Source organism: Defluviicoccus vanus, assembly GCF_014672695.1.
Lineage (GTDB): Bacteria > Pseudomonadota > Alphaproteobacteria > Rhodospirillales > Defluviicoccaceae > Defluviicoccus > Defluviicoccus vanus.
On sequence record NZ_CP053923.1, the window covers coordinates 626,477 to 741,819 of the forward strand.

Annotated in this window: 102 protein-coding genes, 1 other RNA gene and 4 pseudogenes (2 of these 107 running past the window's edge); 44 read left to right on the top strand and 63 right to left on the bottom strand. The window is 63.6% G+C overall.

Features of this window, described 5'->3' with window-relative positions:
• A protein-coding gene (locus HQ394_RS02825; protein WP_190261934.1) for a DEAD/DEAH box helicase crosses the window boundary here: on the bottom strand, positions 1–803 show its 5' portion. It extends 763 nt beyond the left edge of the window; the window shows 803 of its 1,566 coding nt (coding positions 1–803); it begins with the start codon at positions 801–803; its stop codon lies off the left edge, out of view.
• Positions 804–1,014: 211 nt separating this feature from the next.
• Here HQ394_RS02825 and HQ394_RS02830 point away from each other — a divergent pair, with 211 nt between their 5' ends.
• The 5 genes from HQ394_RS02830 to recJ all read left to right on the top strand — a co-directional run bounded on the left by HQ394_RS02830 (position 1,015) and on the right by recJ (position 7,853).
• A complete protein-coding gene (locus tag HQ394_RS02830; RefSeq protein WP_190261935.1) occupies positions 1,015–1,557 on the top strand; it encodes a hydrolase in 543 nt (180 codons plus the stop codon).
• 55 nt (positions 1,558–1,612) lie between these two features.
• The gene (gene meaB, locus HQ394_RS02835) at positions 1,613–3,187 is read left to right on the top strand and encodes a methylmalonyl Co-A mutase-associated GTPase MeaB (RefSeq protein WP_190261936.1); all 1,575 of its coding nucleotides are present in this window, start codon (positions 1,613–1,615) and stop codon (positions 3,185–3,187) included.
• Positions 3,188–3,362: 175 nt separating this feature from the next.
• Positions 3,363–4,586, top strand: coding sequence for an LL-diaminopimelate aminotransferase (locus HQ394_RS02840; RefSeq protein ID WP_190261937.1), 1,224 nt, complete (start codon positions 3,363–3,365; stop codon positions 4,584–4,586).
• Positions 4,587–4,663: 77 nt separating this feature from the next.
• Positions 4,664–5,962, top strand: coding sequence for a homoserine dehydrogenase (locus tag HQ394_RS02845; protein ID WP_223291804.1), 1,299 nt, complete (start codon positions 4,664–4,666; stop codon positions 5,960–5,962).
• Between the two features lie 7 nt (positions 5,963–5,969).
• Positions 5,970–7,853 (top strand): single-stranded-DNA-specific exonuclease RecJ, encoded by a 1,884-nt coding sequence (gene recJ / locus HQ394_RS02850; RefSeq protein WP_190261939.1) that lies wholly within the window; start codon positions 5,970–5,972, stop codon positions 7,851–7,853.
• 7 nt (positions 7,854–7,860) lie between these two features.
• Here the strand turns inward: recJ and HQ394_RS02855 are convergent, their stop codons facing one another.
• The 17 genes and pseudogenes from HQ394_RS02855 to gltB form a co-directional block, all read right to left on the bottom strand.
• Entirely contained in the window at positions 7,861–8,682 is an 822-nt protein-coding gene (locus HQ394_RS02855; RefSeq protein ID WP_190261940.1) for an inositol monophosphatase family protein, read from the bottom strand.
• A gap of 25 nt (positions 8,683–8,707) precedes the next feature.
• Positions 8,708–9,277, bottom strand: a pseudogene (gene efp / locus HQ394_RS02860) (elongation factor P).
• 202 nt (positions 9,278–9,479) lie between these two features.
• Positions 9,480–11,141 (bottom strand): EAL domain-containing protein, encoded by a 1,662-nt coding sequence (locus HQ394_RS02865; RefSeq protein ID WP_190261941.1) that lies wholly within the window; start codon positions 11,139–11,141, stop codon positions 9,480–9,482.
• Positions 11,117–12,574, bottom strand: coding sequence for a PAS domain S-box protein (locus tag HQ394_RS02870; RefSeq protein ID WP_223291805.1), 1,458 nt, complete (start codon positions 12,572–12,574; stop codon positions 11,117–11,119). The genes HQ394_RS02865 and HQ394_RS02870 overlap by 25 nt, the downstream gene beginning before the upstream one ends.
• 506 nt (positions 12,575–13,080) lie before the next feature.
• The gene (gene hisA, locus HQ394_RS02875; RefSeq protein ID WP_190261943.1) at positions 13,081–13,809 is read right to left on the bottom strand and encodes a 1-(5-phosphoribosyl)-5-[(5-phosphoribosylamino)methylideneamino]imidazole-4-carboxamide isomerase; all 729 of its coding nucleotides are present in this window, start codon (positions 13,807–13,809) and stop codon (positions 13,081–13,083) included.
• A complete protein-coding gene (gene hisH, locus HQ394_RS02880; RefSeq protein WP_190261944.1) occupies positions 13,806–14,450 on the bottom strand; it encodes an imidazole glycerol phosphate synthase subunit HisH in 645 nt (214 codons plus the stop codon). Before hisH ends, hisA begins: the two co-directional genes overlap by 4 nt.
• Complete coding sequence (locus HQ394_RS02885) at positions 14,447–14,725, bottom strand: DUF2628 domain-containing protein (protein ID WP_190261945.1); 279 nt, start codon at positions 14,723–14,725, stop codon at positions 14,447–14,449. Before HQ394_RS02885 ends, hisH begins: the two co-directional genes overlap by 4 nt.
• Positions 14,689–14,838, bottom strand: coding sequence for a hypothetical protein (locus HQ394_RS02890; RefSeq protein WP_190261946.1), 150 nt, complete (start codon positions 14,836–14,838; stop codon positions 14,689–14,691). The genes HQ394_RS02885 and HQ394_RS02890 overlap by 37 nt, the downstream gene beginning before the upstream one ends.
• A gap of 70 nt (positions 14,839–14,908) precedes the next feature.
• Positions 14,909–15,511: an imidazoleglycerol-phosphate dehydratase HisB gene (gene hisB, locus HQ394_RS02895; RefSeq protein WP_190261947.1), complete on the bottom strand. Its 603-nt coding sequence runs from the start codon at positions 15,509–15,511 to the stop codon at positions 14,909–14,911.
• 107 nt (positions 15,512–15,618) lie between these two features.
• Positions 15,619–16,185, bottom strand: a complete 567-nt coding sequence (locus HQ394_RS02900) for a CHAP domain-containing protein (protein WP_317628984.1) — start codon at positions 16,183–16,185, stop codon at positions 15,619–15,621.
• A 183-nt stretch (positions 16,186–16,368) separates the two neighbouring features.
• Positions 16,369–16,746: a DUF423 domain-containing protein gene (locus HQ394_RS02905; RefSeq protein ID WP_190261949.1), complete on the bottom strand. Its 378-nt coding sequence runs from the start codon at positions 16,744–16,746 to the stop codon at positions 16,369–16,371.
• Positions 16,747–16,810: 64 nt separating this feature from the next.
• The gene (locus HQ394_RS02910; protein WP_190261950.1) at positions 16,811–17,053 is read right to left on the bottom strand and encodes a DUF1178 family protein; all 243 of its coding nucleotides are present in this window, start codon (positions 17,051–17,053) and stop codon (positions 16,811–16,813) included.
• 328 nt (positions 17,054–17,381) lie between these two features.
• The gene (locus HQ394_RS02915) at positions 17,382–17,681 is read right to left on the bottom strand and encodes a DUF2442 domain-containing protein (protein ID WP_223291807.1); all 300 of its coding nucleotides are present in this window, start codon (positions 17,679–17,681) and stop codon (positions 17,382–17,384) included.
• Positions 17,597–17,917: a DUF4160 domain-containing protein gene (locus HQ394_RS21005; protein ID WP_190261952.1), complete on the bottom strand. Its 321-nt coding sequence runs from the start codon at positions 17,915–17,917 to the stop codon at positions 17,597–17,599. Before HQ394_RS21005 ends, HQ394_RS02915 begins: the two co-directional genes overlap by 85 nt.
• A 32-nt stretch (positions 17,918–17,949) precedes the next feature.
• Positions 17,950–18,834, bottom strand: coding sequence for a glutamate synthase subunit beta (locus HQ394_RS02925; RefSeq protein WP_190261953.1), 885 nt, complete (start codon positions 18,832–18,834; stop codon positions 17,950–17,952).
• On the bottom strand, positions 18,819–19,403 hold the full coding sequence (locus HQ394_RS20635) for an FAD-dependent oxidoreductase (RefSeq protein ID WP_190261954.1): 585 nt from the start codon (positions 19,401–19,403) through the stop codon (positions 18,819–18,821). Before HQ394_RS20635 ends, HQ394_RS02925 begins: the two co-directional genes overlap by 16 nt.
• Positions 19,404–19,407: 4 nt before the next feature.
• Positions 19,408–24,243, bottom strand: a complete 4,836-nt coding sequence (gltB, locus tag HQ394_RS02935; protein ID WP_456151478.1) for a glutamate synthase large subunit — start codon at positions 24,241–24,243, stop codon at positions 19,408–19,410.
• 273 nt (positions 24,244–24,516) lie between these two features.
• Here gltB and HQ394_RS02940 point away from each other — a divergent pair, with 273 nt between their 5' ends.
• From HQ394_RS02940 to HQ394_RS02955, 4 genes are all read left to right on the top strand, one after another.
• Positions 24,517–25,320, top strand: coding sequence for an undecaprenyl-diphosphate phosphatase (locus HQ394_RS02940; RefSeq protein WP_190263088.1), 804 nt, complete (start codon positions 24,517–24,519; stop codon positions 25,318–25,320).
• Between the two features lie 39 nt (positions 25,321–25,359).
• Complete coding sequence (locus HQ394_RS02945) at positions 25,360–26,739, top strand: YhjD/YihY/BrkB family envelope integrity protein (RefSeq protein WP_190261956.1); 1,380 nt, start codon at positions 25,360–25,362, stop codon at positions 26,737–26,739.
• Positions 26,740–26,937: 198 nt separating this feature from the next.
• Positions 26,938–27,210 carry a hypothetical protein gene (locus HQ394_RS19455; protein ID WP_223291809.1) on the top strand — a complete coding sequence of 91 codons (273 nt, stop codon included), beginning with the start codon at positions 26,938–26,940 and terminating at the stop codon, positions 27,208–27,210.
• Positions 27,211–29,210: 2,000 nt separating this feature from the next.
• The gene (locus tag HQ394_RS02955) at positions 29,211–30,332 is read left to right on the top strand and encodes a DUF748 domain-containing protein (protein WP_190261958.1); all 1,122 of its coding nucleotides are present in this window, start codon (positions 29,211–29,213) and stop codon (positions 30,330–30,332) included.
• On the opposite strand, the gene HQ394_RS02960 is transcribed toward HQ394_RS02955, so the two are convergent.
• The 7 genes and pseudogenes from HQ394_RS02960 to HQ394_RS02985 all read right to left on the bottom strand — a co-directional run bounded on the left by HQ394_RS02960 (position 30,329) and on the right by HQ394_RS02985 (position 38,137).
• Positions 30,329–31,003 (bottom strand): haloacid dehalogenase type II, encoded by a 675-nt coding sequence (locus HQ394_RS02960; RefSeq protein WP_190261959.1) that lies wholly within the window; start codon positions 31,001–31,003, stop codon positions 30,329–30,331. The genes HQ394_RS02955 and HQ394_RS02960 overlap by 4 nt on opposite strands.
• Positions 31,004–31,030: 27 nt before the next feature.
• On the bottom strand, positions 31,031–32,689 hold the full coding sequence (locus tag HQ394_RS19460) for an ABC transporter ATP-binding protein (RefSeq protein WP_223292018.1): 1,659 nt from the start codon (positions 32,687–32,689) through the stop codon (positions 31,031–31,033).
• 105 nt (positions 32,690–32,794) lie between these two features.
• Positions 32,795–33,859 (bottom strand): annotated as a pseudogene (locus HQ394_RS19465) (ABC transporter permease); the annotation flags it as partial.
• Positions 33,856–34,968: a microcin C ABC transporter permease YejB gene (locus tag HQ394_RS02970; protein WP_190261961.1), complete on the bottom strand. Its 1,113-nt coding sequence runs from the start codon at positions 34,966–34,968 to the stop codon at positions 33,856–33,858. The pseudogene HQ394_RS19465 and the gene HQ394_RS02970, both read right to left, overlap by 4 nt.
• A 9-nt stretch (positions 34,969–34,977) precedes the next feature.
• Entirely contained in the window at positions 34,978–36,720 is a 1,743-nt protein-coding gene (locus HQ394_RS02975; protein WP_190263089.1) for an extracellular solute-binding protein, read from the bottom strand.
• Between the two features lie 113 nt (positions 36,721–36,833).
• Complete coding sequence (hisN, locus tag HQ394_RS02980) at positions 36,834–37,607, bottom strand: histidinol-phosphatase (protein WP_190261962.1); 774 nt, start codon at positions 37,605–37,607, stop codon at positions 36,834–36,836.
• Positions 37,604–38,137 (bottom strand): c-type cytochrome, encoded by a 534-nt coding sequence (locus tag HQ394_RS02985; protein WP_190261963.1) that lies wholly within the window; start codon positions 38,135–38,137, stop codon positions 37,604–37,606. Before HQ394_RS02985 ends, hisN begins: the two co-directional genes overlap by 4 nt.
• A 176-nt stretch (positions 38,138–38,313) precedes the next feature.
• Here HQ394_RS02985 and HQ394_RS02990 point away from each other — a divergent pair, with 176 nt between their 5' ends.
• The 3 genes from HQ394_RS02990 to HQ394_RS03000 are packed head-to-tail and all read left to right on the top strand — an operon-like array spanning position 38,314 to position 40,761.
• On the top strand, positions 38,314–39,060 hold the full coding sequence (locus HQ394_RS02990) for a 3-deoxy-manno-octulosonate cytidylyltransferase (RefSeq protein ID WP_190261964.1): 747 nt from the start codon (positions 38,314–38,316) through the stop codon (positions 39,058–39,060).
• A gap of 4 nt (positions 39,061–39,064) precedes the next feature.
• Positions 39,065–39,856: a DUF4431 domain-containing protein gene (locus HQ394_RS02995; RefSeq protein WP_190261965.1), complete on the top strand. Its 792-nt coding sequence runs from the start codon at positions 39,065–39,067 to the stop codon at positions 39,854–39,856.
• A 17-nt stretch (positions 39,857–39,873) separates the two neighbouring features.
• Positions 39,874–40,761, top strand: a complete 888-nt coding sequence (locus tag HQ394_RS03000; RefSeq protein WP_190261966.1) for a prephenate dehydratase — start codon at positions 39,874–39,876, stop codon at positions 40,759–40,761.
• 45 nt (positions 40,762–40,806) lie between these two features.
• Here HQ394_RS03000 and HQ394_RS03005 read toward each other — a convergent pair whose 3' ends face one another.
• From HQ394_RS03005 to nudC, 5 genes are all read right to left on the bottom strand, one after another.
• Positions 40,807–41,649: a universal stress protein gene (locus HQ394_RS03005; RefSeq protein WP_190261967.1), complete on the bottom strand. Its 843-nt coding sequence runs from the start codon at positions 41,647–41,649 to the stop codon at positions 40,807–40,809.
• A 126-nt stretch (positions 41,650–41,775) separates the two neighbouring features.
• On the bottom strand, positions 41,776–42,777 hold the full coding sequence (gene cydB / locus HQ394_RS03010; RefSeq protein WP_190261968.1) for a cytochrome d ubiquinol oxidase subunit II: 1,002 nt from the start codon (positions 42,775–42,777) through the stop codon (positions 41,776–41,778).
• Between the two features lie 4 nt (positions 42,778–42,781).
• Positions 42,782–44,200 (bottom strand): cytochrome ubiquinol oxidase subunit I, encoded by a 1,419-nt coding sequence (locus tag HQ394_RS03015; RefSeq protein WP_190261969.1) that lies wholly within the window; start codon positions 44,198–44,200, stop codon positions 42,782–42,784.
• Positions 44,201–44,292: 92 nt separating this feature from the next.
• Complete coding sequence (locus HQ394_RS03020; RefSeq protein WP_190261970.1) at positions 44,293–44,847, bottom strand: GNAT family N-acetyltransferase; 555 nt, start codon at positions 44,845–44,847, stop codon at positions 44,293–44,295.
• A 33-nt stretch (positions 44,848–44,880) separates the two neighbouring features.
• Positions 44,881–45,861, bottom strand: a complete 981-nt coding sequence (gene nudC, locus HQ394_RS03025) for an NAD(+) diphosphatase (protein ID WP_456151479.1) — start codon at positions 45,859–45,861, stop codon at positions 44,881–44,883.
• A gap of 69 nt (positions 45,862–45,930) precedes the next feature.
• Here nudC and ffs point away from each other — a divergent pair.
• The 5 genes from ffs (at position 45,931) to recR (ending at position 49,613) form a co-directional block, all read left to right on the top strand.
• Positions 45,931–46,028: signal recognition particle sRNA small type (ffs, locus tag HQ394_RS03030), an RNA gene on the top strand.
• A gap of 30 nt (positions 46,029–46,058) precedes the next feature.
• Positions 46,059–47,969, top strand: a complete 1,911-nt coding sequence (locus tag HQ394_RS03035; protein ID WP_190261972.1) for a DNA polymerase III subunit gamma/tau — start codon at positions 46,059–46,061, stop codon at positions 47,967–47,969.
• 75 nt (positions 47,970–48,044) lie between these two features.
• Positions 48,045–48,518: a CYTH domain-containing protein gene (locus HQ394_RS03040; protein WP_190261973.1), complete on the top strand. Its 474-nt coding sequence runs from the start codon at positions 48,045–48,047 to the stop codon at positions 48,516–48,518.
• Positions 48,519–48,646: 128 nt separating this feature from the next.
• A complete protein-coding gene (locus HQ394_RS03045) occupies positions 48,647–48,973 on the top strand; it encodes a YbaB/EbfC family nucleoid-associated protein (RefSeq protein ID WP_190261974.1) in 327 nt (108 codons plus the stop codon).
• A 52-nt stretch (positions 48,974–49,025) separates the two neighbouring features.
• Entirely contained in the window at positions 49,026–49,613 is a 588-nt protein-coding gene (gene recR, locus HQ394_RS03050; protein WP_190261975.1) for a recombination mediator RecR, read from the top strand.
• On the opposite strand, the gene HQ394_RS03055 is transcribed toward recR, so the two are convergent.
• The 19 genes from HQ394_RS03055 to HQ394_RS03150 all read right to left on the bottom strand — a co-directional run bounded on the left by HQ394_RS03055 (position 49,610) and on the right by HQ394_RS03150 (position 72,168).
• Positions 49,610–50,512, bottom strand: a complete 903-nt coding sequence (locus HQ394_RS03055; protein WP_190261976.1) for an ABC transporter substrate-binding protein — start codon at positions 50,510–50,512, stop codon at positions 49,610–49,612. The genes recR and HQ394_RS03055 overlap by 4 nt on opposite strands.
• A gap of 552 nt (positions 50,513–51,064) precedes the next feature.
• Positions 51,065–53,704, bottom strand: coding sequence for an alpha-amylase family glycosyl hydrolase (locus HQ394_RS03060; protein WP_190261977.1), 2,640 nt, complete (start codon positions 53,702–53,704; stop codon positions 51,065–51,067).
• A gap of 75 nt (positions 53,705–53,779) precedes the next feature.
• A complete protein-coding gene (locus HQ394_RS03065; protein ID WP_190261978.1) occupies positions 53,780–55,204 on the bottom strand; it encodes an alpha-amylase in 1,425 nt (474 codons plus the stop codon).
• 98 nt (positions 55,205–55,302) lie between these two features.
• A complete protein-coding gene (locus tag HQ394_RS03070; RefSeq protein WP_190261979.1) occupies positions 55,303–56,244 on the bottom strand; it encodes an alpha/beta hydrolase in 942 nt (313 codons plus the stop codon).
• 190 nt (positions 56,245–56,434) lie between these two features.
• Positions 56,435–57,727, bottom strand: coding sequence for a nuclear transport factor 2 family protein (locus tag HQ394_RS03075; RefSeq protein WP_190261980.1), 1,293 nt, complete (start codon positions 57,725–57,727; stop codon positions 56,435–56,437).
• 37 nt (positions 57,728–57,764) lie between these two features.
• Positions 57,765–58,217, bottom strand: a complete 453-nt coding sequence (locus tag HQ394_RS03080; protein ID WP_190261981.1) for an ester cyclase — start codon at positions 58,215–58,217, stop codon at positions 57,765–57,767.
• Positions 58,201–58,563 carry a tautomerase family protein gene (locus HQ394_RS03085; protein WP_190261982.1) on the bottom strand — a complete coding sequence of 121 codons (363 nt, stop codon included), beginning with the start codon at positions 58,561–58,563 and terminating at the stop codon, positions 58,201–58,203. The genes HQ394_RS03080 and HQ394_RS03085 overlap by 17 nt, the downstream gene beginning before the upstream one ends.
• Positions 58,564–58,710: 147 nt before the next feature.
• The gene (locus HQ394_RS03090; RefSeq protein ID WP_190261983.1) at positions 58,711–61,209 is read right to left on the bottom strand and encodes an alpha-amylase family glycosyl hydrolase; all 2,499 of its coding nucleotides are present in this window, start codon (positions 61,207–61,209) and stop codon (positions 58,711–58,713) included.
• 58 nt (positions 61,210–61,267) lie between these two features.
• The gene (locus HQ394_RS03095; protein WP_190261984.1) at positions 61,268–61,702 is read right to left on the bottom strand and encodes a VOC family protein; all 435 of its coding nucleotides are present in this window, start codon (positions 61,700–61,702) and stop codon (positions 61,268–61,270) included.
• A gap of 74 nt (positions 61,703–61,776) precedes the next feature.
• Positions 61,777–63,315 carry a GMC family oxidoreductase gene (locus tag HQ394_RS03100; RefSeq protein WP_190261985.1) on the bottom strand — a complete coding sequence of 513 codons (1,539 nt, stop codon included), beginning with the start codon at positions 63,313–63,315 and terminating at the stop codon, positions 61,777–61,779.
• Between the two features lie 23 nt (positions 63,316–63,338).
• A complete protein-coding gene (locus tag HQ394_RS03105; protein ID WP_223291811.1) occupies positions 63,339–63,749 on the bottom strand; it encodes a nuclear transport factor 2 family protein in 411 nt (136 codons plus the stop codon).
• 47 nt (positions 63,750–63,796) lie between these two features.
• Positions 63,797–64,105 (bottom strand): tautomerase family protein, encoded by a 309-nt coding sequence (locus tag HQ394_RS03110; protein ID WP_190261986.1) that lies wholly within the window; start codon positions 64,103–64,105, stop codon positions 63,797–63,799.
• Between the two features lie 49 nt (positions 64,106–64,154).
• Positions 64,155–64,559: a nuclear transport factor 2 family protein gene (locus HQ394_RS03115; protein ID WP_190261987.1), complete on the bottom strand. Its 405-nt coding sequence runs from the start codon at positions 64,557–64,559 to the stop codon at positions 64,155–64,157.
• A 29-nt stretch (positions 64,560–64,588) separates the two neighbouring features.
• Entirely contained in the window at positions 64,589–65,080 is a 492-nt protein-coding gene (locus HQ394_RS03120) for a nuclear transport factor 2 family protein (protein ID WP_190261988.1), read from the bottom strand.
• Positions 65,081–65,146: 66 nt separating this feature from the next.
• Entirely contained in the window at positions 65,147–65,602 is a 456-nt protein-coding gene (locus HQ394_RS03125) for a hypothetical protein (protein WP_190261989.1), read from the bottom strand.
• 74 nt (positions 65,603–65,676) lie between these two features.
• A complete protein-coding gene (locus tag HQ394_RS03130) occupies positions 65,677–67,407 on the bottom strand; it encodes a thiamine pyrophosphate-binding protein (RefSeq protein ID WP_456151480.1) in 1,731 nt (576 codons plus the stop codon).
• A 50-nt stretch (positions 67,408–67,457) separates the two neighbouring features.
• The gene (locus HQ394_RS03135; protein WP_190261991.1) at positions 67,458–69,014 is read right to left on the bottom strand and encodes a type 1 glutamine amidotransferase domain-containing protein; all 1,557 of its coding nucleotides are present in this window, start codon (positions 69,012–69,014) and stop codon (positions 67,458–67,460) included.
• 2,462 nt (positions 69,015–71,476) lie between these two features.
• The gene (locus HQ394_RS03145) at positions 71,477–71,731 is read right to left on the bottom strand and encodes a hypothetical protein (protein WP_190261993.1); all 255 of its coding nucleotides are present in this window, start codon (positions 71,729–71,731) and stop codon (positions 71,477–71,479) included.
• Positions 71,732–71,736: 5 nt separating this feature from the next.
• Positions 71,737–72,168: a hypothetical protein gene (locus tag HQ394_RS03150; protein WP_190261994.1), complete on the bottom strand. Its 432-nt coding sequence runs from the start codon at positions 72,166–72,168 to the stop codon at positions 71,737–71,739.
• Positions 72,169–72,654: 486 nt separating this feature from the next.
• On the opposite strand from HQ394_RS03150, the gene HQ394_RS03155 reads away from it, so the two are divergent.
• The 4 genes from HQ394_RS03155 to rsmA all read left to right on the top strand — a co-directional run bounded on the left by HQ394_RS03155 (position 72,655) and on the right by rsmA (position 78,124).
• Complete coding sequence (locus HQ394_RS03155) at positions 72,655–74,808, top strand: LPS-assembly protein LptD (RefSeq protein ID WP_190261995.1); 2,154 nt, start codon at positions 72,655–72,657, stop codon at positions 74,806–74,808.
• A 103-nt stretch (positions 74,809–74,911) separates the two neighbouring features.
• Positions 74,912–76,267: a peptidylprolyl isomerase gene (locus HQ394_RS03160; protein WP_190261996.1), complete on the top strand. Its 1,356-nt coding sequence runs from the start codon at positions 74,912–74,914 to the stop codon at positions 76,265–76,267.
• Positions 76,268–76,274: 7 nt separating this feature from the next.
• Positions 76,275–77,282: a 4-hydroxythreonine-4-phosphate dehydrogenase PdxA gene (pdxA, locus tag HQ394_RS03165; protein ID WP_190261997.1), complete on the top strand. Its 1,008-nt coding sequence runs from the start codon at positions 76,275–76,277 to the stop codon at positions 77,280–77,282.
• A complete protein-coding gene (gene rsmA, locus HQ394_RS03170; RefSeq protein ID WP_190261998.1) occupies positions 77,279–78,124 on the top strand; it encodes a 16S rRNA (adenine(1518)-N(6)/adenine(1519)-N(6))-dimethyltransferase RsmA in 846 nt (281 codons plus the stop codon). Before pdxA ends, rsmA begins: the two co-directional genes overlap by 4 nt.
• Positions 78,125–78,286: 162 nt before the next feature.
• On the opposite strand, the gene gmk is transcribed toward rsmA, so the two are convergent.
• The 6 genes from gmk to fabG all read right to left on the bottom strand — a co-directional run bounded on the left by gmk (position 78,287) and on the right by fabG (position 83,478).
• The gene (gmk, locus tag HQ394_RS03175) at positions 78,287–78,958 is read right to left on the bottom strand and encodes a guanylate kinase (RefSeq protein ID WP_190261999.1); all 672 of its coding nucleotides are present in this window, start codon (positions 78,956–78,958) and stop codon (positions 78,287–78,289) included.
• An 18-nt stretch (positions 78,959–78,976) separates the two neighbouring features.
• Positions 78,977–79,834, bottom strand: a complete 858-nt coding sequence (locus tag HQ394_RS03180; RefSeq protein ID WP_456151523.1) for a YicC family protein — start codon at positions 79,832–79,834, stop codon at positions 78,977–78,979.
• A gap of 138 nt (positions 79,835–79,972) precedes the next feature.
• Positions 79,973–80,980 (bottom strand): endolytic transglycosylase MltG, encoded by a 1,008-nt coding sequence (mltG, locus tag HQ394_RS03185; RefSeq protein ID WP_223291813.1) that lies wholly within the window; start codon positions 80,978–80,980, stop codon positions 79,973–79,975.
• Positions 80,981–81,002: 22 nt separating this feature from the next.
• Positions 81,003–82,268: a beta-ketoacyl-ACP synthase II gene (fabF, locus tag HQ394_RS03190; protein ID WP_190262001.1), complete on the bottom strand. Its 1,266-nt coding sequence runs from the start codon at positions 82,266–82,268 to the stop codon at positions 81,003–81,005.
• 72 nt (positions 82,269–82,340) lie between these two features.
• A complete protein-coding gene (locus tag HQ394_RS03195) occupies positions 82,341–82,577 on the bottom strand; it encodes an acyl carrier protein (protein ID WP_190262002.1) in 237 nt (78 codons plus the stop codon).
• A gap of 160 nt (positions 82,578–82,737) precedes the next feature.
• Positions 82,738–83,478, bottom strand: coding sequence for a 3-oxoacyl-ACP reductase FabG (fabG, locus tag HQ394_RS03200; protein ID WP_190263092.1), 741 nt, complete (start codon positions 83,476–83,478; stop codon positions 82,738–82,740).
• 372 nt (positions 83,479–83,850) lie between these two features.
• Here fabG and rpsF point away from each other — a divergent pair.
• From rpsF to HQ394_RS03265, 13 genes and pseudogenes are all read left to right on the top strand, one after another.
• A pseudogene (gene rpsF / locus HQ394_RS03205) lies at positions 83,851–84,310 on the top strand (30S ribosomal protein S6); the annotation flags it as partial.
• A 70-nt stretch (positions 84,311–84,380) separates the two neighbouring features.
• Positions 84,381–84,614: a 30S ribosomal protein S18 gene (gene rpsR / locus HQ394_RS03210; RefSeq protein ID WP_190262003.1), complete on the top strand. Its 234-nt coding sequence runs from the start codon at positions 84,381–84,383 to the stop codon at positions 84,612–84,614.
• A gap of 135 nt (positions 84,615–84,749) precedes the next feature.
• Complete coding sequence (locus HQ394_RS03215) at positions 84,750–85,688, top strand: DUF2232 domain-containing protein (protein ID WP_190262004.1); 939 nt, start codon at positions 84,750–84,752, stop codon at positions 85,686–85,688.
• A 15-nt stretch (positions 85,689–85,703) separates the two neighbouring features.
• Positions 85,704–86,282 carry a 50S ribosomal protein L9 gene (gene rplI, locus HQ394_RS03220; RefSeq protein WP_223292019.1) on the top strand — a complete coding sequence of 193 codons (579 nt, stop codon included), beginning with the start codon at positions 85,704–85,706 and terminating at the stop codon, positions 86,280–86,282.
• 193 nt (positions 86,283–86,475) lie between these two features.
• The gene (locus tag HQ394_RS03225; protein WP_190263093.1) at positions 86,476–87,696 is read left to right on the top strand and encodes an SAM-dependent methyltransferase; all 1,221 of its coding nucleotides are present in this window, start codon (positions 86,476–86,478) and stop codon (positions 87,694–87,696) included.
• Between the two features lie 197 nt (positions 87,697–87,893).
• The gene (locus HQ394_RS03230; protein ID WP_190262006.1) at positions 87,894–89,429 is read left to right on the top strand and encodes a replicative DNA helicase; all 1,536 of its coding nucleotides are present in this window, start codon (positions 87,894–87,896) and stop codon (positions 89,427–89,429) included.
• The gene (alr, locus tag HQ394_RS03235; protein ID WP_190262007.1) at positions 89,426–90,571 is read left to right on the top strand and encodes an alanine racemase; all 1,146 of its coding nucleotides are present in this window, start codon (positions 89,426–89,428) and stop codon (positions 90,569–90,571) included. The genes HQ394_RS03230 and alr overlap by 4 nt, the downstream gene beginning before the upstream one ends.
• A gap of 6 nt (positions 90,572–90,577) precedes the next feature.
• Positions 90,578–91,351: an MlaE family ABC transporter permease gene (locus tag HQ394_RS03240; RefSeq protein ID WP_190262008.1), complete on the top strand. Its 774-nt coding sequence runs from the start codon at positions 90,578–90,580 to the stop codon at positions 91,349–91,351.
• 13 nt (positions 91,352–91,364) lie between these two features.
• Positions 91,365–92,144, top strand: a complete 780-nt coding sequence (locus HQ394_RS03245; RefSeq protein ID WP_190262009.1) for an ABC transporter ATP-binding protein — start codon at positions 91,365–91,367, stop codon at positions 92,142–92,144.
• Between the two features lie 40 nt (positions 92,145–92,184).
• Positions 92,185–93,585 carry a DNA repair protein RadA gene (radA, locus tag HQ394_RS03250; RefSeq protein ID WP_190262010.1) on the top strand — a complete coding sequence of 467 codons (1,401 nt, stop codon included), beginning with the start codon at positions 92,185–92,187 and terminating at the stop codon, positions 93,583–93,585.
• On the top strand, positions 93,578–94,252 hold the full coding sequence (locus HQ394_RS03255; protein ID WP_190262011.1) for a CvpA family protein: 675 nt from the start codon (positions 93,578–93,580) through the stop codon (positions 94,250–94,252). Before radA ends, HQ394_RS03255 begins: the two co-directional genes overlap by 8 nt.
• Positions 94,253–94,357: 105 nt before the next feature.
• A complete protein-coding gene (gene purF / locus HQ394_RS03260; protein WP_190263094.1) occupies positions 94,358–95,749 on the top strand; it encodes an amidophosphoribosyltransferase in 1,392 nt (463 codons plus the stop codon).
• Positions 95,746–96,483: an SDR family NAD(P)-dependent oxidoreductase gene (locus HQ394_RS03265; RefSeq protein WP_190262012.1), complete on the top strand. Its 738-nt coding sequence runs from the start codon at positions 95,746–95,748 to the stop codon at positions 96,481–96,483. The genes purF and HQ394_RS03265 overlap by 4 nt, the downstream gene beginning before the upstream one ends.
• Before the next feature lie 41 nt (positions 96,484–96,524).
• Here the strand turns inward: HQ394_RS03265 and HQ394_RS03270 are convergent, their stop codons facing one another.
• Positions 96,525–96,716 (bottom strand): hypothetical protein, encoded by a 192-nt coding sequence (locus HQ394_RS03270; protein ID WP_190262013.1) that lies wholly within the window; start codon positions 96,714–96,716, stop codon positions 96,525–96,527.
• A 379-nt stretch (positions 96,717–97,095) separates the two neighbouring features.
• On the opposite strand from HQ394_RS03270, the gene HQ394_RS03280 reads away from it, so the two are divergent.
• On the top strand, positions 97,096–98,895 hold the full coding sequence (locus HQ394_RS03280; protein WP_190262015.1) for an SLC13 family permease: 1,800 nt from the start codon (positions 97,096–97,098) through the stop codon (positions 98,893–98,895).
• 52 nt (positions 98,896–98,947) lie between these two features.
• Here the strand turns inward: HQ394_RS03280 and HQ394_RS03285 are convergent, their stop codons facing one another.
• Entirely contained in the window at positions 98,948–99,133 is a 186-nt protein-coding gene (locus tag HQ394_RS03285) for a hypothetical protein (protein ID WP_190262016.1), read from the bottom strand.
• Between the two features lie 390 nt (positions 99,134–99,523).
• Here HQ394_RS03285 and HQ394_RS03290 point away from each other — a divergent pair, with 390 nt between their 5' ends.
• Both HQ394_RS03290 and queG read left to right on the top strand, forming a co-directional pair.
• Positions 99,524–101,110 carry a TPR end-of-group domain-containing protein gene (locus HQ394_RS03290; protein ID WP_190262017.1) on the top strand — a complete coding sequence of 529 codons (1,587 nt, stop codon included), beginning with the start codon at positions 99,524–99,526 and terminating at the stop codon, positions 101,108–101,110.
• A complete protein-coding gene (queG, locus tag HQ394_RS03295; RefSeq protein ID WP_223291814.1) occupies positions 101,107–102,132 on the top strand; it encodes a tRNA epoxyqueuosine(34) reductase QueG in 1,026 nt (341 codons plus the stop codon). The genes HQ394_RS03290 and queG overlap by 4 nt, the downstream gene beginning before the upstream one ends.
• A 146-nt stretch (positions 102,133–102,278) precedes the next feature.
• Here queG and HQ394_RS03300 read toward each other — a convergent pair whose 3' ends face one another.
• Together HQ394_RS03300 and phaR are read right to left on the bottom strand one after the other, a co-directional pair.
• Entirely contained in the window at positions 102,279–102,668 is a 390-nt protein-coding gene (locus HQ394_RS03300) for a helix-turn-helix domain-containing protein (protein ID WP_190262018.1), read from the bottom strand.
• 490 nt (positions 102,669–103,158) lie between these two features.
• The gene (gene phaR, locus HQ394_RS03305; RefSeq protein ID WP_456151524.1) at positions 103,159–103,800 is read right to left on the bottom strand and encodes a polyhydroxyalkanoate synthesis repressor PhaR; all 642 of its coding nucleotides are present in this window, start codon (positions 103,798–103,800) and stop codon (positions 103,159–103,161) included.
• A gap of 393 nt (positions 103,801–104,193) precedes the next feature.
• Here phaR and HQ394_RS03310 point away from each other — a divergent pair, with 393 nt between their 5' ends.
• From HQ394_RS03310 to HQ394_RS03330, 5 genes are all read left to right on the top strand, one after another.
• Positions 104,194–105,090 carry a 3-hydroxyacyl-CoA dehydrogenase family protein gene (locus tag HQ394_RS03310; RefSeq protein WP_223291815.1) on the top strand — a complete coding sequence of 299 codons (897 nt, stop codon included), beginning with the start codon at positions 104,194–104,196 and terminating at the stop codon, positions 105,088–105,090.
• A gap of 170 nt (positions 105,091–105,260) precedes the next feature.
• Positions 105,261–106,160 (top strand): aromatic amino acid exporter YddG, encoded by a 900-nt coding sequence (gene yddG / locus HQ394_RS03315; protein ID WP_223291816.1) that lies wholly within the window; start codon positions 105,261–105,263, stop codon positions 106,158–106,160.
• A gap of 142 nt (positions 106,161–106,302) precedes the next feature.
• Entirely contained in the window at positions 106,303–107,097 is a 795-nt protein-coding gene (gene cysD / locus HQ394_RS03320; RefSeq protein WP_190262020.1) for a sulfate adenylyltransferase subunit CysD, read from the top strand.
• A gap of 1 nt (position 107,098) precedes the next feature.
• The gene (cysC, locus tag HQ394_RS03325; RefSeq protein WP_190262021.1) at positions 107,099–109,021 is read left to right on the top strand and encodes an adenylyl-sulfate kinase; all 1,923 of its coding nucleotides are present in this window, start codon (positions 107,099–107,101) and stop codon (positions 109,019–109,021) included.
• Between the two features lie 11 nt (positions 109,022–109,032).
• Entirely contained in the window at positions 109,033–110,460 is a 1,428-nt protein-coding gene (locus tag HQ394_RS03330) for a mannose-1-phosphate guanylyltransferase/mannose-6-phosphate isomerase (RefSeq protein WP_190262022.1), read from the top strand.
• A 103-nt stretch (positions 110,461–110,563) separates the two neighbouring features.
• On the opposite strand, the gene HQ394_RS03335 is transcribed toward HQ394_RS03330, so the two are convergent.
• On the bottom strand, positions 110,564–111,175 hold the full coding sequence (locus HQ394_RS03335) for a glutathione S-transferase (RefSeq protein WP_190262023.1): 612 nt from the start codon (positions 111,173–111,175) through the stop codon (positions 110,564–110,566).
• Positions 111,176–111,325: 150 nt separating this feature from the next.
• The gene (gene gloB, locus HQ394_RS03340) at positions 111,326–112,093 is read right to left on the bottom strand and encodes a hydroxyacylglutathione hydrolase (protein WP_190263098.1); all 768 of its coding nucleotides are present in this window, start codon (positions 112,091–112,093) and stop codon (positions 111,326–111,328) included.
• Positions 112,094–112,188: 95 nt separating this feature from the next.
• On the opposite strand from gloB, the gene HQ394_RS03345 reads away from it, so the two are divergent.
• On the top strand, positions 112,189–112,902 hold the full coding sequence (locus tag HQ394_RS03345; RefSeq protein WP_190262024.1) for a class I SAM-dependent methyltransferase: 714 nt from the start codon (positions 112,189–112,191) through the stop codon (positions 112,900–112,902).
• Positions 112,903–112,931: 29 nt separating this feature from the next.
• Here the strand turns inward: HQ394_RS03345 and metW are convergent, their stop codons facing one another.
• Positions 112,932–113,555 (bottom strand): methionine biosynthesis protein MetW, encoded by a 624-nt coding sequence (gene metW, locus HQ394_RS03350; RefSeq protein WP_223291817.1) that lies wholly within the window; start codon positions 113,553–113,555, stop codon positions 112,932–112,934.
• 10 nt (positions 113,556–113,565) lie between these two features.
• Positions 113,566–114,687, bottom strand: a pseudogene (gene metX, locus HQ394_RS03355) (homoserine O-acetyltransferase MetX); the annotation flags it as partial.
• Between the two features lie 222 nt (positions 114,688–114,909).
• On the opposite strand from metX, the gene HQ394_RS03360 reads away from it, so the two are divergent.
• On the top strand, positions 114,910–115,343 hold the 5' portion of the coding sequence (locus HQ394_RS03360; protein ID WP_190262027.1) for a chorismate mutase. 496 nt of this gene lie beyond the right edge of the window; 434 of the gene's 930 nt are visible here — the first part of the coding sequence; its start codon is at positions 114,910–114,912; its stop codon lies off the right edge, out of view.

The following is a 115,343-nucleotide window of genomic DNA, read 5'->3' on the forward strand; positions in this document are numbered from 1 at the left end:
AGTGAGCGATGCAGGATGCCGACCTCGCGCTTGCGATTGCAGAAGATCAGCGCCGTAGTGACCTGTTCCTGCTCGATCAGCCGCCGCAACGCCTCACGCTTTTCCTTCAAGCCGCCGGCGCCGCTATGGGAGACGATCACAATCCCTTGCGTCAACGTCGCCGCCGGCGTCGCCGGGGCGGAGATGATGATCTCCTTCGGATTGTTGAGGAAGGCGTCGGCGAGGCGACGGATCATCGGCGGCATGGTGGCGGAGAAGAACAACGTCTGCCGCGTCCGGTTCACCAGCGAGACGATCCGCTCCACATCGGGGATGAACCCCATGTCGAGCATCCGGTCGGCTTCGTCGATGACCAGGGTGCGCACGTCGTTGAGCAGGAGCTTGCCGCGATCGAACACATCGAGCAGACGCCCAGGGGTGGCGATCAGCACGTCGACGCCTCGATCGAGCACCTTCAGCTGGTCTCCCATCGACTCGCCGCCGATCAGCAGGCCCTTGTTAAGCTTGTGATACTTGCCATAGAGGTCGAAGGCCTCGGCCACCTGCGCCGCCAACTCCCGCGTTGGCTCGATGATCAGGGCACGCGGCATGCGCGCCTTGGCGCGGGCCTGCGACATGATATCGATCATCGGCAGTGCGAACGACGCCGTCTTGCCGGTGCCGGTCTGGGCACAGCCAAGAATGTCACGCCCCATCAGAATGTAGGGGATCGCCTGTTCCTGAATTGGAGTCGGCTGCGCATAGCCGGCATCCGCAACGGCACGCAAAACGTCTGCGCTTAACTGAAGGTCGGAAAAGAGCATTGATCGCCGATAAGGGGGCCAAAGCGATATTTACCTGCTCGCCTCACGCGAGCTACGGCCATGTGATGAGCATCATAGGTACAAATCGTTGCTGTTTCAATGCTTCGAATCAGGCGATTGGCCGCTCGGGGAAGGCTTGGCCGCGGGGGTGGGTTGCGATAGGGTCATGGCAGGCTTTGTCCATGGTCACGTGACCGGTGAGAATTGACAGATGTTGCTGCAAGCCGACCAATCGAGCCTGCTCGTCGTTGATATTCAGGAACGGCTAGCGCCGGCGATCGCCGACCGGGAGGTGCTGATCGCGCGCACCGCGACGCTGATCGAGGGGGCGGGACAACTGGGCGTTCCGATCCTGGTCTCCGAACAGTATCCGAAGGGCCTCGGCCACACCGTCGCTGCCCTCGCCCCGCTGCTAGAGACCGAGCAAACAATTACCAAGACCCACTTTTCCTGTATGCGCGAACCCGGCTTCGCCGACCGCATGCGCCAAACCGGGCGCAAGCAGACGGTTGTCGTCGGCATGGAAGCGCACGTCTGCGTGCTGCAGACGGTGCTCGATCTGCTGGCGCAGCGATTCGATGTTTTCGTCGTTGCCGATGCCATCGGCGCACGGACGGCGGAAAGCAAGTCGCTGGCGATTGAACGGATGCGTACCGCGGGTGCCAGTGTCGTTACGGTGGAAATGGTGCTGTTCGAATGGCTGGAACGGGCGGACCGGCCCGAGTTCCGACCGCTCAGCAGCCTGATCCGCTGAGGGTTTTAAGAGGGGACCGGTGAACGAGCCCCGCAGAGGGCTGGAGACAACAACCATGACGCAGCCTAACTTACTGCCCTACAAGGGAATATATCCAAAGCTGGGGGCGCGCGTGTTCATCGCGCCAACGGCGACGGTGATCGGCGACGTGGAAATCGAAGACGACGTCAGTATCTGGTTCGGCTGCGTGCTGCGCGGCGATGTCAATGTCATCCGCGTCGGTGCCCGCAGCAATATTCAGGACGGCACGGTGGTGCACGTGGCCAAGGACACGGTGGGAACCTACATCGGCGCGGACGTCACCATCGGTCATATGGCGCTGCTGCATGCCTGCACCCTGGAGGATCGCGCCTTCGTCGGCATGCGGGCAACGGTGATGGACCTGTGCGTGATCGAAAAGGGCGGCATGCTGGGTGCCGGTGCCCTGCTCACTCCAGGCAAGCGTATCGGCGCCGGCCAGTTGTGGACGGGCTCGCCGGCAAAATACCTTCGGTCGCTGACGCCGGCCGATCTGGCGGCGACGGCGCATCTGGCGCCCCGCTACGTCGACCTTGCCAACGACTATCTGAGCGCACAGCCGCAGACCGGGGAGCGGATGCACATGACTAAATCGGTGGAAACCCTGGCCAGGGGCGCCGCGACGGCGACTCTGGCCGTCTCAAGCGCAGAACCGGGTGTCCCTGCCCTCCTCGCCGCGGTGCTCGCTGGCGAGCGCAAGGCCGTCGCCCGGGTGATGTCGATTGCCGAAACGACGACGACGACGCGACGGCCGATCCTCGCCGCCATCCACCGCGCCGCCGGTCGGGCGCACGTGGTCGGTCTTACCGGGGTGCCCGGCAGCGGCAAGTCGACCATGGTCCGCGCCCTGGCGCAGCAGTACCGCGCCCGCGGCCAGACGGTGGGGATTGTCGCCATTGATCCGTCGAGCCCGTTTTCCGGCGGTGCGATCCTCGGCGATCGCATCCGGATGCTGGAACTGGCGGGCGATGACGGCGTGTTCATCCGCAGCCTCGCCACCCGCGGCGCTTTGGGTGGCCTCGCCCGTGCCAGCCACGATGTGGTGGACGTTCTTGATGCAGCCGGGTTTGATGTCATCCTGATCGAGACGGTGGGCGTCGGCCAGGACGAGGTGGATATTGTCCAGTCGGCGCACACGGTGGTGGTGGTCTCGGCGCCGGGTCTCGGCGACAACATCCAGGCGATCAAGGCGGGAGTGCTGGAAATCGCCGACGTGCATGTGGTCAGCAAGTGCGACCGCCCGGATGCATCGGAGACGGTTGCCAACCTTCGGGCGATGCTGCGGCTGGGTGCGATGACAGGGAATCAGCGCTCCTCGTGGTCGGTACCGGTGCTGGCGACCAGCGCCCAGAATCGGGAAGGCATCGGCGATCTGGTTGATGCCATCGCCGGCCATGGGCAGTATCTTCGGGAGTCGGGCGAACTGGCACTGCGGCGACGGCGCATCCTGGAGATGCGCGTTCTCAAGTCGGCGGAAGACATCATTCGCGACCGCCTACTGCGGCGCGGCCGCTCCCAGCTTGATGGCCTGCTCGATCAGACGATGGAGGGCACCATTGACCCCTTTGGGGCCGCCTGCCAGTTGCTCGATGCCTGCGAGTGGCCTGGATAGGGAGCGGCCAGCTTAACCGCCGCCTGCTGCGCATGGCGGCATCCCCGCCGCCATTGTCAGATTTGCTTGACTTTGCACAGGTGCTTCGACTAGCGGAAGCTGAGGCATTTTCATCTGACGCGGTGACGAACTGTCGCCACTGCCGCATGCCGACCCGATCCCACTGGAGACATCGATGGACAAGGACTTTTTCAAGATCCGGCGCCTGCCGCCATACGTGTTTGCTGAAGTCAACGCGATGAAGGCGCGCGCCCGAGCTTGCAACGAGGACATCATCGACTTCGGCATGGGCAATCCGGATTTCCCGACCCCGCCGCATATCGTCGCCAAACTGACGGAGACGGTCGTCGATCCGCGCACCCACCGGTATTCGGAATCGCGTGGCATCAAGGGATTGCGCCGGGCACTGGCGGGCTATTACGAGCGCCGGTTCGGCGTCTCGGTCGATCCTGAAACCGAAGTGGTTGTCACCCTCGGCTCAAAGGAGGGGCTTGCCAACCTGGCTTCGGCGATCTCGAGCCCGGGCGACATGATCCTCGTCCCCAATCCCAGCTATCCGATCCACCAGTTCGGCTTCATCATCGCCGGTGCTTCGGTGCGCAACATCCCGGTGAAACCCGACGGCGACTTCCTCGCCGCACTTGAACGGGCGGTGCAGCACAGTGTGCCGAAGCCGGTAGCCGTGGTGCTGAACTATCCGAACAATCCCACTGCCGAGGTCGCAACACTCGATTTCTACGGTCAAGTGGTGGATTTCTGCCGCCATCACGAGATCTACATCCTCTCCGATGTTGCCTACGCCGAGATCTACTTCGACGGCAATCCGCCGCCGTCGATCCTGCAGATTCCCGGCGCCAAGGACCTGGCGGTGGAATTCACCTCGATGAGCAAGACCTATTCCATGCCGGGGTGGCGTATCGGCTTTGCCTGCGGCAACGCGCGGCTGATCGCGGCACTGGCGCGGGTGAAGTCCTATCTCGACTACGGCGCCTTCACCCCGGTGCAGGTGGCCGCCGCCGCGGCACTGAACGGACCACAGGACTGTGTGGTGGAGATGCGCGAGCGCTATCGGCAGCGGCGCGATGTCCTGATCGGCGGCCTGAAGGCAGCCGGCTGGGATCTGCCCTCGCCGCCGGCGACCATGTTCGCCTGGGCACCGATCCCGCCGGCCTTTCGCCATCTCGGTTCGGTCGAGTTCGCCAAGCTCGTCCTGCGCGAAGCCAAGGTGGCCGTGGCACCCGGTCTCGGTTTCGGTGAGCATGGCGACGGCTTCGTCCGCTTCGCTTTGGTCGAAAACAGCCACCGCACGCGCCAGGCAGTCCGTAGCCTCAAGTCCTTCCTCGGCCGTTATCACAACGTCGTCGAGATGGCAGAGAAGCGGATGACACCCGCCGAATAGCGCACGCAGGCCAGAACACCCCACCTCACCGCGCCGCCCAACGGGTGGCGTGGTGGTGAAGCGTCAGCAACGAAAGGATGATACGCGTGTCCCGACCCCTCAAGGTGGCGGTCGCCGGGCTGGGTACGGTCGGCGGCGGCACGGTCAAACTGCTGCAAGCGAACGCGGCACTCCTCGCCGAACGCACCGGTCGCCCGGTTGTCATCACCGCCGTTGCCGATCGCGACCGGCGGGACCGCGGCCTGTCGCTTGACACCTATCGCTGGTTCGACGACGCCGTCGCCATGGCCAGTGACGCCGATGCCGACGTGGTGGTGGAACTGATCGGCGGCGCCGGTGGCGTCGCGCTCAAGGTCTGCGAAGCGGCGATCGCCGCCGGGCGTCACGTGGTCACCGCCAACAAGGCGCTGATCGCCCACCACGGCATGGCGCTCGCCGCCGCCGCCGAGGCGAAGGGCCTGACCCTTGGCTACGAAGCCGCGGTCGCCGGCGGCATCCCGATCATCAAAAGCCTGCGCGAGGGGCTGGTGGGCAACCACGCCCGGCGCGTCTATGGCATCCTCAACGGCACCTGCAATTACATCCTCACCCAGATGCGCGAGACCGGCCGCGAATTCGCCACCGTGCTGGCCGAGGCGCAGGCGCTGGGCTATGCCGAAGCCGACCCCAGCTTCGACGTGGATGGCATCGATACCGCGCACAAGCTCGCCATCCTTGCCAGCGTCGCCTTCGGCTGCACCCTCGACTTCGACGCCGTCCACATCGAAGGCATCCGGCACGTTGCCGCGGTGGATATCGCCTTCGCCCAGGAACTAGGCTACCGGATCAAGCTCCTCGGCATTGCCACCCAGACGGAAGCCGGCATCGAGCGCCGCGTGCATCCGTGCATGGTCCGGCTCGACACCCCCATCGCCCAGGTGGATGGCGTCTTCAATGCGGTGGTCATCGATGGCGACTTCGTCGACCGCGTCGTCCACGAAGGACGTGGTGCCGGTGAGCGCCCGACCGCATCGGCAGTGGTCGCCGATATCGCCGATATTGCCCGTGGCCGCAACGTACCCACCTTCGGCGTCCCGGTGGCCACCCTGCACGCTGCCCCGGCAGCACCGATGAGCGAACACCGCGGTGCGTTTTACGTCCGGCTGATGGTTCTCGACCGCCCGGGCGTTTTCGCCGACATCGCCGCCATCCTCCGCGACCATGACGTGTCAATGGAAGCGGTGCTGCAACGCGGCCGTGCCCCCGGTGAACCGGTGCCAGTGGTGATGACGACGCATGATACCGCTGAGGCGGCGATGGTGCACTCGCTGGTGAAGATAGGCGAGCTGGGCAGTTCGGCCGAGCCGCCGCGAATGATCCGCATCGAACCCTTCTGAGCCGCCGATGCAGGCGGCTGCGGGACACGAGACAGCGGCGACGGCGCCGACGTTTCTCGGCGTCGAGCGATCGCTGACCGGGCGGCGATGGATCGGGCACGACGCTGACGACGATGCGATCGACAACCTGGCCCGTGCGCACGGACTGCCGGAGGTGATCTGCCGGCTGCTCGCCGTGCGCAATATCGGCATCGCCGAGGCCAAGCACTTCCTGAAGCCAACGCTACGGCACCTGCTGCCTGATCCATCGCGGTTGCAGGCAATGGCGATGGCGGCGGATCGCCTCGCGGCCGCGGTGATGCGAGGCGAGCGGGTTGTCGTCTTCGCCGATTACGACGTTGACGGCGCCACCTCGGCGGCGTTGCTGCTGCGCTTTCTCGCCGCCGCCGGCCTTGTCGCCACCCACTACGTTCCCGACCGGATCGGTGAGGGCTACGGCCCAAATGCGCCAGCGCTACTGCGCTTGCGCGCCGACGGTGCCAGCGTCGTCGTCACCGTCGACTGCGGCAGCACCGCCGGGGAGGCGCTGACCGCCGCCGCCGCCGCCGGGCTCGAAGTGATCGTCGTCGATCATCACCAGTGCGCCGATGTGCTGCCGCCGGCACGTGCCATCGTCAATCCCAACCGCCCGGACGATGACAGCGGTCAGGGCCATCTGGCGGCCGTTGGTGTCGCCTTCCTCCTCACCGTCGCCACCAACCGGGCGCTGCGCACAGCCGGCTGGTACGCCCGCCGTCGCGAGCCGGATCTGCGCCAGTGGCTCGATCTGGTGGCGCTCGGTACCGTCTGCGACATGGTGCCGCTGCGCGGTCTCAACCGCGCCTTCGTCCGCCAAGGGCTGGTGGTCATGGCTGGCGGCAGCAACGCCGGGGTGCAGGCGATCGCCGCTAGCGCCGGTATGACTGAAGGCATCAGCGCCGCCGACCTCGGCTTCGTTCTTGGCCCGCGGATCAACGCCGGTGGCCGGGTGGGCGAGGCCGATCTCGGCACCCGCCTTCTCGCCACCGATGATCCGGCCCTGGCGCGGACGCTGGCGGCACGGCTCGAAGCGCACAATCGCGATCGGCAGCAGGTGGAACGCCGGGTACTGGAGCAGGCCATCGCCCAGGTGATCGACGGGAGCGCCGACAAGGGGCCGCTGATCTGGGCTGCCGACGAAGGTTGGCATCCGGGCGTTGTCGGCATCGTTGCCAGCCGCCTCGTCGAACGCTTTCACAAGCCGGCCATTGTCGGCGCCGCAAGTCGTGGTGGTGCCGGTGATGGTGGTGGCAATGATGCCAAGGTCGTCGCTTCGGCGCGATCGGTGCCCGGGATCGATTTCGGCGCCGCGATCAAGGCGGCGATGGCGGCAGGATTGCTGCTCAAGGGCGGCGGTCATCCAATGGCAGGCGGCCTCACCGTCGCCGCCACGCGGATGGATGACCTTATCGCCTTTCTCACTCAGCACATCGAAAGCCAGCGCGGCGGCATCGCCCATCAGCGTCCGCTGCACCTGGAGGTCGCGCTGTCGCTGGCAGCGGTGGCGCCACCGCTGTTGCAGACGCTGGCCGATCTCGCCCCCTTCGGCAGCGGCAACCCGGAGCCGGTGTTTGGCTTTTGTGCCGTGCAATTGCAGCGAGCAACGCCCGTCGGCACCGACCACCTCCGCTGCCAGCTAAACGACGGCCGTGGCGGCAGCGCCGTGGCGATGGCATTTCGCGCCGCAGGGTCACCTTTGGGGCAGGCATTGCGCGGTCTGGCCGGCAGCTCGGTCCACATTGCCGGCCGCCTCCGTCCGGGACGCAACGGCAGGCCCCCTTCATCGTCATCGAGGACGCTGCCCTCCCCTACTGAGGCGGGAGATAGCGTGGGGCGATCGCTGAGCAGGCAGCCTTTGCCCGCACGGTGGTGAGAACCCGCTAGCTGCTGCCGGTTGCGGCGGTTATGGCGCTGGGACGGACCAGGGCCAACAGGTCCTCGTGAAGGCCTGTGTTGGTGGCCAGAATGCCGGCACCCTTGAGCATGCCCCTGCCGCCTGCAAGATCGGTGACGAAGCCGCCCGCCTCCCGCACAAGGACGATGCCGGCAGCAATGTCCCATGGGTTGAGGCCGTTCTCCCAATAGCCGTCATAGCGGCCGGCGGCGACGTAGGCGAGATCGAGCGCGGCGGAGCCGTAGCGGCGCACCCCGGACGTGGTTGCCATCACCCGCTCCAGCTGACGCAGCAACAGCTGGTGGTCGGGAATGCCCATGAAGGGAATCCCGGTGGCGAACAGTGATTCCTGCAGTTTTCGCCGGGCCGAAACACGAATTCGGCGGCCATTGAGGAAAGCGCCCGTGCCACGCTCGGCCACATACATCTCGTCCGACACCGGATTGTAGATCACGCCAGCGTACAGTTCGCTATCGCGCTCCAGGGCGATGGAAATGGAGAAATGCGGAATGCCGTGAAGGAAATTGGTTGTCCCGTCGAGCGGATCGATGATCCAGCGGTTGGAGGTGTCGCTGCCGACGACAGTGCCGGCCTCCTCCATCAGCAGGCCATAGGCCGGGCGGGCCCGCTGCAGCTCGCCGGCGACGATTTCCTCGGCGCGGCGGTCGGCGCGAGAGACATAGTCGGCAGGTCCCTTCTTCGAGACCTGCAATTGTTCCAGTTCGCCGAAATCGCGGATCAGGCCTTTCGCCGCCTTCAGTGCGGCTGCGGTCATCACGTTCAGCAGCGGTGAGCGGTAAGTGGCCATCGTCGGCACCGGCGCCTAGCGCCGCTCAGTCTTTCGCCCGCTCCAGATAGCTGCCATCCGCGGTGCNNTGATGACCACGCGAGTCCCCGATTCCACGTGCGGCGGCACCATCACCCTCAGGCCGTTCTCAAGCACAGCCGGCTTGTAGGAGGAAGCAGCCGTCTGTCCCTTGACCACCGGGTCAGCTTCGACGATGCGCAAGGTGACGCTCTCCGGTAGCTGCAGGCTGATCGGCTCGTCCTCGTAGAACTCGATGGTCACGTTCATGTTCTCCTGGAGATAGCCGATCTGGTCTTCGCCGATGTTGTCCTTGTTGAGGGCAACCTGATCGTACGTCTCCGTATCCATAAACGTGTACATATCGCCGTCGGTGTAGAGGAACTGGAACGACCGCTGGTCGAGGCGCACCTTCTCCACCGTTTCCGCAGAACGGAAACGTTCATTGAGCTTGGTGCCGTCGCGGATGTCCTTCAGCTCTCTGCAGATAGGCGCCGCCCTTGCCCGGCTGGGTGTGCATGATCCGCACGGCACGCCAAAGACGGCCCTGGTGCTCGATGATCATTCCGGGGCGAACGGCGTTGCCGCTTATCTTCATGACGTTGCCTTGCCGATGTAACAGGTTGGGTCGGGGTGACAGATTGGAAAGTGTGAGCGGAAGCTAGCAGGAAGGCCGGCGGGGGCAACCCGGGGGTGGCGCCCGAAATTGGTGACCGGAATTGGTGGCCAGAAAAGAGGCGGCGACTGCAGCGTCGACCCTGTGGAGAGGCTGGCCGTCGCGAGAGGGTGAAATCTACCGCCTACGCGGGCAAATGGCTCTGCAGCAACTGCTCTAGCGGCTGCGGCGCACCAAAGACATAGCCTTGCGCGTAATCGACACCGAGGTCGCGCAGGCAACACGCTGTCGCCCCATCGTGGACATACTCGGCAACGGTGACGATGCCGAGTATGTGCCCCACCTCGTTGATCGCCGCCACCACCGCAGCGTCATGGGCATTGCGGCAGACATTGCGGACGAAGGAGCCGTCGATCTTCAGATAGTCTGCCGGCAATTCACGCAGGTAGCGGAACGACGACAGGCCGGTGCCGAAGTCATCCAGGGCAAAGCGGCTGCCATGCGCCCGGATGACGGCGACAAACTCCTGCGCCTGTTCCAGGTTCTGGATCGCCGCCGTCTCGGTAAGCTCAAAACACATCCGATCCGAACGCACATCGTACTGGGTAAACTGATGCAGAAGGAAGGCGGCGAAATCCTCGGTATTCAATGAGTCGCCACAGAGATTGATCGCCAATTCGACACGCTCACCCGCTCCATTCAGCGACGCGTGGGCACGAAAGGCGCGATCGATCACCCAGCGATCGATCGCTGTCATCAGGCCAAAGCGTTCGGCAGCCGGAATAAATGCGTCGGGCAGGATGATGCCGCCGTCGGGAGCAATCATCCGCAACAGCACTTCGTAATGATATAGCGTGCCGGATTCGCTGTTCAGCGACACGATCGGCTGGCCGTAGAGGCAGAACCGGTCCTCGGCCAATGCATCGCGCAGCGTTGCGGCGACAAGCATCTGGGCATGATGCGGTGACGGCTGCGCCCCCTGGCGCCGATAGACGTGAACCCGGTTGCGTCCCCGCTCTTTTGCCGTGAAACAGGCAACGTCGGCCTCCGCCAGCACCGCCTGGGCGCTTGCGGTTTCGCCGTTGACCGGGACCACGCCAGCACTGGCACCGATCTGAAAGCGACGCCCCTCCCAAGTGAACCGCCACTCGCGGAAACTGGTGACGATCGATTCGGCGATCCGCGTCGCTTCCTCGAGACTGCAGTGCTCCAGGAGGACGGCGAACTCATCGCCACCGAGCCGGGCGAGGGTATCGCGATCGCGAAACTTTCCGATCAGCCGTTCGCGCACCTGTTGCAGCAGCAGATCGCCGACCGCGTGCCCCGCCGTGTCGTTGACCAGTTTGAACTGGTCGATATCGAAGTAGCACAGCGCATGCTCGATCCCGGCATTACGCGCCGCCGCGACCGCCTCTTCGAGGCGCTGCTCGAATTGGCGTCGGTTGGCAAGCCCAGTCAGCGCATCGTGTGCCGCCTCATGCGCCAGTTGGCGAGTGAGCCGGCGCGTCTCGCCGACATCCTGGAACACCAAGACGGCGCCGAGCACGGTGCCATCACGGTCGCGAATAGGCGCCGCAGTGTCAGCGATCAACCGCTCCCGGCCACAGCGACTGACGAGAACGGTATGGTCGTCCGGACCAACGATCCGTCCTTCCTCCAGGCAGCGTCTGACCGCATCGGCGGCCGGAGCACGCGTCAGTTCGTTGATGACGGCAAAGACGCTCTGCAGGGGGTTGCCCGCAGCCTCGGCACTGCTCCAGCCGGTCATCACCTCGGCCACCGGGTTGAGGTATTCGACACGATAGTTTGGATCGGTGGTGATCACCGCATCCCCGATCGAATGCAAGGTGACCTGGGCGCGCTAAGCATCTCGCGAAACAGCGTGTCTTCCGTCTGCTTGCGCTGACTGATGTCTTCCGTGAACAGGGTGACGCCGCCAATCAGGCCCTCGGCGTCATACCAGGGCTGCAATTCCCAGCGCAGCCAGATCGCCGTGCCATCGGGACGGACAAACCGCTCGCCCGGCGAGCGTTCAACCGCACCACAAAGACATCGCTGGTGGATGGCGCGCCAATGCGGTGGATTCTGCGGCAGCACCTCATAGTGCGATCGACCGATCAAGCCGTCGTCATCGATGTCGAAATCGGTGATGAAGCGTCGACTCGCACCCAGATAGCACATATTACGGTCGAACATGGCGATCGCCACCGGTGCCGCATCGATGAAGCGCCGCAGCATTGCTTCCCGGTCATGCAACGCCTGCTGAGCCAACCGCACATCGGAGATGTCGGTCGACGTGCCGATCCAGGTCTCCACCCGCCCGTCATCACCGCGAATCGCGACGGCTCGCTTTTTGAACCAGCGATAAACCCCATCGGCGCCGCGAACCCGCGCCTCCGTATCGTAGGGTTCCTGCGTGTCGATCGAGTGCTGCCAAACGGTCAGTAAGCGTTGACGATCGTCCGGATGGATGGCTTCGATCCAGCCGTCGCCGGTCTGCGATGCCTCGGTACGACCGGTGTAGACCGCCCATTGCGGGCTGGAGTCGGTGCAAACTCCCTCGGCATCGCAGATCCAGACCAACTGCGGCAGCGCTTCGACAAGCCTGCGCAACCGCTCTTCTCCCCGCAGGCGCTCGGCCGCGAGCAATCGCTCACGCTTGGCGCGAACGCTCAGCGCCGCAAACGTGCCGATGGCGCCAGCAAACAACACAATGAACCCGAAGCCGATGGCGGCAATCATGTACTGTTGATGGGCACGCTGCTGGTCCGCCGCTGCTTGCGTTGCTGAGGAAATCCCGTAGCGTCGCTCCTCCGCGACGACGACGGCGCGGAGCACCTCCTCCAGGTGTTGCGCCAACTGCGCACTTTCCCGCAGGTGCTGCGGCAACCGTGCGTTGTCAGCGCCGGCACCGAACGCCTCCTCGACGGCTACGTCCAGCGAATCCAGCCACTGAAATGTAAGATCCTCCAGTTGCTGCAGCCCGTCTGCTTGCGGCTGATTGTCGCTGCTAAACTGGCGCAGCAGTTCGACCCGTCGCACAATATCGCTTCGTGCCAAAGTCCATGTCCGCAGACGTTCAGGTGCTGCATCGAGCAACACCTCGCGCTGGCTGAGTTCAGCCTGGCGGATGGCTAGCTGCATCTGCTCGCCAGCAAGGATGAGGTCGTTTGCTGGTGTTGCGCTGCCGCCGGCCGGGCGAACCTCACCGGGCTTGATCAACTCTGTCACAAGGTAGATCAGACTGCCGGCAAGGATCATCGCGATCAGCGCCGGCATGAAAACACGCTTCCATCCCGTAGCACCACGCTCACCCGATGCGAGCGCCGTCAGCGCCACGCAGGCGGTGACGCTTGCCCCCCGGCGGTCAGCCACAGCTCGTGAATGCTGCTTAAATCAAGCATGATCAAAGGACGACAATGGCAAAGATCGTCGTGGCGAAACGACGATGTCTGCGCACGACGCCTGACGATGCAACCTCACTGCCGACGGTCGTTCTACTCCAACTTGCACAGAAGCCCCGGAATCTGCAAATTATGACTTATTTTATCCACATTACCTTATTATCGCCAAAAGAATGCCACCCACGTTAGCATAGGCGTCCCCCTTTTGGTGTACTTTATTTCAGATCTTACAAGCCCCCAAAGTGGCGCAGCAAATCGCCGCGCGGCTGAGGCGATGCGCGCCTGTCTTCGCGTCAATCTGTGGATGCAAGGCCAGATCGTCGCTTGGCCAACGGTTGGTGAGCCGAGCGAAATACGCCCGTGGTCAGCGAAGCCGGTCTATCAGCTCTTTTCCACGAGGTGGATCGCCGCGCTGGCGTCGATACGACCGTCGTAGAGGGCGCGACCGGAAATGACGCCGGCGATGATGCCGTCGCCGGCCGCCTTCAGTGCCTGGAGATCGGCCAGCGACGACACGCCACCCGATGCAATCACCGGAATGCCGATGGCTCGTGCGAGTGTCACCGTCCCGTCCACGTCGGCGCCGCTCAGCACGCCGTCGCGACCGATATCGGTGTAGATGATAGCGCTGACCCCGGCGCCTTCGAAGCGACGGGCGGCATCGATCACCGAGGTCTCGGTCTGCTCACTCCATCCCTGCAGGGCAACGCGACCGTCGCGGGCATCAAGACCGACGGCGATCCGGCCGGGGTAGCGCCGGCAGGCCTCGATCACCAGCGCCGGTTCACGAACAGCAACGGTTCCGAGAATGACCCGGGCGATGCCCCGCTCGATCCAGTGGGCGATGCGATCCAGAGTGCGGATGCCGCCACCGAGTTGAACCGGCATCGTCACCGCGGCAAGGATCGCATCCACCGCTGCCCCGTTGACCGGTTTGCCGGCAAAGGCGCCATCCAGATCGACCACATGTAGCCATGACGCGCCGGCGGCGGCGAAGACGCGCGCCTGGTTGGCCGGGGAATCGTTGAAGACGATGGCGGTCGCCATCTCGCCTTGCTGCAGCCGCACGCAGCGGCCGCCTTTCAGATCGATCGCGGGAAAGAAGATCATGGCCGCCAGCCGAGAAAGTTGGTGATCAGCCGCAGTCCCGTCGCCTGACTCTTCTCCGGGTGAAACTGGGTGCCGACGAGATTGTCGCGGCCGATTACCGCACTGACGGGGGCGCCATAGTCGACCGTCGCCAGCACCCGGCGCGGATCGGCAGGAACAAAGGCATAGGAGTGGACAAAATAGGCATGCGCACCGGAGGCGAGCCCGGCCAGGACCGGATGCGCCGGCGCCGCGATCCGCAGATCGTTCCAGCCCATGTGCGGAATTTTCAGCCCCTCGCCCGCTGCCGGCAGCAGCGCCACCTCGCCTTCGATCCAGCCGAGCCCCGGATGATCGCCATGCTCGCGACCCACCGTCGCCATCAACTGCATGCCTACGCAGATGCCGAGGAATGGCCGCCCCTTCTCCAGCACGGCGCTGGCCAAGGCGTCGCTCATGCCGGGGAGGCCGAGCAGTCCGCGCCGGCAGTCGGCGAAGGCGCCCACACCCGGCAGAACGATCCTATCGGCGGCGGCAACCTCATCCGCATCGGCGGTCACTCGTATCCGCGCATCGACATCCGCTTCGGCGACGGCACGCTCGAAGGCCTTTGCCGCCGAGCGCAGGTTGCCCGAGCCATAATCGATGATGGCGACGATCATCGCACCAGTCCTGCCGTTAGCAAGGCGTGCTGATCGAAGAATCGCTGCATCGCTTCGTCATTGCTCCGGGCGGCTACCACACCCACCTCGGCGTAACCGCGCCGGAACAGTGTCCAGCGGCGCAGGTCGTTGGCAAGCCAGCCGATCACGATGGAGAGTCCGAAGGAGATCGCCCCCTGTGTGATCGGATCCAGCCCAACTTCCATCGCCAGACTGCCCCACAGCAGTTCAACCGCGATCAAGCCCAGGGCGACCAACCACAACCCCGAGCCCAATGCCCAAAGCCCGGAGAAAAAAACGCCAGCCAGCTGAAGCCCTCGCGCACCAGGATGACGTCGCGATCGAGGCGTTGCGTCGGCGTGCGGACGTGAACGGTATAAACACGCATGGCTGGGCTCACGTTTGCCGAAGAGGGTAGCGCCAAACAAAGCGGCGCTCCGGCCGCCGATCTGCGTCGCTCACAGCGATCCCCCGAGCACACCCTTGGTGGAAGGGACCGCATCGGCGCGGCGTGGATCGATCTCCGCCGCCTGACGCAACGCTCGAGCAAGCCCCTTGAAGCAGGACTCACAGACGTGATGGTTGTTGTCGGCGTACAGCGTCTCCACGTGCAGCGTCAACCCGGCGTTGAGGGCGAAGGCATGGAACCAGTGCCCCACCAGCTCAGTGTCGAGCTGACCCAGCTGCGGCTGGGTAAACGCCACCTTCCAGAGNNCCAGGAACGGCCGCCCAGAGACATCGATGACGACGCGGGTGAGCGTTCCGTCCATCGCCGACAGCGCCTCACCGAAGCGGCGGATGCCGCGCCGGTCACCAAGCGCCTGGCTTACCGCCTGACCGAGGACAATCGCCGAGTCTTCGGTGGAATGATGGCCATCGATGTGCAGGTCGCCGTCCACCGTCAGGGTCAAGTCGATGAGGCTGTGGCGGGCGAGTTGCGCCAGCATGTGATCGAGGAAGCCGATCCCGCTCGCTACGTCGTAGCGGCCGCTGCCATCGAGATCGAGGGCGGCGTGGATCGTCGTTTCGGCAGTCTTGCGGTCAACAGTGGCAGTTCGCATGATCACAGTCGTCGGCACCAGAGGAGCGCTCTTGTAGCAGGATCACTGCCAAGCCGCCAGTCGTGGCCGCCGCCCTTATCGACGGCGGCGAGGGTTGTCGACTGTACTCAGCGCCCCTGTTGCGCCAGCTCGATAGCGCGCGGAACCGCCGCCGTCAGTTGGTCGGGTGAGATCGGCTGGTCGGGCAGGATAAAGCCTTCTGTGGGATAGGCGCTCACCCCCAGCTGTCCCGTCGGCGGCCACCAGACGCGCACCAGGGTCCAGTCGTTGGCCGCCGAAACATCGATCACCGGCTGATCGGCGGCGATGGTGTCACGCATCCAGTTGGCATGCGTCACCCGGATCTCACGTTCGCCCACCTGGGCGGAAACCACCGCCAAGTGACCGCGTGCCAAGCGGGNGGAACGATCGAAGACAAGCACCGCGCCCACCTCCGGCGTGCTGCTGCGAGCGTAGAAGCCGTCCGCTTTCCACCACCAGTCGGCAGCGTTGCCGCTCAACCGTACCCCGGAGAGTGCCCGCGCGAATGGCACGCACTCAATGCCATAGCCACCGCTGAGTCGATGGCAGCGCCGACGGTGCTGCGCTGGTGGCCGGCTGCTCGGACGACGCACAGGCCGCCAGCGACAGTGCCGCCAACAGGCCGAACCCGGCCACCACCCACCAGGCGCCACCTAGCCGACGCCCGCACTGACGATCAGACGAAAGACAAGCGAGGCCCATGGCGATGAGAGTGCAGATCGACGCAGGCGTGGGCAAGGCCAGCGGCTAGCCGCCTTCAATCAGCGACGTCTTTCATGCCGGCGGAGCGTCCAGTGCAGTTGGCGCAGGAACGGCGATTCGCAGTGCTACGGCGTTCACGACCGTCGCCAGTTGCGCACGGCAAAGACGATCAGCAGCAGCCAGCCCAGCATCAGCAGCATGCCGCCGGCGGGCGCCGAGCCGGCAAAGGGCACCGCACCGATGATCGCAAACCAATAGAGCGAGCCGGAAAAGAGCACGATGCCAATGATGAACGCGGCACCGGCGATCGCCACCAGCCGTCGATCGCGCGCAGCCACGGACGCCAGCCACGCCACAGCTAGCAGTGCCAGGGCGTGGGTAATCTGGTACTGCGAGGCGATCGCGAACATCTCGCGTGCGTAGGCGTCGAAGGGTCCATGCCTGCCGTAGGCGCCGGCGGCAACCGACAGCAAGCCGTTGATCGCCGCCAGAAGCAGAAAGGCGTTGCTCATCGTCGCACCGGATCGCACGTCGACGGGAACGGTTGCGTCGGCCGCACCGCGCCGCCGCAGCGGATCAAGACCCCATCATCGCGCAGCCGCCGGTGCCACAGGCGGGCATGCCGCACGGTGTCGCCGGCACGGCGGCAGCCGACCCGCCATTGACCCGCGGCGCCATCAGCGCCTTTTCGATGTGGGTATCGCCGCAGCTCGGGCATGTCAGGTCGTGTGCCGCTGTCCGCTCTTCAAATTCGGTGGAACTCCTGAACCACTCCTCGAAGGTGTGCCCCTGGGTGCAGCGAAGGTCAAAAACGATCATCGAACGCTACCTCCAAAGATGCCTAGCTTTAGTTTGGCCCGCTGCGGTGTACCAGAGCGATCAATTTCAAAAAGCTCCGGATGGTCATCGATCCGCGCTGACACTTGGTTTGCAGGCGGGCGCTGGCCATCTTTGGGGCGGCGATACAAGTCGTGCTCGGCTATCAACTGAGCAATTTCCTCTGCTGCCAGTCCGTCAGCTCTTCCAACCAAAACTACGGCAATTGCTTCATGTAGATAAAGATTTAGCTTACAATCAGATTTGGATATTGACACTTACCACGCTACCTCGGCTACAGGAATCGTCGGCGGAAAGTCCGCACAAAGCTTTAGGTAGCGTGGCCTTGCAACCGCAACGCCCCGTAATCGCGCTCCCAATCTTCCGGGTGCGCGTTGTACCACAGGGCGTCCGCATCAATCTCCACGTCACCCGGCCAGCCTATAGCTTCGCCGTCGTCAACGACCCGCAGGGCCGAAACGAAGACATCAGGGTCGGCTCTGAGCGGAGCAGTGACCTCGCCCGTAGCTACGAAATCAGACAGATCTATAAGCGCGCACTCATTCTGTTCAAACAGCACTTCGATTTTGAAGTCAGGCCGCCCACGCACCGCCTTAACCTTGTGCAGCATCTTTGATCCTCGATCCTGAGCAACGGCTCCTTACGTCGAGCTCTGTGCCAATTAGCATACAGCTCCGCGTGATGCCGGATCGTCCACTCACGAAGTCGGGCAAAGTCTTGCGGACGCATTTGTCCCTCAATCTCTGCGACGACAAGCTCTTCCAGGTCGAACTTGGCACGAAAACCACTCGCCCGCACGTGAAAATGCGGTGGCTCGTGATCGTCATAGTAGAAGAGAATCGCCATACCGAAGATGATTGCAACAGTCGGCACCGCCTCTACCGTGGCAGCTCCGAGTAGCCCATGAGGAACTCGTCGACGGAGCGGGCGCACTGGCGGCCTTCGCGGATCGCCCAGACCACCAGCGACTGCCCCCGGCGCATGTCGCCGCAGCTGAACACCGTGCTCCGGCTGGTCTGATAGGCGCCCTCATCGGCGTCGGGGTCGGCTTTGACGTTGCCGCGTTGGTCGAGGTCCACTTTCAGGCCGCTGATCAGCGCATCGTGCACCGGATGGACGAAGCCCATAGCGAGCAACACCATATCTGCTTCCAACTGGAAGGCGCTGCCTTCCACCTCCACCATGCGGAAACCGCCCTTGTCGTCCTTCTGCCAGTCGACCCGCACCAGTTCCAGAGCTACGACCCGGCCGTCGCGGCCGATCGCCCGCTTGGCGGACACCGACCAGTCGCGATTGCAGCCCTCTTCGTGCGAGGAGGACGTCCGCAGCTTCAGCGGCCAAAGCGGCCAGCTCATCGCCTTGTCCTCCTTCTCCGGCGGACGTGGCAAAATCTCCAGCTGGGTTACCGATGCCGCACCCTGGCGGATCGACGTGCCGACACAGTCGGAGCCGGTATCGCCGCCGCCGATCACCACCACCTTGCGGCCGCCGGCGAGAATCGCGATCTCGTCCGGAACTACGCCGCCGGCGACGCGCGTGTTCTGCTGGGTAAGGAAATCCATGGCGAAATAGATGCCATCAAGCTCGCGACCGGCCACCGGCAGGTCACGTGGATGCTCGGCACCGCCGGCAAGCACCAGTGCGTCGTACTCGCGGACCAACTGCTCCACCGGGATGCTGACGCCGACGTGACTGTTGGGACGGAACTCAACCCCTTCCGCCTGCATTTGCGCCATCCGCCGATCAATCAGATGCTTGCCCATCTTGAAGTCGGGAATGCCATAACGAAGCAGCCCCCAATGCGGTCGCGCTTCTCATAGACGACGACGGTGTGACCGGCGCGGGCAAGCTGCTGGGCACAGGCGAGGCCGGCCGGGCCGGAGCCGACCACGGCAACCCGCTTGCCGGTGCGGTGCGCCGGAATCTCCGGCCGCACCCATCCCTGCTCCCATGCATGGTCGATGATCGAACACTCAATCGACTTGATGGTAACGGGGGTGTCTTCGATGTTCAGCGTGCACGCCGCCTCGCACGGGGCGGGGCAGACCCGTCCGGTGAACTCCGGAAAGTTATTGGTGGAGTGCAGCACCGCCAACGCGTCTCGCCACTGGCCGTGAAAGACGAGATCGTTCCAGTCAGGGATGATGTTGTTGACCGGACAGCCGTTGTGGCAGAAGGGAATGCCGCAATCCATGCAGCGGGCCCCCTGTCGGCTGAGATCCGCCTCCGGCAGCGGCAGGACGAACTCCTGCCAGTGCTTGATGCGCTCGTTGACCGGCTCGTACGCGCGGTCACGCCGGGTGATCTCCTTGAATCCGGTGGGCTTTCCCATCGTCTTAATATCCCACAGCGATGCTGATGCCCTTGCGTTCGGTCGCCCGCCACGTCGCCTGCATCTGTTCCAGGGCGCGACGGTAGTCGACAGGCATAATTTTAACGAACTTCGGCAGGTACTCGGTCCAATTCTCGAGGATCAGGGTGGCCCGCCGGCTGCCGGTATAGCGACGGTGATCTTCGATCAGCGCATGCAGCCGCTGCGCATCGTAGCGGGTCATATCGCGCATGATTTCGACGGTGCCGTGCGCCTGCAGGTCACCGCCCTGACCGTAGATCTCTTCCAGTTTGTCGTCTTCGTCGGCCAGCGGCTGCAACTCGACCATCGCCAAGTTGCAGCGTTTGGCAAATGTGCCGTCCTCATCCAAAACGTATGCAATGCCGCCCGACATGCCGGCAGCGAAATTGCGGCCGGTCGAGCCGATGACGACGACGCAGCCACCGGTCATGTACTCGCAGCCATGATCACCGACACCCTCGACGACAGCGATCGCGCCGGAATTGCGCACCGCGAACCGTTCACCAGCGACACCGCGGAAATAGGCGGAACCGGCGACCGCCCCATAGAGGACGGTGTTGCCGACGATGATATTTTCGTGCGGATCGAACTTGGCCTCCCGGGACGGGTAGACGATCACTTTGCCGCCGGAAAGCCCCTTGCCGACGTAGTCGTTGGCGTCGCCCTCCAGTTCAAGGGTGATGCCGCGGGCGAGGAAGCCACCGAAGCTTTGGCCGGCTGTGCCGTTGCATTTGATCCAGATGGTATCGTCGGGCAACCCCTCGTGGCCGTGCAGCCGCGCCAACCGGCCGGACAGCATGGCGCCGACGATGCGGCTGGTGTTTTTGACCGGCACTTCGATCCGCACCGGCTTACGGTCCTCAAGCGCTTCCTTGGCTTCGGCGATCAGCTGGTGATCGAGGATGGTCTCCAGGCCGTGATCCTGCTTCTGGCAGTTGTAGCGGGCAATCTCGGGACCTAACGGCGGGCGGAAGAAAATGCGGCTAAAGTCGAGGCCGCTCGCCTTCCAGTGCTCGATCGCCGCGTGCGTCTCCAGCCGATCAGTCCGGCCAATCATCTCGGTCATCGTACGGAAACCGAGCTGCGCCATCAGTTCGCGCACTTCCTGGGCGATAAAGGTCATGAAGTTGATGACCTGCTCCGGCTGGCCGGTATACCGCTTGCGTAGCTCCGGATCCTGCGTCGCCACGCCCACCGGACAGGTGTTGAGGTGGCACTTACGCATCATGATGCAGCCGGTGGAGATCAGCGCCGCGGTGGAGAAGCCGAATTCGTCGGCGCCAAGCAGCGCCCCGACGACCACATCCCGGCCGGTCCGCAGCCCACCGTCCACCTGGACGGCGATGCGGCCGCGCAGGTCGTTGAGGACCAGTGTCTGGTGCGTTTCGGCGAGGCCGACTTCCCACGGCAACCCGGCGTGCTGGATCGAGGTGATCGGGCTCGCCCCGGTGCCGCCTTCGAAACCGGAGATGGTCACGTGGTCGGCGTGCGCCTTGGAAACGCCGGCGGCAATCGTGCCGACGCCAACTTCCGAGACCAGCTTGACGCTGACCCGCGCCTCCGGATTGATGTTCTTCAGGTCGTAGATGAGCTGCGCCAGATCCTCGATCGAATAGATGTCATGGTGCGGCGGCGGCGAGATCAGGCCGACGCCCGGCGTCGAGTGGCGCACCTTGGCGATCCATTCATCCACCTTGTGTCCGGGCAGCTGACCACCCTCGCCTGGCTTCGCACCCTGCGCCCNCTTGATCTGCAGGTCATCGGCGTTGACCAGGTATTCCGCGGTGACGCCGAAGCGACCCGACGCCACCTGCTTGATCGCCGAGCGCATGGAGTCGCCGTTCGGCAGCGGCTTGAAGCGCGACCGCTCCTCGCCACCCTCGCCGGTGTTCGACTTGCCACCGATGCGGTTCATGGCGATTGCCAGTGTCGTGTGCGCTTCCCAGGAGATGGAGCCAAAGGACATGGCGCCGGTGGCGAACCGCTTGAGGATGGCGCTGACCGGCTCAACTTCGTCGATCGGGATCGGCTGATCGGCGAGCTTCAGATCAAACAGACCGCGCAAGTTGCGCAACTTGCGGGCTTGGTCATTGAGCTTACGGGTGAACGCCTGGAACTTCTTGTAGTCGCCCGACCGTGTCGCGTGCTGCAACAGGGCAATGGTTTCCGGTGTCCAGGCATGCTCCTCGCCACGCAGGCGATATTGAATCTCCCCGCCCACTTCAAGCGCATTGCGCAAGACGGGTGAGCTGCCGAAGGCAAGGCTGTGCCGGCGCGTCGTCTCCTCGGCGATCTCGTCAAGCCCGACGCCCTCGATCGGTGTCTTGGTGCCGCTGAAGTACTCGGCGATGAAGGCGCGCGACAGACCGATCGCGTCGAACATCTGCGCCCCACAATAAGACTGGTAGGTGGAGATGCCCATCTTCGACATCACCTTGAGGATGCCCTTGGAGACGGCCTTCAGGTAGCGCTTGTGGAGATCGGCCTCGCTCACATCCTGCTGCAGTTCGCCGCGCAGATTGGAGAGGGTGTCGAGCGCGAGATAGGGGTTGATCGCTTCGGCACCGTAGCCGGCAAGCAGGCAAAAGTCGTGCACCTGGCGTGCCTCGCCGGTCTCGACGACGAGGCCGACAAGAGTTCGCATACCTTCGCGGATCAGGTGATGGTGCACCCCTGCCGTCGCCAGCAACGCCGGGATGGCGATCCGGTCGGCACCGATCGCCCGATCGGATAGGATGATGATGTTGTAGCCATCGTCGACGGCCTCGGTTGCTGCGGCAAAGATGCGGTCGAGCGCTTCCTCCATGCCGGCCGCGCCTTGCTCGGCGGGATAGGTGGTATCGAGGGTATAGGTGCGAAATGCCCGGTCGACATGGTTCTCGATCCGGCGAATGCGTTCGAGATCGACGTTGCTGAGAGTCGGCGTCCGCACCTCGAGGCGCTTGTGCCCCGCCGCGCCCTCGGGGGCGAGCAGGTTCGGGCGGGGACCGATCAACGATACCAGCGACATGACGAGTTCTTCGCGGATCGGGTCGATCGGCGGGTTGGTAACCTGGGCGAAGCACTGCTTGAAGTAGTCGTAAAGCATCTTCGGCCGATCGGAGAGTACCGCCAGCGGGATGTCGCGCCCCATCGAGCCGATGGGATCCTCACCGGTCAGCCCCATCGGCTGCAGGAAGAAGCGAATGTCCTCCTGGGTGTAGCCGAAGGCTTGCTGCCGATCGAGCAACGTCTGCGGATCGGGCGGCATCGGCCCCACTTCCGGCGGCAACTGCTCCACCCGGATCTGCGTCGCGTCGAGCCACTGCCGGTAGGGGCGCTCCGCCGCCAACTGCTCCTTGAGTTCGGCGTCGTCGATGATCCGGCCCTGCTCAAGGTCGATGAGGAACATCTTGCCCGGCTGCAACCGCCACTTCTTGACGATCTTCTCATCGGGAATATTCAGCACCCCTGACTCCGACGACATCACACAAAGATCATCGTCGGTGAGCACGTAGCGCGCCGGGCGCAGGCCATTGCGATCGAGGGTGGCGCCGATCAGCTTGCCATCGGTGAACGCCACCGCCGCCGGGCCGTCCCATGGCTCCATCAACGCTGCGTGGTATTCGTAGAAGGCGCGGCGTCCCTCGTCCATCAGCGGGTTGTCGTCCCACGCCTCCGGAATCATCATCATCATTGCGTGCGGCAGCGAATAGCCGCCGGCCACCAGCAATTCGAGCGCATTATCAAAGGTGGCGGAGTCCGACGCGCCATCGCCGATCAGCGGCCACAGCTTCTGCAGGTCATCGCCCAGCAGGTCCGACTTCATCGCGTGCCGGCGGGCCAGCATCCAGTTGATGTTGCCGCGCAGGGTATTGATTTCGCCGTTGTGACACAGGTAGCGGAACGGATGCGCCAGCTTCCAGGAGGGAAATGTATTGGTGGAAAAACGCTGGTGCACCAGCGCGATCGCCGACACGAGGCTCGGATCCTGCAGGTCGCGATAATAGGTGGACAGGTTCTCCGACAGGATCATGCCCTTGTAGACGATGGTGCGCGGCGACAAGGAACAGATGTAGAACTGCTCCTCATCCGGCAACTGCTCGCCCCAGATGGCGTGATGCACCTGCTTACGAATAACAAAGAGCTTGCGCTGAAAGGCTTCGGTGGTGGCCGTACGCGGACCGCGCTTGATGAACACTTGGCGGATCACCGGCTCGATCGGCTTGACACTGAAGCCGAGAACCGAGTTGTCCGTGGGGACATCGCGCCAGCCGAGGAGGATCTGCCCTTCCTCCGGCACGATTCGATAGAAAGCGTCGATGCACTTCTGCCGGGTCTGCGCATTGCGCGGCAGAAAAATCATGCCGACGGCATAGTGCTCCGGCGCCGGCAGGGCGAACCCCACCTTGTCACACTCCTGCCGATAGAAGGCATCCGGGATCTGCATCAGGATGCCTGCGCCGTCACCGGCAAGCGGATCGGCACCCACGGCACCGCGATGTTTCAGGTTGCAGAGAATGCTGAGCGCCTGCTCGATCAGCTCGTGGCTCTTGCGGTTCTTGATGTTGGCGAGAAAGCCGATACCACAGGCATCGTGCTCGTTCGTCGGGTCGTAGAGCCCCTGCGCAGATGGCAAGGCATATGATCTCATGAGGCGCGTCCTCGTCTCTGATCGCCGTTCACCGTCCCAAGCCCTGATACCACACCGGGCCCGAGTCCGTGCGTTTTGATGGCCGAACCGTGCGCAGCGCACATTCGGTACTTGGTTACGGCTTCCCCGCGGAATGTCCAATGTAGCGATCCGGTAAACCCGAATTCGCAGTTTTTGGCGCCTCATCGCACAAAAAGACGGCAGGCAACCGTGGACGTGGGCCGTTCTGCGCAGATTACAAGCTATGTACCGTCAGGCAACAGTTTCTTTGCCCGATTAGCCCAACGATCGAGCAAGCGAGAACCGCGTACAGCATCCGACCAAGGCAACCGCTTCGCGATCCCGCAAGCCGATCGCCCACGTTTGCGCCCGGTGTTCATTGGACATCCTGGCGCAAACGCGCTAGATCGTGGCGCCGCTCAGCCGGGGCGGCCTCTAACCTTTGATGCAATCTCCCCGATGGAACATCCTTCATTCTTCATCGCCGCCATTCTTGGCTTGGTCGAAGGTTTGACCGAGTTCATTCCGGTATCCTCCACCGGACATCTGATCTTGCTGGACGACCTGCTGGGCTTCCAGGGGCCGCCGGGCAAGGTCTTCGAAATTGCCATTCAGTTGGGAGCGATCCTCGCGATCTGCGTGCTGTATTGGCGCCGCCTGCTGCACGTCGGCTTGGGTCTGTTCAACGACCACGCCTCCCAGCGCTTTGCCACCAATATTCTGGTGGCCTTCCTGCCGGCGATGGTCATCGGCGGCGTCGCCCACGATTTCATCAAGACGGTGCTGTTTTCGCCCTGGATCGTTTCCATCATGTTGGTTCTGGGTGGCATCGCCATTCTGGTCATCGAGCGTATCCGGCCGCAGCCGCAGGTCAGGCACGTGGATGCGATGACGCCCGGGCTGGCGCTGCGCGTCGGTCTCTGCCAGTGCGTGGCGATGATCCCCGGTGTTTCGCGCTCGGGCGCTACCATCATGGGCGGCTTGCTCCTGGGGATTGGCCGCGAAGCCGCAACCGAGTTCTCCTTCTTTCTCGCCATTCCGACGATGCTGGCGGCCACCGTTTATGACCTCTACAAAAACTGGGCTTACCTGAGCATGGACGACGCAGCCCTCATCGCCACCGGCTTTGTCTGTGCCTTCGTCGCCGCGCTCGTTGTCGTCCGCACACTGATCCGCTTTGTGTCGCGCAATGGCTTCACACCCTTCGCCTATTACCGCATCGTCATCGGGATCATCATGGCTGCGGTTCTCTTGAGCCGCTGAACGCCCTACGTTCTTCGCGTCACTTGCTAGGAACGCTGGATGACCGACGATCCCTTCTTCGCCTCGTCACCTGGTCGATGGGCTGAGCGCAATCTGTTTCAGCCCGCCTCCCTCTGGCGGCGAATCGCCGCCAAAAGCTTGGCGATCGCCCTGGCGATCGCGCGCGACGTCAGCCAGGGACCAATGACGCTGCATGCGTCAAGCCTCGTCTATACGACACTGCTTTCGGTTGTTCCCTTGATGGCGCTGGCGTTTGCCATTCTCAAAGGCTTCGGCGCGCATAACCAACTGGCGCCGCTGCTGAAGGAATTGCTGGCGCCGCTCGGGCCCGACGCAGCCGCCATCACCGGGCGCGTCGTCTCCTTCGTCGATAACATGCATGTGGGTGTTCTGGGCGCGACCGGACTGGCCGTGCTGCTTTACACCTCCATTTCCGTGGGCCGCAAAGTCGAGCAGGCCTTCAACGAAATCTGGCATGTGGGGACGAGCCAGCCGCTCGGACGCTCGATCACCAAGTTCCTCTCGATCATCATCGCTGGTCCGATCCTGCTCTTTTCCGCCTTCGGCATGAGCGCATCGCTGATGAGTTCGGCCTTCACCCAGGATCTGATCACCATCGAGCCGCTCGGGCGATTGATCGCCTTTGCCGCCGCCGCGTTTCCCTACGTAATCATTATGGCCGCGTTCACTATTTTCTACTGGATCGTGCCGAACGCGAAGGTTCGCTTTCTCTCCGCGCTGGGTGGCGGTCTCGCCGCCAGTTTCGTCTGGACGCTGGCAGGCTGGGCCTTTGCTACCTTCGTTGCCAGTTCCTCCAGCTATACGGCGATCTATTCGGCGTTTGCGTCACTGATCCTGCTGCTGATCTGGGTCAACGTGAATTGGCTGGTGCTGCTGATCGGCTGTGCCGTTGCCTTTTACGTCCAGCATCCTCAGTCTCTTTGCTATAGTGCGAGCGGCGCTGGTGATGATCCATGGTCGCGCGAGCATGCTGCACTAAGTATTCTGCAGGTTCTGGGGCGCAAACATTACGGAGCGGGGTCCGCCACGGCCGAGACCTTGCGAAGGGAAACCGGACTGCCGCAGGAGGTCGTCGAAGCCACGCTGGCGCGGCTGCACAAGGCCGGCATTCTGCTGCAATCCGCCGACGACTCGCATGTCTGGGCACCGGCACGTCCCTTCGACGCGACGCCGGTGGTGGACGTCTGGGAGGCTGTTTACGGCCGCGAGGCCGTCACCGAGAGCACCGCGCCGCGCGATCCCGCCCTGTCCGCCTACGAGGCGCGGATAAGGCACGGCGTGGCCGCAGCGTTGGGCGAGGTCACCCTGAAGGAACTGGCGCTTGGCCCGCCGCCCGCGGCTTGGTCGGAAACAATGCCAGGGCTGCCCATGGAGAACGAGGGGGCTGCCTTCCGTTGATGATTAGCGCTACCGTTGCACAGCACTCCGCGCTATCCAACCTCGGCACGATCTCGACGCCAACCATTTGGCAGGCATGATGCAGGCAGAGATACCAAATCAGGCCACTGGACCGGCGGCAAATAGTCGCAGCACCGCTGTGCCAACCGGTGACGATCACCCGAAACCGAAAGGGGGCGGCGAGCGTGGCGGGTCCTGTTGTGGGTCGCAGTCGTCGTTGCTGTCGTCATCACCGGCATCTCCTTCGCGCCAGCTCCCCTCGCCCGTCTCATCCTCCACTATTACGTGGACGATCTCGGCATCGACGTGGAAGGCGAGCAAACTCTCGACATCAATCTGTGGAAGGGCATCATCACCTTTGGCCCGGCCAATTTCCGTCTTGGCAAGTCCGATCCGGGACAGGTCACCAAGCTGGGGCTGGATTTTCGCTACGCAGTCTGCTTGGCAAACGGGCGCTGGTCACGACGCTGATCATCGACGGCCTCAACCTGAAACTGACTGAGAACGCTAAAGGCGAACTTGCACTCAACGGCGTTCCGCTCACCGGCCTCCTCGCATCCGAGGAAGAGGCGACGAAGACCAAGGAGAAGGCAAAGAGCAGCTGGGGCGCCGGTCTCGATTCCTTTGAGCTGCACAATTCAAAGCTGCTGTTCGTTACCCCGCAAAACCGGCAGGCGGAACTCGCGATCGAGCAGCTGAGCCTGATCGGTTTTCGCACCTGGCAACCCGACGAACCGGGCACGTTCTCCCTCGCCGGCCAACTCAACGGCATGCCGGTCAGCGCCGAAGGTGAGGCGCGCCCCTTCGCCGAAGAAGTCCAGGTGGGTCTGCGCTATCAGATCAACGACATCGAACTGGCAAAGGTCGAACAGTTTACCGGCTCCCTAGGCCTTGAACGCAGCGCCGGGCGGATGCAGCTACAGGGCGCCGGCGAAATTTCCCAGCTGTTCAAGGGTGGCACGCGTATCTCTTCCAGTGGGGAGATAGCGGTCGATGGCGTCGACGTGTCGATGCCCGGCAGCGTCGCCATCGCCATGCCAGCGGCAAAGAGCAACTTTCAACTGCGCACCCGCATCGAGGCGGATGGCCGCCTNGAGTCCGCCGGCGCCATCGGCCTTGATGCCACCTCCGGGCGGCTGCAGGTTCCGGGCGGCACGGACGTTACCTTTGATCGCGGCTCCCTGCCGTCAACGGACGTCGCCCTGTCGCTGAGCCCGGACGGCGGCTTGGCGTTCAAGGCCGCACCAGCGCTCGACATCGCCAAGCTGGCGCTCAGCGGTCCGCTCAACCTGACCAGCGACAGCGCCAAGCTGCAACTGCAGGACCTGGACATCACCTCGGGCACCACCGCCACCAGGATCGCGACCGGTGGCACGCTGAAGGTGGCCAAACTAGCCCTGGCAACGCCGGCGGCAGACGGTTCAATGCGGCTTCAAGCTGCAGGCGCCGACGATCGACACCACGCTTGCCGANNCGTCGTTTTCAAGGACGAGAACGGCAAGACCCAGCTTACCGGCAACGCCAATGTCACTGCCGGCGTGGCGGAGGTCTCGCTTCCCGCCAGTGGCCGGGAGCAGCCTTGGTCGGCGACGCTGAACAAGCTGCAACTGGGCACCCATGACCTCGCCCTCAACATCGCCGGCGACACGACGCAGTTACAGTCCGCACTGTCGGCGACCATCGGCGCCTTCACCGCCGAGATGGCGCAACCGGCCGCTCAGCGTGGCGGGCGTGGGCAAAGGACGAGCGCGGTGGCCCGTTCGCAGGTCTCGGCCGCACCGATCGAGATCGGCCTGCCCCACTTCGAAATGACCCAGCGGCCGAACGATCTGCAGATCGCAACCGCGCTCCGCTCGCGCTGGACGGCGGCAAAGGGCTCCCTCGGCGATGTGCCGGCACGTCCCGCCTTCTCGCTCGGGCAGTTCGACCTGTCGGCCACGTCGCTATCCCTGGCGATGACGGGTCAACGCCTCCGCGTCGGGGGCAACGCAGCGCTGAACTTGGCGGATGCCGATGTGCGCTGGGAAAGCCCGCTGGCCGCCTCCCGTGGGTCAAACGCCGAGAGCAAAGGCAAGGTATCCAAGCTCGCGCTTAACCTCTCCGGCCTCGATGTGCAGACGGAAGGCGACAGCGTGACCGCCAAGGCCGCCGTTGGTCTCGATGGCAACGGGATCAGTTTGCGCTCGTCGGAACTGGACACCGTCGCCGGTGGTCAGATGGACGTCGATCGCTTGCAGGCGGCGGTGNNAAAGAAATCGCCATCGGCCGACCGCCGGCGCCGGCGTGGCACGTCGCCCTCGATGCAACCGTGGGCGGGCTCAGCACTGGTCAGGCGAACACGGTCCCTCGCATGCGCGCCCAGGCGGTCGAAGTCCGCGACCTCATCCTCGACGACCGCGGCGCCGTCGACGCCGATGCGCTGATTTTCACCCAAGACCGATGCCGCCATCAGCCGCCACTGGCTCGAGCGTATGGGCGGAGATCCCGCGGCCGAGCAGGTGGCGAAGGCAGCGGAAGAGGTGGTGCAACGGGCAACGAAGGAAAAGGCACCGCTGCGCATCGGCCACCTTCGCGTCGAGGACAGCGCTCACGTCAATTTCGAAGACGACGTGCTGCGGCCTCCCGCACGCTTCGCGCTGAAGATTGAGGCCTTCGACATGGGTGAACTGAATTCGGAACGGCCGCAGGGCAAGACCGATCTCTTTCTGCGCGCGCGCCTGAACGAGTTCACCCAGATCGAGGCGCAAGGATGGGCGTCGCCGCTCGCACCCAAGCCGGACTTCGCGCTCAGCACCAGCGTCAAGTATCTGCAATTGCCGCAGCTTTCCCCCTACACGGCGCAGGCGATCGGCCTCAATATCGATAGCGGCCGGCTGCAGATCAAAGCCGACGCCACCGCGCAGCAGGGCGAATTGCAGGGCGTAATCAATCTTGTCGCCAACAGCCTGGCCCTCACGCCGGCGAGCGCCGAAATCGCCGGTCAGGCGGAAAAGACGATTGGCGTGCCGATCAACACCGCGCTCAACCTGCTGGAAGACAGCGAGGGAAAAATCACCCTCAGCCTCCCGCTCTCCGGCAATCTTGCNTCTCCCTCCTTCGATTTTGGTGACGTGATCACTCTGGCGATGACCAACGTCGTCAAAGGCGCCGTGCTCGCCCCGTTCAAGATGGCGCTGCTGCCGCTGAACCTCCTCGTCGACGCGGCCAGTGGCTCGGCACCGAAGCTGGCGCCGATCACCTTTGACGCCAACACCATCACCCCGGATGCCCAGGGCAAGACGATCCTCGCATCGCTGGCCAAACTGTTGCAGGAGGAAGAGAAATTAACCGTTCAGGTCTGCGGTCGGACGACATTGCAGGACCGGACGGCGGCATTGGCGAAGCAGGCACTGCCTCCCGAAAGCGACCCCATCTATCCGGTCGCCGTCGCCGACCTTCGCGCCGGTCTGGGGCAACTGGCGCAGTCACGCACGACAGCGGTTCGCCAAGCGTTGGACGAACAGTACGGTATCCGCCGTGGTCGCGTCCTAGAGTGCCGATCCTATTTCGACGACCAGGACAACGGCCCGCCACGCGTCGAGATCAAATTTTAGAGCCGATCGGCGAGGTCAGCGAGTGAACTGACGGTCAGCGTCGGTTCGATCCCCCACGGGTCAAAGATCTGCGCCGGCGTGCGCTGCACCCAGGCGGCGTCGAGCCCGGCAGCGCGCGCGCCGATCACGTCCCACGCATTGCCGGAGACGAGCCAGCACCGGCCCGACCAGGCACCGGTGGCGCGTCGCACGTGGGCGTAGACCGCGGGTGACGGCTTGAAGGTCTTCAGGTCGTCGACGCTGACGACGCCGTCAAGCAGCGGGTACAGGCCAGCGCCCTCCAGCACTGCCGTCACGTCCGCCGCGGTGCCGTTGGAGAAGGCAAACAACTGGTGACCGTTGGTGCGCAATCGCTGCAAGGCCGGCACTGCTTCGGCGAAGGCCGGCAGGCGCTTGTAGGCATCGAGGATCGCGGCTCGCCGCTCGGCCGCAAAGGTGTGAGCGAACCGCACCGCCGTATGATCGAAAGCGTCGGCCGTGCATTGGGCGAAGGTGGCATAAAGCTGCATCAGCCCGCGGCGAAAGGAATACTCCAGCTGCTTTTCGCGCCAGAGGGCAGCGAAGTCGCTCGCCGTTGCGCCGAGATCCGCCTGTAACTGCTGAGCGATGCCAGCCGGATCCACCAGCGTGCCATAAACATCGAAGGCAAGGGTAATCGCGCGGTCTGCCATCTCTTCCCTGTCGGCGCTGATTGTTTCTCAGCTTACGGCCGGCGGTCCGGCAACGTCCATGGTCAAGGCGGCAGCGAGCAGCGCCTGCGTATAGGGATGCCCTGGTGCGGCAAAGATTGCTGCCGCCGGGCCGTGTTCAACGATCCGTCCTGCCCGCATCACCAGAACCTCGTGCGCCAATGCCCGAACCACCCGCAGGTCATGACTGATGAACAGGTAGGCGATCCCATGCGCCCGTTGCAGCGCCCGCAGCAACTCGACGATCTGTGCCTGCACCGACACATCCAGCGCGCTGGTGGGCTCGTCGAGGACGATAAACTCCGGGCGGAGGATCAACGCCCGGGCGATGGCGATCCGCTGTCGCTGGCCACCGGAGAATTCATGTGGATAGCGATCTTGTACCGCCGCATCGAGGCCGACTTCGGTCAGCACCTCGGCGACGCGCTGCCGCTGCTCCGCCCGGTCGCCGCCCTGGCGGTGGATGCGCAAACCCTCGGCGATGATCTCGCCCACCGACATCCGCGGACTGAGGCTACCGTAGGGGTCCTGGAAGACGATCTGCATCCGCCGGCGTAGCGGCCGCAGCGCCGACCAGTCGAGCCCCTGCAGCGGAACGCCATCAAAGGTGATGCTGCCCTGACTGTGCGTCAACCGCAGCAGGGCCCGCCCGAGGGTACTCTTGCCCGATCCGCTCTCACCCACCACCCCCAGCGTCTGGCCGCGGCGCAGGCTGAGACTGACGCCATCCACTGCCTTGAGGTGATCCACCGTTCGCCGGAACAGACCCCGCTTGACCGGAAACCACACCCGCGTGTCTGTCGCCTCCACCAGGACGGCGGCGTCAGGTCGGGCGGGATCGGGCTGCCCTTTCGGCTCGCTGGCCAGCAGCCGGCGGGTGTAGGGGTGCTGCGGCGTGGCAAAAACGGAGGCCACGTCGCCCTGCTCGACGATCAGGCCCTGGTTCATGACGCAGACCCGCGCCGCCATCTTGCGGACGATGCCGAGGTCGTGGGTAATCAGCAGCAGCGCCATCCGCAGCCGCGCCTGCAAGTCTCTCAGCAAGCTCAGGATCTGCGCCTGGATAGTGACGTCGAGCGCGGTGGTCGGCTCGTCGGCAATCAGCAGGTCCGGCTCGTTGGCAAGGGCGATGGCGATCATCACTCGCTGCTGCTGACCGCCGGAAAACTCGTGCGGCAAGGCGCCGAGGCGGTCCACCGCATCGCCCATGCCCACCAGATGCATCAACTCATGCGTCCGGGCGCGGGCTTGGCGCGGTGTCAAACCCCGGTGCACCAGCAGCACCTCGCTGATCTGGCGTTCGATGGAGTGCAGCGGATTGAGCGAGGTCAACGGTTCCTGGAAGATCAACGCCATGCGATCGCCGCGCAGCGNCCGCATCCGCGCCGGCGATGCGGCGAGCACGTCTTCGCCCTCGAAGTGGATCGCACCACCCGGATGCCACGCCAGCGGATAGGGCAACAGGCGCATGATCGACAGTGCGGAAGCCGACTTGCCCGACCCGCTCTCGCCCACCAGCGCCACCGTCTCGCCGCGGCCCACGTCGAAGGAGACGCCACGAACGGCGCGAACTTCCCGCTCGCCGCGGCCAAAGCTGACCGCCAGTTGGCGGACACTGAGCAACGGTGACCGGGATGGATCGAGAGATGGTTGCGGATCGGCGAGCACGGCCCCCTGCCCCTTCCTAGTCCGCCACTGCGCCGACGGGGCGCTCCACCTGGGGTATTTCGCCCCCGAGCCAAGGAGCGGCCGCATGCCGGCGATCGCCTTGCGAGGATCGAAGGCGTCACGCACCGCTTCGCCGATGAAGATCAGGAGCGACAGCATCAGGGCGATGACGATGAAGCCGGTCAGCCCCAGCCAGGGCGCCTGCAGGTTCGCCTTGCCCTGTGCCAGCAACTCGCCCAGGGACGGTGATCCCGGCGGCAGGCCGATGCCGAGGAAGTCGAGGCCGGTCAACGCCGTCACCGAGCCGGCGAGGATAAAGGGCAGGAAGGTCATCGTCGCCACCACCGCGTTCGGCAGGATATGGCGAAGCATGATTGCCGTGTCCGATGCACCAAGGGCGCGGGCGGCGCGAACGTAGTCGAAATTGCGGGCGCGGAGAAACTCGGCGCGGACGACACCGACGAAACTCATCCACTCGAACGCAGNCAGAATGATCAGCAGCCACCAGAAGGTCGGCTCGACGATGCTGGTGAGGATGATCAGCACATAGAGCGTCGGCACCGACGACCACACCTCGATGAACCGCTGCAGCCCCAAGTCAACCCAGCCGCCGAAGTAGCCCTGCACCGCGCCGGCGGCGACACCGACGATGGCCGAGACGATGGTCAGGGTGAAGCCGAACAGCACCGAGATGCGAAAGCCATAGATGGCCCGTGCCAGCACGTCGCGCGCCTGGTCGTCGGTACCGAGCCAGTGCCGGGCATCGGGTGGCGACGGCGCGGGGGCGCCCAGGTTCCAGGCGACGGTGCGATAGCCATAGGGGATGAGAGGCGACAGCAGCCAGCCCCTGGCTTCGATCATCCGGCGGACGGCGGGATCGCTGTAGTCGGTTTCCGTCGCGAAGCTGCCGCCGAAGGTGGTCTCGGGGTAGCGCTGAAAGACCGGGAGATAAACCGCACCGTCGTAGACGACGAGGATCGGCCGGTCATTGGCGACGAATTCGGCGAACAGGCTGACGATGAACAGGACGAGAAAGATCGCCAACGACCACACGCCACGCCGGTTGGCCTTGAATGCCTCGATCCGCCGCCGGGACAAGGGGGTGATCCGCCGGCCGAAGCAGCGATCGTCGGCGGCTGCGGCCACCGTTGCTGTCGCGCCTCGCTTCACGCCCGCCTCGCGGCGAAATCGATGCGCGGATCGATCAGCATGTAGGTCACGTCGCCGACCAGGTTGAGCAGCAGTCCCACCAGCGAAAAGACGTACAGCGTGCCGAACATCAGCGGATAGTCACGGTTGAACGCCGCCTCGAAGCCGAGAAGGCCGAGGCCGTCGAGCGAAAAGATGATCTCGATAAACACGGCGCCGGTGAACAGAATGCCCACCAGGGCGGAGGGAAAGCCGGCAATGACGATCAGCATCGCGTTGCGAAACACATGCCGGTAGAGGACCCGGCGCTCGCTCAAGCCCTTGGCCCGGGCGGTGAGGACGTACTGCTGGTTGATCTGATCGAGGAACGAATTTTTGGTCAGCATGGTCAGCGTCGCGAAGCCACCGATGACCATGGCGGTAATCGGCAGCACCATGTGCCACAGGTAATCGATGATCCGGGCGGGCCAGGCCATCGCCGACCAGTCCTCTGAGACGAGGCCACGCAGGGGAAACCACTGGACGTAGCTGCCACCGGCAAACAGCACCAACAGCAGGACCGCAAACAGGAAAGCCGGGATGGCGGTGCCGATGACAATGACGAGCGAGGTCCAGACGTCAAACCGGCTGCCATCGCGCACCGCCTTGGCGATGCCGAGGGGGATCGAGATCAGGTAGGTCAGCAACGTCGTCCACAACCCGAGCGAGATCGACACCGGCATCTTCTGCAGCACCAGATCGATCACCGGTGCGTTGCGGAAGTAGCTCTCGCCGAAATCGAAGACGAGATACTTGCCGATCATATCGATGAAGCGCCGCCACAGCGGCTTGTCGAAGCCGTATTGCCGTTCGAGATCCTTGATGAAATCGGGATCGAGGCCCTGGGCACCGCGATACTTCAGCATCGCGCCACCACTGTCGCCGGCGCCGCCCCGCATGCCGGCCATGGTTTCGCCACCGCCACCGCGCGAGATCCGCTCGCTCGCCGCACCGCCGACACCGGTCAACTTCGCGATCGCCTGCTCCACCGGCCCGCCCGGCGCCGTCTGGATGATCAAAAAGTTGATCAGCATGATCGCCAACAGGGTGGGGATGATCAGCAGCAGACGACGAAGAATGTAGGCGCCCATCGCCCTCCCTCACTCCGCCGCGGCTGCGGCGGGCTGCCGCGCCGCGAGGCGCGCCGCCTTGGCCGCATCATACCACCAGGTATCGCGCGAAACGCCCTGGTCGGGGGAAACCGCCGGATAGGCAAACTTGTCCCAGTAAAGCACCCGATCCGCCTGCGAATACCAGCCGGGAATAACATAGAAGTTCCAGCTCAGGACCCGNNGATCGAGGGCACGGGTGTGGGCGATCAGACTGTCGCGGTCCGAGGCGACGATCAACTGCTCGATCAACTCGTCCACCACCGGATCGTGGATGCCGGCATAGTTGCGCGAGCCCTCCGCCTGGGCGGCGGTGGAACTCCAGAAATCGCGCTGCTCGTTGCCGGGCGACCNCGACTGTCCCCAGACCAGCATCGCCATGTCGAAATCAAAGGCGCGCAGGCGATTGACATACTGCGAGTCGTCCACCAGCCGCAGGCTGACGTCGATGCCAAGCCGGGTGAGGTTGCGGACAAAGGGCAGCATGATCCGCTCGAAGGTGGGCGTATCGATGAGAATCTCGAACGCCAGCTGCTCGCCGGAGGCTGCGTTGACCAGCTTCAGGTCGCGGACCACCCAGCCCGCCTCGCGCAGCAGGGCGAAGGCGCGTTCCAGGTTGGCGCGCGGCCAGCCTGTTCCATCGGTCGCCGGCGGCTCATACGCCGGACCGAAGACGGCATCGGGCACGCGGCCGCGGTAAGGCGCCAGGATCGCCGCTTCCGCCGGCGAGGGCGTACCTATGGCAGCGAGATCCGAATTGTTGAAGTAGCTGCGGGCGCGGGTGTACTGGTCGAAGAACAGCACCCGGTTGGTCCATTCGAAATCGAAGGCATAGCCGAGCGCCTCGCGCACCCGTGGATCGGCAAACACCGGCCGGCGGGTGTTGAAGACGAACGCCTGCAGCCCGGCCGGTCGCCGGTGCGGGAACAACACCTTCTGCAGCCAGCCCTCGCGCACCGCCGGAATGTCATAGTCCAGCGCCCACGCCTTCGCTTGGTTCTCGACCCGGAAATCCAGCACACCTGCCTTCAGTGCTTGCCGTAGCACCGTTTCGTCGCGGAAGTAATCGAAGCGCAAGCGATCGAAATTGTTTTGCCCGACATTCACCGGCAGATCCCGCCCCCAATAGTCGGCGACGCGTTCCAGCACCACGAACCGTCCCGGCTCGAACGTGCCAACCCGGTAGGGCCCNNCGCCGAGGGGCGGTTCCAGTGTCGAACGCTCGAAGTCGCGCCCTTCCCAGTAATGCTTCGGCAGGATCGGCATCTGTCCGGCAATCAACGGTAGCTCTCGATTGCCGGCCTGCTTGAAGACGAACTTCACCGTTCGCGCATCGATCTTCTCCGCATGATCGATCGCCGCGTAATAGAAGCGGTAGAAGGGCTGGCCTTTCGTCTTCAGCAGCTGCAGCGAAAAGATCACGTCTTCGACGGTGACCGGTGCGCCATCGTGCCAATGCGCCTGCGGTCGCAGGGTAAAGGCGACCCACGCCCGATCCTCGGGCCAGCTGATGCTTTCGGCCAGCAGGCCATATTGGGTGAATGGCTCATCCTGACTGGCGACGGTCAGGCTTTCGTTCGCCACGTCAGCCGCCGGGTTTCCCTTGGTGATAAAGGGATTAAACGAGTCGAAGGTACCGGCAACGCCCTGGCGCATCTCGCCGCCTTTCGGCGCAGCCGGGTTCACGTAGTCAAAGTGTTTGAAATCCGCGGGGTACTTTGGCTCGCCAAACATCGCGATCGCATGGCCGGTATGGATCCCGGCCTCGGCCGCAAGGGCGTGATCGGCAGGTGAGAGGTGGAAAGCAATCAGCGCCACCGCAACGACGAGGCAGCGACGGATGGCGCTCACGCAGTCAGTGCCGCCAACCCGGCGGCATGAGCCTTGCGATCACCCGCCGCCAGGACCCGCCCGCCCGATGTGAGCCCGAGGGCCCGGCCCTCCCAGTCGGTGATCGTCCCGCCGGCTCCCTGCAGCACCGGGACCACTGCACAGTAGTCATAAGGCTGCAGCGACGCCTCGCAGACCAAGTCCACCCGGCCGCGTGCCACCAGGCCGTAGGCATAAAGATCGGCGCCATAGACCGCCGCATAACAACGCTGCCGCAAGCGTTCGAAGGCGGCGACGTCATCGCCCTCAAACATCTGTGGCGAGGTGGCATAGAGCCATGCGTCGGCGAGGTTCGGACACGAGCGGACGCTCACCGGTTCGCCGTTGAATGTGGTAACCCGCCCCTCGGCGCCGACCCACCGCTGGCCCAGCGCCGGCATATCGATGATGCCGACAATGGGAACACCGTCGCGGGTCAGGGCAATCAATGTCCCGAACAGCGGCTTGCCGGTCACGAAGGATTTGGTGCCATCGATTGGATCGAGAACCCAGACGAACGACGTATCCGTGCGATCGGCGCCGTATTCCTCGCCGAGAATGCCGTGGTCTGGCCACGTCTGCTCGATCAGCCGCCGCATCACCGCCTCGGCCTCGCGGTCGGCAGCGGTGACGGGACTGGAGTCGGACTTGCGCTGGAAAGCAACCGGGTCAGCGAAATACTTCAGCACCACCGGGCGGACAGCATCAGCCATCGCCTCCGCCCGTTGAACGAATACGCTGAGGTCGGTCACGGAAGCGGCAGCGGTGAATCGGACTGGCCGCGCAGGAAGGCGATGACAGCGGCGCGGTCCTGCGGCTTGCTGAGACCGGCAAAGGTCATCTTGGTGCCCGGCGCGTAGGTCTTGGGCGAGGTGAGGAACGCATTCAGCTCCTCATAGCTCCACGTCTTGTCGTGCATGCCAGCGATCACCGAGGAATAGGTGAAGGTTGCGCTATGCGCATGCGGGCCACCGACGACGTTCCACAGGTTCGGCCCCACCTGATTCGCTCCGCCCTTGTCAGCGTTGTGGCAGGCTTTGCACTTGCCGAACACCTTCTGGCCTTCTGCCGGATCGGCGGCAGCGATGAGCGGCATGATGTCGACCGGCGCCGCCGCTGCTGCGGATCCGGCATCGCCGGCGGCCTCCTTCGCCGCGACCTGCATCGCCGGCGCATGCGGCGTTACGCTAACCAGCGTGCTGCCGAGGAAGTTGGTCCCGTAAACCAACCAGGCGCCGATCAGCACCGACAGCCCCAACTTTTCCACAAACGAAAAATGCATTTCCGGATCCTTCTTGACGGCCCGCTTATAAACCCTCGTGGCCCCTTGCGTCTCACAGGCGGTTGGCCCGCACTCGCCCCTTCGCAACCGCACTCTAGCCCTAACCAGCCAACGCCTTCAACGTTTCACGGTACAAGATCTAGCCGCCACGCGACACCTGTGGTATTTGCCTCATTATGTCCTATCTGCCTAATGCAATCGTCGTCATCCCGGCGCGGATGGCGTCGACCCGTCTGCCGGGTAAACCTCTCGCCGATATCGCTGGCGCGCCGATGATCGTCCAGGTTTGGCGCCGCGCCCTCGAAGCCGATGTCGGGCCGGTGGTTGTCGCCTGTGGTGAGCAGGAAATCGCCGACGCGATCACCGGTGCCGGAGGCCGTGCGGTGATGACCTTTCCTGACCATCCATCCGGGTCGGATCGCATTTTCGAAGCGCTGCAGGCAGTGGACGGCGAAGGCAGCTTCGAGGTGGTGGTCAACCTGCAAGGTGATCTTCCAACCCTTGATCCAACGCTGCTGCAGGCGGCGATACGGGCACTCGCGTCCCCGGCGGTNGTGGACATCGGCACCCTTGTGGCGCCGATCAACAATCCGGCGGAGCGCGACGACCCCAACGTGGTCAAGGTGGCGGCGGGGTTCGCCGCCGGCAGCACCGTTGGCCGAGCGCTCTATTTCAGCCGCTCGCCGGTGCCGTGGGGCGATGGTCCGCTCTATCATCACATCGGCCTATATGCCTATCGGCGCGCGGCGCTCAACCGCTTCGTCCAGTTGCCGCCGGGCTTGCTCGAACGACGCGAGCGGCTGGAGCAGTTGCGCGCGCTCGAAAATGGCATGCGCATCGATGCCTCCCTGGTCGACACGGTTCCGCTCGGCGTTGACACCCAAGCCGAACTGGATCGCGCCCGCGCCATCCTTCGGCGCTGAGCGCATGCCTGCCGCCGACCCATTGTTGGCGCGCATTGGCGGCTTGGCACTTCTGGCGACGGTATTGACGGACGTCCCGGCCCTCGCCGCCGTGCCGGCGCTGCCGTGCATGAGCTACGGCCCTTCGGTCGTCGACCTGGAAGGCATCCTGCAGCGGGAAGCCTTCGTCCAACAGCCGGTTGAGGATCTGTTCGTCAACCCGAATGATGTGGAGGTGATGGCGGAGCCAGACGCCACCGCAGCGGCGAAAGCCAATACCGCAACAACGGCACCGGCCCCTGCCGGCCCGCCGGCCGGTGCGGCCGCCGACAGCCCGTTGACGCCCGCCGTCGACCCGGCATTCATCGGGCCGCTGAGGCCAAGCAGCAGCACCCCCACCGAGGCTGCTGCCCAAGCGCCGGACCCGGTGCTGTTGCGGGCAAGACCGCTGAAACGGCCGCCACGGTCCGAACAGGCTTGGGTTCTGGTCCTCCGGTCTTCGCTGTGCGTCGTCGCCGACCCGATGGACCGGATCAACACCACTGAGAAGAAAGTGCGGAAGATTCAACTGGTCATCGCACCAACCGACGAGCCCGCGTTGCGGGCGCTGCAAAAGAAGAAGGTTGTTGCCCGCGGCCAGTTGTTTCATGCGGTTTCGCGGCGGCATTATCTGCCAGTGTTACTTAACGTCGAAACAATCAGGCTACCCGAATGGATTCCCGAGCCGACACCGCTGCCGCCCCTGACGCCGCTGCCGCCCTTGACGCCGCCACCACCCCTGGCGCCGCTACCGCCTCTGCCGGCGACGTCGCGCTGAAACCAGCGACGTCGCAGATGTCCGACCCCGCNCGCACGATCGCCTTTCAGGGTGCACCCGGCGCCTATTCCGATCTCGCCTGCCGCAATGCCCGGCCGGAACTTTCGACCCTGCCCTGTCGCTCGTTCGAAGATACGATCGCCGCCGTGCACAACGGCCAAGCCACCTTCGCCATGATCCCGATCGAGAACTCGGTCGCCGGGCGCGTGGCAGACATTCACAATCTCCTGCCAAGCTCCGGGCTGTATATAATTGGCGAGCACTATCAACGCGTTAACCATTTCCTGCTCGGCCTTAAGGGTGCGCACCTGCACCAGATCACCCACGTCCACAGCCATATTCATGCACTCAACCAGTGCCGGAAGCTGATCCGCGAGCTGGGCCTGGAAGCGGTGGTGCGCATCGATACCGCCGGCGCGGCGGCGGAAATCGCTGCGGCGGGCGATCCCACCCAGGCGGTGATCGCCTCCGAACTCGCCGGCGCCATTTACGGCCTGGTAACCCTGCGCGCCAATATTGAGGACGCGGCACACAACACCACCCGCTTTCTGATCATGGCGAAAGAGCCGATCGTGCCGCATCCGAAGTCGGGACCAACGATGACCAGCTTCGTTTTCCGCGTGCGCAACGTCCCGGCCGCGCTCTACAAAGCGCTTGGCGGCTTCGCCACCAACGGGATCAACATCACCAAGATCGAAAGCTATCTCGTCGGTGGACGGTTCAATGCGGCGCAGTTCTACGTCGAGGTTGAGGGCCACCCCGAACATCCGAACATGAAGTTCGCCTTCGAGGAGTTGGATTTCTTCACCCACGAAGTCCGCACCCTCGGCGTTTTCCCGCAGCACCAATACCGCTTCGACCGCAGCGGCGACACGGCTGCCGCCGCTAGCGAGGAACCGGTCTGATCGGATCGGTTCGGAGGTGCCTCCGCCCCATCTACATCCGCCCCCTCAGTGCGCCATCAGCACCGGTATGGGCGCATGGCGCAGGATGTGCTCCGTGGCACCGCCAAAAATATACTGGCGTAGCCGGCTGCGGGTGTAGGCACCTTTGAGCAAAAGATCGGCCCCGAGCGTCTTCGCTTCGGCGATGAACGCCTCGCCGGTGGATTGATGCTTCGGCTCGACTCTCGTCGCTCGAGCGGCGATGCCGTTGCGTTCCAAGTGGCGGGCAACCTCCCGCCCCTCCGGCCCGCCGATCATGCCGCCTTCAACCGTGACCACCTCAACCTTTGCCGCCGCCATCAGCAACGGCATCGCCAGCGCGATGGTCCGGGCCGATTCGGTTGAGCCGTTCCAGTAGATGGCGATCACGTGCCCGATCGAAGGCGCCGGACCGGCGCCAATCACCAGCACCGGTCGTCCGGTTTCGAACAGGGCCGCTTCGCAGGTGTTCTGCCAACGCGCCGTCGGCTCCGCTGGGCGGCCGATGACGATAAGATCGAAGAGTCGCCCGTGCTCCCCGACGATATGACCTTCGTTTCCCTCCAGTTCTCGCCAGCCGGCGATCGGTGCCTGATCCTCGGTCTCCAGTTCGCCCATCGCCAGACCGTTCTCGCGCGCCGAAAGACAGAAGCGCGTGCGTGAGCTGTCGGCAAAGGCACGCCACCGCTTGGCGTAGTCGGAGAGGGTCTCCGCCGGCACCGGCACGCCGTGGCCGATTTCCAGATGCGGGCCCTCGCTCACCAGCAGCCCCTCAACGTAGCTGCCGAACCGGCGTCCAGGAGTGCNCGCGCCATGCAGCGCGAGTGTGCTGACTTCCTCACTGTGAAACGGAACGAGAATTGTCTTCATCGCCGTTCTCCCAAACGCAACCTGTCGCTAGCAACCTCCGATAATTATAGCGCGAATTGCTATGTTAGTTTATCGCCATCGCCATCGCCATCGGCCATGAACGGGTAGAGACCATCTCCGGCGGTTTCAGTGGTATTCCACGTCCGGACGGACCTTGCCGCGAAACACCCAGTACACCACGGCGGTGTAAATCAGGATCACCGGCAGGACGACGATGCCGGCACCATAGAACATGAACTTGAGTGATTGCGGCGGCGCCGCCGCATCGGCGATGGTGATGGTGAAGGGCACCATGTAGGGCCAAAAGCTGGCGGCCATGGTCGCAAACGCCGAGAGAAAGATGAGTGCCGCCATGGCGAAAGGCGTGCAATCGGACCGGCCGGCACGAGCAGAGAAGAACAAGACGATGGTGGCGACGGCGCCCAGCGCCGGAAAGACAAACAGCCACGGCCGATCGAGATAGCGACCCATGATCCGCAGATCGCTCGCCAGCGAATAGATCGTGGCGATCAGCAGGAACATCAGCACCGCCGCCAGCAACGGGAGAATGCGCCGGCGTGCCCAGGTGTGCACGTCGCCCTCGGTCTTCAGCACCAGCCAGGTGGCGCCGAGCAGCATGTAACCGAAGACGAGACCGATGCCGCAGGCGACGGCGAAGGGGGTCAGCCACTCGAAGGAACCGCCGACAAAGCGGTCGCCAACCACCGGCAATTCGCCGACCATGGCACCCACTGCCGCCCCCTGGACGAAGGTCGCCAGCAGCGAGCCGAGGAAAAATCCCCAGTCCCAAATCCAGCGTCCGCGGACCGTCTTGTAGCGAAACTCGAAGGCGACCCCACGCAGGATCAGCGCCACCAGCAGTAGCGTCAACGGCAGGTAGAAGGCCGGCAGCAGCACCGAATAGACCAGGGGAAAGCAGGCATAGAGGCCGGCGCCAACGACCACCAGCCAGGTTTCGTTGCCGTCCCACACCGGGGCAATGGCGGCCATCATGTTGCGCCGCGCCGTCTCGTTGCGTGTGGTGCCAAACAGGATTCCCACCCCGAGGTCGAAGCCATCGAGGGTGACGTAGATAAGAACCGCCAGTCCCAGGATCAGCGCCCAGATCAGTGGCAGATGTGCTTCCATCGCCCTACTCCCCGTCCAAGGTGGGCTTGCCGTGTACCGTCCCGGGCGCGCCGCCGGGGACGGCGAGCGGACGCTGCGCCGTGATACCGGCGTGCACCGGTGGTGAGGCCGCGTCCGGTCCCTGTTTCAGCAGGCGGTAGATGTAGAGCGTGCCGGCAGAGAAGATCAGCGCATAGACACTGACGAAGGCGAACAGCGAGGTGATGGCAGCACTCGTATCAAGCGAGGGGGTGACGGCGTCGGCGGTTTTCAGCAGACCGAAGACGACCCAGGGCTGGCGCCCCACCTCGGCGGTGAACCAGCCGGTGAGCACGGCGACGAAACCGGTGGGAAAGCTAAGAAAAGTGCCCCACAGAAACCAGCGTGGCGCCCGGTCCCAGCCCCGTCGCCCGAGCAGAAGGCCACCCCAGGCGATCGTCAACATGAGAACGCCCATGCCGACCATGATCCGGAAGGTAAAGAACGGGATCCAGAGTGGCGGCCGCAGGTCGGCTGGCACGGTGACAATGCCGGGCTCCGCGGAAGTAAACGTCCCGGTATCGACGAAACTGCCAAGGTAGGGAACGGCGATCTCGAACAGATTGCGCTCGTTATCCGGATCGGCAATCGCGAACAGGATCAGCCGCGCCGGCTGTTCGGTCTGCCAGCGGCCTTCGATGGCGGTAAACTTGGAGGCCTGATACTTCGCCGTATACTCGCCATTGAGATGGCCGAAGGCGATCTGCAGCGGGACCAGAACTGCGGCCAGGCCGAGCGCCATGGTCAGCATCAGGCCTGCTTCCTGGCGATGAATATGCCGCAGCAGATACCACGCCCCGGTGGCGGCGATGCAGAAGGCGGTGGTCAGATAGGCACCCAGCAGCATGTGAGGAAACCGTACCCAGGCCACCCAACTGCCGAGGATAAGGGCCCAATCGGTGGGAACGTAGCGGCCATCGATCAACTCCGCGCCAAGCGGCACCTGCATCCAGGTGTTGTTGGCCATGATCCAGAACGCCGAGAAGGTGGTGCCGAGTGCCAGCATGCAGCAGGCGGCGAAGTAGGCCCAGCGGGGGACGCGCACACGGCCAAACAGCACCACGCCGAGGAAGGTCGCTTCGAGCAGGAAGGCGGTAAAGGCTTCGTAGCCGAGGAGCGGTCCCTGGATCGGCCCGGAACGCCGGGCGAGTTCGCTCCAGTTGGTGCCGAACTGGAACGCCATGACGATGCCGGAGACAACCCCCATGCCGAAGGCGACGGCAAAGACTTTAAGCCAGAAATCGAATAACCGTCGATAGACCGGATTACCGGTCGCCAGCGAAATGCCTTCCAGTGTTGCCAGCCAGGCGGCAAGACCGATGGTGAAAGAAGGAAAAATGATATGAAAGGTGATCGTGAATGCGAACTGGATCCGCGAGAGAAGGATCGGGTCGAGTTCCGGCATATCAGGCCTGCTCCCCAATTGGCACTAAGAGCCATCACAACGGATGGCCATTACAATTGCAATTTCATTTACGGTAGCCGGCGTATCGGGTTCTAAAGCTCGCGCATACCCCGTCGTGCCGTAACCAGGCGCAGGTCGTCCCACCCATAGGCCGTCTGTGCCAGCATCGTGTTCCACAGGCGCTCCTGGCGTTCGCCGACCCNGGCGCCCCNCATCGTCTCGTAGAAAAAGCGCGACGGATTCTGCGTCAGCACCCAGACCAGGGCCGACGTCAGGCCACGGTCGCTCAGCAGGTCGAACAGGCGGAGCAGCATCGCCCGGCCGATGCCCCGCTCCTGGTGCTCAGGCGACACGTAGAGGGTGAAAATTTCTCCCGCTTGCGGCAGGTTGGTGACGCGTGCTTCGCCACAACTGCCAAAACCGATGATGGTGCCGTTGGCCATTTCGGCAACGACGACCCACTCGGCGAACTGGCGGCGCGACAGCTGTGCCGACCATTCGCGCGTCTGAGCGCGGCGCGACAAACGGACAAGGACGCTCGAAGGGATGAGGCCGGGGTACGTGGAGCGCCAGGCATCCACGTGGACTGCCGCAATGCCTTCCGCATCGACGGGCTCCGCCGGTCTGATGCGAACCGTTGTCAGCATGGCCCTACTCCCTTCCGGGGTCGCTATTATCGTTTACTCTTCTCCGCCGTGCCACCAATCTTCGATCAACATCCGGCCGATGGAGTCGCGGGGCGGCAGTTTGAGATCCATCTCCCGCACCTGCGCCAGATCACGCCTCGTGAACCAGCGCGCCATCTCCAGTTCGCCGCCATCGAGGTGGATATCGTCGGCCGGATCGGCTTCGGCGTGAAACGCCAGCATCAGCGATGCGGGAAAGGGCCAGGGCTGCGAGCCGCGGTAGCGGACGCGTCGCAGCGTCAGGCGCACCTCTTCGCGGATTTCCCGCACCACCGCTTCTTCCATCGNATCGCCCGGTTCAACGAAACCGGCCAGGGTGGAGACCAGCCCCACCGGCCATGGCGCTTGGCGCGCCAGCAGACAGGCCTCTTCGCCCAGGCCAGAGCGGGTGACCAGGACGATAATCGCCGGGTCGGTCCGCGGGAAATGCTGCAACGCGCAGCCGGGGTTGCTGCACACCCGGGTGTGTCCACCGTGCCGACTGATCGTCGGACCGCCGCAATTGCCGCAGAATCGCTGCCGTCGATGCCAGTGCATCAAACCGCGCGCATAGGCGAGCACAGCACTATCGTTAGCCGGCAAGCCGGCGCTGACCCGGCGCAGATCAACGAAACGACCGGCGGCTCGGCATGCGGGATCGGCGGCGGCAGTACTGTTGAGCTCGATGGCGAACCAAGCCGCATCGTCCCGGTCGATCCCGAGAAAGGCGCTCGCCTGCGGCTGGCGCAATAGCGGCGAGCCGTCACTGGCAGCAAGCACGGAAGCACGCAGGCCGCCGTTGTCGATCACNNCATTCCGATCCTCGAACACCGGCACAAAGCGGCTGGTGGCGTCGTTCAATCGCGCTTCCATGATGCGCGTGTCGGCGCGCAAATGCGACGCTCGGTCAAGGTGACAATCGGTGTAGGCGAGACTAACGAGCATGCGCCTACCCTGACACACTGCCGTCGACGCAGCAATCGGTCCCCGCGCCATGCGGCCAATGCCGATACCAAATCGGCTTCGACCTTGCGCCGGCGCCGGCGGAGGCCGATAGTGGGGCTGGGAGGCTGACGTCGGACGGGCTCCTCGCCAAGCCGGTCAGGTCCGGAAGGAAGCAGCCGTAACGAGTTCTGGTCCGGGTCGCACGCTCAGTCTCCCACCTCTCCAGCCGTGATGACGCATCTGAGGGTATGACGGACCCGTTACCGCCCACCAGCGAACCCACGCCGCTGCCGTCCCGGGCGTCGCCGACGGCATACCGGGTTCTTGCGCGGAAGTATCGACCGACGACCTTCGAGGCATTGGTTGCNCAGGAGGCGTTGGTCCGCACCCTGACCAATGCCTTTCAGTCGGGACGCATCGCCCAGGCCTACATGCTCTCCGGCGTCCGCGGCATCGGCAAGACGACGACGGCACGCATCATTGCCCGCGCCTTGAACTGTATTGGCGCCGACGGCCGTGGCAGCATGACCGTCACGCCCTGCGGTGTCTGCGAACACTGCGTCGCCATCGCCCAGGACCGCCACCTCGACGTAATCGAGATGGACGCCGCCAGCCGTACCGGCGTCGAGGGCATGCGCGAACTGCTTGACGGCGTCCGCTATCGTCCCACCTCGGCCCGTTGCAAGGTGTACATCATCGACGAAGTGCACATGCTCTCGACCCACTCCTTCAACGCCCTGCTGAAGACGCTGGAGGAGCCGCCAGAGCACGTTAAGTTCGTCTTCGCCACCACCGAGATCCGCAAGGTGCCAATCACCGTGCTTTCCCGTTGCCAACGCTTCGATCTGCGGCGGGTGGATGCGGCGATGCTGGCGACGCATCTGGGATGGGTGGCGGAGCGCGAAGGGATTACCATCGCTGCGGACGCCCTGCACCTGATCGCGCGTGCGGCCGACGGCAGCGTCCGCGACGGCTTGTCGCTGCTCGACCAGGCGATCGCCCACGCCGGCGACCAACTGGACGCGCGGACCGTCCGCCAGATGCTGGGTCTCGTCGATCGGACCATCACCTTCGATCTCCTCGAGGCCGCACTTGCTGGCAATGCGGGCGAGGCGCTGGCCCTACTTGGCCGTCAGTATGAAGCCGGTGCCGACCCGGCGACGACCATCGAGGACCTGCTGGAGTTGACGCATTGGTTGACCCGCATTCGCGTCGCCCCGGACCTCGCTGACGCGCCCGGGCTGCCGGAGGCGGAACGGATTCGCGGCCGCCAGATGGCCGGCCAGCTTGGCGTCGGTGCCCTGGCCCGGGCCTGGCAACTGCTGCTCAAGGGCCTGGGCGAGACCCGCATGGCGCCGTCGCCAATCCAGGCCGCGGAAATGGTGCTGATCCGCCTCGCCTACACGGCAAGGCTGCCGACGCCGGCGGAGGCGCTGACGCAGCTGGAGCAAGATGGCGGCGCCGGCGGCGGAACTGTCGGCGGCAGCGGTGGCGGCGGCGACAGCGCATCGTCGCGACCGCTGGCGAACCGGCCGGCAATTGGCGCTGCGCCGTCGCTGGAGGCGGTCACGCCAGCACCCCGAACGCCGCCGTCGCATGACCTCCGCGCCGGCCGCGGTCCATCCGCAGCGGTGGCATTGCAGCCGGCGAGCGGCACTCCTGCACCGGCAGCGGCACCAGCCTCCAAACCGGCATTGGTTCCCGCCTCGGCGCCAGACGAGCCGCGGCGACTGCAGTCCTTTGCCGATGTGGTGGCGCTGGCNGGGGAGCAACGGGAATTGCTACTGCAGGGACATCTCCGCGGCAGCGTCCGACTGGTCAAGTTCGAAAGCGGCCACATCGCCCTGGCGCTCGAGCCGCATGCGCCGGCCGACCTGCCGCAACGGCTGAGCCGGTTCCTCAACAGCATGACCCAGCGCACCTGGATGGTCACCCTGTCCAGCGAAGGCGGGGAGCCATCCTTGCACCAGCAGGCACAGGCGGCGGACGCCGCGCTGCGGCAGCAGGCGCTGCGTCATCCGACGATCGCCGCGGTGATGACCGCCTTTCCGGGCGCGGCAATCGTATCCATTACTCCGCTCAATCCGTCCGAGACGCGCGGCGAGACCGCCGACGAAGAGTTTGCCGAGGTTGAACCCTTCGATCCGGAGGAGGACTGAGCCCTGGCACTAAGCCTGAAAACCGAGCCGTGGGAACCGAGCTAAGCCGGAAGCCACAGAGGGGGCACCCGCACGATGGCGGTGGAAACAGAACGGAAATTCCTCGTCAACGGGGAGAGGTGGCGGTGCGATGCCACAGCGGCTGCCCTCAAGCAGGGCTATATCAGCGACGACAGCAAGGTCGCCGTCAGGGTACGGATTGCCGGCGAGCGGGCGTTCCTGACCGTTAAAGGCGCGAAGTCGGGCATCAGCCGGCTGGAATACGAGTATGCGATTCCTCTGGCCGATGCGGAAGAATTGCTGGCGCAGCTTTGTCAGCGACCGATCATCGAGAAAACCCGGTATACCTTGGATTACCGCGGCCTCGAATGGGTTGTGGACGAGTTTGCCGGCGACAACGCCGGGCTGGTGGTGGCGGAAGTGGAACTGGACCGCGAGGATCAGGTGTTTGAGCGTCCCGATTGGGCCGGCGAGGAGGTAACCGACGATCCGCGCTATCTCAACACCAACCTGGCAAAACATCCCTACCGGACGTGGGCCAGCCGCTGAGTGCTGCGCAGGTAGGAGATCGGCCCGGTCGGCCTCGGCGGCAACGCCATGACACGCCAAAACAAACTTGGTATAGACCGCCAGGCGCGATGCGCCACCGCAACCACCAATTGGGCAAGTGAGGAACGATGAAGAATATCGGCCAGATGATGNNAAGACAGGCGCAGAAGTTCCAGGCAAAGATGGCCGAGCTGCAGGAGCAGATGGCTGTGACGGAAGTGACCGGCGCTTCCGGCGGCGGCCTGGTGCAGATGACGATGAACGGCAAGGGCGAGCTTCGCAAGGTCAAGCTCGATCCGTCGCTGATCGATCCGAACGACGTGGAAGTGCTCGAAGACCTGATCGTTGCCGCCGCGAACGATGCCAAGGGCAAGGTGGAAGCAATGATGGCCGAGCGGATGGCGGAACTGACCGGCGGGTTGCAGCTTCCNCCCGGCATCCAGCTCCCTTTCTGAAGCAAGCGGGCACTGTCGCAGCCTGAGCTTCGCGTCCCGGACCCCAGCGTTAATGTCCGACATCGAACGCCTGATCCAGAGTTTCGCCAAGCTGCCCGGCCTGGGACCACGGTCGGCACGGCGAGCTGTGCTGCACCTGCTGAAGCGGCGCGAAACCGTGCTGCAGCCGCTGCTGCAGGCCCTGGTGCGAGCCGATGCCAGCGTGCGTAACTGCCAGCGGTGCGGCAACCTCGATGACACCGACCCCTGCGGCATCTGCGGCGACCCGCGCCGCGACGGCAGCTGCATTTGCGTCGTCGAAGACGTGAGCGACCTGTGGGCGCTGGAACGTAGCGGCGCCTACCGCGGCCACTACCATGTGCTGGGCGGCCTGCTGTCCGCCCTCGACGGCATCGGTCCCGACGAGCTCCGCATTCCGCGGCTCGTCGAGCGCGCCAGCGAGCCCACGGTGCGGGAAGTGATCATGGCGGTAAGCTTCACCGTCGACGGCCAGACCACGGCCTTCTACATCGCTGAACGCCTCGCCGGCTGCGACGTGCGCGTCTCCGGCATCGCCCATGGTGTCCCGCTCGGCGGCGAACTGCATTACCTGGACGACGCCACCCTGGCGACGGCGCTACAGGCACGTCGCCAGCTTTAAGGCCGGCGAAGTCCGCGGCGCCGGTTCAGACCAAGGCGCGCAGTCCACGCCAACGGTCCGGACGGCGGGTCAAGCGGCGAACACATCCGCGCCAGACTGGCTCGCACCACTTGCTCGGCATCAGGACCGCTGGTGCGCGCATACTGCAACCATAGATCGACCGCTCTGTCCGGCTCCTGCAGCAAGCGGCTCGCCGCGGCATCGATCGCGGCAATCACCGCCTCATGGCGGCCACTCTCTTCTGCCGTCCGGGCACGCCTGGCGACGAGTTCGAGGCCTGGAAGCATACGTACGCCACCGTCCTCGGCGGCAATCAGTCGAACGGAGGAACCGGCGATGCGCGTCGCGACGCCTTCGGCACCGGACTGCGGCCACCAAGCACCATCGTATCCGGCAGCAAGGCAATCCTCGCCGCTAAGGGTGACGGCCACCACCTGGATCGTCTCACCGGCGATAGCCAACCCCTGGCGTGCGGCCCAGCCCTGGAGGATGCGCCGACAAAGACCAGTCACCCCCGCTCCGGCGACCGGGGCGGCGATCCGCAGGGTGTCACCCTCGGTGAGGGCGCGCAGCCGGTCTTCGCGCATCATCAGGCCACCGGTGACGCAGACAACGCCGCCGAGCGTCTCCAGATCTGCTGCCGGCTGGTCCAGTAGTTGCAACGGCTCGATCAGAGCCAGTTCGCAGTCGCCCTCGGTCAGCGCCGCAATGCCAGTACGCGGCAGCGGCAGGAGGACAAGCGAAATGGCAAGGTTCCGCTCGGCAAACAACGACCATGCGTCCGCAGCGACCAAAGCGAGGCAGTCGGGACTTGGTGCGCGTTCGAAGCCAATCTTTATCGTCGGTGTCGACTCAAGGGGGCGGTTGGTCGGGCGCGTCAGTACATCTGCTGCTGTCATCCCGTCAAATCTTTCTTATTCACAAGGCCTGCTCCGGTCATACGCCGTTGCGCGTTCGTCGGCCGCAGACATCCCTGCCTATGGTTGCGCCTCCCATCTACAATGCGACACCTTCTCGCGAGAGGCGGCAATCTGTCAACGCCCCGTTCAGGGAGCATTCGCCGCGTCAGCTTTTCCCCACGCAATACAAACAGCGTATCATGATGTTGCATAATTACAAAGTAAGACGCTACAGTATTACCAACGGGTCAGGCGCGATACAGACCTTCACCGTGCAAGGCCGATGATGGCGCTCGCAACCGGTTCGCTGGTCCATATAAGTCGCTTGCAACGCGACGCCAGCCTGAAAGACCCACCCCGGCAAGAAGGCGAGCGGCGATGACGACGGGACGTGCGCGCGCCTACGCGGCATACATCGCCTGGACCGGCACTCTACGGTGAAGGCACATCCGCCTGCCAAGCGTACGGCCGCAATTACGACACTCACTGCGATGGCAAGCCGCTGATTGCCATCAAGTGCTGAGCACGGCCGCCGGTGCCTACAGGATCGCTTCAGCGCAGATAGACGCCATCCTCGCCGATGCGGCCCGGACCGTTGAGGACGTAGATACCGGCCGAACTGCCGCGCACCGAGAAGCTGATGCTGCCGTTACCGACGGTCACCTCCCGACCGCTGACCGCGTCGCGATAGACGCCGTTGCGAACGTCGCCGACGGTGATGGTCTGGTCGGAACCGATAGCGAGGCCGACAACGGCATAGCTCTCGCCGTTGTTGTGGTCGCGGACGAAGCTCATGCCGCCACCCCATTCACCGACGTGGCTCATCGGCGCCTTTTGCAGCGCCGGGATGCGCCGGCGGATCATGTTGAGCCGGCGGATGTGCTGATAGAGCGGATGGCTTTGCGTCTCGGAGAGCCGCTCGTCGTTCAGGTGATCGCCGAAGTAGGCACGGCCGGTGGTATCGAGGGTGTCGTCGTTGCCGATGATGTCCTGCGGCGCCCCCTTCATGAATTCGATCTCCTCGCCCTGGTAGAGGCAGGGGACACCGCGGATCGTCCACAGCATGTTGTAGGCGGCTGCCGCCATCCACTGGTCGCCGCGATAGCGGAAGCGGAAGTCGTTGTCCGGCCCCACGTCATGGTTTTGCAGGAAGGTCACCAGCGATGTCGCATCGCCGTAGACCCAGTCGCGCGACAGCACGCCGCCGATGCCGCCGAAGCTGCCGCGGCTGAGGTTGTCGCGGAAGGTGGAGAACAGGCCGAAGTCGAGAACGGAGAACCCGGAGTTGCCGCCAGAGTTGGGGTCGCGAGTATCGTGGCCGAGACGGGTGTACCACCAGGGGCGGATGAACGACGGCGCGTTGTCGTCGCCGAACAGATCGCCCCAGCCGGTCCCCTTGACCAAGTTCTCGCCGAAGACGAACAGCCCCGGTTTGTGCGCCTTCCAGGCGTTGACATATTCGAGCAAGACGTCGCGGTCGACGTGCTTGACCGTATCGAGGCGGATGGCATCGACGCCCATGTCGAGGAAGCGGTTGATGGCGCCGATCAGGTAGTCCTTGACCGTCTGATTCTCGGTGTTGAGATCGATGCAGTCGCCGGCGATGCTCTTCGTCTGCACCGCCCGCGCCTCCCAGTCGCCGCCGGCAATGAAGCCTTCCTGGTGGTACCAGGTGCGATCGAGGGTGTTGGCGTCGACGCCGAAGAAGCGGTTCGGATTGTAACCCGGCCGCGGCACCGACTCACCGGTGGTCGGATCGGTAAGCGGCACCGTTCCCGCCGCATCGGTGGTGACCCGCTCGCGATACCAGTCGGGAGCCAGCGGGTTGTCGTTGTCCTCGCGAAACGGCGCGCGGTAGTTGCCGAGGCTGCCCTGGTAGGGACCGTTATTGATCCGGCCCGGTTGCGAGCCCTGCGGCACGTAGTACTTGATCGGCAAATGGTCGATCCACACCTGGTCGCGGATGCCGTACTGCGAGGAGTGGTTGATCACCACGTCCTGGACGATCTTGATGCCGCGCGCGTGCGCCTCGTTGATCAGGTCCTGATAGGTCGCGCCGGGGCTCTCCAGCCGCGGATCGACGCGCGTCCAGTCGTAGGGGTGATAGCCGTGGTAATCGAGACCGGAGCGGTTCTCGACCGGCGGGGTGATCCATAGCGCGGTGAAGCCGAGATCGCGGATGTAATCGAGGCGGTCGATCAGGCCGCGGAAATCGCCACGCCAGTGTGGATCGATGGGGCTGCCCTCGGCATCGAAGCGGATGCGGTCGCGACAGAAGAAGTTGTTGGAAGGATCGCCGTCGTAAAAGCGGGTGGTGATGACGAAATAGATCGTCTCCTCCCGGAAATCGCCTAGCGGTTCGATCGGCCCGACGTTGTAGTAGAAGTTGCGGCGGGTCTCGTTGCCGGCGGCGTCGATCACCAAAAGGTTCACCTGAGTCGGCCGGTCAATCCGGAGCGGCAGACCAACGAGGCCGGTAGTCGCGAGCCCTTGCGTCAAGTAGGTCGGCGAAGCGGTGGTCGGCGGGATGCCATCGGTCGTGTAGTAGGTCGCCACCGGCGCCGGCCGGTTATCGGTGATCGTCAGCACCAGATCGAACGGTTCAGCATAGGTGCCGTTCGGGCGGTTGGCCGTCACCTCCGGCCTCTGCAGGTCGGCGTTCGGATCGATGGTGAAGGAAAACGTCCGAACTTGGCCGGTTTCGCCGGCAGAATTGACGCCGATGGCGCTCAGTGTTGCCGTCTGGGCGACAGTAACGGGGCCAGCATAGCGCGCCGAGGCAGGCGTCGGCAGCGACCCGTCGAGCGTATAATAAATCGCATCGTCGGTGTTGCTGCCCTCCAGCGTCACCTGTTGGGAGACGTTGTAGAGGCCGCCGCGCGGTGTGGCACGAATGACCGGCACCGCGGGGCGCTCCGGGTTTTCGTCGTACCAGGTGTTATTGGTGTAGAACCAGCCCGGCCGTTCGCGACGCTGATTGCCCGTCTGCCGGCCGGCGCCGTCATTGAAGACAAGGCTCGCCGCTTCATTCCCCGAGATGGTGAAGACGTACCAATCGTTGGCTTCGGACGTCATCGCCACCCCGGGCCAGGTCGTGCTGGCCGGCGCGGGCGCCGTGTCCCAGTAGTGAATATTGACCGACTCGCGCCATCCCTGCGGCCGCTTNNGGAAGTGAACGACCAGATCGACCATCCCCCGATCTCCTCAGCAATGATGGGTTATTCGTGCCATTTACGTTGGCGTAACCCGCGATCCGGGCCGCCTTGGTCAGGCCGACTCCTGCACCCAGACCGAAACCGAGCCACCGTTGCAGCGAAACTGGCCGTTGCCGTCGCCGCCGGCGGTGATCACGTCCGGTACATTTCCGAGAGCATCGCGGAACCGGGCGCCGGGGCGATTGACGAACATGGTCTTGCTACCACCGCGACTATTGCTCAGCACCACGGCGATCGCCCGTGAATGTTCGGCGTCGCCGAGGCGCGTCCAGCCGATGATGTTGGCGTCGTCGAAGTAATCCCGCTGCTCGCCATAGGCATGATCGCGACGCACCGCCAGCAACTGGTCGAGTACGGTGCGGTGCGACTGCCGCCCGGGTGCACCGTAGTAGTCGGGATAAAACAGGCAGGGATAGCCTTCACCACGCAGCAGGATCAGCGCGTAGGCCAGCGGCTTGAACCAGTCCTGGATCGGATGCTCGCGGTAGGTATCGTGGTTGTCGACGAAGGTGACCGCCTGCACCGGGCTGCGCTGCACCAGGGTGTTGTTGAAGATATTGCCCATGTTGAAATTGCCGCCGCTATCGGCCGCCGCGCGGAAATTGAACATCAGCGGGAAATCGAACAGCGACAGCCGGCGCCCGGTTTGGTCAAGCCACCAGTTCAGCGTCGCCGGATCGCCGGTGAAGTGCTCGCCGACGGCGAACAGATTGCGTCCGGGATTGGCTCCCCGCACCGAGTCGAGAAAATCGCTGAATAGACCGTAGCGGACGTGCTTCGCCGCATCGAAGCGGAAGCCATCGATATTGAAGGTCTGCACCAGCCAGCGTCCCCAGGCGAACAGGTCCTGCCGAACATCTTCATTGGTCGAATCAATATCGGTGAACAAAAGAAAATCGTAGTTGCCGAATTCGGTAGAGACACCCGTTTCGAACTGCTTAGTCCCGAGGCGGTAAATGGTTCCAGCCTGCCGGGTTATTTGGTCGTAATCGGCAGAATCGAAGTGAGGCCAGTGCCACTGCATCTGCGAGTACTGGCCGCCACGACCGGGGAAATTGANAAACGTCCAGACTTCGATTTCCCGTGGCGGACCGATATCGACATTCCTGTTTTCGCTGTTCACCGGGGTGCCGATAGTTCGCTCGCTGCCGTCGGCGCCGCCCTTATGATTGAACACCGTATCGATGTAAATTTGTATGCCGGACGCATGAGCGGCGGCAATGGCCGCCTCCAACTGGGCGCGGGTGCCATACTTGGTGCGTACGGTCCCCTTTTGGTTGAACTCGCCCATGTCCCACAGGTCATAGCTGCCGTACCCGACGTCATCCTGACTGCGCCCCTTGTAGGGTGGTGGCAGCCACAGTGCGGTGATGCCCGCTTGGCCGAGCACCGCGGCGTTGGTGGCAATCTCCGCCCACAGGTTGCCGTCGTTGGGCAGATCCCAGTGGAAGTACTGCATCATCGTGCCGTTCGGCATGCTGTTAGCCCGTGCGATTGGTTTGACTTCGATTTGCAACCGTCAGCAAAATGGTTTGATCCTGCTTCGCTCCAGGATCAAACCTACTGCTGCGTCCGTCAGGCTCCTGCTGCGGCCGGACGGGTCTGTGCGACCTCAGGCGACGTCAGATGAGTGCGGAACCAATCGGTCGCCGCACCCGCCGCCTGCGACAGGAATGGCTCGGTGTCATAAACGGCGGTGTGCGAGCAGGGCAAAGCCAGAAAGCGCTTTGGCTCAAGTGCGCGGTCGAAGGCAGCGCGTGCGAGCGCCTGGGGAACGATCTGGTCCTGCTCGGCAATGATCATCAGCAGCGGCGAGGGTGAAATGAGATCGATCGGGCCGGTGGGATCGTAGGCAACGAACGTCTCCAGCGAGCGGATGCTGATCCGATTTTCCCATCGCGGCGCGATCGACTGCTGCACCCGGGTATAAAAGACATAGGCTTCGTCAGGCATCAGTCCGCCTTGGCCCGGCGGAGCAACCAGCGGCAGATAGTTGACCGTCTCCGTGCCATAGGTGGCGTCGCGGTCCTGGCCGAGTGTTGCAAGAAAGCCGAAGAACGCCTCGCGCGGCATTGCCGTGAGAAAATTCGCCCATTGATTGATCGCCGGGATCATCGCCACCACCGCCTTAACCCGCTTGTCAAATGCGGCCAGAAGCATTGCGTGGCCACCACCGAGAGACGCGCCCCAGGCGCCGATCCGGTCACGGTCGATTTCCGGCTGGCGGCGGAGCCAACTGACCGCATTACGGAGGTCATCCAACTGTTGGTGTGTCAGCAACTGCTGGCGTGGTTCGCCACCGCTTTCGCCGAAGTTGCGGTAGTCAAACACCAGAGCCGCCATCCCGGCGGCGGCGAACCGCTCGGCGTAGTTGGCAAGGTAGATCTCCTTCACCGCGCAAAACGCATTGGCGAGAACGATCGCCGGCCAGGGGCCGCTGCCCGCCTTAGCGTCCGGCAGAAACAACCATCCGGCAAGATCGACCCCGTCACTTCGGAAACGTATGTCGCGACGCATACGGCCATCTCCTCGCCAGCGCGCAGATCAATGCAGCGCTTTGCCTAGGCCGGAGCAGCGGCCGGCGCGGCGGCCTGCGGCAGGTTCGCCACGTATTCGCGGATAGCGCCAATCTGGGTGAAGAAATTGAGGAAGTCCACGTACTCCCAGATTTGCGAGACGCGATTGTTGGCGCCGATCCCGAGGATCGTTACCCCACGTCGGCGAAACGGTTGTGGGTGGCGTGCAGCCCCCAGGCATCGTTCTGGAAGGTGCCGGATCGGCGCCAGCGCAATACCACACGCGTTTCGGTGATGATTTCCTCCTCGACCTGGATCGCCCGGTCGGGAATGGCAACGAGGATCGGCTGCATCAATTGCATCGCCCCGGCAATATCGTGCGATTGCCCTTGCGCATCGTAATAGGTGAAATCCGGGTTGAACAACGTGCTCGGATCACCGCCGCGGGTCAGGAAATCGACGAACCGCTGACCAATTTGCCGGTTTTGCTCGATCACATCGCTTGCCATGGCGCGTTGCTCCTGTGGACTAGCGGTTGAGGCTGGTTGGGTGTTGGTTGTTGCGGCCGGCCCGCCAGCCGGCATGACGCCGAGCTGCTGGAAGAGACTGACCATGTCCGTCTCCCACCGGCTCTCAACGATAAGACCGTCGGCAAAGCGCACCATCGCCATCTCGGTGAAGCGGACCTGTCGATTGGTCGCAGGTATCCCCATGAAAACGCCACGATGGGTTCCGGTCTCGGTAAAGCGAGCGGCGACGATGTCGCCTTCGGCAATGATGTCTTCAAGCGTCATATGGAAGTCTGGAAAAGCTGCGAGGAACATCTCGACGATGATCCGCATGCCCTCCGGACCTGGCGGCAAGGTTGGTGCGCTTGGCGCAACAGCATTGACGGCAAGATACTTGGGTGATGCGTCAGCACGACCCTGGTTCCAGACTTCCTCAATATATTGGCGGTAGATTTCCTTGTTTTCGTCCGGTGTTGTCATGTGCTGTCTTCCCTGTTTCGCAACCGCTTGGTGGCCAAGGGGCGCTCCGCGCTGTCGGTCACTGACGAGGAATAAGCCCGAACTGTTGAAAGCTGCTGAGATCGTCGGNNCGTTCAGCCAACGTTCGACAATTCTGCCATCGGCAATGCGGTGGATGGCGGACCAGGTGATCGTCACCTCGGCGCCGGTGGGCGCGATACCCGGCACCACCCCGGTGTGTCGGCCGCGGGAGATCCCTTGAACCGCGACTCTGTCGCCAGCGCCCAGCACTTGCTCCACCGATACCTGGAAGTTCGACAGCATCGTCCGCATGGTCAGGAGCTCAGCCACAAAGGCGTTAATGCCGGCGCGCGTGCCGCCGATACCGGCGCCCACATCCGGGGAATGCCCGACCACATCGTCAGCGACCAGTTGGTCTATCACCGCGACGTTGTCCGCATTAACCACCTCATCATAGAAGCGGCGAACCAGGACCTTGTTGTCTTCGACGCTCATCCGGCACACTCCCCGGTCAGGCGTTCAGATTGGGGTGCTATGGCGCCGCGACCGAGTTCCCGACGCCGGGCCGCGGCAACGCGCCGATCTGCTGGTAGAGGCCAAGCATGTCGAGTTCTCCCCAGCCTTCGACGACCTTGCCATTCAGCAGCCGGTCGATGCCGATCGAGCTGACGCTGACCTTTTTCCCCGATGGAGCGCGTCCATAAAATTCACCGGTATGGGTGCCGCTCCAGGTCATGCGGATGACAACCCTATCGTCCTCGGCGAAGATGTCGTCGACGGTCATCCGGCCGTCGGGAAAAGCCGCCCGCCACGCTGCAACCAGTTGCTTCGCCCCCTCCGGGCCCGAACGGACGACCTGCCCGCCAGCACCGTGAACGGAAAAGCTGCTGCTGATCATCTCATCCGCCACCGCGAGGTTGCCCTTCGACCACCCCTCTTCCAGCCAGCGACGAATGGCCGCGATGTTGTCATCCTGGACCGACATTGGCCGTCCTCCCCAATATCCCAATACGGTCGCTATGTTCCGCTACCGGAGCCGCCCCCGAGGACCTCATCTGCGCCTGCGCCGCCATCTGCTGCATCAGGCTGTTGGCGTTATCGATCTCTTTCGCCCGCCGCTCCCCGGTGAGATAGGCGAGGTCTGGCATCGGCACGCCGGAAATGCCCCACTCCATTTGCGGCGTCTCGGAAATCAGGCAATAAACAAAAGGCCTGGTTACCTCACCACAAATCTGAATGAAATCTTCGGTCAGCCGTTCGATAAGCTGCCGCTTTTGCTCCGGCGTCGGCGCGACAACATCCTTGATAAAGCGAATTTCGATTATCGGCATGTCGCTGCGTCCTCTCTGTCGGTTCGGGCATCAGAAAATATTTTCCCGCCACCCGTCGGCGCATTATTTACCGAATATCGACATCAATATTACGCGCACTTGGCCTTATGTCAAGTAAATGTTTTGTTATTCTTGCACCATATTTGTTTATCTTCGCTGCAGCACAATAAGACAGTTCGCCTGTACAATGGCTGTAATTGTTCCCCCACNCGACGACAACGGCGCCGCATTGACCAAGCCGGCGCCGCCGTAGCGCGTGGCATCGCTGTTGATCACTTCCACCCATTGGCCATCGGGAATGCGGCTGTCGCGGATTTGGTAGCCGGTGGAGAAGGACCAATTGCTCAAGGTGGCGATGATGATGAAGTCGCCGGTGGGATCGGAGCGGCGAAAGGCCAGCAGCCGATTGGCATCATGCGCGTGCAGGATCTCGATATTTGGTGAACGCAGTGCCGGACGGGCGGCGCGCAGTGCCAGGACGTCGTGATAAAAGGCGAACATCCGCGCGCCGGCGCCCTGCCGCAGCGCCGGGAAGTCTTCGCGGAAATTGAGGAAGTCGTTGTAGCGATACGGCAGTGACGCCCCCACCTCCTCGCCCATGAAGAACATGGGCACGCCCGGAGCCAGCAACGTCACCCCGGCAACCACGTGAGTGCGCGCCTCGGCGTAGCGGCGGGTCTGGGCATTGTCCAGGCTGGCGTTGTTGACAGCAACAGCGATGGTGCGGCCGGAGTAGACCCGCTGGCCGCCCTCCTCGTAGTAGGAGTTGCCGGCCTCGTCGTGCGATTCGTTGTAAATCACCTTGCCGGCAGTATTGGCCAGGGTGCCGCCGAACCAGGTGATATTCAGCGGCCGGCCATCGCCGTAGCCGGCATTTTTCAGCAGCCGCGCCCGGCTGGGGTCGTTCTGCGCATCGCCGATCAGGTGGTGGTAGTACTCGGCGTACCAGATCGCCTGGAAGCCGAGACCGCCGGCCTCGTTCGACTGGGTGACCGCCGACCAGCCGGAATGATCCTCGGCGATGAGGAACACCTCCGGCTTCAACAGTTGCAGGGTGCGCGTCCATTCGCGCAGGAACCGCGCCCCGAACGCCCGCGCACTCTCCACCGGCCGGCCGTCGGCATGCAGAACGGGATAGGAGTGAATCGAGGTGGTCTGGTCGACGCGGAAGCCATCGACGTGAAACTCGCTGATCAGTTGCGCGGCGCTGGAGATGAACATCTTGCGCACCGTCTCGTCCCAATAACGGGGCGCGTAGCCGGTGGAGAGGTTGTCGATGTAGCCGCCGTGACCGGGAGCCGCCTGTTGCGGGTTGCGTCGCGCCGCGTCCTCATAGGCCGGGTAGTCAGACGGCCTGCCCTCGTACCAGTAGTAGATGTTGCGTTCCGGCGCGGTGGAATCGTAGGCCCACTCCGCCCGTTCGCCGTCGTGAGTGAAGTGGTTGTAGACCACGTCCATCAGCACGGCGATACCGCGGCGGTGGCACTCGCGGACGAAGTGCTTGAACTGATCGCGGCCGCCGCCGGCGTATTCGATTGCGAGATAATGCGAGGTGCCGTAGCCCCAGCTCGACCAGCCCTCGTATTCGGAGAAGGGCATCAGCTCGACGGCGTTGATGCCGAGGTCGGTCAGGTAGTCGAGCAGGTCGATGGCGTCTTCGAGCATGCCGCGCGGATGCCGGCCAACGCCGAGACCATCCACGTGCAGTTCGTAGATCACCAAGTCCTGCAGATGGGTCGGCAGCGGTCGCGTCGCGTCGAACTCGTTGGCCCAGAAATCGTCGTCGCTCATCCAGTCGGTTTCCGGCCACACCGGATTGCCGTTGGCATCCAGTTGGCGGAAGGGGCGAACCACCCGCTCCGGATCGACTACCACCGAGCAGCTCTTGGTACCGTCAAGATCGGTCGCCCTGCCGTCCCAAGGCGCATCGCCAGCTGCCGGAGCATCGGGATTCTTGCGGCCGGAGCCGATCTGGCAGCGCGAGTAAAGATCGGTGCGGTAGGCGATGGAGCCGTCATCGCGGGTGATGCGAAACATGTACGGAGTGTGATCGAAGGTGGCGAACGACCGCAGCGCCGCATCCGCCGTCACGTCGGTGGACCAGATGTCGTCGTCGCCGCGTTGCATCGGGATGCTGGCGACGACGCCGCGACCATCATTGTAGATATAGCCGCTGGCGACATTGCCGCGCACCAAGTCGACGGCCCGTGCGTTCGGCGCCCAGACGGCAAAGCGGATCGCCGGCGGCGCCTGAGGGTCGGTGACCAGCTTGTTGGCGCCCAGCCGCCGGCAGTGGGTCAGGTAGTAACGCTCAGTCTGCGCCGCGGCGCGCAGGGTAAAGATACGATTGCGTTCGCTGCCGGTGGCGGCACCACTTTCGGTGGGGATGCCCCAATGGTTTGGTGCGGCAGACGTGTCGACCGAGACCCNCCACTGGAACGTGGTGCCGATCTGGCTGTCGTCCAGTTGCACCGTGGCGCGAAACGCCGGGCAGCCATCGTCGGCAATAAAGGGCGTCATCTGCAGCGATGACCATTGGTCCGCGCGCATACCGGCGGCATTCCAGCTACCGCTCAAGCGCGCATTGAGGATGTACTGCCGCCGCAAGCCGGTGCGGTACTCAAAGTGGACAGGAATGAGCGCCATCGCTAACCCTTTCGCCGCTTGATCCAAACCACGGTTGTGGTCATCGCGCCGCTAGCGCTTATGCCGGTGGAAGGGCCGGCGGGGACGGATCGTCCTTGAAGCCCTCGGTGATCTGGATCAGGTGACCGCCCGGATCGCGCAGCCACACCGACTTCCAGCCGGGGATGAAATCCTTGAAGTCGAGCGGGCCGAAGGCAACCACCGCGTCGGCGCCCATCTCCGCCACCTTGGCGTTGATGTCGTCCACCACGAAGGAGAAGTTGCGCACGCTGGGCCAGTTATAGCCGTCGTTGGTCGACGGCGGAATCGGCGCAGCCTCGGTCGCCTGAAACAGCTCCAGATACATTTCGCGATTGCGGATGAAGACGATCTGCGACGCACCGAGCTGGATCACTCGCGCCCGGACGAAGCCGAAGTACTTGGTGTAGTAGCGCTCCACCGCCAACGGATCGGGGCAGGTGAGCGAGACGTGATGGAAGCGGACCTCACCCATGGGGTGTTTTCTCCTTGATGACCGCCGGCCGGTGGACCTTGCCGCACCAGCTGGCCTTGATCCTGTCGTCGACCCTAACCGCGCCGGTCGGCCTTGATCATGTCGGCGCACTTCTCGCCGACCATGACGATGCCGGCATGGCAGTTGCCGGAAGGCACCGCAGGCATGACGCTGGCATCGGCCACCCGCAGCCCCTCGATGCCGTGCACCCGCAGCCGTGGATCGACCACAGCGAGGGAGTCCATGCCCATGCGGCAGGAACCGGCCTGATGATGGTAGGAGTCCGCGGCGGCGCGGGCGTAATCCTCCACGTGCTCGTCGGCAACGCCCGGCCCCGGCGCCACCTCCGCCTGGACAAACGCACCGAGCGCCTTGGTCGCGTAGATGCGGCGTGCCATCCGGATCGCATCGGCCATCCGCCTGAGGTCCGACTCGCAACCGAGGTAGTTGGTGTTGATCAGCGGCTTGGCGAGCGGATCGGCGCTGGCGAGGCGTACCCAGCCGCGCGCCAGCGGCCGGACCACCCCAGGCAACATGATCATCACGCTCGGCGCGTCCGGCCGCCCGACCTGCTGCGGATCCCAGGGTACGAACGCCATCTGGATGTCCGGCGCCGGCCAACCCGGCTCGGACTTATAAAAGCACGCCGCCTCGCTGAGGTTGGCGTTCGGCTGTGGCAGCTGCCGGTTGGCGATGCAGACCACCGGCGCGAGGACGTGATTGTGGAAATTCTCCCCGACCCCCGGGGCGTGCTGCAGGACCGGAATGCCGTATTGCGCCATCTGCTCGCCATCACCGATGCCCGATAGCAGCAGGATCTTTGGCGAGTCGATCGCACCGCCGCAGACGATCACCTCATGACGAGCGGCCACTCGCACCCGCTCACCGCCGCGAACGAACTCGACGCCGGTGCAGCGGCGCCCCTGAAACAGCAGCCGCGTCACCTGCCCACCGTCAACGAGCGTCAGGTTCTTGTGCGCCTCGAGTGCCGGATAGAGGTAGGCCGCTTCCATGCTGTGGCGCTTGCCATCGCGGATATTGACGTGATGCCAGCCGGTGCCCAGCATGCCCGGGCCGTTGAAATCGCTGGTTCGCGGATAGCCCAACTCAACGCACGCCTCGATGAAGGCGGCCGACGCCGGGCTGGGATTGAGGGTCGAGGCGCTGACGACGGCGAGCGGCCCGCCTTGGCCGACCAGCGGGCTGGTGACGTCGGGCTGATCCTCCAGCTTCTTGAAGTAGGGCAACACATCGTCATAGGCCCAGCCGGGGCAGCCGTTGTAGGCCCAGTTGTCGTAGTCGCTCGGATGACCACGGATATGCATCAGCGCGTAGAGATTGCTGCTGCCCCNCGGCATCCGTCCCCGCGGCTCCTGCACCCGCCGGCCATTCAGCGCCGCCTGCGGAATGCTCTCGTGCTCCCAGTCGACGACAGTGTGCTGAACCAGCCCCCAGTGTCCCGGAATGTCGACATCGGTTGCCACCTGCGGTGGAAGCTGCCGGCTGCCCGCCTCGACGACGGCCACGGTCACGTCGGCATCCTCGCTCAGCCGCGCGGCGACGACGCAGCCGGCCGAACCGGCGCCCACGACGACATAGTCGAACGTATCCATGGCAATTCCCCTGCCCTGCTGCCTCAGCTTGCCGATTGGGTAATGAAGGGTTGGAACGGCAGGCTGTCGTGGATCGTCCGCATGTAGACGATCTTGCCGTTCTGGACCTGGAAGTAGTTGGCCCCAATCACCAGCCGTGCGGCATCATTGGGATAGGCAATAGGCACGCTGTGCGAATTGGCGGCAATGCAGCGCCAGACCACCACCGCAGCGTCGCCATCAACGAGAACGCGCTGCGGCAGCATGTTGAAGCGCGAGTAGCCGCTGGTGAGCCCGCCAACGGCGCCGCGCAGTACGTCGATACCAGCGAAATGTCCCGCCAATTGCTCGTCACCGACGACATCGTCGGAGAACAATTCGAGCCAGCCGGTCCAGTCACCGCGGTTGACGCAGTCGTAGTACCGGTCGATTACCTCACGAACGGTCATCGTCATGGTCACTTCCTTGATTATGCAAAACCCGTCAGCAGCAGGCAACCACGTCAGCTTTTCTTCGGTTCCGCGTCCGGCCCGCGGGGACGTCGCCGCGGCACACCGTAGGCTTTGGAAAAGGCATCGGCGGCATCTTCGAACATCGGGACCAAGTCATTGATGAGGAAGTCCGGGTCCGGCAGCGGGTGGCCGCCGAGACCCCATTTCCCTTGCGGAACCTCCTCGATCATCACGTAGACGTAGGGTCTTGCCGCCTCGATCGTCGACTTACAGAAGGCGTCGGTCAGATCTTTCACCAGCGCCGTCTTCTGCTCCTCGGTGAAGAAATCCTTGATAATCTTGACGCTGATTAGCGGCATCGTCCTACACTCCTGCCTTGGGGCGGCCTTGCGCCCCCGTCCCGTATCGTTAAGACCAGAAGGCGTCGTACTGCGCCGTCCCGTCGCCGAAGATGGCGCCGCGCGCCTCGTAGACCTTGCCGTCGCGCCAGCGCATCCAGTGAATGACATCGATGTCGAGTTGGCGGTTAAGATCACCCGCACGATGACCGGTGTTGCGGGTCACGTCGGCGGAACTGTCGTCGGTGAGGTTGACGACCACCGTGTCCATGCGGAAGCTGTTGTCGGACAATCGGCCCACGGCGGACATGAAGCCCATGAATTCGTCGACGTTGTTCTTCCACCCCGATAATGGATTGTGACCGGGCACCAGCCAGCGCATGTCCTCGTGCCACATCTCCAGCATGCGAGGACGATCGAGGGTGGCGAGGGCGGCGTAGGCAGCTGCGACCTGCTCGCGAGTAATCAATGCCATGATGCGATCCTTTCTGCTGCGAGTCGTGCTTAGGCGAGGCGATCCGGAATGGGCTTCAACTGGTAGACGGCGTTGAAGAACTGATCCACGGTGTGCTGGTCGCTGATGTAGACCTGAACCCGGGCGATCCGGCCGTTCTCGATCCGGTAATGGGTGCAGTTGAGCGCATTCAGCCGCATCGTCACCGGATTGCCGCTGGCGTCGTTCACGGTGACCTCGCCCTGGCCGCGGTGCACTTCGACCACCGTCGTCTCGCCGAAGGTATCGAGACCGGTTGCCGGATCCGCCGCCGGATCGAGGGTAACGCGAATGTTGGCGCGGCGAAGCGCCATGAAGAATTGGATCACCTCCTCGGCGCCGTTCTTGGTCCCGGCAACCGGGTTGTGACCAGGCAGGTTCCAGATCAAGCCGGGAGCAAAAATCTCGCGGCGGATCGTGTCCATGTCGTCCCGGTTGAAACAGTCATACATTCGGGTAACCAGGGCCAAATTAGCCTCGCGGGCACTCGTACCGTTGCTCATCGGTCCTCTCCTCATCGACTGTTTGACTCAAAAAATGTCTTCGTCGGCCGGCCAGGGGCCATCGGCTCACAAGGGCGGCGAGCCCGGCATCGGCCTTAGCTCATCGACCACGTAACGGGCGATGACGGGGCCTCCCGTCGTTGCATCGCCCACCATCTCCCAACGCTGGAACGCATCGAAGCCGATCCACTGGCTGTGCGGCGCCGGCGGGTACCAGCGGCGTGCCTGCCAGTTGACGACAACGTTGACGAGACGCCGTTCCGCCGGACCACTCACGTCCACATGCGTCACCGTGTGCACCTCATCGAAAAAGATGTTGATGACGCCCGGAAACGCGCGGCTATCGACGCTGCCGCCGGCGTACCAGGCGGCAAAGGCTTCGCGCGTCGTCAAGGCCCCCTCTGGCAAAGCAAACTCAAGGCCGGACGACACCAGCATGGGAAACAACTGGGCAACATCCACATGCAGGTCAAGCTTCCGGTACCAATCGACGGCAAACGCCCGGATCTCTGCTTCGTTCAAGACTGCCCCTTTCCTGCTTTACTCTTGCCTGCCATTGCCGGACTACGTCCAACAATCGGCAACCAACACGCCCGTCAGTGGCCGCCACCACCCTCGCGACGCACGTCACGTTCGAGGATGAGATCGATCAGGAACGGCCCGTCATGGGCGAGCATGGCCTGGATCGCCGGCGCCACCTCCGCCGGTGTGGTGACCCGCAGCCCCGGCACGCCCATGCCCTTCGCCAGGGAAACGAAATCCACCTCCGGATCGAGAAGATCGAAGGACGGCGGAAAATCCGGCGGGTTCACGTTCAGGTCGCGCCAATAGGCAACCAGGTTGTCCTTCAGCAGCCGGTAACTGTGGTTGTTGCAGACGACGAACTTGGCACCGATGCGGTAGTGGGCGGCCGTCCACAACGCCTGCAGCGTGTACATCGCCCCGCCGTCACCACCGAAGCCGATCACGGTGCGATCCGGGTGGGCCACCTTCACGCCCACGGCACCGGGGAATGCCACCCCCAGCGTGCCGCCCGGCGTCTGGAAGAACTGCCCCGGTGTCGTCGGCACCAGATAGCGGGTCAACTCCGGTGTATGGGTGAGCGCCTCATCGAAGATGATCGCGTCCGCCGGCAACTGCTTTGCCAATTCCGCGGCGAACGTCGCCATGTGCAGCGGCACCGTCTGCTGCAGCGGCACGTCGGCCGCCAGCGCCGCAGCAGTCGCCTCCACCTTGGCGGCAGCGAGGCGCTGGGCACGCGGCGGCGGCGGCGGCCTTCTCATCCGNNCGGTCATCCGGTCGGTGAGCATCTCCGCCAACAACCGCAAGGTCAGCTTCGGGTCGCTGACGAGGCCGAGACTGATCGGATGGTTCTTGGCGATCTCGTAGGCGTTGAGATCGATGTGGACCACCCGGGCGTCAGGCCGGAACGGGTTTTCCAGCAGCGGGAAGACGTCGGGAAACACGTAGGTGCCGCAGATCAGCACCGCATCCGCGTCGGCGACGGTGCGCCGGCTGGCGGTGCCGAACATGTGGCCGGTCAGCCCGCGGTAGAGCGGATGCGTCCACGGCAGGTTGATTTCCGACGCCATCGCCCNCCAGACGCCGGCGCCCAGCGCCTCAGCCACCCACGCTAGTTCCTGCTGCGCGCCGGAATGCGCGACTCCGTCGCCCATCAGGATCACCGGGTTCTGCGCCCCCGCCAGCATCGCCGTTGCCGCCGCCAGCAGCGCCGGCTCCGGTACCANCCGCGTCTGCGGAATGACCGTCGGTACGATCGGCTCTTCATTGAGCTGATCGAGCACATCCTGCGGCACGCTGAGGAACACCGGCCCCACCGGCGGTGTCGCCGCTATCTTGATGCAGCGCCGCAGCAACCGCAGCAGACTATGCCGATCGATCGCCCGCGCCGCGTACTTGGTCACCGGCTTGGCAAAGGTGACGAGATCGAGCGCCATGTGCGCATCGAGGGCATCGAACGACGCCCCAGCTTCGCCGGCAATGACGACCAGCGGCGAGCGCTGCTTGCGAAAGACGTGGAACAAACTGCCGAGGCCGTTGCCGAGACCGACACTGCAATGCAGCTGAACGATCGTCGGCTTCTGCGTCGCCTGAGCGTAGCCGTTGGCCATCAGGATGACGGTCGCTTCCTGCAAACCCAGAATGTACTGAATCGCCGGAAAGCGTGAAATTTCGTCGAGCAACCCCTCCTCACTCGATCCGGGGTTGCCGAAGATATGCGTGATCCCGTCAGCCTGCAGCTGTTCGAGCAGCTTCCGATGGCCGGTCGCCGTCGCCATGGCGCAGTCTCCTTCCGCCACTACCATTCCGCCCTTCCCGTCGCCGGAGCGCCGGGAGAGTGTGTGTATCGCTTCGTCTACCAGCCCCAGCGCCGCAACGGCGGGTCCCCATCCAGGCACTCGATCATCTTCTGACCGGTGAGGATGCTGTCAGGGGTGGATCGACCGGTAACGAACGGCCAATCGACGATCACGCTGGTGGGGTGACCGAAATTGCCGTGGTAGCCGCCATCGGGTCCGGTGGCATCACGCAGGATGAACTCCAGCGGGTAAGGCGGCGGCCCCATGTTGAAGTCGAGGAAATGGCCACGCGCGACGAACCCGGTGCCATCCTTGTAGTCGTACTCAAGGCAATGGCCGGTGACGTGTTTGCCCCAGATCAGGCTCTGACGCAGGTTCATGTCGCGGGCGAACGCCAGACAGGTGACGCCATAGCACTCGGCGCCGATCAGCTTGCCGGCACGGTGAAAGGCCATGATCAGGTCATGGACCCGCTGATTGTTGCACAGGTCGACGATCGGCCCTGAACCACCAACGATCAGCAGCGCATCGTATTTTTCGATGCCACGCTCGGCATTGACGAGTTGACGGTTATAGGCTTCCAGGCCACGCACGAACGCCGTCGACGAGAAGTAGGGTCGATCGGGAAACCAGGCGGCAAGGCTGAGCGGATTGTCGAGGCGCTTGCCCTGAGCGGTTGCCGGATCGTCGATCTCGCGCACCCTGGCCGCCATCGCCGCTGTCGTCACCGGCCGTTGCAGCGGTGGATCGAAGAAGTCGGGATCCATGCTGACCGGGATAGCGTTTGGTCGCCGCCCATTGGGGGTGCAAAAGTCGACCGCGTAGCCGGCCTTGTCGAACTCGCCCAGCGGACCGACCAGTTCCTCGCCCCAATAGCCCCACTCCGAGAGCATGATCAGGATGCGGCGCTTGCCGGGGTTACCGGNCACCGCCGGCGGCGGCTCGGTGGACAGCGCCGGTGGCGGATTGAGAATTAGGTCGCGAATGCGATCGACCAGTTCCTCCGAAGCGTGCCAGGAGTTGTTGGTGACCAGGTCGCGATCGACGATCACCTGCTTGTCCGCCGGCGTATCCGGCGGGCAAGGGGTGTAGATGGCACCGGCATTAATGACGTCGGCGAGCACCACCTGATTGCAGATCACCTTACGGCCGGCGAGGATGTCCGGCGACGGCGTCAGCAGCCACAACGCGTGGCAGGGCGCCCCTTTGATGATCTTCGGGTTTTCCATCGCCCGGCGGAAGAATCGCGCCGCCGGAGTGTTGCGCACCACCTCCGCAGCATTGCCGGCGTTGATCGGCATATCGCCGGCCCAACGGAGGCGTACGCTGGTGTAATTGGCGGCGAAGACTACGGCAGCGTAATCATCGACATTGATGTGGTCGAAGTCATTGGTGACGTCGAGGAACTCGGGCGTCGGCGGGACGGGCTTGCCGTCGATGACTTCGACGGTTGAATAGAAGGTCTGCTTCGGCTGGCCCCATAGGCGCGAGACCAGATCAACCGTCGCGCCGTAGCTGGCGAAACGCTCCTGATAGATCTTGATCTCGCCAGGAATGAATTGGCTCTCAAGGACGACAGCCACTTTCTTCCCAGCCAGAGAGGTATCGCTCATCGGGCGGTCTCCCAGTAATCCGATCGCACCGCGCTCAGGCGGTGGCCACCAATCCCTTGAATTCGACCACAAGCTCGGTCTCACCGCTGCCGGCGTTGGCGCTCAGGCCATCGAGAGNGATCTGGAAGGCATCGAGACGGTTATCTTTCCGCGCCCGGATCGCACTGGTGACATCGACGCCGTTGGCGCGAACGCGGACGATCTGCAGCTTTCCGGGCGGCATGAAGTCGGGCAGGACGTTGATCGAGGCTTGGCCGCTGCCGGCATTCACCTTGAAGTAGAGGCAGAAACCATCGTCGCCCCCACCCGTCGGGCCGGCGAACGCACCCTCCAGACCGCTGCTACTTTCGCTCGCGGCAGCGGGTGAGCCGGTCACGAAGGCACGCGTGTAGAGGTGCGCCAGATAGGCGAGCTCGAAGGCGTGGTAGCCAATGGCGTGGCCGCCCTTGCGTCCGTATTCTCCCTCGACGATCGGCAGACCGTTCTCGGTGGTCCGGAAGAAGAATCCCTGCCGTTCGCGGTCGAGAAAGAAGGTGTTCCAGAAGGCCGAGCTTTCACGCGCCAGCTGCAGGAACTCGGGATCGTCGGGGGTGGCCCCGTAGAGGATCAGGTAGGCGAGGATGCCCTGCTCCTGCTGCCAGAAGTCCTTGGTCGGTGCCCAGGCGAACTGCGTCAGCATCCCGCCCGACGGCTGCCGCTCAACGCAGTCGTAGATGCCGCCACGAACCTGATCGAGGCCGACCGCCGCCATCCGCTTCGCCAGCGGCCGCGCCAAGCCAAGACACTTATCGGCGCGCTGGCTATATGCCGTCGCCTCGGCCACCTTGCCAGCCGTCTGGAACTGCTTCGCCCGCGTCCGAAAATAGAAAGCGCAGCGGGTAAGGTTCCAGGCGATCTTCAGATTGTGGCCGACGACGGCGCGATTCTGCTGCCAGCGGAAGCTGTGATCGGCACTCCAGTCGGCCGCATGAAAGCGCTCGTTAACGAAGTCCGACTGCGGATCGGGAAACTTCTCGACGATGATCGTCGAGGTCTCTTCGAGAATACCCCAGCAACGCTCCAGCAACGCCTGCAGACTTGCGGCCAGTTCCGGACCGGCCTGCGGCAGCGGGTCGAGAGTGAGGATCAGGTTGATCAGGTAGGCGGGGATATGGTCGCCCACCGAGTTCCAGTTCTTGCGCGCGCAGTTGGCGCCGAGGGTCGGCGAATCCGGGCGCATCGTTACCACGTCCAGGTGCGAATAGTAGCCGCCGGTACCGGCAAAGCCCTTGCTCGTCGCCTCAGCAGGATCGTGGTAGAAGGCTTGGAACGAGTTGATCGTCCGCCGAATGTCGTCCAGCACCTCCCAGTCGAGGGTGATGCGGTAGAACTGGGTGAGCCCAGCCAAGGCATAGATCTGCTCGTAGAGCGGGATCGAGCCCTGATCGTCGGCGTTCATCGAAGGGATGATCAGCGTTTCGCCACGCTCGCCTTCGCGGTTACGGCGGCGCCCATAAGCCCAGAAGCAGTATTCGCCGTCGTGACTGTCGCTGCGGAAGGCCTCGCGCAGATAGCCCACTGCCGCCTTGGCGGCGAGGAAATAGCGCTCGGCGCCGGTTAGCAGATACGCCGATGAAAGGTCATAGATCAGCCGAGAAAGAACCGCCGACTCCTGGATGTTCTCATCCACCGACATGCCGACGATGTTCAACTGCGTCCGGTAAAACTGGGAAAAATCGTCGATGGTGTAGCTGCGCTTGGCGTCGAAGAGATGATCGAGGATGCGATCGGCCAACTGCGAGGTCTGCACCAGCCACCAGTGCGTCTCCTCGAAGACGAAGCGCTGCGGATCGGAATGCATCAACCTGACAGCCCGCGCCTCGTAGCGCGAACCGCTGCCATTTTGCTGGTAGACGCCCTGGACGCTGACCTGACGGCCAACCTGCATATACTTCAGCAATTTGAAGCGGACATCGCCGTCTTCCCACCGCACCCCGGCCGGATCGGCAACGCGGTCGCGGCCGAGACCATCGAGGTTTGCGATCACCTCGTAATAGGTTTCGGGGCCGCAAAACGCTTCAAAGACGTCGGCACTGCGACACTTCACCGAGAACGACAAAGCATCGGGACTCACCGCAACCACAGTACCAAAAATGGTCAAATATTCATTGAAAGCGCGTAGCGGCATGAACGACCCTCCACTGGCCCAAGTAAGGCCTCGGCCTAGAGACAGCTAATCTGGCGTCGCCACAAAAACGGCGAGCCAAAAACACAATAATAAGATTTCCTGTCTGGCATTGGGATTGACCCTTTTCTGCTTCGGATCTTCTCCCACCACTCCCTTACCGATAACGCTAGCCAATTGCGGATGCGATTGCAAGCAAACTCGATGGCCAAAGGAACGTTAAATTTTCGTCAGGAAGCACACAAGCATTGAGAATTTGCTCATATATCACTCACTTCCGACAAACTACCTGCAGCAGCTAACGGTTGAACGACGCCAAATTGACGTCAACACGGGTAGCATTATCCGGTTGTCCTGCCACGTCTTCACGAAACGAGCCCTTGATCAGACCGACACCGGGAGAGAACCACTCTTCGCCTTCTACCGTGACCTCAACGGGACCACTCGGCGCCGTAACCTGCCCGTGCCCCTGGATCGACAGGACCAGGCAGCCTTCAAACTCGCCAGCGGGAAGGCTGATCTTGCCATCGGTCCGGGCGACGGTTTTCGTCATCGGGATTAAGGTGGTCTGCGAGAACTGATTCGACTGCCAAGTGGATTGCCAGCTTGCCCCCATCTGCAGCGGCAGGCGCAAAATATAGTTGGGGGGACTCGGGGAAGAGGATTGCCTGCCGGATCCGGTTGCATCGCCACCTCGGCAACGCCCTCAGCGCTGGCGCGGATCAGCCGTACTTGCGTTTGCCCGAAGGCCTGCGTCTGTTGCGGCGTCACCGTCGCCGCTTGAAACGTCTGCGGCGGCAGATTGGTGACCCGGCTGCTGGTCTCCACCGTCCGGGCGTCAGCCTCCGCCCCCTGACGGAGCAGCAGCACATAGCTCCAGTTACGGCCGGACGTGAGCGGGTAGAAGGTTTCTACCTCGGTGCCGCTGCCGCAAGCGCCAACCAGGCCAAGCAACCCCAGCACCACGCCATACGCCGCCCTTGTCCTCATCGTGCCCTCCCCGTCGCAAGGCAATAGCCACGCTTGTCCGCCGGCAACGTCGGTTGCCACCGCCCTCCGCCACGAACAGGCCACCCCGCAGGGCGAAGTTTCGTCGACTCCCGGCCCACGCCATGGGCTGGCAACCACGACGAAACTCCCATTTAGGGTAATTAGGAATTTGGCACTGGCTTCGTCCAGGAGGAAGAAAAAATGTTGTCGTACCGCGGCGCCTCTTGCCGCGCTAACGGCTGAAATGGATCGGCGGGCAGTGGCGGGGCGGGTCATTGCGGTCACAGCGGCGGGAAAGCGGCAGCGCAGCATCCGTTGGCCTTGACCCAAGCTTATCATTTCCGGTCTTGTGGCTTCCGTCGCAACTCGACGATCATTGCGAGAGTCATGGCTCATCATCGCGTTTCGCTTTTTCCCACCTGCGTTCCCCAACCAGGGCCGGGCACTTCCTCTGCTTGGTTCCAGGCGGAACCCTGTGCGCACCTAATGCCAGCGTCGTTCGCGGCGGCGCGTCGTTTTGCCTGTGTCGTCGTCCTCACCATTGCGGCGCTGCTGCCGATGGCGGTGATCGCGGCCGAAGGTCCCTCGAAGGAAGAGCCGATCGTCTTTGAAGCGGACCTGCTGACCTACGACAAGGAGCGCCAGATCATCGAGGCGACGGGTAACGTCGAGGCCCGGCAGCAGGATCAGACGCTCTACGCCGATATTCTCATCTACGATCAGGTCAACGACACCATCACCGCCCGCGGCAACGTCAAGCTGATCCAGCCGGATGGCCAGGTCACCCAGGCGGATACCTTTGAGCTGTCAGGCGATTTCAAGCAGGGCGTCGCCGATAACATTCGCGCCGTGTTCGCCGACGGATCACGGGTCACCGGCAGCGGCGGGACGCGCAGCGACGGCGTCACCAATGTCATCGACGCTGGCACCTATACGGCTTGTCGTCCCTGCGCCGAACAGCCCGATCGAACGCCGATCTGGCAGGTCAAGGCGGTCAAGGTCACGCATAACGAGGTGGACAAGGTCATCGAGTTCGAGCAGGCGTGGATCGAGATCGGCGGCGTACCGGTTGCCTACCTGCCGTACTTTTCCCGCCCCGATCCAACTGTGCACCGCAAATCCGGCGTTCTCGCCCCGACGTTTGGCTTCCAGTCCGAGTTGGGAGGTCTGATCCGCATCCCTTATTTCTGGGCCTTTGCGGATAACCAGGACCTGACTTTCACGCCGTGGATTGCAACGGCCGCGTATCCGGTGCTCGAAGCCGAATACCGCGGTAGTTTCACCCATAGCAACGTGCACGCCACGGGTACCATTACCCAGGACACCACCGGCCAACTCGGTGGCCACATCTTTGCCGACTCTCGCTACGACATCGACGAAAACTGGCGAGCGGGCCTGGACACGCAGCGAACGTTCGATCGCACCTATCTGCGGCGCTATGGCATCAGCGGTCAGCGAACCCTGGTCAGCCGCCTGTACGGCGAGAACTTCACCGACCGCAATTACTTCGTCGCCAATGCGTATGCGTTCCAGAATCTCGATGAGAACAGCCAGCAGGAGACGATCCCCTTCGTCGCGCCGATGCTCGACTATAACTTCGCCGGTCAAGAGGACCCGCTCGGCGGGTTCACGTCGCTTGATCTCAACGGCGTCGTGCTGACCCGCCAGGAGGGGACGGACACGCGGCGAATCTCTGCCCGCAGTCAGTGGGATCGCCCGTTTATCGGCCCCTACGGTCAACTCATCACCCTGTCGGCGGCGCTCTGGGGGGACGGCTATCAGGTAGACGACCTGGAGCTGAACGGCGACAACACCTACAACGGCTTCAGTGGCCGGCTGTTTCCCTCCGGCGCGGTGACCTGGAGCCTGCCGCTCATCACCGATGGCGAGATGATCCAGCAGACCATCGAACCGATCGTCCAGTTTGTCGCCGCGCCAGATTATGGCAACTCCAACCGAATTCCGGACGAGGACAGCCAGGACTTTGAACTGCAGGATACCAACCTGTTCTCGCTCAATCCGTCGCCGGGGCGCGATCGGGTGCTTGAGGGTTCGCGGGCCAATTACGGGATCAAATGGTCCGGCTACGCCGCTAACGACGCCAATGCGTCGGTGCTGTTGGGTCAGAGCTACCGCTTGTCGAATACGGATACTTTCGGCAACGACACCGGCTACGATGGCAACCTGTCCGACTTTGTGAGCGCATTGCAGCTGCAGCCACGCCGATATTTGGCGCTCACGTATCGCAATCGCGTCGATTCCTCCGATCTCTCGTTCAAGACCAACGAAGTGTCCACTTGGTTCGGCGTCGACGCGCTCAATATGGACGTGGGCTATACCCAGCTGGCGGCGCAGCCATCGAAAAATCTTGAAGCCAGAGACGAAATCAGTGGCACGTTGCGGGCGAAGCTGTCACGGCACTGGTCAACCAGGCTGAATGGAACGAGAGACATAAAAACCAACACCCAGCGCACCATCGGCGTAGAAGCGGCGTATGAGGACGAATGTTTTCTTTTTTCAGCCGGATATATACGCCACAACTATGACGACAATGATCTCAACGCCCAGAATGTCTTTCTCTTCCGCATCTTTCTGAAGACGCTGGGTGACTTTAAGACCGGTTACAAGCCAACCCTCTAGCGCACATGTGCACACCTGCCGCGGGCGTTTGCACAGGCTGGCCACTCCAACGTAACATGCGCATCTGCATGGCTGGACGGTTGTCGCCGGCGCGGTGCGGTCCATGCCGTTTTCAAAGTGGTTGGTGATGACGCTCAAATCCTACGCAACCGTATTGTTCACCCTTATCGCCCTGTTCGCCTTCTCGCCGCTGGCCAGGGCGGCAGATGCCACTGCCCCGAGCGCTCCAAGTGTTCCGAACACTCCGAGCACTCCCAGTACTGCCGGCGGTGGCCAGGCAATCGCTGCCATCGTCAACGATGATGTCATTTCGGTTCGAGACCTGCAGAACCGACTCGATCTCGTGATGGCGACCAGTAACATCGGCAATACGCCTGAAGCGCGGCAGAAAATAACACCGGAAGTGCTGCGCATGCTGATCGACGAGCGCCTGAAGCGGCAGGAAGCGACTCGCCTAAACATTACCGTGACGCCGCAAGATATGGAGCAAGGGCTGAGTGATATTGGTCAGCAGCTCAATATTCCCGCCGGCAAGATTCCGGAATACCTGCAAGCGCGCGGCGCTGCAATGCCGGCCCTGCTCAGCCAGTTGGAAAGCGAAATCGCCTGGATCAAGGCGATCGGCAAGTTGGCCAGCGATCGCTCCAGCATCTCCGAGGAAGAAGTGGCAGAGGAGATCAAACGCCTCGAGTTGACCGCAGGTGGTAACGAATACCACATGGCCGAAATCTTTCTCCCCATCGAGGACGATGCCGGCGAAGCGCAGGCGATGGACCTCGCCAACCGAATCGTCAATGAGAGTCGATCGGGTGCAAGTTTCGCCCAGTTGGCCCGGTCGTTCTCGCAAAGCTCCTCGGCTGAAGAAGGCGGCGATCTCGGCTGGGTCCGGCAAGGTCAGTTAGGGCCCCGGCTCGATGCGGTAATGCAGAACATGCGCAACGGTGAGATCAGCCCGCCGATCCGGACCGAAACCGGTGTCTATATCCTGCAACTGACGGAGCGGCGGACCGCTCCCGGGATTGGTCTCGGTCCCACCGCTGTCCGGCTGAGCCAGATGACACTGCCACTGGCGGTACCGGCAACGCAGGCGCAGGTGGATGAGCAGTTGCTCAAGGCACGCGACCTGCGCGGGACGGTCAGCGACTGTGCCGCCTTTAGCGCGCGCGGCAAGGAGATTGGGGCGTCAATGTCAGGTGATCTCGGACGCATCGACCTGGACAAGCTGCCACCGCAGATCCGCCAGATCATAGCGCCGCTGTCAGTGGGGCAGGTGAGCGAGCCGACCCGCACCGCCGATGGCGTCGTTGTCCTGATGCTCTGCGAGCGCGAGAACATGCAGGTCAGCCAGGAGCTCCGCGCCTCAGTGCAGCGGCGACTGTTCGAGCAACGGATGTCTGCCATCTCCCGTCAAACCATGCGTGACCTGCGGCGCACGGCGCTGCTCGACATTCGATCCTGAGCGGCCGGTGCGCTGGGAGAGACTGCCCCTTGCCCTCACCATGGGCGATCCGGCCGGCATCGGCGGTGAACTGGCGCTGAAAGCCTGGCTCGGCCGCGATCAGGGCGTGCCGCCGTTTCTGGTCATCGATGATCCCGCCCGCCTCGCCGCCGTAGCGCGCCGGCTGGGCCTCACCGTCCCCATGGCCGAAATCAATGACGCTGGCGAGGCGCTGCGCCACTTCGCCCAGGCGCTACCGGTACTGCCCATCCGCCTGCCGGTGCCAGCGCTGCCAGGGACACCCGATCCGGCGAATGCACCGGCAATTGTCACCGCGATCGAAACCGCCGTCCGTCTGGCGATGGCGGGCGAAGCGGCAGCTGTGGTCACCAACCCGATCCACAAGAAGTCCTTGTACACCGCGGGCTTCAGCTTTCCCGGCCATACGGAGTTTCTCGCCGCGCTGGCTGGCGGCGGTGTACCGGTGATGATGCTGGCTTCCCCCAGCCTGCGGGTGGTACCGGTGACGGTGCACGTGAGCCTGCGCACTGCCCTTGCCACTCTGCGCACAGACAGCATCATCGAGATCAGTACGATCACCGCCCGGTCTCTGGTGCAGGACTTTGGCATCGCGCGGCCGCGGCTGGCGGTGGCCGGCCTTAACCCGCACGCCGGCGAGGACGGAGCGCTGGGTGAAGAGGAGGCCTCGATCATCGCTCCCGCGGTGGCAGCCCTGCGCGCCCGCGGCATCGATGCGCATGGTCCGCTGCCGCCCGACACGCTGTTCAGCCCGGCAACCCGCGCCGGCTACGACGCCGCGGTGTGCATGTATCACGATCAGGCGCTGATCCCGATCAAGGCGCTGGACTTCGACCGCGCCGTTAACGTAACCCTCGGCCTGCCCTTCGTGCGCACCTCGCCCGACCACGGAACCGCCTTTGACATTGCCGGCAGCGGCGGGGCGAATCCGTCGAGCCTGCTAGCGGCGCTCTTCCTCGCCAAGGCGATGAGCCGTCGCCGGGCGATGGCGGAGTGACGGTGCGGACGCCGTCGCCCTCGCCGCTCACCGCCCTGCCGCCGTTGCGCGACGTCATCCAGCGCTTCGGTCTCGATGCCAAGCGTCGCCTCGGCCAGCACTTCCTCCTCGATGCCAACCTGACCGGACGCATCGTCCGCACTGCCGGCCCGCTTGCCGGCGTCAACGTCATCGAAGTGGGCCCCGGTCCGGGCGGACTGACCCGCAGCCTGCTCGCGTCCAACGCGGCCACGGTGATCGCGATCGAGAAGGATCCGCGCTGCGTTGCCGCGTTGCAGGAACTGGCGACGGTATTTCCGGACCGGCTTACCATCGTCGAGGCCGATGCGCTGGAGATCGACTGCCGGACACTGGCGCCACCGCCACGCGCCATCATCGCCAACCTGCCCTACAACGTCGGCACGCCACTGCTGCTCAACTGGTTGCGCGAAGCCGGCGACTACGCGGGTTTCACCTTGATGTTCCAGAAGGAGGTGGCGGCACGGCTCACCGCATTGCCCGGCGCCGCCGACTACGGCCGGCTGTCGATCATCACCCGCTGGCGGACCGAACCGTACTATCAGTTCACCATCGACCCGCGCGCCTTCACGCCGCCGCCCCGCGTCACCTCGGCGGTGGTGACCCTTGTCCCGCGGGCGACGCCGCTGGCGCCCGCTACCTGGGAGGCGCTGGAGCGGGTTACCGCCGCGGCCTTTGGCCAGCGCCGCAAGATGCTGCGCAGCAGCCTGCGCGCACTCGGCATCGATCCGAGTGAGGCGGCGATCGATCCGACCCGGCGCGCCGAAGAACTCAGCGTCGAGGAGTTTTGCGCCTTGGCACGGCTGCTGGCAGCAGAGAGCTGAACCGCAAGCCGGTGCAGCCAGCGGTTCCTTCCCTATCTGCTGCTGATCGTTCCGCCCCTGTGTTGGGCCGGCAATTTCGTCGTTGGCCGCGCCGTGCACGGTGCAGTGCCATCGGCCGCATCCTGTCGTCAATAAACCGCCGCTGATGGCAGGGAAGAGGCGCTACGGTCGGCTGACGGCGGCCACATAGGCAGCGAGCCCCACTTGCCGCTCACGCCGCAGTCGCTCGGCGGCAAGAATCGCCGTCGCTTCAGCCACCGCCGGCGCCACCCGCCGATTGACGATAATGTAATCGTACTCGGCCCAGTGACTCATCTCATCGGCCGCCCGTGCCATCCGGCGGCGAACCACCTCCGGCGCATCCTGCGCCCGGGTATGCAGGCGGCGTTCGAGTTCCGCGTGCGACGGCGGCAGGATGAAAACGCTGACCAGATCGGTGCGCGCGTTCTGCCGGAGTTGCTGCGTCCCCTGCCAGTCCACATCGAAGAGAACGTCCTCGCCCGCCGCCAGCGCCGCCTCCACCGGTTGCCGCGGTGTGCCGTAGCTGTTGCCAAAGACGGTGGCACTNNACTCAAGGAGCTGATCGTCGGCAACCATCGCCGCGAAGCGCGCAGCATCGATGAATTGATAGTCGCGGCCATCCACCTCACCCGGCCGGGGTTGCCGGGTGGTGACCGAGACGGACATGCGCAGATTGGCGTCATCCTTGAGGAGTTCGCGCGCGATCGTCGTCTTGCCGGCGCCGGATGGCGACGACAGAACCAGCATCAGCCCGCGGCGGGCAATCCGCGGCGGCTGGCCGGCGACGTCAGCAGAAAGATTACCGACGATCATTCGATATTCTGGACCTGTTCACGCAGCTGATCGATCACCGTNTTTCAGCTCCAGCGCCACTTCCGTCAACTGCATATCCGCCGATTTCGAGCACAGAGTGTTTGCCTCGCGGTTGAACTCCTGGCAGAGGAAGTCGAGCTGTCGTCCCATCGGTCCTGCTGTCGCCAGCAGCGCCGTGGCCGCCTGATGATGCGCCTGCAGGCGATCGAGCTCTTCGCGCGGATCGGCGCGGACACAGCAAGCAGGGCTACTTCCTGCGCCAGCCGCTCCGCCGGCAATCCCGGCTGATTNGAGCAGGAGTGCCGTCACCTGCTCGCTCAATCGCGCCTGAATCGCCGCGGGCTGACCGGCGGCCAGCGGCAGCGCCTGGGCCACAAGGTGGATGATCCGCTGTACGTGCGTGGTAACCACCGCTGCCAGCTGCGAACCTTCGCGCTCGCGCTCTGCGACGAGGCCATCGATCACTGGGCCGAGGGAGTCGATCAAGGCCTCTTCCAGCTGCGCCCGGCTCTCGGCATTGGTCGCGCTGTCCGCGGTCTCGATCACCCNCCGCAGCCCCATCACCCCCTCGACCGTGAGCGGTGGCGACTCGGGAAGGCGGCGAGACAGCTCCGCCGCCACGGCGAGCATCTGTTCCAGCACCGCCGCATTGACGCGCACCACCGACCCGTTGGTGGCATTGGCAAAGGTCAGGTTCACCATGACGTTGCCGCGACGCAGGCGCGCCGCGATCCGTTGCCGGACTCTCGTCTCGAGGAGCTCGAAGCCGCCCGGCAAGCGACAGCGCACATCAAGGCCGCGGGCATTGACGCTTCGCATCTCCCAGACCCAGGCTTGGTCGCCGCTGCTGCCTTCGCCCCGGGCGAAGCCGGTCATGGATTGAATAGCCACCTTACCAGCCAACTCCTTCCTGTCCTCGCCCGAGGGTCCGGACGCGAGACTTGCTTGCGTAATCGGCAATGACGGGTGCGAACTGGCGGCCGGTGGCTGGCGGTCAGCCCGCCACGCGCAGGCCTAATTGCCGCCTTCGCCCTCGCTCGCGGTGCCATCATCAGCCTGCAGCGCCCGCCAGCGTGAGACGTTGACCTTGTGCTCGTCATAGGTCCGGGCGAACACGTGCCCACCCGAGCCGTCAGCGACAAAGAACAACTCGTCGGTTGCCGCCGGTTGCAGCACCGCCAGCAACGCCGCGCGACCGGGATTGGCGATCGGCCCGGGTGGCAAGCCGGCGTTGCGGTAGGTGTTATACGGATTTTCGGTGCGAAGATCGGCCAGGGTCAGGGGCCGACCGAGTGGCCCGGTCCCATTCGCCACCGCATAGATCACCGTTGGATCCGATTGCAGCCGCATGCCGAGGCGCAAGCGGTTGATAAAGACGCCGGCGATGCGCGCCCGCTCGGCGGCAACGCCGGTTTCTTTCTCGACGATGGAGGCGAGGGTTACTGCTTCCTCCGGGGTGTTCAGCGGCAGGTTGGGCGCCCGGTTGGCCCACAGCTTGTTTATCGTTTGCCGCATCGTCCGGCTCATCGTCTCGATCATCGCCGCCCGGCTGTCGCCGTAGGAATAAGGATAGGTCGCCGGCAGGAGACTTCCCTCCGCCGGCGTCACTGCAATCTCACCGTCCAGCCCTTCGGCGTTGCGCACCCGCTGCAGGACCTGCAGCGTGGTCAGCCCTTCGGGGATGGTCAGCTTGCGAACGACGGTGCGACCGGAGCGTAGCAACTCAAGGACCTGCGCCACCGTCGAGCCGGTGGCAAAGGCATACTCGCCGGAGCGAAGCGGTTGTTCCGGATCGTAGACTTGTGCCGCCGCACGCAGCAGCAGTGGATGGACAACCACACCCGCCTCAGCCAGTTGCGCCGCAATCTCCGGCAGCGTCGAACCCTTGGGGATGACCACGGTCCGCTCCGCGGTGAGCGGGCCGGCAGCAGAGTTCACTGCCCAATGGAAACCGCCGACAAGTGCAGCGGTCCCGACCCCGACGAGCAGCAGCAGGATGGCAATACGGGCAACGATCTTCACCCAGCCACCCTCCCCGTCATCCTCAATGGAACTTCTTGAAGATCAGCGACGCATTGGTACCGCCGAAGCCGAAGGAGTTGGAGAGCACCGCGCGCACGGTCCGTTCCTTAGCGACATGCGGGACGAGATCGATGTCGCAGCCCTCGGACGGGTTGTCGAGATTGAGCGTCGGTGGAATCAGCCCCGTCTGCATCGCCAGAATCGAATAGATCGCTTCCGCTGCACCGGCAGCACCCAGCAGGTGACCGATGGACGACTTGGTCGACGACATGGAAATATTGCGGACGGCATCGCCGAAGATGCGCTTTATCGTCGCCAGTTCGATTTCGTCACCAAGCGGCGTCGACGTGCCGTGCGCATTAACATAATCGATGTCTTCCGGATTCATCGCCGCGCGCCGGAAGGCCGCCTGCATGCAACGGAAGGCACCATCACCGCTCTCCGCCGGTGCAGTGATGTGGTGGGCATCGCCCGACATGCCATAGCCAACCAACTCGGCATAGATTTTGGCGCCACGCTTTTTGGCGTGTTCCAGTTCCTCGAGCACAACGACACCGGCACCTTCACCCATGACAAAACCGTCGCGGTCCTTGTCCCAGGGTCGTGACGCCTTTTCCGGTGTGGCGTTGAACTTGGTGGACAGGGCGCGCGCTGCCGAAAAACCAGCAATGCCAAGCCTGCACACCGCCGCCTCAGCTCCACCGGCAACCATCACGTCGGCGTCTTCCCACATGATCAAGCGAGCGGCGTCGCCGATCGCATGAGCCCCGGTGGCACAAGCCGTGACCACCGAGTGGTTCGGTCCCTTGAAGCCGTACTTGATGGAAACGTGGCCGCTGGCGAGGTTGATCAACGCAGCGGGGATAAAGAAGGGGCTGATGCGCCGAACCTGCCCGCTTTCCGCCAGCAGGGCATTGCGGGCGATCTCCGACAAGCCACCAATGCCGGAGCCGATCAGCACTCCGGTCCGGCAGCGAGCCTCCTCGTCCGCCGGCACCCAGCCTGAATCGGCAACCGCCTGCGCCGTCGCCGCGAGGGCAAAGATAATGAACGCATCCATGCGCCGCTGCTCTTTCGGCGGCACCCACTCGTCTGCGTTGAATTTCCCCTCTGATGTTTCGCCCACCGGGACCTGCGCGGCAATCTTCGCCGGCAGATCGCTTACATCGAACGACTGGATCGCTCCGATCCCGGATTCGCTGTTGGTGATCCGCGTCCAATTGATATCGACCCCGCAGCCAAGGGGCGATACCAAACCTAAACCTGTAACTACTACGCGTCGTGTCATCGTTCACCGTTCCAAAGCGGCGACCACGACTGTCAGTCGGCAGTCGAGCAAACCCGCACAGATGTGAAACGACTAGCCGATCGCAGTCTTGATATAATCAACCGCATCTTTGACGGTCAGAATTTTCTCTGCCGCCTCGTCCGGAATCTCGATCCCGAACTCTTCTTCGAAAGCCATCACCAATTCAACGGTATCCAGGCTGTCGGCGCCAAGATCCTCGATAAAGCTGGCAGCTTCGACCACCTTAACTTCCTCGACTCCCAGGTGCTCGACAATAATCTTCTTCACCCTCTCGGCGACATCGCTCATCGCTTTATCCCTTTATATGATTGTTCATAAGGAGTCTGGAAGGTTAGTTTGACCCCGCTCCCATTTCGGACAGCGGCGTTTGCGGTGCCGTCAGGGGTCCGAAAAGTAAATTTTCGTAACATACTTCCCCTGGGATGGCCAGCCTGCAACGGTCGCTGCATCATGAGATCATCGCCATGCCACCGTTGACGTGGATTGTTTGGCCGGTCACGTAAGCGGCCTCGCCGCTGGCGAGAAAAAGAACGCACGGCGCCACGTCATCCGGATTGCCAAAGCGGCCGGCCGGGACCGACGCCAGAATCTGCTGACGGCGTGCTTCCGGCAGCACCGCGGTCATCGCCGTATCGATAAAGCCGGGAGCAACGCAGTTGGCGGTGATCCCGCGCCCTGCCACTTCCTGCGCCAGCGCCTTGATCATGCCGGTCAGTCCCGCCTTAGAGGCAACATAGTTCGCCTGCCCGGGGCTGCCGGTGGCCGCGACCACGGACGTCACCGCGATCACCCGGCCCCACCGCTTTTTCATCATCCCGCGCAAGGCACCACGAATCAGGCGGAAGCCGGCACCAAGGTTGACCTCGATCACCCGCGCCCAATCCTCGTCGGACATCCGCAGGGCAAGGCCGTCGCGAGTCAGGCCGGCGTTGTGCACCAGGATATCGATGCCGCCCATCTTCGCCGTTGCCGCGGCTACCAGCCCGTCGGCGCCCGAGGGGTTGCCCAGGTCGGCGGCGAGAACGCAGGCGGCGTCGCCAATCTCGTCGGCGAGCGCCTGCAGCGCATCAACACGGGTGCCGGAAAGACCAACGCGGGCCCCCTGGCGCGCCAGCGTACGCGCGATTGCCTGGCCGATACCGCCGGACGCGCCGGTAATGAGGGCCGTTCTGCCGTTTAGATCGAACATGATACCAGTCTGTTCATCCGGGAACCGAAACGCAAGAGCAGTTGGGGTCGGCCGCGGCAACTCGTGCCCGATCTCGTCCCACCCCACCGTCCGCTCGGCGCGAAGGCAACACGAACGGGCGCGGATGACATACAAGCCGGACATTGTGTGTCAAGCGTCGGCGCAGCGGTGCACACATAAACCATCGTCGGCTGCGGCATTGCGCCGACACCAGACAACAGTTACCGGGCACCGACACCGGCGCTCGCATCGCCCACTTGCGCTCGCGTCGCCGGATCGGCATTATCCGACGCTTGACCAGCTCCTTGCCGGATCGTCCGGCTATGCATGGCGGCTATGTCGTGCTGAGAGAAGCCGAGGGGAGACCTTTCTGTGCCGTATTATGAGTGCGTGTTTATCGCGCGGCAGGATGTTTCTGCGCCGCAGGTAGACGCTTTGACCGATCATTTCAGCAAAGTGATCGAAGAGAATGGCGGTTCCGTTGCCAAGCGCGAGTACTGGGGGCTGCGCAGCCTTTCGTACCGCATCCGCAAGAACCGCAAAGGCCATTACGTCCTGTTGGATATCGATGCGCCCTCCGCCGCGATTGAGGAGGTCGGCCGACAGATGGGAATCAACGAGGATATTATCCGTCACATGACGGTGCGCGTCGAGGAACTCAAGCCCGGACCGAGCCAGATCATGCTGAGCCGCGCGTCGCGTAGCGATGAGCGTGGCGATTCGGGGTGATCGTGGCGATCGTGGCGATCGTCCTCGCCGTGACGATCGCGGTGATCGGGATCGTGGCGATCGGGACGGTGACCGCCGTCCCCGGCGCTCATTCGCCGACGAGTCGCCACGCGGTGGTTCGGAAGACGCCCCGGTAGCGCCGGTGGAACGTGCTGACGAGGGAGATCGTTGAGATGAGCGCAGGGCGCCGTCCGTTTTTTCGCCGTCGCAAAAGTTGTCCGTTTTCTGGGCCGAACGCGCCGGAGATCGATTACAAGGACATCAAGTTGCTGCAGCGCTACATTTCCGAGCGCGGCAAGATCGTCCCCAGCCGGATCACCGCAGTTTCTGCGAAGAAACAGCGGGAACTGGCGCAGGCGATCAAGCGTGCCCGATTCCTGTCGCTGCTTCCTTACGTTATCAAGTGAGCCGCGCTTGCACGGATGTCTGGGAGCCAGGAATTGCCGTGGTTGTGGTGGCTCGTCCGTCGTTATCGGACGTCGGTCTCGCATGAGGCCGGTACGAGCAACAGGCAACGGACGGGCAAGCGCAATGAGGATGGGATGAGCAAGCAGGCGCTGATTGCTGCCGGCGGTGGGGCGGCCGGTGCGCTGCTGGCCGCGGCCGCATTCAGCGGCCTCCCGGGCGGCGTGTTTCTTGCCTATCTCGCTCCACTTCCCCTGCTGCTGGTCGGGCTGTCGCGCGGACTGAATGCGCTCGGTCTGGCCGCTGCCGCTGGGATCCTTGTCTGCGTCATCCTGGGCGGGGTCGCGAGTGCCGCCGTCTTTGCCGCGCTGAGTGCGCTGCCCTCTTGGCTGATTGTCCACTATGCGCTGAAACAACGCCTCGATGCCGCCACTGGTAAGGTGGAATGGCAGCCGCTCGGGCATATCGTCGCCGTGCTTGCCCTCGTTGTTGGCTTTACCATGGTCTCGCTCGGCCTGACCGCCGCCGGCGGTGAATCGATGGCGGCGACTGTGCGCGGTCAGCTGCAGGACTCCTTCACGGCTTCGCTGCCGCATATGGATCCAGAGATGCTGGTGACGCTCGTGGATCAGCTCGCACCGCTGTTCCTCGGCTTCTCCGCCGCGATCTGGCTGTTCCTGGTGGCAACGAATGGCATGCTGGCGGAGAATTCTCTTGCCGCACGTAACTGGGCAATTCGACCGCGGCCGAGCTGGTCGGCATTTGCCCTGCCCGACTGGTTCGCCTGGCCGTTGGTGATCACCGCGACCATCGCCCTTGTCCCGTCCGGCGATCTGCAATACCTCGCACGCAATCTCGTCCTGGTGTTTGCCGCCGCATATCTCTTTCAGGGCTTGGCGACGGTGCACACGATTTCGCAGGGCATGCAGGGGCAGCGGCTGCTTCTGGCAGCCTTGTATTTTGTTCTCTTTATCTTTTCCGTGATTGCGGCGCCGCTGCTGGCGGCCCTTGGCATGATCGACCAATGGGCGGGAGTGAGGCGTCGGATCGCCGGTCAGTCCCGCGGATGGGAGTAGGCAGACGATGACGTTATCCTTTTNGAGCGTGTGGAGCACCTGGGACAGATGGGCGACCTCGTCCACGTCCGTCCCGGCTATGCGCGCAACTTCCTCTTGCCGCAAGGCAAGGCTGTCCGAGCGACGGAAGAGAACCGCAAGCGGTTCGACGAACGGCGAGCGCAGCTGGAAGTAACCAACCTGCAGCGTCGTAGCGAGGCAGAGGCGGTCGCCGTCAAAATGAGCGGCCTCAACGTCACCCTTATTCGGCAGGCCGGCGAGTCGGGTCAGCTCTACGGGTCGGTGTCCGCCCGCGATCTAGCGGATGTGATCACCGAAGCCGGCTTTACCATCGGCCGGCAGCAGGTCCGGCTGAACGCACCGATCAAGACGCTCGGCGTGCACGCGGTAGGCGTCACGCTGCATCCCGAAGTGATCGTCACCGTCAGCGCCAACATCGCGCGCTCGCGCGAAGAGGCGGACCAGCAGGCCCGCACCGGCAGCGCCTTCAGCCGCCGCGATGAGGCGGAAGATGAACTGGAGGCGGAATTGATCGAGGCGGCCGGGGGCGAAGACACGGAAGCAGAAGAGGAAGGCCCAGAAGAAGCGGTATAATCGGACGGCCTAACCGCGCCGCTTGCCGTCGTGCCCCGCCGGACAGATGCACCTCTTGCGCGTACTCGTCGCCACCCTATGTCAACATTGAGGGGATGGTCATGTAGGCGTGAAGGGTGGCGGGGCACCTGACAGCCGTTGAATCGACGTCGCGCCCCGCCCGGCAAGGAGGAGAGCCGTGCTGGTTGGGCAGATGTTTCGTCGGCTTGTCCGCATCGGCAACCTGAGGGTGGTCGATGCCAATGGTTGTGTGCACGATTATGGCGACGGCAGCACGCCCCGCGTGACGCTGCGGCTGCACGATCGAGCCTTGCACTGGCAGTTGTATCTGCGTCCGTCNCTCGCCGCGGGCGAAGCGTTCATGGACGGACGGCTGACGGTCGAGGACGGTTCGATCTACGACTTCCTGGCACTCGTCGGCGCCAATCTGGAGCGTCTTGGCAGCGCTGCTGCCTCGGGTCCGCTTGATCGCATCGCCCCCTCNTTCCGCCAGTTGCAGCAGTTCAATCCGGTAACGAAGGCGCGGCGCAACGTCCGCCATCACTACGATCTGTCCGCCACGCTCTACAGCCTGTTTCTCGACGCCGACCGGCAGTATTCCTGTGCCTACTTCCGCTGCCAGGACGACGACCTCGATCGCGCCCAGCAGCAAAAGCTGATCCATATCGCCGCCAAGCTGCAGATCAAGCCAGGGGATCGTGTCCTCGACATCGGCTGCGGCTGGGGCGGCCTTTCGCTCTATCTAGCCGGCGCGCTGGACGCGAGCGTCACCGGACTCACCCTGTCAGCGGAGCAGTTGTACGTTGCCCGGGCACGCGCGGCGCGCGCCGGTCTCGCCGAACGCGTCCGCTTCCAACTCTGCGACTATCGTGACGTCGAGGGGACCTTTGATCGAATCGTCTCCGTGGGGATGTTCGAACACGTCGGTGTTGGCCACTACCGTCAGTTCTTCCGCATCCTGGTCGACCATCTGGCGGATAACGGCATCGCCCTCGTCCACACCATTGGGCGTGCCGACCGGCCGGGCGGAACGAATCCCTGGATCTGCAAACACATCTTTCCCGGCGGCTATACCCCTGCCCTCTCCGAACTGGTGCGGGTGGCGGANAGGCACCCCCTGTGGCTCACCGACCTCGAAGTCTGGCGGCTGCATTACGCCGAGACCTTGCGCCACTGGCGGCGGCGATTCCTCGCCAGCCGGCCGCAGATCCTGGCGCTATACGACGAACGATTCTGTCGGATGTGGGAATTCTACCTTGCTGCCTGCGAGGTCTCTTTCCGCCATCTGCGTCAGTGCGTGTTTCAGGCGCAGTTTGCCAAGCGCCAGGACGCTCTACCGCTGACCCGCGACTACATGGTCGACGCCGAACGCGCGCTCTCCGTCGCACCGCGCCTGGCGGAAGCAGCCGCCTGAGGCCAAGCGGGCAAAACTTATCCACAGCATCAACAAGGTTATCCCCGCTGTTCCACCGCAGCGGCAGATCCCGGCCGATCATCCCCGCTTTCCCCAGGGCCACCGCGTCTTCGCCCCCCTCTCTCTCCCGATCTGCCGCGTCCCTTGTGGCATACTCTGCCGCTTCGGCTGCCACGCAGCGCTGGTACGGACCTGCCATGACCGTCGCCTTTCCCGACACCCGCGGACCCTTGAGCGGACTCGCCGACTTCACCCCGCCCACCCGCAAGCTGCCGCATTCGATCGAAGCCGAGATGGCGTTGCTTGGCGCCATCATGGTCAACAATCAGGCCTACGAGCGCGTCTCTGAGTATCTCCGCCCCGAGCATTTCGCGCTAGCCGAGCACCGCCACATCTTCGAATCCTGTGCCAAGCTGATCGAACGCGGTCAGGTCGCCGATCCGGTGACGCTGAAAGCCTACCTCGATCAGACCGAGGCACTGGCCGGCGCCGGCGGCATTGCCTATCTGCTCCGCCTCGCCGACGCGGCGGTTACCGTTATCAATGCCGGCGAGTACGGAAAACTTATCCACGACCTGCAGTTGCGGCGCGAACTGATCAACATCGGCGAGAACGTGGTCAACAGCGCCTACGCCGGCGACATCGATGCGCCGGCGATGCAGCAAATCGAGAACGCCGAACAGAGCCTCTACGACCTCGCCACCCGCGGCTCGCACGAGGGCGGCTTCGAATCCTTCGCCAACAGCCTCGCCAACGCCCTCGACATCGCCGAGGCGGCGCATCAGCGCAACGGGTTGCTGTCCGGGGTGCCCACCGGCTTTCGCGACATGGACGGCAAGCTGGGCGGCCTGCATCCCTCTGATCTGATCATCCTCGCCGGCCGGCCCTCCATGGGCAAGACAGCGCTCGCTACCAACATGGCCTTCAATGCAGCCCGCCAGTACCGCAAGGAGCGTGACGAGAACGGCAACGAAAAGGTGGTAGACGGGGCCGTAGTCGGCTTCTTTTCACTCGAAATGTCGCGCGAGCAATTGGCAACACGCATTCTGGCCGAGCAGACCGGCATCCCCTCGGACAAGATCCGCCGCGGCATGGTCCCGGCCGACAAGTTCAGCGACCTGGTGGTGGCGAGCGGCGAGCTACAACGGCTACCGATTTTCATCGACGATACCCCGGCACTCACCATCAGCGCCATGCGCACCCGAGCCCGTCGTCTCGCCCGCCAGCGCAACGTCGGCCTCGGTATGATCGTCATCGACTATCTGCAATTGATTGCGCCCTCCGCCGGCTCCCGCTACGACAACCGCGTTCAGGAGCTGTCGGAAATCACCCGTGGCCTGAAAGCGCTGGCGAAGGAGTTGAACGTCCCGGTGCTGGCGCTGTCGCAGCTGTCGCGCGCCGTCGAGCAGCGGGAGGACAAGCGGCCGCAGCTCTCGGACCTCCGCGANTCGGGCACCATCGAACAGGATGCGGACGTGGTGATGTTCATCTACCGCGAGCAGTACTATCTCGAACGGGCCGAGCCGTCGCAACGGCCGGACGAAGCTGACGACAAATTCGACAAGCGGCACCAGGACTGGCAGCGCCGCTGCGAAAAGGCACACAACTTGGCGGAGGTTGTCATCGCTAAGCAGCGCCACGGGCCGATCGGCAGCATCAAGCTGGTGTTCCAGGGCGAGTTGACCCGCTTCGGTGATCTGGACCCGCGGGATCTGGCCGACGTCCCCGAATGAGCACCACCGCCTCCATCGCCAGCGCGGTACTCACCATCGACCTCGATGCCATTGTCGCCAACTGGCGGTGGCTGCAGGCGATGGTATCGCCCGCGGAGTGTGCGGCAGTGGTCAAGGCCAACGCCTACGGTCTCGGCGTCGCCGCGGTCGCACCTGCATTGGCCGCCGCCGACTGCCGGACCTTCTTCGTCTCCAGCGTTGACGAAGGCATTCACCTCAGATGCATCCTTGGCCTGCCCCCGCCGGCGAAGCGGCATCGGTCAGCCAAGTCNGCCGCCATCTACCTGCTGAACGGCCTGATCAGCGGCTGTGAAGCAGATCTGACGGCTCACGAGCTGCAACCAGTGCTCAATTCGCTGGCCGAGATCGACGCCTGGACCGCGCATGCAAGACGATTGGACCGGCCGCTGCCGGCGGCAATCCAAGTGGATACCGGCATGTCACGCCTGGGTCTGCCGCCCGAGGAACTGGCGATCGTCGCCACCGACCGGCAGCGGCTGCAGGGTATCCAGCTAACCGCCATCGTCAGTCACCTTGCCTGTGCCGAGGCACCGTCGCATCACCTCAACGCGCTGCAGCTTAGCCGCTTCCGCGACGCGTTAACGCGGTTGCCGCCGGCCCGGCCGTCCCTCGCCAACTCATCGGGCATTTTGCTCGGCACCGACTACCACGGCCGCTTGGTCCGCCCCGGGATCGCCCTCTATGGCGGCGCTCCCCGCCCCGAGGAGGCGAACCCGATGCAGCCGGTGCTTCGCCTGGAGGGACGCGTGCTCCAGGTGCGTACGATTGACGCGGCAACGACCGTTGGTTACGGTGCCACCCACCAAAGTGCCAGAAGGGAACGCATCGCGACTGTTGCCGTTGGTTATGCTGACGGGTATCTCCGGTCGTTGAGCAGTCGCGGGACCGGCTATATCGGCGACAGGCCGGTACCTTTGGTCGGGCGAGTTTCGATGGACCTCATCACATTCGACGTCAGCGGGTTGCCGGAGGCCGACGTGCGACCAGGAACACCTATCGAGCTCATCGGTCCACACCACTCGGTGGACGCCGTCGCCAGTGACGCCGGCACCATTGCTTATGAAATTCTCACCTCGTTAGGCTCGCGTTACCGCCGGGTCTACACCCGGAGCGGTGCCTAATCGACGATGGGTGCTTTGCAGGCACTTGGCCGGTTCACTCTCGGCTTCATCGGTCGCACCGGCCGCTTGGTCCTGTTCGCTGGATCAGGCGTCGCCCATTGCGTCCGTCCACCCTTCTACTGGCGTAATATCGTCCGCCAGTTGATCGAGATCGGTTACTTCTCGCTGCCGGTGGTTGGGCTCACCGCCATCTTCACCGGCATGGTCCTGGCGCTACAAAGCTACACCGGCTTTGCCCGCTTCTCCGCCGAAGGCGCCGTTGCCAAGGTGGTGGCGATTTCGATCACCCGCGAGCTGGGGCCGGTGTTGGCAGGATTGATGGTCGCCGGCCGCATCGGTGCGGCGATGGCCGCCGAAATCGGCACGATGCGGGTCACCGAGCAGATCGACGCGCTGACCACGCTGTCAACCAATCCGAAAAAGTATCTAGTCGCGCCGCGGCTGATCGCCGGCATCATCGTGCTGCCACTGCTGGTACTGGTGGCCAACGTCATCGGCATCTTCGGCGGTTATCTTGTCTCGGTGTTCAAGCTCGGCTTCAACCCTGCCACCTACCTGCAGAGCACAGTCGCTGCGTTGACCACAGAGGACGTGGTTTCGGGACTGGTGAAGGCAGCCGTGTTCGGCTTCCTCATTACCCTGATGGGCTGTTACCACGGCTACCATTCAAAGGGCGGGGCACAGGGCGTCGGCCGCGCCACCACCAACGCAGTGGTTTCGGCGTCGATCCTCATCCTCTGCTTCGACTATATCCTGACTGAGCTGTTCTTCGCCAAATGACCGAGGTCTTCGCATGACCCAGGCCGCCCCGCCGAAAATCCGTATCCGCGGCCTGAAGAAATCCTTCGGGACCAAGACGGTGCTGGCCGGCGTCGATCTAGACATTTACCCCGGCGAGTCGGTGGTGGTCATCGGCGGCTCCGGCACCGGCAAGTCAGTCCTGCTCAAATGCATCCTCGGCCTGCTTGAGGCAGATGGCGGCAGCATCGAGATCGACGGCGAGGAAGTGGTCGGGCTGCGCGGCCGGCGCCGCGAAGAGATCAACAGAAGCTGCGGCATGCTGTTCCAGGGGTCGGCGCTGTTCGACAGCCTCCCGGTGCTGGAAAACGTGGCCTTCGGGCTGCTGGCTCGCAAGGAGATCGACCGCAAGGAGGCAGATGCGACCGCGTTGCGGACGCTGGCGCAGGTGGGCCTTGATGCCTCGGTAGCCGGGCATTTCCCCAGCCAGTTATCCGGCGGCATGCAAAAGCGCGTCGCCCTCGCCCGGGCACTCGCCACCAGCCCCAACATCATCTTCTTCGATGAGCCGACCACCGGCCTGGACCCAATCATGGCCGATATCATCAACAACCTGATCGTCAAAACCACGCGCGACCTGGGGGCGACGGCGTTGTCGATCACCCACGACATGGCGAGCGCGCGCAAGATTGCCCATCGCATCGCCATGCTTTATCAGGGGCGCATCATTTGGGCTGGCGCCGTTGCCGAGATCGACGACGTGGACGATGCCCGGGTGAATCAGTTCATCCACGGACGTGCCGAAGGACCGATCCAGATGACGGTCGAGGTTTGACCGGGCTGGCGGAACGACATCGAGGCCGGTGAACGTTGCCATGGCGCGACCAACGAGTGTCTTCGTCTGCCAAGAGTGTGGCGCCGTCTACCCGAAGTGGAGTGGACGCTGCGACGCCTGCCTGGCCTGGAACACGCTGATCGAAGAGGCGGCGGCGGCCGATGGCCATCCGGGACGGGAGCGTGGCCACGCCCGGCGTCTGGCCTTTGTCCCCCTCGACGGCGAGGGCGGGCCGCTGGCGCGCCGGGGCACCGGCCTCGATGAACTCGATCGGGTCACCGGCGGTGGCCTTGTCCCCGGCTCGGCGATCCTGATCGGCGGCGACCCTGGCATCGGCAAATCGACGCTGCTGCTACAGGTGGCGGCGCGCTTGTCCGGATCCATGACGGCGGTCTACATCTCGGGCGAAGAGGCAATCGGCCAGCTGCGTTTGCGAGCGACACGCTTGGGCGTACGAACCGCACCGGTACAATTGGCGGCGGCGACGGCGGTCAACGAGATAGCCGCCAGCCTCGATGTGGCCAAGGCCGCGGATGTGGTTGTCATCGATTCCATCCAGACCATGTTCATCGATGGTCTGGAGTCGGCGCCGGGTACCGTCGCCCAGGTGCGCGCCTCGGCGCAGGCGCTGATCCGCATTGCCAAACGCCGAGGGTTTGTGCTGCTACTGGTGGGTCACGTGACGAAGGAAGGAACGATTGCCGGGCCACGGGTGCTGGAGCATATGGTGGACGCTGTTCTCTATTTTGAAGGTGAACGCGGTCATCAGTTCCGCATCCTGCGCGCGGTAAAGAACCGGTTCGGGCCTACCGACGAGATCGGCGTTTTCGAGATGACCGATGCCGGGTTGCAGGAGGTGCGCAACCCCTCGGCACTGTTTCTCGCCGAACGGGAGAGTCAGGTCCCGGGGAGTGCCGTCTTCGCCGGTATCGAGGGCACGCGGCCAGTGCTGGTGGAAATCCAGGCACTGATCGCCCCCTCACCGCTGGGAACACCCCGGCGGACGGTCGTCGGCTGGGACAGCGGCCGCCTCGCCATGCTGCTCGCGGTGCTGGAGGCGCGCTGTGGCATGAGTTTCGGCGCCGCCGATGTCTTCCTCAACGTCGCCGGCGGCTTTCGCGTTGCCGAACCGGCTGCCGATCTTGCCGTCGCTGCGGCAATCGTCTCTGCTGCCAGCGGCAACGCCCTGCCGCCCGATACGGTCGTCTTTGGTGAGGTGGGTCTCGCCGGCGAGGTGCGGGCCGTTGCCCGTGCCGATGCCCGGCTAAAGGAAGCGGCAAAACTGGGGTTCACCCAGGCCATTCTGCCATCCCGGCGCGCGCCGGCTGACGGCACGCTAGACATGAGATTGCATCGGGTCGGCCTGCTGAGCGAATTGCTCACAACGCTCAAACCGCCGGCGCCCGAGGCTGTGCCCGCAAGGAAAGTTAGCCATGGGTAGCTTACCCTTTACCGTCCTCGATCTGGCCATCCTGGCAACCATCCTCATATCGGCGATCCTCGCCTTTGGTCGCGGCTTCGTCCACGAAACGCTGTCCATCGCCGCCTGGGTGGGTGCAGCGTTTGCCGTCATCTTCGGCTTGCCGCTGGCGCGCCCCTACGCGCGTGACTTCATTCAGCCGCCCTTGCTGGCGGATGTGGCGGCCGGCGCCGGCATCTTCATCCTGGCGATGATCGCGCTCTCCATCGTCACCCGCGCCATTTCGTCCCGAGTGCACGGGTCGAGTCTGAACGCCATCGATCGATCGCTCGGCTTCGTCTTTGGCCTGCTACGCGGTGCGGTGCTCATCTGCCTCGCCTATATCCCGGTGCAGTGGCTGTTGACGCCGCAGGAGCAACCCGCGTGGCTGCACGACGCCCGCCTGCTCCCTCTGGTAGAAAAGGGATCCTCGTGGCTCACCGGACTCGTCGATCGCCAGGGTGGGAGTGCATCCGCCGCCGATGCGGCACGCGAGCAGAATCGAAAGATGCTTGAAACCGAACGCATTGTTCGTGACATGATGAGCCCTGACCCGAAGGCCCCGGCGGGCAATCCCGACCAAAGCCCAAAGGGGTACGACGAGCGTGAACGCCGAGAGATCGAACGTCTGCTCGAGGGCAATCGTTAGGGAGTTGCAGACGATGGAAAGCGGTCAACCGTCACGCCTTCGGACGGCGGTACAGGCGGCAGCCCCCTCGACGATCATTTCCACGACGAATGTGGCGTTTTTGGTATCTTTGGCCACCCCGACGCCGCGGCAACCACGGCGCTTGGTCTGCACGCTCTGCAGCATCGCGGCCAGGAAGCATGCGGCATCGTCAGCTACGACGGCGAGCATTTCCACGCCCACAAGGCACTCGGACTGGTAGGCGACAACTTCGGCACCGGCGACATCATCGAACGGCTGACCGGCAGCGTCGCCGTCGGCCACGTCCGCTATGCCACCACCGGCGAAACAATCTTACGCAACGTCCAACCGCTCTTCGCCGATTTCGAATTCGGCGGCATGACCATCGCCCACAACGGCAACCTGACCAATGCGCTGGCCGTCCGCCGCGATCTGGTGCGGCGCGGAGCCATCTTCCATTCGACCACCGACACCGAGACGATCATTCACTTGGTCGCCACCAGCCACTACTCCACGGTCATTGACCGGCTGATCGATGCCCTGAAACAGCTGGAAGGAACCTACTCGCTGGTGGCGATCACCCGGCGCAAGCTGATCGGCATGCGCGACCCGCACGGTGTCCGCCCTCTGGTGCTCGGCCGGCTCGATGGCGCCTACATTCTCTCCTCGGAAACCTGCGCGCTCGATATTATCGGCGCCGAGTTCATCCGCGACGTGGAGCCGGGCGAACTGATCATCATCGACGAGCAAGGCTTGCGATCAATCAAGCCCTTCGTCAAGGTGCCGAAGCGGTTCTGCATCTTCGAGTACATCTACTTCGCTCGGCCCGACTCGACGATCGAAGGCCGCAACGTCTACGACGTCCGGCGGCGGATCGGCGTCGAGCTGGCACGGGAAAGTCCAGTGGAAGCTGATCTGGTGGTGCCGGTTCCCGATTCGGGCGTGCCGGCGGCCATCGGCTTCGCCGACCAGTCGGGCATTCCCTTTGAGCTCGGGATCATCCGCAATCACTACATCGGTCGGACCTTCATCGAGCCGACGCAGCACATTCGTCTGCTTGGTGTCCGCTTGAAGCACAACGCCAACGCCGCCCGCTTGAAGGGCAAGCGCGTCGTGCTGGTAGACGATTCCATCGTCCGCGGCACGACTTCGGTCAAGATTGTGCAGATGGTGCGCAACGCCGGCGCCAAGGAAGTCCACCTGCGTATCTCCAGTCCACCGACGACGCATTCGTGTTTCTACGGCATCGACACGCCGGAGCGGGCGGAACTGCTCGCCGCAACCAAGAACCTGCAGGAAATGGTCCGCTATATCGGCGTCGACTCGCTCTCCTACATCTCCATCGACGGTCTCTATCGGGCTTTNGGGGAGACGGGGCGCGACCGCCAGCGGCCACAGAATTGCGATGCCTGCTTTACCGGCGACTATCCGATCCGCCTCGTCGATCAGCAGCAGATCGATCAGGCCAACAATCAACTGTCACTGCTTGAAGAATGACCGACATCATCACTCCTCCCTCCCCGCCGTTTCCTGGTCGGCTTGCTGGTCGGCTCGCCTTGATCACCGGCGCCAGCCGCGGGATCGGTCGCGCCGTAGCGTTACGCTTTGCTGCGGAAGGTGCAGAGCTGGTGCTAGTGGCGCGAACGCAAGCTGCACTCGAGGAACTGGACGATGAGCTGCGGCAACTCGGCAGCCGTGCGACACTGGTGCCGGGCGACCTCACAGACGCCGACCTGATCGAACGGATATCCATCGCCGTCTTCGAGCGCTGGCAACGGCTTGATGTCCTAGTGGGCAACGCAGCTCAACTGGGCGTTCTTTCTCCCCTCGGTCACGTCCCGGCGGACACTTGGCAAGCGGTGTTCGCGGTCAACGTCACGGCAAACTGGCGTCTGCTGCGGTCCCTTGATCCGCTGCTGCGGGCTTCTCCGGCCGGACGCGCTCTGTTCGTGACCGACATCGTCAGTGCCGGCCGCGCCTACTGGAGCCCCTACGCCGCCAGCAAGGCCGCGCTGGAGTCGATGGTTCGTGGTTACGCCGAGGAGGTAGAGCGGATCACACCGGTACGTACCAATCTCCTCCGTCCGGGACCAACGCGAACCGCGCTGCGGTCACTGGCGTTTCCCGGGGAAAATCCACTCCTTCTGCGTGCGCCGGACTCCATCACGGAAGCCTTCGTTGCCCTCGCCGAGGCTGGCGATCAACCGTCCGGGCAGATCATTGACATCTAGACCAGCCTGCCGGACCCGCCGGCACCGATAACCGTCGCGCCTTAAAACTCCTCGATTGTCGCTGGATCGAGACGATCGGTGGGGGCCTGTTCAACCAGTTCGGCAACGCGCTCGTAGAGCTTGCCGAAGGTATCGAGCCGTTGCTGGACCTCCACATCCGGCAGATTAATCGTCCGGAAGATAATCGCTGCCTCGCGAAGAAGGCGCGCCGCCAGTTCGGCGTGTGTTGTCATCGTTGTCTCTTCCCTTCTGCAACCTTCACTCGACGGTGCCCATCCTGCGGCCCCGGTCTCAGTCCTCGCCGTGGCCGGCGCCGGTCCCGAAGATGACGGGTTCGGCAGCGAAACGCATGGCATCGCGCCCGCACAATCCCGGAATGCCGGGTCGCTGTCGAGCAGAACCTCACCGCCGGCGGCCGGCCAATGCTGCGGAAAACCAAGGTGAGGGCATTTCGTGTCCTCCGGTTGCAGTGCTGGCCGGCGCAGTTCACCTTTACCCACCGGCGCACACTCGGCTACCCTGCCGGCCATCCGCTGCTCCGCCTCATGCCGGCACGCTGGTCCAACACCCGCTTGAGAGTTTATCCGTCATCCGCTTGGAGTTCATAAGAGCGTGACCTGGGAAACGCTACAGATCGTCATCGTGCTGGCACTCACCGTCGTTGTCTTCGGCGGCATGGTGAAGGAGCTGATCGCCCCTGATATTCTCGCCATGTGCGCGGTGGCGTTCCTGCTTGCGCTAGGCATCCTGAAATCCAAGGAAGTACTCAGCGTCTTTTCGAATAGCGCGCCGATCACCGTCGGCTGCCTGTTCGTTCTGTCGGCCGCCCTGGAGCGGACAGGCGTCATCGATTCCCTGGCGCAGGTGATCGCTCGGGTCAAATGGCGCTCGCCGATGCACGCACTCGGCGTGGTTATGTTGATCGCGATGGTGCTGTCGGCGTTTGTCAACAACACGCCGATCGTGGTCATCCTCACCCCCGTGGTCATCAGCCTTGCCCATTCGGTCGGCCAGACACCCTCGAAAATGCTGATCCCGCTGTCCTTTGCGACCATCCTCGGCGGAACCTGCACCCTGATCGGCACTTCGACCAACATTCTTGTCGACGGCGTCGTGCAAAACCTCCACTTGCCGGCCTTCGGCTTGTTCGAAATCACCCCGTTCGGCCTCGTCTACGCGGTGATCGGCATCGCCTACCTCTATCTGTTCGGTCAGCATCTCCTACCCGACCGAACCACGCTTTCGGACACCCTGATCGATCTCTCCCACCGCAAGTTTCTGACCGAAGTCCTGGTCCCGCATGACTCGCCGTTGATCGGCAAGACGCTGGCTGAGGCGGGGATTTCACGCAAACGCGGCCATCACGTGGTTGACGTAATTCGTGATGACGCCTCTATCGACCCGGAACACGGTGAGCCGAAACTGCGCGCCGGCGACCGGCTGGTGCTGCGGACCAGCGTCGCCGAATTCGTCGGCCTGCGAAATGGCGGCGACGTCAAGTTCGAAGCCAGTGCGCATGAGCTTGAGCCGATCGCCACCCGCGACGTGCGGATGATGGAGGGCATCGTCGGTCCACGTTCCAGCCTCGTCAACCAGCGGGTCGGTGACCTCAACCTGCGGCGACTCTACGACACCTATATTCTCGCCATCCATCGGCAGAATGAGAACCTGCACACCAAACTCGATCAGGTGCGCTTGCAGTTCGGCGACACGCTACTGCTGGAGGGCCCGGGCGCCGGGCTGAAACGGCTCTTCGACCGCCAGGAACTGATCAACCTGACCGAAGTGACGGCGCTGCCATTTCGCCGCAGCAAGGCGTGGATCGCTATTGTCGCCACCGTCGCGGTGATCGTTTTGTCGGCGTTCGAAGCACTGCCGATCACCTCGACGGCGCTGATTGCCGCCGCCCTCGTCGTTGCCCTCGGTTGCCTCAATGCGGAGGAAGCCTACAAGGCGATCCACTGGCCGATTCTGATGCTGATCTTCGGCATGCTGGCGCTGGGCGTGGCGATGGAAAAAACGGGTGCGGCAGAGATGGTGGTGCACGCCCTCGTTTCGTCCGTCGGTGTACTCGGACCTTGGGTGGTGCTGTCGCTGATCTACCTCATCACCTCGATCCTGACCGAGTTCATCAGCAACAACGCCGCCGCGATTCTGCTGACGCCGATCGGTATCGGTATTGCGCAGCAGATGGGGGTGGATCCGCGGCCCTTTGCCGTCGCGGTGATGTTCGCCGCCTCGGCCAGCTTCGCGACGCCGATCGGCTATCAGACCAACACCTTCGTCTACGGCGCCGGCGGCTACAAATTCACCGACTTCACCAGAGTCGGCCTGCCGCTGAACATTACCCTCTGGATCGTCGCCAGCTTCGTCATTCCCATCTTCTGGCCGCTGACGCTACCGGCTCATTGAGCGAATCAGGCGGTGCTGGCGGCAGCTTGAGGCCGTCGTGGCTGGCGGCGGCTCAGACGGGGACAACGGCGATCGTCAGCGAGCTCTGCGCCGCGGGTGGCGGCGGTGCTTCGCCTTCCTTCTCGCCGGTGCGATACATCCAGTAGAGGAAGCTGACGACGACGATGGAGGCGACCACCAGCTTCCACGGACGCGGCAGCGGCAAAGTTGGCGGCGGGGAGTGCGGTTGTGGGTTCATGCGCGATCCTGGCGGTGTCTGGCGGCGGCCGCGGACGGTGCGTCGCCGCTGGCAAGCCACTGCGAAATCTAGCAGCGCCGGCCATCTGGCACCACCCTCCACGCCACCCACCGGCTGCCGGGCCTATCCGCGCGAGATTGCTGTCGGATGACCGCGGCCGTATGGTGGGCTAAGCGCTGACCGGTTAGGCTGCCCCGTTAGCGGTGGTACTGGCTGCTCAGGGGAAGCATGGTCAAACACTGGCTGGAGATCCGTGCTTTCGCTATTCATTGGCGACGCTAACGAGTCGAGGGGGAGTTCAGCAACGATGGGGGAAAAAGAACGACCGCAAGACGCGTCACGCGTCTGCCCAGCCCCGGCGCAGGGCCTGTCGGTGCCGAGGCTCTAGGCGTGCCACGGCAGCTGACCCAATACCGCATTTTCATCGCCTCGCCAGGCGGTCTGCAGGCGGAGCGCGAGGGCTTTCGCGGCAAGCTGGAAAAATTCACCCGGCTCCACGCCGAACCGCGCGGCGTCACCTTCCATCCGGTCGGCTGGGAGGACACCCTGGGCGGCGCCGGCCGGCCGCAGGAGTTGATCAACGAAGACCTGCGCCAATGCGACTTCGCGGTGTTCGTGCTGCATGACCGTTGGGGAACGCCAACCGGCAGCGGTCATACCTCAGGCACCGAGGAAGAATGGTCGCTCGCCGAACAGCTCTATCAAGAGACCAAGCTTCGCAACATCGCGCTGTTCTTCAAGGCGGTCGAGCCGCGGCAACTGCACGATCCTGGCGCTCAACTGTCGAAGGTTCTCGACTTCAAAAGGCAGATCGAGGACGGCAAACGCTATCTGTTCAAAAACTATGATTCTCTCGAGGATTTCCTCGACGTGCTCGAAGGGCATCTCGCGCAGTGGCTGATGAAGCACGAAAATCAGCTCAATGAACCGGCGATCGCCAGCCTGACCGCGGCAGCGACCGCCCCTGTGGAGCGGGCAGCGACAGAAGCCCCGTCGGCTCCCAGGTTTGAGTATTGGATCGGTGAATGGGAGCGCCTGATCGACAGTGCCGCGGATGCATCGGACGCCCTGTTCTGCGCCCGAAAGGCCGTGGGGGCCGCGACGTCGGACCTGCAATGGGCCAGAGCTTCCTACGCGGTCGGCGTGGGGAATTTTCACTCGAATAATCTTGAGGTGGCAATTGCCACCTTCGATGAAATCACCACTCGCTTCGCCATCGCCGCGGACAGCGAACAACAGGCCGCTTTCGCCAAGGCCCTCTCTGCCAAAGCGATCACCCTCGGCGCGCTCGGCCGCAGCGAGGCGGAGATCGCCGTCTACGACCAGCTGATCGCCCGCTTCGCCGACGCGGCAGAGACGCCGCTGCGCGAGCAGGTGGCGAAGGCGCTCTACAACAAGGGCGTCACCCTCGGCGCGCTCGGCCGCAGCGAGGACGCGATCGCCGTCTACGACCAGCTGATCGCTCGCTTCGCCGACGCGGCAGAGACGCCGCTGCGCGAGCCGGTGGCGAAGGCGCTTTTCAACAAGGGCGTCAGGCTCGGCGCGCTCGGCCGCAGCGAGGCGGAGATCGCCGTCTACGACCAGCTGATCGCCCGCTTCGCCGACGCGGCGGAGACGCCGCTGCGCGAGAAGGTGGCGATGGCATTTAACGCCTGGGGAAGTGTGTATCTGTCGCAGGCGGGGCGAAGCACCGACGAGGAACGGGGGCGGCTCCTGCAAGCAGCGGAGGGCAAACTTCTCGACGCCGAAAATCGCAAGCCCGGGGCGGGTGCCTATAATCTGGCCTGTGTCGCAGCGCTGCGCGGTGACGCCGACGGGTGTCGATCCTGGCTCGAGCAGGCAAGGGACCATGGGACTGTGGGAAGCCGCCACCACATGCTGGCCGACCCCGATCTGGTATCGGTGCGCAAGCAGGCGTGGTTCACCGCATTCATCGCCGCGCTGGACGGGTCGAGCAACGGCGAGGCTGGCCGGTGACGGGCGACGACCTGCAACACCAATCAGCCGATGCCGCAGCCGGCCCTGACGCGGTCAAGGCGGTCATCAAGAGCGAAGCGCTACGGCTCGGCTTCGATGACGTGGGCGTAACCACCGCCGCCGCCAACCCCGATGATGCAGACCACCTGACAGCCTATCTTGCGGACGGCCGCCACGGCGATATGGGCTGGATGGCGACCACTGCCGAGCGCCGCGCCGCGCCGCAGGTGCTGTGGGCCGATAGCTGCAGCATCATCTGCTGTGCAATGAACTATGGCCCCGCCGACGATCCGCGGGCGGTGCTGGCGCAGCCGGATCGTGGCGCCATCAGCGTCTATGCCCAGGGCCGCGATTATCACGAGGTGATGAAGAAACGGCTGAAGGCGCTCGGCCGTTTCATCGTCGGTCACTTCGGTGGCGAGGTGAAGGTGTTCGTCGATACCGCGCCGGTGATGGAGAAGCCGCTGGCGCAGCGGGCCGGCCTCGGCTGGATCGGCAAGCACACCAACCTGGTGTCTCGGCGGTTCGGCAGCTGGCTTTTCCTGGGAGAGGTATTCACCACCCTGGATTTACCGCCGGATACGCCCGCAACCGATCACTGCGGCTCCTGCGACCGCTGCCGTCAGGCATGTCCAACGGCTGCCTTGCCCGAACCCTATCGGATCGAGCCGCGCCGTTGCGTGTCCTATTTGAGCATCGAGAGCAAGGGCGATCTGCCCGAAGATCTGGCGGCACGCATGGGCAATCGCGTCTACGGCTGTGACGACTGCCTCGCCGTCTGTCCGTGGAATTCGTTTGCGACCCCTTCACCGCATCCGGAGTTCGCACCACGGCCGGAAGCCATTGCGCCGCCACTTACCGATTTGCTGGCACTGGACGATGCCGCGTTCCGCGCCCGCTTTGCCGGCAGCGCCATCAAGCGCCTCGGCCGCGACCGGCTGCACCGCAACGCCGAAGCCGCCGCCAAACACTGTGGGGATGCGGCACCTGCCGACGCGACACGCGATCGCGCCGGTCCGTAACGCCAGCCTGCCCAAAGTTGCAGGCTGGCCCAAGGGATCGAGGGGCGCGCGCACCCACCGGCCGGCAATGTGGATTGCCCGCCGGAGCGTTGCCTACGCCCTCGCGCCCTGGGGACACGCCCCATCAGCGAATGTCCGTAAATGTCCTACTTTGCGGCGAGAACCCGCGCCAATTGGCTCAGCGCCTCACGGTGGCGCTCATTGGGGATCTGGGTAAAGTTGCGTGCCAGCTCCAGGCACATCCGCTGCCGTACCGTCAGATCCTCTTCAGTCGAATTGCCGTCGAGGCCATCGAAGAAGTAGCTGACGGGTACGCGTAGAACGCGAGCAATCTCGAACAAGCGGCCGGCAGATATGCGGTTGATTCCGCGTTCGTATTTGTGTGCCTGCTGATAGGTCACGCCAATCAGGTTGGCCATTTGCTGCTGGCTGAGCCCCAGCATGACACGCCGCTCCCTAATGCGGCTTCCCACATAGCTGTCAACGTCAACCTCCTGGTTGACTGTCTGATTTAGGTCTTCGTCGAACGGCACCATGGATCGCATCTCCAAGGACTAGCGTTGTTACGTCCCTTAGGGTTAACCCCCTACATTGGAACCCGCCCCCATGGCCTCGCATTCTCAGCAAACGCTGCTTTGCCCCGCCTGTAGTGTCCAACCCGCTGCGCGGATCATTTTGCCCGATAAGGGAAATCCGGCGATGCCCAGTTCGCCTAACCGCTTGTCGTTGGCCTTGAGTTAGCAATTCAGCATGCAGATAACAAGCGCTTACAACGCGGCTTTGCAGACCGTTAGCGTTGTAGCAGTGGCAAAGACTCAATCGCAGCACCGAAAGTTACAAAGTTATGGTGAAAGAAATCGTCAACTGAAGATTAAACAGCCGCATTTGCGGGCGGTAGCGAGAGTCACGCGGCCACATACGGGGAATACCAACTGTATCTCTGTGATATTTGCCGGCACCGCCGATGCGTTGCCAAAATGCTGCGATGGCGAAGAATCGTTTTCCGGCCCACAGGGTGGCGCGTGGCTACTTACCGCGATCTGCCTTCAGCGTATTCAGCTGCTCCTGAATGCTGTCGAGCTGATGCCGCAGCTCGTCGATGCGGGTGTCGGTCGTCCCCGGAACGCTGTCATTCGGTGCAACAGACGTCCTGTCCTTGCGCTCGCCGTCGCCTGCTTCTGGCGGGTAGAACGGCGTGAACATACGCATCGCCTGCTCGAACAGCGCCAATTGCTGTTTACCCATTTCCTCGAAGGTGGCGAAAGGCATCAGCGGGTCGAAGGTGCCGCGCATGTAACTGCGCATATTCTCCTGATTGTGGGCGAAAGCTTGCATCACCTGCTCGAGATAGCGTGGCACAACCACCTGCAGACTATCGCCATAGAAGCTGATCAAATGCCGTAAGAAGCTGACGGGCAGCATGCTGTGCCCCTTAGCTTCCTCTTCGACAATGATATGCGTCAGGACCGAGCGGGTAATGTCCTCGCCGGTCTTTGCATCATATACCGCGAAGTCCGCACCGGCCTTAACCAACTGCGAAAGATAATCAAGCGTTACATNAGCAAAACTCGTCGCGGTATTGTACAAGCGACGGTTGGCATATTTCTTGATCGTGATCTGACTGCGGTCCGCTGCCTCGACCGTGTCCATGCGCGCCTGATCGTTCATCCCTGAGAAATCCGTCTCCGCCACTGGCGGGTAGTAGCGCAGATGAGTATCGGCAAAAACGTTGTGCAATGCAATATCTGCTGCAGCCGCTGGGGCACTCTGCTGCGAACAAATGCTCGCCACCCGTCAGTCGTTCCCGCAGACGATCGCGATGACGCGCGTGCGAAGTGATATTGCTTTCCGGGCGAAAGCGGCTATTGCTATTCAGTAGCGCCACGTTGGGGGCAGGCAGGGGTCAGGCCTCTGCCACCGCAGCACCGACGGGATTACTGCGGGCACTCAGGCTTGACCAAGGTGTTCCGTGGCGTTCCGCCCCCGTTTTGCGGCCACACACCGGCCTCCTCCCTCCATCCTGCGCTTGCGGCGCGCCAAAAACGATAGGGGATAAAAATGATGGAAATTCGGACGGTCGGTATCATCGGCACGGGTACGATGGGGCTCGGCATCGCTCAAGTGTGTGCGCAATCAGGATTCAACGTCATTGCGGTCAAGGCGACGCCCGGTTCCTGGGAAAAGGCGAAGGCATCGCTGGAAGGTGGCCTCAACAAGTCGGTCGAGCGCGGCAAGATGGCAGCGGCGGATCGTGACGCGCTGGTAGGGCGAATCACCTTCACCACCGACGAGCGCGCCGTCGCCGACTGCGACCTGATCATCGAGTCGATCATCGAGGACCTGCAGACGAAGAAGGACCTCTTCCGTCGCCTCGAGGCAATCTGCCGCCCGGATACCTTGCTCTGCACCAACACTTCGACCCTCTCGGTCACGGCGATGATGGCGGTTTGCAAGCATCGCAGCCGGGTGGCCGGCCTTCACTTCTTCAATCCCGCGCCGGTGATGAAGTTGGTGGAAGTCATCCACGCCTTCGAGACGTCCGAAGAGGTGATTGAGACACTCGATCAGTTCTGCAAGACGATCAGCAAGGGCCCGGTGATCGTCCAGGATACCACCGGTTTTATCGTCAACCGCCTGCTGACACCGTACATGCTGAACGCGATCCGGATGTTGGAGCGCGGCACCGGAACGATCGAAAGCATCGATCAGGCAATGAAGACGGGCGCAGCCCATCCCATGGGGCCGTTCGAACTCGCCGACTACATCGGCCTCGATGTGGTCGAAGCGATGGCGCACAACATCTTCGAAGACGTCCGCCACGAACACCACGCCCCGCCGCATACGCTCACCCGTCTCGTCCAGCTGGGTTACCTCGGACGCAAGACCGGCAAAGGTTTCTATGACTATGCGCAGAAGCCACCGGTGCAAAATCCGCAACTGTTGCGGCCGGTGACTTGAGCCACGGCCGAGGTCACGAACCGACCGAGGCCCCCTGTCGCGTAGCCGACCGGACACAGGTAGCCGTGCCCGGTCGCGCTACCACTCAGACACCTTTCCCGGCGCAGCCGCCCGCGGACGGCGGCGGCGCCGGGGCTTCGGCAAACCACCCTCCTTCGCCTCCTCCTTCCGTGCGCGCCACCCTCATTGGCATGATTGCCGCCGGCCTGTGGGCGACGATTCCACTGCTGGCTACCTTCACTGCAACGATTCCGCCGCTGCAACTGATGGCTTTTGCCTTCGGGATCGCCTTCACCGCCACCGTCGGGCGCTGGACCCTGCAACGACGCCCTATCCGCAGATGCTTCAGTTATCCCCCGCGCGCCTGGGCGATCGGCCTCGGCGGCATTTTCGGCTGGCACTTCTGTTACTTCCTGGCGGTACGCCACGCCCCGGTCGCCGAAGCGAGCCTGATCAACCATACATGGCCCTTGCTGATCGTGGTGTTTTCGGCGCTGCTGCCGGGTGAACGATTGCGCTGGTGGCACATCGCCGGGGCCACGGCGGGATTGGCCGGCACCGTGCTGTTGGTCACTGACAGCACCAGCCTGTCGCTTAAGATGCAATACGCTTATGGCTACGCGCTGGCATCGGCATGTGCGCTGATCTGGGCGACCTATACCCTCCTCAACCGCCGCTTCGCGCGTGCAGTATCGACGGAGGCGGTAGGAGCCTATTGCGGCGCTGCAGCGGCACTGGCCCTGCTCGGCCATCTGGCGCTGGAGCTTAGCGTGTGGCCGCGCGGATGGGCTTGGCTGGCGATCCTCGCTCTCGGCGTGGGGCCGCTTGGCCTCGCATTTTTTGCTTGGGATTATGGAACCAAACACGGTGATATTCGTGTGCTCGGCGCCGCCTCATACCTCACCCCGCTCTTGGCCGCTGGCCTGCTCGTTCTTGCCGGCCGTACCGAGGCCAATTGGTCGTTGGTGATGGCCTGTCTGTTGATTACCGGCGGCGCCGTGATCGCCGCCGCGGATCTGCTGATCGCCGCACGAGGAGGCCCGCGAACGCGTCAGGTGCAGCCTGATTGACACGCGTCAGCAAAAAACGGTGTCCAATCGGGGCGACAGCGGAAGTTTGTTGCGGTGCAATATCTGGACTTGATGACGAAAACCCATTATTAGCTTCGGCCTAGCGGGCCTTTTGGAATAACCAGGAGTTGGCGATCTTCTCATGGACCACCTAGATGTCCTAGAAAGTAAATCAATTTACATCATTCGTGAAGCCTTTAATCGAATCGACAAGCTGGCAATGCTGTGGTCGATTGGTAAAGACTCAAACGTAATGTTGTGGTGTGCACGGAAAGCGTTCTTTGGTCATATTCCATTTCCGCTTCTCAACATTGATACCGAGAAGAAGTTTGCGGAAGTTTACGAGTTTCGCGATCGCATAACTAAGGAATGGAATCTGGACGTGCGCATCGGCGGCTGCCCGCCGGTGGAAGAAATGGATCAGTCCCTGCCGCCGGCAGCGCGCTCTGCGGCGCGAAAGACTGCCGGCCTGAAAAGGCTGATCGCTGAAGGTAGTTATACTGGACTGATTGCTGGCATCCGGCGCGATGAAGAAGGAACGCGGGCGAAAGAGCGGGTATTCAGCCCCCGTTCGGAAACCAATACGTGGAACTTCCGTGATCAGCCACCCGAGTTCTGGGATCAGTTCAACACCGAGTTTGCGCCAGGTACGCACGTGCGCGTTCACCCGCTGTTGCACTGGACCGAGATGGATATCTGGCTCTATACGCGACGCGAAAACATTCCGTTAGTACCACTGTACTTTGCCAAGGACGGCAAGCGGTATCGCTCACTTGGCGATCAGGACATTACCTTCCCGGTGGATAGCAACGCCGACACCATCGATGCCATCATCGAAGAGCTGAAATATTCCAAGGTGGCCGAACGCGCCGGCCGCGCCATGGATCACGAGGCGGAAGATTCCTTCGAGCGTCTCCGTGCGGATGGGTACCTGTAAGATGACAAAATCGCTCGACAGCAGCACTTCTCGCATCAGCGAAGAGCAGATTCAGACCACTCTGCCTTTGAAGATCGTCATCGTCGGCCACGTCGATCACGGCAAGTCCACCCTCGTCGGTCGTCTGTTCCATGATACCGGCTCGATTCCCGACGGGAAGGTGGAATCCATTCGCGCCATGTGCGACCGCCGTGGCATGCCCTTCGAGTGGGCCTTCATCCTCGACGCGTTGCAGGCTGAGCGTGATCAGGGCATCACCATCGACATCTCGCAGATCTTCTTCCGTACCCAGCATCGCCACTACGTGCTGATCGATGCGCCGGGCCATCGCGAGTTCGTCAAAAACATGATCACCGGCGCCGCGCAGGCCGATGCCGCGGTACTGGTTGTCGACGGCCGGGATGGCATGCAGGAGCAGACCCGGCGCCACGCCTACCTCCTCCACCTGCTCGGACTGCACCAGATCGTCGTCGCCATCAACAAGATGGACCTCGTCGGCTGGTCGGAAGCGCGCTTCCATGAGGTCGCAACCGAGGTCCGTGAATACCTGGACGACCTTGGCCTCGACCTGCAGCACATTATGCAGATTCCTGTCTCCGCCCGTGACGGCGACAACATCGTCGCTCGCTCCACAGAGACCCCCTGGTACAGCGGTCCGACGCTGACCGACGCCCTGGATACCTTGCAACCACCGGTGGGTTCGCTCGATCTGCCGTTGCGGTTCCCGGTCCAGGATGTCTACAAGTTCGACGACCGGCGCATCCTCGCCGGGCGCATCGAGAGCGGCCACCTGCGCAAGGGCGACACCATCCTGTTCTCGCCCTCGAACAAGCAGGCTCGTGTTGCCTCGATCGAGACTTGGCCGTCCAAGGACGAAGTTCTCGCCGTTCGCGCCGGTCAGTCGGTGGGCATCACCCTGGACGAGCAACTGTTCGTCGAACGCGGCGAGTTCATCAGTCTGCCCACCAATCCGCCGATGCTGACCAACGTCTTCCGCGGCCACATCTTCTGGCTTGGCCGCGAGCCGTTGATGGCGGGCAGAAAATACACGATGAAGTTGTGCACAGCCGAGTATCAGGTCGAAGTCGAGAAAGTCGAGCGCGTGATCGACGTAGCAGATCTCGGCACCAGCGTCATCGACCGGGTGGACCGCAACGCCGTCGCCGAGGTGATCTTACGATCACGCCGCCAGATTGCTGTCGATCCCTTCGATCACAACATGCACACCGGCCGGTTTGTCCTCGTTGACAATTACGAGATGGTCGGTGGCGGTCTGATCAGCATGGACGGCTATGCCGACCAGCGGCGCTCCCAGACAATCCGCTCGACCAACATTTTCCGCGTTGAACACACCATCCCGCTTGAAGCGCGTTGGGAAGCCAATGGTCACAAGAGCGGCATCCTGTGGATGACAGGCCTGTCGGGTGCTGGCAAATCTACCCTGGCGTTCGCCCTTGAGCACTACCTGTTCAAGAAAGGCTATCTGGTCTACGTCCTCGATGGCGACAACGTTCGCCACGGCTTGTGCTCGGATCTGGGCTTTTCGCCCGAGGACCGGGTGGAAAACATCCGTCGTGTCGGCCAGGCGGCTGGTCTATTCGCCCGGGCTGGCTATCTGGTGATCACCGCCTTCATTTCTCCCTATCGCGCCGATCGTGATCGGGTCAGGGCGTTGGCACCGGAAATGTTCCACGAAATCTTCGTCGATGCCGAGTTGGGCATCTGCGAAACGCGTGATCCGAAGGGTCTGTACAAAAAGGCCCGTCGCGGCGAAATTGAAGAGTTCACCGGAATTACTGCTCCCTACGAGCCACCTGCGTTGCCGGAGCTTCGCATCGACACTTCAGCACAGTCGATCGAGGACAGTGTGGCTATGCTCAGCGACTACGTATTGTCTACGTTCTCTCTCGCCAGCAACCGTTAGCGGAGGCCTCGATGTCCGAACTGGTCTACCCAGTAATTTTGTCCGGAGGTGCGGGTACGCGGCTTTGGCCGCTATCCCGGGCGATGCGCCCGAAGCAATTGCTGCCTCTCGTCACCGAGAACAGCATGCTTCAGGAAACCGTAAGCCGGGTGACTGGGAGCCAGTTCGGTCCACCGACGATCGTTTGCAATGGCGAGCACCGCTTCATGATCGCCGAGCAAATGCGTACCGTCGGGACCGAAACCACCGCCATCATCCTTGAACCGGAAGGCCGCAACACGGCACCGGCGGTCGCAGTTGCCGCCATGCTCCTCGCCAAGCAGGATCCTGACGCGATCATGCTGGTCCTGCCCTCGGACCACGTGATCACCGACAGACCCGGGCTGCACGCGGCGGTTGCAACCGCCGTGGCGGCGGCGCGTCAAGGTGCCCTGGTGACCTTCGGCATCCGCCCCAGCGCCGCGGAAACCGGCTACGGCTACATTTGCCGCGGCGGTGCCTTTGACGGGGTTCCCGGGTGCTACCAGATCGAACGGTTCGTCGAGAAGCCGGACCAGGCGACGGCCGAATCCTATCTGCAGGATGAGGCCTATTCCTGGAACAGTGGCATGTTCGTCTTTCCGGTACGGCTGCTGCTCGACGAGATCAGTCGGCTGAAACCGGAGCTGCTTGCCGCCNNTTGCCGGCATTCGCTCACCCGTGCCGTCAAGGACCTCGATTTCACCCGCCTCGATCCGGAGGCCTTCGCCAAGGCCGAGTCCATCTCCATCGACTACGCGGTGATGGAACAAACCGACAAGGGCGTGGTCGTCCCTGCCGACTTCGGTTGGAGCGACGTGGGTTCCTGGTCGGCGCTGTGGGAAATCAGCGACCAGGATAGTAACGGCAACGTCTTTCTCGGGGATGCACTGGCGCTTGACTCGCGCAACTGCTACCTCCGCAGCGACGGCAACCTCATTGCCGCAATCGGCGTCGAGGACTTGGTGATCGTCGCCACCGACGACGTGATCCTCGTAGTGCCGCGCAACCGGGCGCAGGATGTCCGGCGCCTCGTCAGTGAAGTGGAGCGAGCGGGACGGACGGAGCACTACGTCCATACCAAGGTCTTCCGCCCCTGGGGTTGGTACCAGTCGATTCACGATGGCCATCGCTTCCAGGTGAAGGAAATTACCGTCGATCCNGGCCACCGCCTCAGCCAGCAGATGCACCATCATCGGGCCGAGCACTGGATCGTCGTCAGCGGCACTGCCCGGGTGACCCGTGGCAATGAGAGCTTCTACATCACCGAGGACCAGTCCACCTACATTCCCCACAATACCGTCCACTGCCTGGAAAACCCCGGCAAGATCCCGCTGCGCATGATCGAAGTGCAGTCGGGCCCGTATCTGGGTGAGGACGACATCATCCGCTTCGAGGATCAATACGGCCGGGTCAACTAGCACCCAGCCTCGGGCATGATGCCGGCGCGGTGGCGCACGCCACCGCGCGTATTGTATGCATTGCCGGTCGTCAACTCGCGGACCGCCGAAACGCTGCGCTTACTCACGCCTCGAAATGGGCGGTGGCCAGCATCGAAGGCCTTGTCACGAAGATGTTGTACCACGCGGCAAGGGTCGGCCGGCTGGCCCGCCAGTTTTCTTCGGGAAAGCGATAGTCGAGCCAACCGAGGGCGCAACCGATGGCGATCTGGCCGATGGTCAACGGCTCATCATTGAACGACGCGGCCTCGGTGTCGAGCGCATCCAGGCCACGCACAACCTTCGACCATTGCCGCTCGATCCATCCCGGCCAACGAAACTCCTCCGGGCGCACGACGTTTTCCAGCCGGCAGAGGACAGCGGCATCGAGGATGCCGTCAGCCAATGCCTGTTGACGCAGCGCCTGCCACAACGCCGGCTCGCGCTCGGGAAACAGCGGCGTGCCGGCATGCAGGCTATCGAGGTATTCGCAGATGACCGGCGNATCGTAGAGCATCCGCCCGTCCTCGGTGCGCAATGCGGGTATCTTGCCAAGGGGATTAACGGCGAGGAAGTTGGCGTCTGGCGCATAGACGTTGGTCGAAAGCCGCTCAATGACGGCATCGAGACCGGTTTCGATGGCGACAACAAGCACCTTGCGAGCATAAGGCGAGGTGGTCGAAAAATAGAGCTTCATCAATTTGTCCCTCGGCAGAGATGTCCGGCAGACGTAGCGGCTGCGTCACCTAGCACGAAAGCAATCCGTGCGGTATGGGAGCCTTCTGAGACCACGGGTCATCGCCATCTGAGGCCGCTGGCGCAGCGTCGATCACCCTCGCCTTCGCGGCTAGAAATCATCCTTGCGGCGGCGGATGGCAGCGAAGGTGGCCACGGCGTCGCCGCTGGCGGCCACCGTTCGCTGCAATGCCGGGACATCGGCGCGCAGAAACGGGTTGGCCGCTTTCTCCGTGCCAAGCCACGACGGCACGGTCGGCCGCCCTGCCCGACGCAACGCGGCCACTTCCGCCGCCCGCGCCTGCAAAGCAGCGTTGTCCGGTTCCACCGTCAGCGCAAAGCGGGCATTGCTTTCGGTGTATTCGTGCGCACAGTAGACGGCGGTAGCGTCCGGTAGCGCCCGCAGCTTGCATAGGCTCGCCCACATCTCGGCCGGCGTGCCTTCAAACAGGCGGCCGCAGCCGAGCGAGAACAGTGTGTCGCCGCAGAAGCATCCCCGNNCGGCGGCAAACCAGTAGGCAATATGGCCGATGGTATGACCGCTGACCGCGATCACCTCCGCTACCGCATCGCCCACCGCAACGCGATCGCCCTCGCTCACCGCCAAATCGATCCCGGGAATACGCGCCGCATCGGCGCGATTGCCGACGATGCTACAGCCGGTCGCTGCCTTCAGGGCGAGATTTCCGCCAACATGATCGTGGTGGTGATGGGTGTTGAGAATGTGCGTCAGCCGCCAGCCACGGTGATCAAGTGCGTCCAGCACCGGTTCCGCCAGCGCCGGATCGACCACCGCTGTCGCCGCCGTCGCCCGGTCGTGAATAAGGTAGACGTAATTATCACGTAGGACCGCGAGTTGTTCGATTTCGATACTGGTCATCGCCTGCTTGCCGTGAACGCGAGTGACGTAGTGCCATCGACGCTGTCGCGCGAGACTACCATCGGCGGCAAGCAGTGCGCTAGATTGCGTCAATCATGTGGACCGACGTTATCAACCTCCGCGACTTTTACAGCAGCAGCCTCGGCCGGGTCGCCCGGCGGATGATCGGCCGTCGCCTCCGCACCCTGTGGCCGGATCTGCGCGGCTTCTCCGTCCTCGGCGTCGGCTACGCCTTGCCCTTTCTCAGTGTCTTTCGCGGCGAGGCCGAGCGTATCGTCGCCGCGATGCCGGCGGGCCAAGGTGTCCAGCATTGGCCAACTGACGGCCTTGGCCTGTCGGTGCTGGTAGACGAAACGACTCTGCCGCTGCCCGATCGCTCCATCGATCGGGTGCTGCTGGTACACGCGATCGAATGCGCCGACCACAGCCACGACATGATGCGCGAGCTGTGGCGAGTGCTCGCCGACGGCGGCCGGATGATCGTCATCGCTCCCAATCGCCGCGGCCTCTGGGCGCGCTTCGAGCGCACCCCCTTCGGCCACGGCCGCCCCTACTCCCAGTCGCAGTTGTCAGCCAACCTGCGCGAAGCGATGTTCAATCCGTACAATGCATCGTCGGCGCTGTTCGTGCCGCCGGTGCGATCGCGGATGCTGCTCTCGGCGGCGCCGGCGTGGGAGGAAATCGGCCAGCGCTGGTTTCCCACCTTCTCCGGTGTGGTCGTCTTCGAGGCGACAAAACAGATCTACGGTATGTACCTCGGCGAGCGTCCCGTTCGCGCGCGATCCTACGTCATCGCCGACCCGGGCTGAGGTGAGCGGCTTCGCTGCCGTTGCCACATTCAGGAGCGCAGCAGGAAAATCGCCTGCTCGCCACAGAGATTAGCCAGCGTCAGGCTGCGGCCAAGCTGCCGCGGCCGACCGCGATGATCAATGAACAGGCCGCGCTCGATGATGGCGCCCCGCTCCTGGCACAGGATGACGAAATCGCGGATCGTGCACAGATGGATGTTGGGGCTGTCATACCAGGAATGAGGCAAGACGCGACTGCTCGGCATCCGGCCTGAAACAAAAAAGCCCCAGCGCAGCCGCAGATAGCCGAAATTGGGCATCGAGACGATGACCCGCCGACCAATGCGCAGCAACTGGGTCAGCGTCACCAGCGGTGCGTTAACCGCTTGCATCGTCTGACTGAGGACGACGTAGTCGAAGGCTTTGTCCGGATAGTCGAACAGATCGGTGTTGGCGTCGCCCTGGATCACCGGTAACCCGACACTGACGCAGGCGTTGACGCCCTCTGGCGACAACTCGATGCCGCGGCCATCGACCCCTTTCAGGTGAACCAGATAATCGAGCAGCGCACCATCGCCGCAGCCCACGTCGAGCACGCGCGAGCCGGGCTGGATCATGTCGGCGATTAGCTGCAGGTCGACGCGATCGCCCCGCGGCCGCGCTGCTCCGGCCACTTGTCCTCGTTCACCGGCGACTGAGCCCCAGCTGCTGCGCGGCACCGCCGAGGAAGCCGGCGAGAACCCTGTGAAACTCTGGCTCGTCCATCAGGAACGCATCATGGCCATTGTTGGAGACAATTTCGGCAAAGCTGACATTGGCGGCAACCGCATTCAGTGCGTGAACAATGCGGCGGCTCTGCACGGTGGGATAGAGCCAGTCGCTGGTAAAGGAGACGACGCAAAAGCGCAACTTGGTGCCGTGGAAGGCATTGGCCAACACGCCATCATAGCGGGCTGCAAGATCAAAGTAGTCCATCGCCCTGGTGATATAAAGGTAGCTGTTGGCATCGAAGCGCTCGACAAAAGTGCTGCCCTGGTGGCGAAGATAGCTTTCCACCTGGAAATCGGCACCGAAGCCATAGGAAATGTTCGGCCGGTTCTGCAGGTTACGTCCGAACTTCTCGTGCAGCTTCGGCTCGGACAGATAGGTAATGTGCGCCGCCATCCGCGCCACGGCGAGACCGCTGTCGGGGGTGGTGCCGAAGCGCCAGTAATTGCCGTGGTGCCAGTCGGGATCGGCCATGATCGCCTGACGCCCCACCTCGGCGAACGCGATGTTCTGCGCCGTGTGGTGCGCCGCGGTGGCGATGGGAATGGCGGCAAACANCCGCTCTGGATAGAGCGCCGCCCACTCCAGAACCTGCATGCCGCCCATCGAGCCGCCGATCACCGCGAAGACGCGCTCGATGCCGAGGTGGTCGAGCAGCATCGCCTGCGCCCGCACCATGTCGGCGATGGTGATGACCGGAAACGACAGCCCCCACGGCTCACCGGTGCCGGGATTGATCTCCGGCGGTCCGGCCGAACCCATGCAGCCGCCGAGAACGTTGGCGCAGATGATAAAATAGCGCTCCGTGTCGAGGATGCGACCGGGGCCAATCAGCAGTGTCCACCATCCGGGCTTATTGGTCACCGGATGGATGTCGGCGACGAACTGATCGCCGGTGAGCGCGTGACAGACGAGCACAGCGTTGGACTTTTCGGCGTTCAGCCGACCGTAGGTCTGGTACGCAACCGGAAAGTTGCGTAATTCCACCCCACAGTCGAGCTTCAACGGCCGCTCACCGCCAAGACAGACGCGGTGCCCCGGCCAAAGCCCTGAGGCTCTCCAGGGAAGGAGTTACCGATAGTCCCACTCAAAGGGGTAAACGCCACAGTTTATTCCCGACAGACCCGGATTGGCTCCGGTTGCTAAGTAAGGTGCTACCTCAATGTCAATGTTTTCTTTGCCTTCGCAAGACCAGAGCATTAAGACTAGCCGCTTGTCAGGACCTTCGGTCCACCTGCAACGGCATTTCCGGAATCTGCGATGACTGGTGAGTCGGCACTGGAGACAGTGCGCAAAGACATCGATGCCATCGATACGGCCATCCACGATCTGATCATCCGCCGCACTCAGTTGGTGGAACAGGTGCGGCGAATCAAGGAGGAGTGGGCGGTCAAGATCCAACCGTCTCGTGAAGCGGAGATCATCTACCGCCTGTTGGCGCGGCACAATGGTCCTTTTCCCAAACGCGAGCTGGTGGCCATCTGGCGCCTGCTGATCACCGCGACGCTGTCCTTCGAGGGTCCCTTTTCGGTCGCCGTCTACGTGGCCGGCGACGATGCCGCCTACTGGGATTTGGCGCGCGACCATTTCGGCCAGTTCACTCCGATCGCCCGCCATGGCACCGTGCGGGGCGTCATCGAGGCGGTGCGCCGGCAGGAAGCCTCGGTTGGCGTGCTGCCGCTGCCAACGCAGGA

Excerpts from the sequence above, each read along its gene's own strand:
- HQ394_RS02890 (WP_190261946.1), bottom strand. The coding sequence starts at position 14,838 with ATGCGTGTTTATACCGTTCACGTCCGCACGCCGACGCAACGCCTCGAT.
- HQ394_RS03265 (WP_190262012.1), top strand. The coding sequence starts at position 95,746 with ATGACCGACATCATCACTCCTCCCTCCCCGCCGTTTCCTGGTCGGCTT.
- HQ394_RS03150 (WP_190261994.1), bottom strand. The coding sequence starts at position 72,168 with ATGAGGACAAGGGCGGCGTATGGCGTGGTGCTGGGGTTGCTTGGCCTG.
- HQ394_RS03255 (WP_190262011.1), top strand. The coding sequence starts at position 93,578 with ATGGGTAGCTTACCCTTTACCGTCCTCGATCTGGCCATCCTGGCAACC.
- HQ394_RS02995 (WP_190261965.1), top strand. The coding sequence starts at position 39,065 with ATGCCTGCCGCCGACCCATTGTTGGCGCGCATTGGCGGCTTGGCACTT.
- HQ394_RS03345 (WP_190262024.1), top strand. The coding sequence starts at position 112,189 with ATGTGGACCGACGTTATCAACCTCCGCGACTTTTACAGCAGCAGCCTC.
- recJ (WP_190261939.1), top strand. The coding sequence starts at position 5,970 with ATGCAGGCGGCTGCGGGACACGAGACAGCGGCGACGGCGCCGACGTTT.
- HQ394_RS02985 (WP_190261963.1), bottom strand. The coding sequence starts at position 38,137 with ATGCATTTTTCGTTTGTGGAAAAGTTGGGGCTGTCGGTGCTGATCGGC.
- HQ394_RS03160 (WP_190261996.1), top strand. The coding sequence starts at position 74,912 with ATGCCGTTTTCAAAGTGGTTGGTGATGACGCTCAAATCCTACGCAACC.
- HQ394_RS03115 (WP_190261987.1), bottom strand. The coding sequence starts at position 64,559 with ATGGCATTGATTACTCGCGAGCAGGTCGCAGCTGCCTACGCCGCCCTC.
- HQ394_RS02960 (WP_190261959.1), bottom strand. The coding sequence starts at position 31,003 with ATGGCAGACCGCGCGATTACCCTTGCCTTCGATGTTTATGGCACGCTG.
- HQ394_RS03310 (WP_223291815.1), top strand. The coding sequence starts at position 104,194 with ATGGAAATTCGGACGGTCGGTATCATCGGCACGGGTACGATGGGGCTC.
- cydB (WP_190261968.1), bottom strand. The coding sequence starts at position 42,777 with ATGGAAGCACATCTGCCACTGATCTGGGCGCTGATCCTGGGACTGGCG.
- HQ394_RS20635 (WP_190261954.1), bottom strand. The coding sequence starts at position 19,403 with ATGGGAAAGCCCACCGGATTCAAGGAGATCACCCGGCGTGACCGCGCG.
- HQ394_RS03055 (WP_190261976.1), bottom strand. The coding sequence starts at position 50,512 with ATGACAGCAGCAGATGTACTGACGCGCCCGACCAACCGCCCCCTTGAG.
- HQ394_RS03145 (WP_190261993.1), bottom strand. The coding sequence starts at position 71,731 with ATGACGAAAACCGTCGCCCGGACCGATGGCAAGATCAGCCTTCCCGCT.
- HQ394_RS21005 (WP_190261952.1), bottom strand. The coding sequence starts at position 17,917 with ATGGCGATTCTCTTCTACTATGACGATCACGAGCCACCGCATTTTCAC.
- HQ394_RS02905 (WP_190261949.1), bottom strand. The coding sequence starts at position 16,746 with ATGAGCAACGCCTTTCTGCTTCTGGCGGCGATCAACGGCTTGCTGTCG.
- HQ394_RS02845 (WP_223291804.1), top strand. The coding sequence starts at position 4,664 with ATGATACGCGTGTCCCGACCCCTCAAGGTGGCGGTCGCCGGGCTGGGT.
- hisH (WP_190261944.1), bottom strand. The coding sequence starts at position 14,450 with ATGATCGTCGCCATCATCGATTATGGCTCGGGCAACCTGCGCTCGGCG.
- HQ394_RS02970 (WP_190261961.1), bottom strand. The coding sequence starts at position 34,968 with ATGGGCGCCTACATTCTTCGTCGTCTGCTGCTGATCATCCCCACCCTG.
- HQ394_RS02830 (WP_190261935.1), top strand. The coding sequence starts at position 1,015 with ATGTTGCTGCAAGCCGACCAATCGAGCCTGCTCGTCGTTGATATTCAG.
- HQ394_RS03245 (WP_190262009.1), top strand. The coding sequence starts at position 91,365 with ATGACCCAGGCCGCCCCGCCGAAAATCCGTATCCGCGGCCTGAAGAAA.
- HQ394_RS02940 (WP_190263088.1), top strand. The coding sequence starts at position 24,517 with ATGGAACATCCTTCATTCTTCATCGCCGCCATTCTTGGCTTGGTCGAA.
- HQ394_RS03040 (WP_190261973.1), top strand. The coding sequence starts at position 48,045 with ATGGCGGTGGAAACAGAACGGAAATTCCTCGTCAACGGGGAGAGGTGG.
- HQ394_RS02910 (WP_190261950.1), bottom strand. The coding sequence starts at position 17,053 with ATGATCGTTTTTGACCTTCGCTGCACCCAGGGGCACACCTTCGAGGAG.
- cysC (WP_190262021.1), top strand. The coding sequence starts at position 107,099 with ATGACAAAATCGCTCGACAGCAGCACTTCTCGCATCAGCGAAGAGCAG.
- HQ394_RS03285 (WP_190262016.1), bottom strand. The coding sequence starts at position 99,133 with ATGAACCCACAACCGCACTCCCCGCCGCCAACTTTGCCGCTGCCGCGT.
- fabF (WP_190262001.1), bottom strand. The coding sequence starts at position 82,268 with ATGACACGACGCGTAGTAGTTACAGGTTTAGGTTTGGTATCGCCCCTT.
- HQ394_RS03240 (WP_190262008.1), top strand. The coding sequence starts at position 90,578 with ATGGGTGCTTTGCAGGCACTTGGCCGGTTCACTCTCGGCTTCATCGGT.
- HQ394_RS03300 (WP_190262018.1), bottom strand. The coding sequence starts at position 102,668 with ATGGTGCCGTTCGACGAAGACCTAAATCAGACAGTCAACCAGGAGGTT.
- HQ394_RS03070 (WP_190261979.1), bottom strand. The coding sequence starts at position 56,244 with ATGCGTCGCGACATACGTTTCCGAAGTGACGGGGTCGATCTTGCCGGA.
- HQ394_RS03215 (WP_190262004.1), top strand. The coding sequence starts at position 84,750 with ATGAGCAAGCAGGCGCTGATTGCTGCCGGCGGTGGGGCGGCCGGTGCG.
- recR (WP_190261975.1), top strand. The coding sequence starts at position 49,026 with ATGTCCGACATCGAACGCCTGATCCAGAGTTTCGCCAAGCTGCCCGGC.
- HQ394_RS03105 (WP_223291811.1), bottom strand. The coding sequence starts at position 63,749 with ATGACGATGACCGTTCGTGAGGTAATCGACCGGTACTACGACTGCGTC.
- cysD (WP_190262020.1), top strand. The coding sequence starts at position 106,303 with ATGGACCACCTAGATGTCCTAGAAAGTAAATCAATTTACATCATTCGT.
- fabG (WP_190263092.1), bottom strand. The coding sequence starts at position 83,478 with ATGTTCGATCTAAACGGCAGAACGGCCCTCATTACCGGCGCGTCCGGC.
- HQ394_RS03110 (WP_190261986.1), bottom strand. The coding sequence starts at position 64,105 with ATGCCGCTAATCAGCGTCAAGATTATCAAGGATTTCTTCACCGAGGAG.
- HQ394_RS03120 (WP_190261988.1), bottom strand. The coding sequence starts at position 65,080 with ATGAGCAACGGTACGAGTGCCCGCGAGGCTAATTTGGCCCTGGTTACC.
- HQ394_RS03095 (WP_190261984.1), bottom strand. The coding sequence starts at position 61,702 with ATGGGTGAGGTCCGCTTCCATCACGTCTCGCTCACCTGCCCCGATCCG.
- hisA (WP_190261943.1), bottom strand. The coding sequence starts at position 13,809 with ATGATCTTCTTTCCCGCGATCGATCTGAAAGGCGGCCGCTGCGTGCGG.
- HQ394_RS02915 (WP_223291807.1), bottom strand. The coding sequence starts at position 17,681 with ATGCTGCACAAGGTTAAGGCGGTGCGTGGGCGGCCTGACTTCAAAATC.
- HQ394_RS02870 (WP_223291805.1), bottom strand. The coding sequence starts at position 12,574 with ATGCCGGCGCTGATCGCGATGATCCTTGCCGGCAGTCTGATCTACCTT.
- HQ394_RS02840 (WP_190261937.1), top strand. The coding sequence starts at position 3,363 with ATGGACAAGGACTTTTTCAAGATCCGGCGCCTGCCGCCATACGTGTTT.
- HQ394_RS03085 (WP_190261982.1), bottom strand. The coding sequence starts at position 58,563 with ATGCCGATAATCGAAATTCGCTTTATCAAGGATGTTGTCGCGCCGACG.
- HQ394_RS02925 (WP_190261953.1), bottom strand. The coding sequence starts at position 18,834 with ATGGGCAAGCATCTGATTGATCGGCGGATGGCGCAAATGCAGGCGGAA.
- HQ394_RS02945 (WP_190261956.1), top strand. The coding sequence starts at position 25,360 with ATGACCGACGATCCCTTCTTCGCCTCGTCACCTGGTCGATGGGCTGAG.
- HQ394_RS02855 (WP_190261940.1), bottom strand. The coding sequence starts at position 8,682 with ATGGCCACTTACCGCTCACCGCTGCTGAACGTGATGACCGCAGCCGCA.
- HQ394_RS03015 (WP_190261969.1), bottom strand. The coding sequence starts at position 44,200 with ATGCCGGAACTCGACCCGATCCTTCTCTCGCGGATCCAGTTCGCATTC.
- HQ394_RS03080 (WP_190261981.1), bottom strand. The coding sequence starts at position 58,217 with ATGTCGGTCCAGGATGACAACATCGCGGCCATTCGTCGCTGGCTGGAA.
- rpsR (WP_190262003.1), top strand. The coding sequence starts at position 84,381 with ATGAGCGCAGGGCGCCGTCCGTTTTTTCGCCGTCGCAAAAGTTGTCCG.
- HQ394_RS03155 (WP_190261995.1), top strand. The coding sequence starts at position 72,655 with ATGCCAGCGTCGTTCGCGGCGGCGCGTCGTTTTGCCTGTGTCGTCGTC.
- radA (WP_190262010.1), top strand. The coding sequence starts at position 92,185 with ATGGCGCGACCAACGAGTGTCTTCGTCTGCCAAGAGTGTGGCGCCGTC.
- HQ394_RS03270 (WP_190262013.1), bottom strand. The coding sequence starts at position 96,716 with ATGACAACACACGCCGAACTGGCGGCGCGCCTTCTTCGCGAGGCAGCG.
- meaB (WP_190261936.1), top strand. The coding sequence starts at position 1,613 with ATGACGCAGCCTAACTTACTGCCCTACAAGGGAATATATCCAAAGCTG.
- HQ394_RS03195 (WP_190262002.1), bottom strand. The coding sequence starts at position 82,577 with ATGAGCGATGTCGCCGAGAGGGTGAAGAAGATTATTGTCGAGCACCTG.